The organism is Sorangium sp. So ce131 (genome assembly GCF_051519095.1).
Taxonomy (GTDB): Bacteria; Myxococcota_A; Polyangia; order Polyangiales; family Polyangiaceae; genus Sorangium.
In genome coordinates, this window is record NZ_CP150455.1 from 13,799,363 (window position 1) to 13,914,705 (window position 115,343).

82 protein-coding genes (2 of these 82 running past the window's edge) are annotated in these 115,343 nt (G+C 72.4%); 44 read left to right on the forward strand and 38 right to left on the reverse strand.

The window, feature by feature from the left end; all coding sequences use genetic code 11:
• Positions 1-865, forward strand: the 3' portion of a protein-coding gene (locus tag WMF43_RS50200; RefSeq protein ID WP_437676145.1) for an FG-GAP repeat domain-containing protein. 854 nt of this gene lie to the left of the window's left edge; 865 of the gene's 1,719 nt are visible here — the last part of the coding sequence; the start codon falls outside the window, past its left edge; it ends in the stop codon at positions 863-865.
• 282 nt (positions 866-1,147) lie between these two features.
• On the opposite strand, the gene hemL is transcribed toward WMF43_RS50200, so the two are convergent.
• Entirely contained in the window at positions 1,148-2,479 is a 1,332-nt protein-coding gene (gene hemL / locus WMF43_RS50205) for a glutamate-1-semialdehyde 2,1-aminomutase (RefSeq protein ID WP_437676147.1), read from the reverse strand.
• A gap of 468 nt (positions 2,480-2,947) precedes the next feature.
• Between hemL and WMF43_RS50210 the strand changes: the two genes are divergently transcribed.
• Entirely contained in the window at positions 2,948-4,435 is a 1,488-nt protein-coding gene (locus WMF43_RS50210; protein ID WP_437676149.1) for a serine/threonine-protein kinase, read from the forward strand.
• A gap of 121 nt (positions 4,436-4,556) precedes the next feature.
• On the forward strand, positions 4,557-5,189 hold the full coding sequence (locus WMF43_RS50215; RefSeq protein ID WP_437676151.1) for a hypothetical protein: 633 nt from the start codon (positions 4,557-4,559) through the stop codon (positions 5,187-5,189).
• A gap of 9 nt (positions 5,190-5,198) precedes the next feature.
• Here the strand turns inward: WMF43_RS50215 and WMF43_RS50220 are convergent, their stop codons facing one another.
• On the reverse strand, positions 5,199-6,239 hold the full coding sequence (locus WMF43_RS50220) for a hypothetical protein (RefSeq protein WP_437676153.1): 1,041 nt from the start codon (positions 6,237-6,239) through the stop codon (positions 5,199-5,201).
• A 400-nt stretch (positions 6,240-6,639) separates the two neighbouring features.
• On the opposite strand from WMF43_RS50220, the gene WMF43_RS50225 reads away from it, so the two are divergent.
• From WMF43_RS50225 to WMF43_RS50235, 3 genes are all read left to right on the forward strand, one after another.
• On the forward strand, positions 6,640-6,978 hold the full coding sequence (locus WMF43_RS50225; RefSeq protein WP_437676155.1) for a hypothetical protein: 339 nt from the start codon (positions 6,640-6,642) through the stop codon (positions 6,976-6,978).
• Between the two features lie 273 nt (positions 6,979-7,251).
• Complete coding sequence (locus WMF43_RS50230; protein WP_437676157.1) at positions 7,252-8,757, forward strand: ferritin-like domain-containing protein; 1,506 nt, start codon at positions 7,252-7,254, stop codon at positions 8,755-8,757.
• A 416-nt stretch (positions 8,758-9,173) separates the two neighbouring features.
• A complete protein-coding gene (locus tag WMF43_RS50235) occupies positions 9,174-10,013 on the forward strand; it encodes a DUF4142 domain-containing protein (protein ID WP_437676159.1) in 840 nt (279 codons plus the stop codon).
• 535 nt (positions 10,014-10,548) lie between these two features.
• Here the strand turns inward: WMF43_RS50235 and WMF43_RS50240 are convergent.
• Complete coding sequence (locus WMF43_RS50240) at positions 10,549-11,991, reverse strand: aldehyde dehydrogenase family protein (RefSeq protein ID WP_437676161.1); 1,443 nt, start codon at positions 11,989-11,991, stop codon at positions 10,549-10,551.
• A gap of 80 nt (positions 11,992-12,071) precedes the next feature.
• Here WMF43_RS50240 and WMF43_RS50245 point away from each other — a divergent pair, with 80 nt between their 5' ends.
• The 8 genes from WMF43_RS50245 to WMF43_RS50280 all read left to right on the forward strand — a co-directional run bounded on the left by WMF43_RS50245 (position 12,072) and on the right by WMF43_RS50280 (position 27,612).
• Positions 12,072-13,493, forward strand: a complete 1,422-nt coding sequence (locus WMF43_RS50245) for an aminotransferase class III-fold pyridoxal phosphate-dependent enzyme (RefSeq protein ID WP_437676162.1) — start codon at positions 12,072-12,074, stop codon at positions 13,491-13,493.
• Positions 13,490-14,497, forward strand: a complete 1,008-nt coding sequence (locus tag WMF43_RS50250) for a hypothetical protein (protein WP_437676163.1) — start codon at positions 13,490-13,492, stop codon at positions 14,495-14,497. The genes WMF43_RS50245 and WMF43_RS50250 overlap by 4 nt, the downstream gene beginning before the upstream one ends.
• Before the next feature lie 333 nt (positions 14,498-14,830).
• Positions 14,831-15,913: a formylglycine-generating enzyme family protein gene (locus tag WMF43_RS50255; RefSeq protein WP_437676165.1), complete on the forward strand. Its 1,083-nt coding sequence runs from the start codon at positions 14,831-14,833 to the stop codon at positions 15,911-15,913.
• A 171-nt stretch (positions 15,914-16,084) separates the two neighbouring features.
• Positions 16,085-17,599, forward strand: a complete 1,515-nt coding sequence (locus tag WMF43_RS50260) for a serine/threonine-protein kinase (RefSeq protein ID WP_437676166.1) — start codon at positions 16,085-16,087, stop codon at positions 17,597-17,599.
• 80 nt (positions 17,600-17,679) lie between these two features.
• A complete protein-coding gene (locus WMF43_RS50265; RefSeq protein WP_437676167.1) occupies positions 17,680-18,714 on the forward strand; it encodes a tetratricopeptide repeat protein in 1,035 nt (344 codons plus the stop codon).
• Positions 18,711-21,029: a DUF2169 domain-containing protein gene (locus WMF43_RS50270; protein ID WP_437676168.1), complete on the forward strand. Its 2,319-nt coding sequence runs from the start codon at positions 18,711-18,713 to the stop codon at positions 21,027-21,029. Before WMF43_RS50265 ends, WMF43_RS50270 begins: the two co-directional genes overlap by 4 nt.
• 44 nt (positions 21,030-21,073) lie before the next feature.
• Positions 21,074-22,366, forward strand: a complete 1,293-nt coding sequence (locus WMF43_RS50275; RefSeq protein WP_437676169.1) for a hypothetical protein — start codon at positions 21,074-21,076, stop codon at positions 22,364-22,366.
• Between the two features lie 350 nt (positions 22,367-22,716).
• Positions 22,717-27,612 carry an RHS repeat-associated core domain-containing protein gene (locus WMF43_RS50280; RefSeq protein ID WP_437684250.1) on the forward strand — a complete coding sequence of 1,632 codons (4,896 nt, stop codon included), beginning with the start codon at positions 22,717-22,719 and terminating at the stop codon, positions 27,610-27,612.
• 430 nt (positions 27,613-28,042) lie between these two features.
• On the opposite strand, the gene WMF43_RS50285 is transcribed toward WMF43_RS50280, so the two are convergent.
• Positions 28,043-30,529, reverse strand: a complete 2,487-nt coding sequence (locus tag WMF43_RS50285) for a type VI secretion system Vgr family protein (protein ID WP_437676170.1) — start codon at positions 30,527-30,529, stop codon at positions 28,043-28,045.
• Between the two features lie 463 nt (positions 30,530-30,992).
• Here WMF43_RS50285 and WMF43_RS50290 point away from each other — a divergent pair, with 463 nt between their 5' ends.
• Positions 30,993-31,880: a formate dehydrogenase accessory sulfurtransferase FdhD gene (locus tag WMF43_RS50290; protein ID WP_437676171.1), complete on the forward strand. Its 888-nt coding sequence runs from the start codon at positions 30,993-30,995 to the stop codon at positions 31,878-31,880.
• Entirely contained in the window at positions 31,877-34,204 is a 2,328-nt protein-coding gene (locus tag WMF43_RS50295) for an FdhF/YdeP family oxidoreductase (RefSeq protein ID WP_437676172.1), read from the forward strand. Before WMF43_RS50290 ends, WMF43_RS50295 begins: the two co-directional genes overlap by 4 nt.
• A 47-nt stretch (positions 34,205-34,251) precedes the next feature.
• Here the strand turns inward: WMF43_RS50295 and WMF43_RS50300 are convergent, their stop codons facing one another.
• Positions 34,252-35,442, reverse strand: coding sequence for a hypothetical protein (locus tag WMF43_RS50300; protein WP_437676174.1), 1,191 nt, complete (start codon positions 35,440-35,442; stop codon positions 34,252-34,254).
• An 886-nt stretch (positions 35,443-36,328) separates the two neighbouring features.
• Between WMF43_RS50300 and WMF43_RS50305 the strand changes: the two genes are divergently transcribed.
• From WMF43_RS50305 to WMF43_RS50335, 7 genes are all read left to right on the forward strand, one after another.
• Positions 36,329-37,735, forward strand: coding sequence for an aminotransferase class III-fold pyridoxal phosphate-dependent enzyme (locus WMF43_RS50305; RefSeq protein ID WP_437676176.1), 1,407 nt, complete (start codon positions 36,329-36,331; stop codon positions 37,733-37,735).
• On the forward strand, positions 37,732-38,703 hold the full coding sequence (locus WMF43_RS50310; protein WP_437676177.1) for a histone deacetylase family protein: 972 nt from the start codon (positions 37,732-37,734) through the stop codon (positions 38,701-38,703). The genes WMF43_RS50305 and WMF43_RS50310 overlap by 4 nt, the downstream gene beginning before the upstream one ends.
• Before the next feature lie 601 nt (positions 38,704-39,304).
• Complete coding sequence (locus WMF43_RS50315; RefSeq protein WP_437676179.1) at positions 39,305-40,327, forward strand: GAF domain-containing protein; 1,023 nt, start codon at positions 39,305-39,307, stop codon at positions 40,325-40,327.
• Between the two features lie 43 nt (positions 40,328-40,370).
• Complete coding sequence (gene tssI, locus WMF43_RS50320; RefSeq protein WP_437676181.1) at positions 40,371-43,076, forward strand: type VI secretion system tip protein TssI/VgrG; 2,706 nt, start codon at positions 40,371-40,373, stop codon at positions 43,074-43,076.
• A 75-nt stretch (positions 43,077-43,151) separates the two neighbouring features.
• Entirely contained in the window at positions 43,152-43,586 is a 435-nt protein-coding gene (locus WMF43_RS50325; protein WP_437676183.1) for a DcrB-related protein, read from the forward strand.
• Positions 43,587-43,602: 16 nt separating this feature from the next.
• Positions 43,603-45,204, forward strand: a complete 1,602-nt coding sequence (locus tag WMF43_RS50330) for a PAAR domain-containing protein (RefSeq protein WP_437676185.1) — start codon at positions 43,603-43,605, stop codon at positions 45,202-45,204.
• 12 nt (positions 45,205-45,216) lie between these two features.
• The gene (locus WMF43_RS50335) at positions 45,217-45,546 is read left to right on the forward strand and encodes a hypothetical protein (protein WP_437676187.1); all 330 of its coding nucleotides are present in this window, start codon (positions 45,217-45,219) and stop codon (positions 45,544-45,546) included.
• Between the two features lie 31 nt (positions 45,547-45,577).
• Here WMF43_RS50335 and WMF43_RS50340 read toward each other — a convergent pair whose 3' ends face one another.
• Together WMF43_RS50340 and WMF43_RS50345 are read right to left on the reverse strand one after the other, a co-directional pair.
• Positions 45,578-47,830 (reverse strand): DUF2169 family type VI secretion system accessory protein, encoded by a 2,253-nt coding sequence (locus WMF43_RS50340; RefSeq protein WP_437676189.1) that lies wholly within the window; start codon positions 47,828-47,830, stop codon positions 45,578-45,580.
• A gap of 39 nt (positions 47,831-47,869) precedes the next feature.
• Positions 47,870-49,105, reverse strand: coding sequence for a hypothetical protein (locus tag WMF43_RS50345; protein ID WP_437676191.1), 1,236 nt, complete (start codon positions 49,103-49,105; stop codon positions 47,870-47,872).
• A gap of 57 nt (positions 49,106-49,162) precedes the next feature.
• On the opposite strand from WMF43_RS50345, the gene WMF43_RS50350 reads away from it, so the two are divergent.
• From WMF43_RS50350 to WMF43_RS50365, 4 genes are all read left to right on the forward strand, one after another.
• A complete protein-coding gene (locus WMF43_RS50350) occupies positions 49,163-50,533 on the forward strand; it encodes an NAD(P)/FAD-dependent oxidoreductase (RefSeq protein WP_437676192.1) in 1,371 nt (456 codons plus the stop codon).
• Between the two features lie 79 nt (positions 50,534-50,612).
• Positions 50,613-51,698 (forward strand): serine/threonine-protein kinase, encoded by a 1,086-nt coding sequence (locus WMF43_RS50355; protein ID WP_437676194.1) that lies wholly within the window; start codon positions 50,613-50,615, stop codon positions 51,696-51,698.
• 52 nt (positions 51,699-51,750) lie between these two features.
• Positions 51,751-53,121, forward strand: a complete 1,371-nt coding sequence (gene thrC / locus WMF43_RS50360) for a threonine synthase (protein WP_437676195.1) — start codon at positions 51,751-51,753, stop codon at positions 53,119-53,121.
• Positions 53,122-53,199: 78 nt separating this feature from the next.
• A complete protein-coding gene (locus tag WMF43_RS50365; RefSeq protein ID WP_437676197.1) occupies positions 53,200-55,104 on the forward strand; it encodes a sensor histidine kinase in 1,905 nt (634 codons plus the stop codon).
• A gap of 179 nt (positions 55,105-55,283) precedes the next feature.
• Here WMF43_RS50365 and WMF43_RS50370 read toward each other — a convergent pair whose 3' ends face one another.
• From WMF43_RS50370 to WMF43_RS50460, 19 genes are all read right to left on the reverse strand, one after another.
• Positions 55,284-57,134: an STAS domain-containing protein gene (locus WMF43_RS50370; RefSeq protein ID WP_437676199.1), complete on the reverse strand. Its 1,851-nt coding sequence runs from the start codon at positions 57,132-57,134 to the stop codon at positions 55,284-55,286.
• A gap of 46 nt (positions 57,135-57,180) precedes the next feature.
• On the reverse strand, positions 57,181-58,512 hold the full coding sequence (gene gspN / locus WMF43_RS50375; protein ID WP_437676201.1) for a type II secretion system protein GspN: 1,332 nt from the start codon (positions 58,510-58,512) through the stop codon (positions 57,181-57,183).
• The gene (gene gspM / locus WMF43_RS50380; RefSeq protein WP_437676203.1) at positions 58,509-59,108 is read right to left on the reverse strand and encodes a type II secretion system protein GspM; all 600 of its coding nucleotides are present in this window, start codon (positions 59,106-59,108) and stop codon (positions 58,509-58,511) included. Before gspM ends, gspN begins: the two co-directional genes overlap by 4 nt.
• Complete coding sequence (pilM, locus tag WMF43_RS50385; protein ID WP_437676205.1) at positions 59,105-60,619, reverse strand: type IV pilus biogenesis protein PilM; 1,515 nt, start codon at positions 60,617-60,619, stop codon at positions 59,105-59,107. Before pilM ends, gspM begins: the two co-directional genes overlap by 4 nt.
• Positions 60,620-60,645: 26 nt before the next feature.
• The gene (locus WMF43_RS50390; protein ID WP_437676207.1) at positions 60,646-62,151 is read right to left on the reverse strand and encodes a general secretion pathway protein GspK; all 1,506 of its coding nucleotides are present in this window, start codon (positions 62,149-62,151) and stop codon (positions 60,646-60,648) included.
• A gap of 3 nt (positions 62,152-62,154) precedes the next feature.
• Positions 62,155-62,907, reverse strand: a complete 753-nt coding sequence (locus tag WMF43_RS50395) for a type II secretion system protein GspJ (protein WP_437676209.1) — start codon at positions 62,905-62,907, stop codon at positions 62,155-62,157.
• A gap of 2 nt (positions 62,908-62,909) precedes the next feature.
• A complete protein-coding gene (locus WMF43_RS50400; RefSeq protein ID WP_437676211.1) occupies positions 62,910-63,587 on the reverse strand; it encodes a type IV pilus modification PilV family protein in 678 nt (225 codons plus the stop codon).
• Positions 63,584-64,279, reverse strand: coding sequence for a pilus assembly FimT family protein (locus tag WMF43_RS50405; protein ID WP_437676213.1), 696 nt, complete (start codon positions 64,277-64,279; stop codon positions 63,584-63,586). The genes WMF43_RS50400 and WMF43_RS50405 overlap by 4 nt, the downstream gene beginning before the upstream one ends.
• Before the next feature lie 26 nt (positions 64,280-64,305).
• Positions 64,306-64,716 (reverse strand): prepilin-type N-terminal cleavage/methylation domain-containing protein, encoded by a 411-nt coding sequence (locus tag WMF43_RS50410; protein WP_437676215.1) that lies wholly within the window; start codon positions 64,714-64,716, stop codon positions 64,306-64,308.
• 37 nt (positions 64,717-64,753) lie between these two features.
• Positions 64,754-65,167: a type II secretion system protein GspG gene (locus WMF43_RS50415; RefSeq protein ID WP_437676217.1), complete on the reverse strand. Its 414-nt coding sequence runs from the start codon at positions 65,165-65,167 to the stop codon at positions 64,754-64,756.
• Between the two features lie 7 nt (positions 65,168-65,174).
• Positions 65,175-66,401: a type II secretion system inner membrane protein GspF gene (gene gspF / locus WMF43_RS50420; protein ID WP_437676219.1), complete on the reverse strand. Its 1,227-nt coding sequence runs from the start codon at positions 66,399-66,401 to the stop codon at positions 65,175-65,177.
• A gap of 8 nt (positions 66,402-66,409) precedes the next feature.
• Positions 66,410-68,182, reverse strand: a complete 1,773-nt coding sequence (gspE, locus tag WMF43_RS50425; RefSeq protein ID WP_437676221.1) for a type II secretion system ATPase GspE — start codon at positions 68,180-68,182, stop codon at positions 66,410-66,412.
• Positions 68,179-70,806 carry a type II secretion system secretin GspD gene (gene gspD / locus WMF43_RS50430; RefSeq protein ID WP_437676223.1) on the reverse strand — a complete coding sequence of 876 codons (2,628 nt, stop codon included), beginning with the start codon at positions 70,804-70,806 and terminating at the stop codon, positions 68,179-68,181. Before gspD ends, gspE begins: the two co-directional genes overlap by 4 nt.
• Before the next feature lie 51 nt (positions 70,807-70,857).
• Positions 70,858-71,178, reverse strand: a complete 321-nt coding sequence (locus WMF43_RS50435; protein WP_437676224.1) for a hypothetical protein — start codon at positions 71,176-71,178, stop codon at positions 70,858-70,860.
• Between the two features lie 50 nt (positions 71,179-71,228).
• Positions 71,229-72,215, reverse strand: coding sequence for a type II secretion system protein GspC (gene gspC / locus WMF43_RS50440; RefSeq protein WP_437676226.1), 987 nt, complete (start codon positions 72,213-72,215; stop codon positions 71,229-71,231).
• Positions 72,216-72,420: 205 nt separating this feature from the next.
• Positions 72,421-73,836, reverse strand: a complete 1,416-nt coding sequence (locus tag WMF43_RS50445; RefSeq protein WP_437676227.1) for a sigma-54-dependent transcriptional regulator — start codon at positions 73,834-73,836, stop codon at positions 72,421-72,423.
• Between the two features lie 132 nt (positions 73,837-73,968).
• A complete protein-coding gene (locus tag WMF43_RS50450) occupies positions 73,969-74,577 on the reverse strand; it encodes an isochorismatase family protein (protein ID WP_437676229.1) in 609 nt (202 codons plus the stop codon).
• Positions 74,578-74,582: 5 nt separating this feature from the next.
• On the reverse strand, positions 74,583-75,026 hold the full coding sequence (locus WMF43_RS50455) for a hypothetical protein (RefSeq protein ID WP_437676231.1): 444 nt from the start codon (positions 75,024-75,026) through the stop codon (positions 74,583-74,585).
• The gene (locus WMF43_RS50460; RefSeq protein WP_437676233.1) at positions 75,026-75,409 is read right to left on the reverse strand and encodes a (2Fe-2S) ferredoxin domain-containing protein; all 384 of its coding nucleotides are present in this window, start codon (positions 75,407-75,409) and stop codon (positions 75,026-75,028) included. The genes WMF43_RS50455 and WMF43_RS50460 overlap by 1 nt, the downstream gene beginning before the upstream one ends.
• Positions 75,410-75,588: 179 nt before the next feature.
• Between WMF43_RS50460 and WMF43_RS50465 the strand changes: the two genes are divergently transcribed.
• Together WMF43_RS50465 and WMF43_RS50470 are read left to right on the forward strand one after the other, a co-directional pair.
• The gene (locus WMF43_RS50465; protein ID WP_437676235.1) at positions 75,589-77,007 is read left to right on the forward strand and encodes an AAA family ATPase; all 1,419 of its coding nucleotides are present in this window, start codon (positions 75,589-75,591) and stop codon (positions 77,005-77,007) included.
• On the forward strand, positions 77,004-77,672 hold the full coding sequence (locus WMF43_RS50470) for a hypothetical protein (protein ID WP_437676237.1): 669 nt from the start codon (positions 77,004-77,006) through the stop codon (positions 77,670-77,672). The genes WMF43_RS50465 and WMF43_RS50470 overlap by 4 nt, the downstream gene beginning before the upstream one ends.
• 37 nt (positions 77,673-77,709) lie before the next feature.
• Here the strand turns inward: WMF43_RS50470 and WMF43_RS50475 are convergent, their stop codons facing one another.
• On the reverse strand, positions 77,710-78,327 hold the full coding sequence (locus tag WMF43_RS50475) for a hypothetical protein (RefSeq protein WP_437676238.1): 618 nt from the start codon (positions 78,325-78,327) through the stop codon (positions 77,710-77,712).
• 178 nt (positions 78,328-78,505) lie between these two features.
• On the opposite strand from WMF43_RS50475, the gene WMF43_RS50480 reads away from it, so the two are divergent.
• Positions 78,506-79,180, forward strand: a complete 675-nt coding sequence (locus WMF43_RS50480) for a TetR/AcrR family transcriptional regulator (RefSeq protein WP_437676240.1) — start codon at positions 78,506-78,508, stop codon at positions 79,178-79,180.
• Positions 79,181-79,261: 81 nt separating this feature from the next.
• Here WMF43_RS50480 and WMF43_RS50485 read toward each other — a convergent pair whose 3' ends face one another.
• From WMF43_RS50485 to WMF43_RS50500, 4 genes are all read right to left on the reverse strand, one after another.
• The gene (locus WMF43_RS50485) at positions 79,262-80,161 is read right to left on the reverse strand and encodes an NAD-dependent epimerase/dehydratase family protein (RefSeq protein ID WP_437676242.1); all 900 of its coding nucleotides are present in this window, start codon (positions 80,159-80,161) and stop codon (positions 79,262-79,264) included.
• A gap of 68 nt (positions 80,162-80,229) precedes the next feature.
• A complete protein-coding gene (gene hisN / locus WMF43_RS50490) occupies positions 80,230-81,027 on the reverse strand; it encodes a histidinol-phosphatase (protein WP_437676244.1) in 798 nt (265 codons plus the stop codon).
• Between the two features lie 111 nt (positions 81,028-81,138).
• Entirely contained in the window at positions 81,139-82,230 is a 1,092-nt protein-coding gene (locus tag WMF43_RS50495; protein WP_437676246.1) for an alpha/beta hydrolase, read from the reverse strand.
• Positions 82,231-82,283: 53 nt separating this feature from the next.
• Positions 82,284-83,408, reverse strand: a complete 1,125-nt coding sequence (locus tag WMF43_RS50500) for a hypothetical protein (protein ID WP_437676248.1) — start codon at positions 83,406-83,408, stop codon at positions 82,284-82,286.
• 329 nt (positions 83,409-83,737) lie between these two features.
• On the opposite strand from WMF43_RS50500, the gene htpG reads away from it, so the two are divergent.
• Entirely contained in the window at positions 83,738-85,717 is a 1,980-nt protein-coding gene (htpG, locus tag WMF43_RS50505; protein ID WP_437676249.1) for a molecular chaperone HtpG, read from the forward strand.
• A 172-nt stretch (positions 85,718-85,889) separates the two neighbouring features.
• Complete coding sequence (locus WMF43_RS50510) at positions 85,890-86,909, forward strand: hypothetical protein (protein WP_437676251.1); 1,020 nt, start codon at positions 85,890-85,892, stop codon at positions 86,907-86,909.
• Between the two features lie 84 nt (positions 86,910-86,993).
• Here WMF43_RS50510 and WMF43_RS50515 read toward each other — a convergent pair whose 3' ends face one another.
• Positions 86,994-87,854, reverse strand: a complete 861-nt coding sequence (locus WMF43_RS50515; protein ID WP_437676253.1) for a tetratricopeptide repeat protein — start codon at positions 87,852-87,854, stop codon at positions 86,994-86,996.
• Positions 87,855-88,074: 220 nt separating this feature from the next.
• Between WMF43_RS50515 and efp the strand changes: the two genes are divergently transcribed.
• Positions 88,075-88,638 carry an elongation factor P gene (gene efp / locus WMF43_RS50520; protein ID WP_437676255.1) on the forward strand — a complete coding sequence of 188 codons (564 nt, stop codon included), beginning with the start codon at positions 88,075-88,077 and terminating at the stop codon, positions 88,636-88,638.
• A gap of 83 nt (positions 88,639-88,721) precedes the next feature.
• On the opposite strand, the gene WMF43_RS50525 is transcribed toward efp, so the two are convergent.
• The gene (locus tag WMF43_RS50525) at positions 88,722-90,662 is read right to left on the reverse strand and encodes a hypothetical protein (protein WP_437676257.1); all 1,941 of its coding nucleotides are present in this window, start codon (positions 90,660-90,662) and stop codon (positions 88,722-88,724) included.
• A gap of 305 nt (positions 90,663-90,967) precedes the next feature.
• On the opposite strand from WMF43_RS50525, the gene WMF43_RS50530 reads away from it, so the two are divergent.
• The 3 genes from WMF43_RS50530 (at position 90,968) to chrA (ending at position 94,935) form a co-directional block, all read left to right on the forward strand.
• The gene (locus WMF43_RS50530) at positions 90,968-91,165 is read left to right on the forward strand and encodes a DUF5522 domain-containing protein (protein WP_437676259.1); all 198 of its coding nucleotides are present in this window, start codon (positions 90,968-90,970) and stop codon (positions 91,163-91,165) included.
• A gap of 249 nt (positions 91,166-91,414) precedes the next feature.
• Positions 91,415-93,586: a VWA domain-containing protein gene (locus WMF43_RS50535; protein ID WP_437676261.1), complete on the forward strand. Its 2,172-nt coding sequence runs from the start codon at positions 91,415-91,417 to the stop codon at positions 93,584-93,586.
• Between the two features lie 104 nt (positions 93,587-93,690).
• Positions 93,691-94,935, forward strand: a complete 1,245-nt coding sequence (gene chrA / locus WMF43_RS50540) for a chromate efflux transporter (RefSeq protein WP_437676263.1) — start codon at positions 93,691-93,693, stop codon at positions 94,933-94,935.
• Between the two features lie 143 nt (positions 94,936-95,078).
• Here the strand turns inward: chrA and WMF43_RS50545 are convergent, their stop codons facing one another.
• The 5 genes from WMF43_RS50545 to WMF43_RS50565 form a co-directional block, all read right to left on the reverse strand.
• Entirely contained in the window at positions 95,079-96,269 is a 1,191-nt protein-coding gene (locus WMF43_RS50545; protein ID WP_437676264.1) for a glycosyltransferase, read from the reverse strand.
• Positions 96,270-96,521: 252 nt separating this feature from the next.
• Positions 96,522-97,685, reverse strand: coding sequence for an acyl-CoA dehydrogenase family protein (locus WMF43_RS50550; RefSeq protein ID WP_437676266.1), 1,164 nt, complete (start codon positions 97,683-97,685; stop codon positions 96,522-96,524).
• Positions 97,686-97,870: 185 nt separating this feature from the next.
• The gene (locus WMF43_RS50555) at positions 97,871-101,311 is read right to left on the reverse strand and encodes an SUMF1/EgtB/PvdO family nonheme iron enzyme (RefSeq protein ID WP_437676268.1); all 3,441 of its coding nucleotides are present in this window, start codon (positions 101,309-101,311) and stop codon (positions 97,871-97,873) included.
• A 228-nt stretch (positions 101,312-101,539) separates the two neighbouring features.
• On the reverse strand, positions 101,540-101,944 hold the full coding sequence (locus tag WMF43_RS50560) for a type II toxin-antitoxin system VapC family toxin (protein WP_437676270.1): 405 nt from the start codon (positions 101,942-101,944) through the stop codon (positions 101,540-101,542).
• Positions 101,941-102,243: a hypothetical protein gene (locus tag WMF43_RS50565; protein WP_437676272.1), complete on the reverse strand. Its 303-nt coding sequence runs from the start codon at positions 102,241-102,243 to the stop codon at positions 101,941-101,943. The genes WMF43_RS50560 and WMF43_RS50565 overlap by 4 nt, the downstream gene beginning before the upstream one ends.
• Before the next feature lie 195 nt (positions 102,244-102,438).
• Between WMF43_RS50565 and WMF43_RS50570 the strand changes: the two genes are divergently transcribed.
• The 8 genes from WMF43_RS50570 to WMF43_RS50605 all read left to right on the forward strand — a co-directional run.
• A complete protein-coding gene (locus tag WMF43_RS50570) occupies positions 102,439-106,611 on the forward strand; it encodes a DUF6531 domain-containing protein (protein ID WP_437676273.1) in 4,173 nt (1,390 codons plus the stop codon).
• On the forward strand, positions 106,592-107,185 hold the full coding sequence (locus WMF43_RS50575; RefSeq protein ID WP_437676274.1) for a hypothetical protein: 594 nt from the start codon (positions 106,592-106,594) through the stop codon (positions 107,183-107,185). The genes WMF43_RS50570 and WMF43_RS50575 overlap by 20 nt, the downstream gene beginning before the upstream one ends.
• A gap of 484 nt (positions 107,186-107,669) precedes the next feature.
• Positions 107,670-108,359, forward strand: a complete 690-nt coding sequence (locus tag WMF43_RS50580) for a hypothetical protein (RefSeq protein ID WP_437676276.1) — start codon at positions 107,670-107,672, stop codon at positions 108,357-108,359.
• A 106-nt stretch (positions 108,360-108,465) separates the two neighbouring features.
• Entirely contained in the window at positions 108,466-109,020 is a 555-nt protein-coding gene (locus tag WMF43_RS50585; RefSeq protein ID WP_437676277.1) for a cytochrome c maturation protein CcmE, read from the forward strand.
• Between the two features lie 147 nt (positions 109,021-109,167).
• Positions 109,168-110,409 carry a phospholipase D-like domain-containing protein gene (locus WMF43_RS50590; protein ID WP_437676279.1) on the forward strand — a complete coding sequence of 414 codons (1,242 nt, stop codon included), beginning with the start codon at positions 109,168-109,170 and terminating at the stop codon, positions 110,407-110,409.
• An 18-nt stretch (positions 110,410-110,427) separates the two neighbouring features.
• Complete coding sequence (locus WMF43_RS50595) at positions 110,428-111,201, forward strand: endonuclease/exonuclease/phosphatase family protein (RefSeq protein WP_437676280.1); 774 nt, start codon at positions 110,428-110,430, stop codon at positions 111,199-111,201.
• Positions 111,202-111,252: 51 nt separating this feature from the next.
• Positions 111,253-111,891, forward strand: a complete 639-nt coding sequence (locus WMF43_RS50600; protein ID WP_437676282.1) for an NAD(P)-dependent oxidoreductase — start codon at positions 111,253-111,255, stop codon at positions 111,889-111,891.
• Between the two features lie 128 nt (positions 111,892-112,019).
• Positions 112,020-115,343: the 5' portion of a DVUA0089 family protein gene (locus WMF43_RS50605; RefSeq protein ID WP_437676284.1), read on the forward strand. The gene runs 195 nt beyond the window's last position; only the first 3,324 of its 3,519 coding nucleotides appear in the window; it begins with the start codon at positions 112,020-112,022; the stop codon falls past the right edge of the window.

The following is a 115,343-nucleotide window of genomic DNA, read 5'->3' on the forward strand; positions in this document are numbered from 1 at the left end:
CTTCTACCACGGCACGGGGGAGGCCTTCGACGCGCACCCGATGTTCGAGGGCCGCCCGAAGACGCCGGGCGTGCGGTACATGCACGATCTCGAGCTCGCGAAGCAGGGCTTCGGGGACGGCGGCGAGCTGCAGGCGTACTTCAAGAACTCGGCCCCTGCGATCGCGGACGTCGACGGCGACGGCGCGCCGGAGGTGGTCATGCTCGGGGCGGCCGAGGACGTCGCGATGAACGACCAGTCGCAGGGCGTGGGCCTCTGGGTGGTCCACAACGACGCGAGCCGCCTCGAGGGCTGGGAGAGCCCGTTCTACGCGTCCGACTACCTGTCCGGCGGCGAGGATCTCGGCGGCAACATCGTGGCGACGACGCTCCAGGTGACGGTGGCCGACATCGACGCGACGCGCCCCGGCCTCGAGATGATCTTCGCGGGCCTCGACGGCCGGATCCACGCGGTCTACGCCGACAAGACGGAGTTCTGGGACGTCCGGTTCACGGACGACACCCAGGTGCTCACGGGCGGCGTCGTGGTGGGCGACCTGTCGGGCGACGGCATCCCCGAGATCGTGTTCAACACGTACTCGACCGATCCGGACAAGAGCCACCTCTTCGTCCTCAACGCGGGCGGGGACATCCTGCACAAGATCCCGCTGCCGAGGCTCGGCGCGATGCCGGTGCCGACGCTGGCGGACGTGAACGGCGACGGCGCGGTCGAGATCGTGGTGTCGCTGCGCGAGATCGGGTGGGTGGGGGCGGACCCGGAGCCGTGCACCTACGTGTACACGGTGCCGAAGTCGGAGACGAACTGCCTGCTCTGGCCGACGGCGCGGGGGAACTACTACCGGAACGGGTGGGTGCGCGCCGACTGAGCTGCCCGGCCTCCTGGGAGGGAGGCCGCCGCGCGGCGCGGGGGACGGGCTGAACTGCCCGGCCTCCTGGGAGGGTGGTCGCCGCGCGGCGCGGGGGACGGGCTGAACTCGCCTTGGACGTCGTGTCCCCTCCGTGCTTCGCACTCCAGGAACACGACGTCATTTGGGCTCAGACAACAGCCCGTCCCCCGCGCCGCGCGGCGACCACCCTCCCAGGAGGCCTACGGCCAAGATGAAGGGGGGGCCGGCCCATTTTTCATCTTGGGCTGAGGCAGCGGTCTGCTAGGCGGCTAGCGCTTCGCGGGCGGCCGTGAGGGTGCGCTCGATGTCGTCGTCCGTGTGCGCGGCGCTCAGGAACGCTGCCTCGTACTGCGACGGGGGCCAGTAGACGCCGCGCGTGAGCATCGCCGCGTGGAAGGCGCCGAAGCGCTTCGTGTCCGAGGTGGACGCGTCGGTCCAGGAGCGGACCGGGCCCTTCGTGAAGAACAGCGTGATCATGGAGCCGACACGCTGGACGCAGGCGGGGACGCCGGCGTCGTCGGCGGCGGCGCGGAGGCCGCGCTCGAGGGACGCGCCGAGGCGCTCGAGCTTCTCGTAGAGAGAGGGAGTGAGGTGCGCGAGCGTCGCGAGGCCGGCGGTGACCGCGATCGGGTTGCCGCTCAACGTGCCGGCCTGGTACACGGGGCCGAGCGGCGAGACGACGCGCATCACGTCGGCGCGGCCGCCGTAGGCCGCGAGGGGCATGCCGCCGCCGACGATCTTCCCGAGCGTCGTCAGGTCCGGCCTGAGGCCGTAGAGCTCCTGGGCGCCGCCGCGGGCGAGGCGGCAGCCGGTCATCACCTCGTCGAAGATGGAGAGGGCGCCGTGCTTGAGGCAGAGGTCGAGGACGAGGGCGAGGAAGCCGGGCTCGGGCGGGACGCAGCCCATGTTGCCGACGACCGGCTCGAGGATGACGGCGGCGATCTCGCCGCCGCGCGCGGCGAAGGCAGCCTCCAGGGCGGCGGCGTCGTTGTAGGGCAGCGACAGGGTGGCGCGGGCGACGCTCTCGGGGACGCCGGCGGAGTCGGGGGCGCCGAAGGTGGCGAGACCGCTGCCCGCCTTGACCAGCAGGTGGTCGGCGTGGCCGTGGTAGCAGCCCTCGAACTTGATGATCACGTCGCGGCGGGTGAAGCCGCGCGCGACGCGGATGGCGCTCATCGTCGCCTCGGTGCCGCTCGAGACGCAGCGCAGCATGTCGATGCTCGGGTACAGGGCGCGGAGCTGCTCGGCGAACCGGACCTCGAGCTCGGTGGGCGCGCCGAACGAGAGGCCGCGGGCGGCAGCCTCGCGGACCGCCTCGACCACGGGGGGGTAGGCGTGGCCGAGGATGGCCGGCCCCCAGGAGCCGATGTAGTCGATGTACTCGGCGCCGTCGGCGTCGACGAGCCGCGCCCCTTCGGCGCGGGCGATGAAGAGAGGGTCGCCGCCGACGGCGCGGAAGGCGCGCACCGGGCTGTTCACACCGCCGGGTAGGACGGCGGCGGCGCGGTCGAACAGGGCCTTGGAGGCGGGGCCCCGCCCGGCGCGGGCGCCGGGCTGACCGGGGGGCGGAGCGCTGGATGTCGCGTTCGTCATCGTGCTCCCGGCCATAGCAGGGGCGGGGCGGGGGGGCGACGCGGATCGAGGCGGCGGGGGGCGGCGGCGTGGCGCAGAGCGGCGGAGCCGGCGCGGGGGGGAGCGACGCAGCGCGGGGGAGCGTGGGGCGCGCTACGGGGGACGCACCAGCGGGGAGCGTGGGACGTGGTGCGGGATCGAGGAACGCGATGCCGGGCATTGAGGGACGCCAAGTGGGGGACCGACGCGAGCAGAGGATCGAGGGACGTGATGCCGGGCAGCGACGCAGTGCGGGGGAGTGAGGGACGTGGTGCGGGAGCGGGAGATCGAGGGACGGCGGACCGCGCGCGTGTGTCGCCAGCACGATCCTTTGCGGCGCGGGCGCGCTTGGCTATGGTGAGGCCCTGGAGAAAGCGGCCGCGGCGTGCGGTGCGGACTGCTCCTGGGGGCCGCGGGCGCGGCACCCCGACCCGAACCGTCTGGTGAGCCATGCGGATCTCCGAGGACCCCGCTCCCGGGCAGCGTCTCGGGCGATATGAGCTTCTGCGCCTCATCGGCGAAGGGGGGATGGCGCAGGTCTGGGCCGCGCGCATGGAGGGCTCCCGCGGCTTCCACAAGGTCGTCGCGCTGAAGACGTTGATCCCCGCGCTCGCGCGGGACCCGCAGTTCCAGCGGATGTTCCTCGACGAGGCGAACCTCGCCTCGAAGATCCACCACCGCAACGTCGTGGAGGTCCTCGACCTCGGCGACACGGACGGCGTGCTGTTCCTGGTGATGGAGTGGATCGACGGGCAGACGATGCAGCGCCTGCTCCGGCCGGCCCTGCGCCCGATGCCGATCTCGCCGGCGGTCGCCGCGCGCATCGTGGCGGACGCGGCGCACGGGCTGCATGCGGCGCACGAGCTCCGCGACGAGCGCGGGGTGCCGCTCGGCATCGTGCACCGGGACGTCTGCCCGCAGAACATCCTCATCGATCGCGACGGCACGGTGAAGGTGGCCGACTTCGGGATCGTGAAGGCGTTCGAGCGGCTGGGCGACACGACGCAGACGGGCGAGATCAAGGGCAAGGGCGAGTACATGTCGCCCGAGCAGGCGCAGGGGCACGCGGTCGATCGCCGCTCGGACATCTTCTCGCTGGGCGTGGTGCTCTTCGAGGCGGTGACGGGCGCGCTCCCGTTCCAGGTGATCCACGACTTCGTGCTCCCGCAGGCGGGGACGCCGGAGCCGCCGCGGCCGACGCTGATCGCGCCGCAGTGCCCGCGCGCGCTCGAGGAGATCATCCTGACGGCGCTCGCGCGCGACCCGCGGCAGCGCTTCCAGACGGCGGGCGAGATGGCGAGCGCGCTGGAGGGCTTCCTCGTGCGCACGGCGGGCGCGAACACGACGGCGCACGTCGCGGAGCTCCTGGACGCGCGCTGCGGCGACAAGATGGGCGAGGAGCGGCAGAAGATCGCGTCCGCGACCACGCCGCAGCAGCGCCCCGGGTGGCGCGCGAAGCCCGGCGCGCTGCTGAGCGCGGGGTCGTTCGCCGGCGAGGGCCCGCGGAGCTCGCGCCCCGGGGGCCGGGGCGGCCTCGGCGTGCTGATGCGCGCCGGCAGCGACGCGCTGCGCCCGGTGGCGCTGCCCTGGCTCGTGGCGGCGGTGTCCACGGGGGTGGCGGTCGCGTCGCTGATGTTCGTCGCGCTGAGCCGGCCGCGCGACGCGCGGCAGAAGCTCGACCCGATCGCGGTGCACGTGCAGCCGAGCGGCGCGGTGGTGCGGCTGAACGGCGTGGTGCTCGGCGTGGGCGACCAGGTCATCGCGCGGCCGCAGCCCGGGGTGTCGCTGTCCGTCGAGGCCAAGGCGAGCGACGGGATCGCGCAGACGGTGGAGCTCACGTCGGAGTCGCCCGCGCGGGTCCAGATCAACCTCGACGGGACGGGGACGGCGACGGGGAGCGCGGGGGCGGCGGACAGCGGGAAGGCGCGGGCGGAGTAGGGCCGGGGGGGGCGGACGGCGGGAGGCCGCGGGCGGGGTAGGGCCCGGGGGGGGGGCGGGCGCGGCGCGGCTTGACGACGTCGCGACCTCGGTCGAAACCCTCCTCTTTGGGAGGACCGCCATGGCGTCGCCTGAGGACGAGAGCGGGGAGGAGCTCGCCGCGTTCGAAATAGATGAGCTCGCCGGCTGTGGCGGCGTGACCTCGGTCGAAACTCTCCTCCTTGGGAGGACCGCCATGGCGTCGCCTGAGGACGAGCGCGGGGAGGAGCTCGCCGCGTTCGAGATAGATGAGCTCGCCGACTGGGACGGACGCAGAGCCGTGTCCAGCGCTGCAGGCCTGCGCGTCCGTTTTGCTCGCGGGGTCGGCGAGCTGCCTGGGGATTCTCTTGTCTTTGTGCTTGACGAGGAGACGATTTTGCGATGGCGCCCCTCGGCGAAGCAACCCGACGGCGTCCTCTCCCGGCTGGACGAGGTGACGCTCGGCGCTTCGATTGCGGTCGAGCACGGTGGGATCTGGGAGGAGGGGATCGCGCTTGGCCGCGTGGTGCGCCAGGTGAGCGCCGGCGGCTGGAAGGTCGATGGCGACGTGGAGCGCTATTGTTCCGTCGCTGAAGCCGAGGAGGCGCACGGCCCGCTCGAGGTGGGCGAGCCGCGGGAGGAGCCGGCGTGGGCCGGCGCGTCGAGGTTCGAGCTGGGCGAGCCGATCGGGCGGGACGTGCGGGGCATTTCTCGCAGGGCGCGGCGGGATAGGTGAGGGGGTGGATCAGCCGATGCTGATCACAGGGGGCGGCGCGGCGGGGGACGGCGTGGGGGCGGTGGTCTCCGGGGTCTTGTCGACTTCCGGCTTCTTGTCAGGCCGGGGAGACGTCGGAGCGGAGCGCGTGGCCGTGTACAGGTTGGGGAACCGGCCCTCGGGATCGTCGTAATAGAACAGGAATCGGCCGACGCGGACGGCCTCGTCGTAATGGCGGAAGAGCTGATTGGCGGCTCGCGCTTGATAACCTTTCCAGAGCGTCTGCTCGGGCGTGGTGGTCGCGCCGAGCAGGCGGAGGATCTGCTCCGCGAGGGCGCTCGCGTCCTGCTCGTCCTCGACGCGGTAGTTCCGCTTGTCGTGTTTTATCGATTCATGGTGTTTCCGGTACATGGCGGCCGCGCCCGAGAGGTCGTTTGCGAGATCGAGGTGGCCGGCGCCGGCGCGCAGGTGCGCGAGCTGCGCGGCCGCCTCGGGATCGTCGTCGAGGTGGTACTCGAGGGTCTTCAGCATGCGCGCGCGGGTCTCGGATGCGCGCTCGACGAGCGCGGCCGGGAGCGCCGCACCCGAATGGGTGGCGGACGTGAGGAGGAACTTGTGCCGGGCGAACCATGTGGCCCAGGCGACGCTCTCGAGACCGTCGATCAGCGCCGCGTCGAGCGCTCCCGTCGCGGCGATGGCGGTGATGCGCTGGCGCAGGAGCGGCGCGGAGAGCGTCTGGGCGACACCGATGGCCTGCACGGCGGCCGCCTGGAGGTCGAGCCGCGGCGTGTCCAGTCCCGTGAGCGGCATCGCGTCGAGGGAGGGCTTCACGCGGTTGAAGGCCGCCTCGGCAATGTGAAGGTTGCTGGATTCAGCGGCGGGTTTCCCTGATTTGTTCGGGGTTTTGGGCTTGGGCATAAGCCTGATGTGTAAATCGAGGTGCGGAGGGATGTCACGAAAGAGCACGGAATGGGCGCAGGGGACGCGCCTTGGGAGCGTGCTTGTGCGGTTGCGCTCGAAAAGTGAAGTCGCTGTTGTCGGCGATGGCGACGACGAGATCTTGTGGTGCACGGAACGGCTGCCCCGGTGAAGAGGGGCCGCGAAGCGAGGAGCCAACGAGGTTCTGCGAGCTGCTGCGGTTCGGGGGGCAGGAGGGGGAGGACGCTGGGAAGTGCGCGGAGCTTCGCCGAGGGCAGCGGAGGGCGTTCGGGAAGTGCGCGGAGCTTCGCCGAGGGCAGCGGAGGGCGTTCGGGAAGCGCGCGGAGCTTCGCCGAGGGCAGCGGAGGGCGTTCGGGAAGTGCGCGGAGCTTCGCCGAGGGCAGCGGAGGGCGTTCGGGAAGTGCGCGGAGCTTCGCCGAGGGCAGCGGAGGGCGTTCGGGAAGTGCGCGGAGCTTCGGCGGGGTGGCGCAGGACGCTGAAGCAAGTGCGCGGGGCTTGGTCGAGCGGTGAGGATATTCACCGAAGCTCGTCCGTGCTCGCGGCGCTCTATCAAATCGCATGGGCCCTGATGCCTGAGGTGCAGGCCGGTTCTTCCTACTGGGTGGTGACGACGGACGGCGTCCTGCGCAAAGAGGAAGTAATGAGAGTGCTTGCAAAAACTCGGATGCTCATGGACCCGCCGAAGACTCCCCGCGGCATCGCTTCCAAGCGCGAACTCGAAGCTGCCATCCGCGAGATCGAAGCGCTGGTCGCCGGGTGGAACGGTGAAGGCGAGCCGCCAGCCTCCATGGTCGCTTGGGCCTCCAGCTTCCTGGCAAGTTGGCTCGAGGACTCGGACCCCGAAGGGTTGAGGAGCGGCCGTACGAGCTGACGGACCGGTTGACGCTGAAGGCGGCTACGATCGGCCGTTGCCGGAAGGCGTTGAGCACTGCGGCTGGCAGGCCCGTAAGGCGTCGGACCCGTCGCGCTCCCTGCCGTGATGCCGGAATGTCTGATGCTGCGGGTCGACGAGGGAGCATTCGAACGAAGGCTCTGGGCGATGCTGTTGATGAGCGAATCGACCTGCGGGCGCTCGCCCCCGCCCTCCCGCCCTGTCTCCCCCCTCTGCTACCCTCCTCGCATGGATCGCCACCGATCGCTCCGCATGACCCTCCTCCTCGCGGCCGGCGCCGCGGGCTGTTCCAGCTCGAAGGGCCGCGACATCGCGGTCGTCGAGCTCCCCCCGGCGGCCCCGGCCGACGACGTCGCGCTCTCCTCGGAGGAGCCCGACGCTTCGGCGCCCGCGCGCCGCACGGGCTGGGTCACCGAGGCGGACGGGTCGGTGCACCGCGCGACCGCATCGCGGTGCGACGCGACGAACGATCAGCCTTCCTGCCGCGGCAATGAGAAGATGCAGCTCTGCAAGTCGGACGCCGATTGCAAGGAGGGGCCTCACGGCAAGTGCGTGACCGCCGTCGGGCAGATCGGGACGTACTGCGGCTGCGAGTATTCCTGCGAGAGCGACGTGGACTGCGGCGCCTCCTCGGCCTGCGTCTGCAAGGGGACGGGCGCGCTCCGGGAGACGCACTCGGTGTGCGCGCAGGCCCGCTGCACGACGGACGACGACTGTCTCGCGAGCACCTGCGGCCTGTCGGCTTACCACAACGGCTGCGGCGAGCAGGTGATGCTCGCCTGCCGGACCGCGGAAGACACCTGCCGGAGCGACGCCGACTGCGGAAGGCAAGGCGACACGGGGCTCGCGTGCGTGGTCATCGATGCCGAGGGGGCAGACGCGCGCTGGCAGTGCATGGGGAGGACCTGCGTCATCGGCCGCCCGCTCGTCGTCGAGGGCGCGCCGCGCGCCGCGCCCGCCGCCGCGCGCGACGACTGGCAGGCGCCCGCGCCCCTCGACGCCGCCCCGCTCGCGTCCCTCGCGCCCGACCTGCGCGCGCTCGCCGCCGCGCACTACGCCGCCATGGCCGCGCTGGAGCACGCGTCGATCGCGAGCTTCGCCCGCTTCTCCCTCCAGCTCCTCGCCCTCGGCGCGCCGGCCGATCTCGTCGCCGAGGCGCACCGGTCCGCGCTCGACGAGATGGAGCACGCGCGCCTCGCCTACGGCATCGCCTCCCGCCTCGCCGGCCGCTCGATCGGCCCGGGCCCGCTGCTCGAGGCGGCCTCGGCGCCGCTCGGCGCCGGCGTCGCGGAGGTCGTCGAGGCGCTCGTCGAGGAGGGCTGCGTCGGCGAGGCGCTCGGCGCGGCGGAGGGACGGGAGCTCGCGCGGCGCGCCGGCGACCCGGCGCTCGCGGCCGCGCTCGCGCGCATCGCCGACGACGAGGAGCGGCACGCCGCGTTCGCGTGGCGGGCGCTCGCGTGGCTGCTCGCGACGTTCGGCGAGCCCGCGCGCGCCGCGGCCGATCGCGCGTTCTCCCGCGCCGCCGCGCGCTTCGCGATCGACCCCGCCCCGGCCCCCGCCGCGCGCTTCGCGATCGACCCCGCCCCGGCCCCCGCCGCGCACGAGGCGCTCGGCCTGCTCCCGACCCCCGCGATCGGGGCGCTGCGGCGCGAGGTGCTCGCCGAGGTCGTCGCGCCCTGCCGCGCAGCCTTGCTCGATCCGCCGCGCGCCCCGGAGCGCCCCGGCGCGCCGCCCACGCTGCAAGGCCGCCCGTCCTGACGGCAACAGCCGTACATCGATAAGCCTCGCGAGATCCTCTCGACGGCTCGGCACGACAGGCCCCCGCCCGCCGAACGTGTCCAGAACTTGCCGACGATGTGCGCTCCATGGTTACCAAGGCGCACAAAGTCGGCCCGAAATCAGCGGGTGACGAGCAAGCCCCGTACGGGTGACGACTGGGGCAGATCCGCTACGGCTGTAGCGATTTGCCTCAGCAATTCACCTTACGGCGGCTCCGAAGTAACGGAAAAAACATGCTCTGCTCTTGTGCACCCATTTTGCATACGGCCGGGCACCAAAACTCACTTGAGGAGGTCTCAACAATGGTCGCATCGCGCAGCGTTCTCGTCGTTACGGTCGGTCTTGCTCTTGGCGTTGGTTGCTCCAACCCGCCTCCTGCGAGCGACCCGAGCGCGGTGAACGGAGCAACGCCGCCGCCGGCCCAAACCACGCCGGCCCCCGCGCCGGAGACGGCTCCTGCGCCGGCGCCGGAGTCGCAGCCGACCACCGGCGAGACGGGGGCGACGCAGCCCGGGACCGCCACCAGCACGGCGCCGGCCGCGCCGCCTGAGGCCCCGCTGACGGACGAGCAGATCGTCGCGGTCCTCGACGCCGCCAACAAGAAGGAGATCGACGAGGCGCAGGTCGCGCAGACGAAGGCCAAGCACAAGGACGTGAAGGCCTACGCGCGGATGATCACGCAGCACCACACGGACGCGAAGAACAAGCAGGCGAAGCTCGTCAAGAAGCTCAACCTGACGGCCGCGGACTCGGACAAGAGCAAGCAGCTCCAGGACGAGACGAAGCAGGCGGTCGACCAGCTGAAGACGCTGCAGGGCGCCGACTTCGATCAGCAGTTCGTCGCGCTCATGGTCAAGGACCACCAGACGACGCTCGATCTCATCGACAAGCGGATCCTCCCGGGCGCGAAGAACGCCGATCTGAAGGCGCTGCTCGAGACGGATCTCCGCCCGACGATCGAGAAGCACCTCAAGGAGGCGGAGGCCCTCTCGGCGAAGCTGAGCGCCGCGGGCACGACGGGCGCCGCGGGCGCCACCGGCGCGGCGGGCACCACCGGCGCGGCGGGCGCCACCACGGGCGCGACCGGCGCGACGGGCACCGGCGGCCAGCGCGCGGCCGGCGCGCAGTCGGGCAACCAGGCTGGCCAGACCGGCTCGCAGCCGGGCAGCGCCGGCGGCCAGACGGGCGCCGCGGGCGCCGCGGGCGCTGGCACGAAGGCCCCCGCGACCAAGTAGCACCCCGCGGTCACCCGACCGCAGCAGCACCCGACGCGCAGCCGGCCCCAGGGCCCGCTGCGCGTTGTTTTTTTCCGCGATCAATCGGCCAATGACCGTCAGCGCGTGCGGGTGGCTCCACGCCCGAATGGATTCCCGCCGTCCGCGCTGGCGGGTGGTTCTCATTCGACGAGCATCGAGCTTCCCCCCACCCTCATTGTCCGCGCTGGCGGGTGGTTCTCATTCGACGAGCATCGAGCCACCCTCCACCTTCATCGTCAGCGCCGGCGGGTGGGTCCACGCGGCGGGGGCGGGCGGGCGCGCCGAGCACCGACCGAGGTACCCTAAGGTTTCAGTCACCTCGACGCCTCAGGCGCGCCTTGTGTGGCGCGCACCATAACGTCCCAGCCGGCATGGCCCGAAGGGAGACATGCCGGGCGGTGTTCTCAGCGCAAGCTCCCTCGCCCCAGTCTTGCCGATTGGCCAGCGCCCGCCCGCCCCCGCCGCGTGGACCCACCCGCCGGCGCGATCCGTCTCGAGGAGCCCCCCCGCCCGTTCACCCGAGCGCCACCCACACTGATTTCACCTGCGTGAGCTCATCGAGCACCGCCCGCCCGTTCTCCCGCCCGAACCCCGACTGCTTGTACCCGCCATAAGGGCTCGCCGCGTCGAACCGGTTGTACGTGTTGATCCAGACCGTCCCCGCCGCGAGCCGCCCCGCCAGCGCGTGCGCCTTGCCCACGTCGCGCGTCCAGATCCCCGCCGCCAGCCCGAACTCCGTCGCGTTCGCGAGCCGCGCCGCCTCGTCCACATCGTCGAACGGGATGACCGCCAGCACCGGCCCGAAGATCTCCTCGCGGGCGATGCTCATCGACTCCGAGACCGCCGAGAACACCGTCGGCTCCACGAAGTACCCCGCCCCCTCGCGGCGCCCCCCGATCTCGCGCCGCGCCCCCTCCGCCGCCCCGCGGTCGATGTACCCGAGCACCTTCGCGAAGTGCGCCTCCGACACGAGCGGCCCCATCTGCGTCTTCGGATCGAGCGGATCCCCCGGCAAGAGCCGGCGCGCGCCGTGTGTGACCGTCTCCAGCACGCGGTCGTGCACCGAGCGCTCCACGAGCAGCCGGCTCCCCGCCGTGCAGAGCTCCCCCTGGTTGTAGAAGATCGCCGTCACCGCCGCCTTCGCCGCCGCCTCCACGTCCGCGTCCGCGAAGACGATGTTCGGGCTCTTGCCGCCGAGCTCCAGCGACAGCTTCTTCAGCGTGCTCGACGCCGCGCGCATGATGATCCGCCCCGTCTCCGTGCCGCCCGTGAACGAGATCTTGGCGACATTGGGATGCTCCACGAGCGCCGCGCCCGCCTCCTCGCCGTGCCCCGTGACCACGTTGACGACCCCCGGCGGCACACCCGCCTCCGCGAGGATCCGGGCGAGCTCCAGCGTCGACAGGCTCGCCTCCTCCGGCGGCTTCACCACCACCGTGTTGCCCACGGCGAGCGCGGGCGCCACCTTCCGCGCCGCGAGCAGGAGCGGGAAGTTCCAGGGGATGATCGCGCCGATGACGCCGAGCGGCTCGCGCACGGTGTAGTTCAGGAACGGGCCGCGGACCGGGATCGTCTCGCCGCCGAGCTTCGTCGCCCAGCCGGAGAAGTAGAAGAACGTGTCCGCCGTGCGCGGGACGTCGATCGTCCGGGCGGCCGTGATCGGCTTGCCGGTGTCGACGGCCTCGAGCCGCGCGAGCTCCTCGGCGCGCGCGAGGATGAGCTCCCCCGCCTTCCAGAGGATGCGCGCGCGGTCGTTCGGATCCATCCCCGCCCAGCGCGGGAACGCCGCGCGCGCGGACGCGACGGCCGCGTCCACGTCCTCGCGGCGGCCGCGGGCGAGCCGCGCGAGCACCCCGCCCGTCGCGGGGTTCGCGGTCTCGAACGTCTCGCCGGAGAGGGCCTCCCGCTCGGCGTTGTCGATCCAGAGTCTCTTCGGGGCTTCGCTCGTCTCGGGCATGAACTCGTCCTATCCCCGCGCGCCTCTTCCCGGCAAGCGGCGATGACACGCGCCCTGCCGTGCGGGATACTGAGCCTGCCATGGATTTCTCCGATCGCCCCACGCTGCCGTCCGTCCCTCCGCGAAGAGTCGTCACCGAGCTGCCCGGGCCGAAGGCGCGCGCCTGGATGGCGCGCGGCGGCTTCGACATGCAGTCGCGTTACCGCGCGGTGGTGATGGACGACATCGCCAGCCGGGGGTGCTCGCTGGTCGACGTGGACGGCAATGTGTTCCTCGACCTGTTCGCGAACTTCGCGCTCGGGGCGCTCGGCTACAACCACCCGGCGCTGGTCGAGGCGGCGCACCGCGAGGCGTTCATCCGCGCGGTGGCGAACCCGACGTCGACGCCGTTCGTGACGACGCCGGCCTGGTTCGAGTTCGTGGAGGCGCTCGAGCAGCGGTACGCCCCGCGCGGCATGGCGCGCGTCTTCTTCGTCGACGCGGGGGGCGAGGGCGTCGAGTCGGCGATCAAGGCGGCGTTCATCCGGCACGGCGAGCGCCGGCGCGAGGCGTCGGGGCTGCCCAGGAACCCGCTGGAGCTCCCGGAGGACGAGCAGAAGCGCATCCTGGACAACGCCGGGACCGACGCGGTGGTCGTGTCGTTCTCGGGCGCGTTCCACGGCCGGGGCCTCGGGCCGATGTCGGCCACACACTCCAAGGTCATCCACAAGGCGGACCTGCCCGCCTTCGCCTGGCCCACGGCGCCGTTCCCCGCGAGCCGCTTCCCGCTCGCGCGCTTCGCCGACGAGAACGACCGCGCCGAGGCCGAGGCGCTCGCCGCGCTCGAGCGGGTCCTCGACGCACACGCGGGCAGGGTGGCCGCCGTGATCGTCGAGCCGGTGCAGTCCGAGGGGGGCGACCGGCACGCGAGCCCGGTCTTCTTCCGCCGCGCGCAGGAGCTCGCCGGCAAGGCGGGCGCGGCGTTCATCCTGGACGAGGTGCAGACGGGGCTCGGGATCAGCGGCACGCTCTGGGCGCACGAGCAGCTCGACCTGCCGCGCCCGCCCGATCTCATGTGCTTCGGCAAGAAGATGCAGATGGGCGGGTTCTTCGCGACCGCGGCGTACGACGTGGCCCAGTTCGGGCGGATGTACCAGACGCGCAACGGCGACCGCGCGCGCGCGGCGGTCGCGCTGGCGACGCTGCGGACCATCGAGTCCGAGGACCTGCTCGGCAACGTGCGCGCGACGGGCCGCCACTTCCTGGCGCGGCTCGAGGAGCTCTGCGAGCGGTACCCGGCGCTCGCGAGCGAGCCGCGCGGCCGCGGCTTCCTGCTCGCGTTCGACCTGCCGACCACCGCCGCGCGCGACGACTTCCTCGCGCGCGCGCTGCGCCGCGGGGTGTTCGCGAGCTACACGGGGACGCGCTCGGTGCGGCTCCGCCCGCACCTCATCACGACGGTCGCGGACGTCGACGAGGCGGTCGCGGCCTTCGACGCCGTGCTGCGCGAGATGTCCGCGTGATCGTCGACCTCGGCGACGTCTACCCGGCGGAGGGGCCGGAGAAGGTCGCGCGGGCGATCGCGCAGTATTCCCTGGAGGAGGCGCGGGACAGCGCGGCGTTCGACGAGGGCTACCGCGCGCTCGACGGGTTCTTCGGGCCGAAGGGCGAGCTCGAGCGGCACGAGGTGCTCGCGGCGTGGCTCGCTGGGGTCCACACCGACCCCGCGGCGCCGATCGTCCTGACGTACCACATGCTGATCGCGCGCGACGCGGAGGGGCGCCTCGCCGGGGTGCGCGACGTCTACATCACGCTCGACCGCGCGGCGCGGCGCTGCGTGGCGCTCCTGTCGCACGCGCTCGTGCTCCCGGAACACCGCAGGAGCGGCCTCGCCGCCCTGCTGCGCGCGGCCCCGGTCGCGCTCGCGCGCCGGGCGCTCGTGGAGGCGGGGCTCGGCGGGGCGGCGGGCGAGGCGGGCGAGGCGGAGAAGGCGGAGGTGCTGCTCGCCGCCGAGATGGAGGCGGTCGATCCGGACGACCGCGACACCGCGGTGCGGCTCTTCGCGTACGGTCGCGCGGGGTTCGCGGTGATCCCGCCGTCGGTGCTCCCGTACGCGCAGCCCGACTTTCGCGACACCGCGGCGCTCGGCGTGACGCCGGTCCCGCTGCCGCTCATGGCGGTGGTGCGACAGGTGGGCGAGGAGGAGCGCGGCGACCTCTCGCGCGACGGGGCCGCGTCGTTCCTGCGGCATTATCAGGCCGCCCACGTGCGCGAGGTCGACCCGGCCCACCTCGTCCCGATCCGAGAGAACGCGCTCTCCCGCCTGGCCGCGTTCGCGGGCGAGCGCGTCCCGCTGATCCGGATCCCGCGAGGCCCCGAGGAGATCGCGGGATTCGCGCCGCTGCTCCGGAGCGTGGTGATGCCGCTGTACCCGCCGGCGTGGCGCGGCAAGGCGCCGCTCGACGATCCGGCGCGGGAGCTCGAGCGGCTCTGCGCGGCGTGGTCCACCGGCGAGGGGAGAAGCTAGCTCGACCGCGGGGAGTAGCTCCGGATCAGAGAAAAAACGCCAAGGCGCCAAGAGGAGAGGGAAGGGCTGTCCCGGCATTCTTCCTCCGATCTCCCTGGTTTCTTGGCGCCCTTTTCGCCTTGGCGGCTCGCATCCCTGCCCGGCTTGCCGCATGTAGAGCGAACGCGCCGCCTGAGCTCGTGCGCCTGGATCATTGAGGAGGGACTCCTGCGCTCCTCATCCATCTCCTCCCCCAGGGCTGTTCTCTGCTATCTGACAGGTTTTCATCCAGACCAGCGCTGTCGCGGGGACAGCACAGGACGGCGCCGTGGCGGCGTGAACGGTAGGAGAGCGATGAGCAGGGCAGGAAACGTGAGATGGCTAGGGGCGGTGTGGGCCCTGCTGGCCGGCGGGTGCACCGCGCTCGCGGGATTGGACAGGGAGTATTTCGTGGTGGGGGACGAGACCACCGGGGCCGAGGGCGGAGGCGGCGGCTCCGCGGGCGGAGGCGGAGGTGAGGCCGGAGCTGGGAGCGACGGCGCAGCTGGCGGCGGGGCTGGAGGCGGCGGCGACGAGAGAGGGCGCAGCTGCCGTGACCTGCTCTCGACGTGCGGGCCGCTGGAAGACGAGGATTGCTGCGCGAGCGCGTCGATCCCCGGAGGGAGCTTCAACCGCAGCAACAACCCGGAGTATCCGGCGACGGTGAGCCCCTTCTCGCTGGATCGGTTCGAGGTGACGGTGGGGAGGTTCCGGGCGTTCGTGGAGGCCTATCCGGGCAGCCGGCCGGACGGCGGGGCGGGGGCGCACCCGCGGATCGATGGGAGCGGGTGGGATCCCGCGTGGGACGGGGAGCTGCCTCCGGATCAAGCCGGACTGATGGAAGCATTGAAATGCCATGCGTCGTCGATCCCTACGTGGACAAACACCGTCGATGACAACGAGAACAAGCCGATCACCTGCCTGAGCTGGTTCATGGCGTTCGCGTTCTGCGCCTGGGACGGGGGCCGGCTGCCCACGGAAGCGGAGTGGAACTACGCCGCTTCCGGCGGCGACGAGCAGCGGGTGCTCCCGTGGTCGGATCCGCCGGACGATACGACCCTCGAGGCGAGCCGGGCGTCGTATGCCTGCTTGGGGGATGGGGTGGATGGGTGCACGCCCACGGATATCCGGAGCGTCGGGGCGACGTCGCCGCAGGGCGACGGGAAGTGGCGTCACGCGGACATGGCGGGGAACATGTGGGAGTGGGTGCTGGACTGGAGCGCGACGTACGGCGATATGTGCGGCGATTGTGCACAGCTGGCGCCCGCTGAGCAGCGCGTCTACCGCGGCGGGGCCTGGGACGTTCATACAGACGCCCTGCGCTCTGGCGAGCGCTACGGCGACACACCGGAGACCCGGTGGTACAACCACGGGGTCCGATGCGCGAGGACGCCGTGAGGTGCGATCTCCCGGCGAGCACCCCGCGCAGCCCCGGGGTCTGCAGCGCGAGGGTTCGGTGACCGTGCGGATCGATGTGGGCTGAACGCGCTCTCAAGCTCACCGCACCGCGCGATCCCTGCCGTCCGTGACGCTATTGACGTTATGGCCCGTTCACGGCACCCTGGCGCAGTGTCGGCTACTTTCGTCGAGGGCACGGTCTTCGCGCGCCGCTATCGCGTGGTGAGGCTGATCGCCGCGGGCTCGATGGGCGCGGTGTACGAGGTGGTGCACCTCGGGACGGAGCGGCGCCGGGCCCTCAAGGTCATGCACGCGCACCTCTTCGCGCAGGCGGACATGCGCGATCGGTTCCTGCGCGAGGCGCGGATCGCGGCCAACGTGCAGAGCGACCATATCGTCGATGTCTTCGACGCCGACGTCGACGAGGCGACCGGGATGCCGTTCCTCGTCATGGAGCTCCTGCGCGGCGAGTCGCTGGGCGACCGCGTGGAGCGCCTCGGCGGGCTGCCGCCCGGCGAGGTGATGACTTACCTCCACCAGACCGCGCTGGCCCTCGACCAGACGCACGCGGCGTCCATCGTGCACCGGGATCTGAAGCCCGAGAACCTCTTCATCACGCAGCGGCAGGACGGGACGCCGTGCGTGAAGATCCTCGACTTCGGCATCGCGAAGCTCGTCGTGGAGGGCTCGAACGCGGCCGGCGGCACGCGCACGCTCGGGACGCCGCTCTACATGGCGCCGGAGCAGTTCCGCTCCCGCTCGCGGCTCACGGGCGCGGCGGACGTGTATGCGCTCGGCATGATGGCGTACACGCTGCTCGTGGGGACCCCTTACTGGGGGCCGGAGGCGAGCGGCGCAGAGGACGTGATCGCCTTCGCGCTCATCGCCTCCCGCGGCCCCGAGGAGGCGCCGGTGCAGCGGGCGCGCGCGCAGGGCGCGGCGCTGCTGCCGGGGTTCGACGCGTGGTTCGCGCGCGCCACCGCCATGGATCCGGCGGCGCGGTTCGCCTCGGCGACGGAGGCGGTGCGGGCCCTCGGCGCGGTGCTCGGCGCGGGCGCGAGCGCCGGGGTGCCGGCGGCGTTCTCGACCGCCCCGGTCTGGACCGGCGCGGCCGCCGCGATGACGGGCGCGGCGCCGGCGGCGACGGGCGCGGTGCCGGCGGGCGCCGTGCCGGCGGCGAGCTCGAGCCCGGAGCACGAGCGCGCCGCTCCGCCGGCGGGGTCGCCGCTCCGCTTCGCGGGGACGTCGACGGGCGCCGCCGTGTCGACCATGCCGGCGCGGCAGAGCCGGGGGCCGCTCGTCGCGGTCCTCGCGTCGCTCGGGATCGCGGCGCTGGGCGTGGGGGGCTGGCTCGCGCTGCGGCCGCGGGGCGAGGGCGCGCCGGCGCAGGCTGGACCGCCCGCGATCGTCGCGGTGAGCCCCGACGAGGCGGGCGCGCAGCCGCCCCCGGCGGCGCCGGAGCCGGCGGCGTCCTCCCCGGCGGCGCCGGAGCCGGCGGTGCAGCCCGCGGCCGACGCGAGCGCGAGCGCGGCTCCGCCGGCGTCCGCGAGCGCGGCTCCGCCGGCGTCCGCGAGCGCGGCTCCGCCGGCGTCCGCGAGCGCGAGCGTGGGGCCAGGACCGGCGCCGGGCGCCCCGAGGCCGCCGGCGCCGCCGAAATCGCCCCGCCGCCTGTTCGGGCGGGACTGAGGGGGATGTCCGCCGCGACGATGCCCCACGTCCGCGCCCGCGCCGATCGCGCCTTTGCCTGCTCTCGGAGACGTCAGAACATGCCTTCTTCTGCTCGCCGGTATCCGCTGGTCCTCTGGACCCTCGTCCCGCTCCTCGTGTCCGCTCCGGCGCTGGCGCAGGACGCCGCGCCCGCGGAGGCCCTGTTCAACCAGGGCCTCGCCGACATGGACGCGGGCCGGTACGAGACCGGCTGCAAGGCGCTCGCGGAGAGCCAGCGCCTCGACCCCCGGCCGGGCACGCTCTTCACGCTCGCCTTCTGCGAGTCGAGGAGGGGCCGCGTCGCGACGGCGGTAACGCACCTCGACGATTTCCTCGCGCTCGTGGAGCGGATACCCCCGGAGCAGCGGGCACGGCAGGCCGAGCGCGCGGCGGCGGCGCGAGAGGAGCGCGCGCGCCTGGCCCCGCGGGTGCCCGAGCTCGCGCTCGTCCTGCCGCCGAACGCCCCGGCGGGGACGGTGGTGACGCGCGACGGCCAAGCGCTGGGCGAGGCCTCGCTGGGCGTCGGGCTGCCGGTGGATCCGGGGGAACACGTGGTGTCGACCCGGGCGCCGGGAGGTGCTGTGTGGGAGCAACGCGTCGCGATCGCGGAGGGCGAGAAGAAGCAGCTGACGCTCGAGGTGAAGGCGCCGCCGGCGGTCCGCGAGGTCGCGCCGCCCCCTCCGGTCTCCGGCGGAGGCGAGGTCTCGTCGGGCCGGCGCGCCGCGGTGTATGTGGCGGGCGGCGTCGGGGTGGCGGGGGTCGTCCTGGGCGGGGTGATGGGGGCGCTCACGTTCGGCAAGAAGTCGGTCGTCTCGGAGCACTGCGGCGCCGGCATCGGGGACAGCCGCGAGGAGGCGTGTGACGCGACCGGGTTTGACGCGACGCGGAGCGCGAGCACGACGGGCCTCGTGAGCACGATCGGCTTCGGGGTGGGGCTCGCCGGGCTGGGCGCGGCGGCGGTGCTCTACTGGACCGAGCCGAAGCAGGGCGGCCGGACGGTCGACGCGGCGCGCGCGGCGCCGCGGTGGATCGGCGCGGGCGTGCTCGCGGCGGGGCCGGGGGCGACGGTGGTCGGTGCCCGAGGGGTGTGGTGAGCGGGGTGGCCGGCAGCGCGAGCGCGCCCGACCAGATCCTGGCGCTGCCCGGCGCGACGGCCGCCGCCGTCGCCTGGCGGTCCCGGGGGCAGCTCAACGTCACCGTGATCGCGAAGGCGACCTTCGCGTTCGCGCCCGACGCGGAGACGCCGCGGGTCGCGCCGCAGGCGATCGTCGCGGCGAACGTCCATCACGAGGGGAACCCGCTGAGGAGCGTCCGCTTCACGAGCGATCTCGCCCCCTACCTGGCCCGCGCCGACGTGCTCTTCACGGGGCACGCCTGCGCGCCGCCCGGGACCTCGGTGCTGTCGCTGCCGGTGCGCCTCGCGATCTTCGACCGGGGTCGCGCGCTCCTCGACAAGAGCTTGCTCGTGCAGGACCGGGCCCCGTTCCAGTCGTTGCCCCTCGTCTACGAGCGGGCCGTCCGCGGCGCGGACGGGCAGGAGAACCCCCTCGGCGTCGACCCGAGGGCCGGAAACGAGCAGCCTGCCGTGATCGATCCGCAGCGGCCCGAGAGGCCGGCGGGATACGGCCCGATCGCCCGCGCGTGGCCCGCGCGCAGGCGGCTGCTCGGCGGCACCTCGCCCTCGGCGCTCGATGGGCCGATTCAAGAGATCCCCGAGACGTTCGACTGGTCCTATTTCCAGTCGGCGCCTGCCGACCAGTGGGTCGACCACCTGCGCGGCGGGGAGTGGCTCGTGCTCCACGGGCTGCACAGGGCAGTGCCTCACCTGAAGATGCGGCTGCCCGAGGCGCGGGGCCTCGCGCGGGTGCACGGGCTCTCCGCTTTCGGCGTGGAAGAGGGGCAGCTGCTCGCGCTGAACGCCGACACGCTGCGCATCGACGGCGAGGAGCAGCGCTGCACCCTGGTGTTCCGGCGCAGCTTCCCCGTCCCGAGCGAGGCCGCGCTCGCGCGCGTGCGCGTCGTCGCGGGGGTCGAGCAGGCCGGAGCGCCCCTCGAGTGGCCTGCGCGGCTCGAGGACCGCGCGCCGCCGTCGCGCGGCGCGGCGCCGGCGGTCGGCGCGGTGACGCCGGGCAGCGCGGTGACGCCGGGCAGCGCGGTGACGCCGGGCAGCGCGGCGCCGGCGGTCGGCGCTGGCGCAGCGGGGCGCGCGCCGCGGGGCCTCGCGGCGGCCGCGATGACGGCCGATATCTCGGAGGATGCGCTGGACGCGGCGTTGCGCGCGGCGCACCCGTTCCGGCCGCAGGGCGCGCCGCTCGCCGTCGCGATCCGCGAGGCGGCGCCGGCGGCGCCGCAGCCGCAGGACACCGGCGCGAGCGCGCCCGGCAGAGAGCGGATCGCGGCGCCGCTCCCCGCGATCGTCCGCCCCAAGGCGCCGCGCTGGGTCGCCACCACGCAGGACGTCCCGGATCTGCCGGAGGAGGCCCTGGGCAGCGCGCGAGCGCTCCCGTTCCAGGAGCCGCCTCCCGGGGCCGCGCCCGCGCCGCCGATCGTCCCTTCCGCGCCGCGCGCGCGGACCGAGCGCGTCGCCTCGGGCACGCTGGAGGTCTCGGTGGACGAGCCCGCGGGCGCGGAGCCCAGGAGCGCGCTGCCTTTCCCGGGACCCGGCGTCGCGCCGTCGGCGCCGCCCGCAGCCGCGCCGTCGGCGCCGCCCGCAGCCGCGCCGCCCGCAGCCGCGCTGCTGGGCGCCGCCGCCGACGCCGCGCTCGGCGCGTCGCTGACCGAGGGCTGGGCAGCGCCGGCGCCGAAACAGTACATCTGGCCGGCCGAGCCGCCCCTGCTGACGCCCGCCGCCGAGCGCGCGCAGGCCGCGCCGGGCGCTCCCTCTCCGGCGCCAGGCACGGTGCCGTATTTCGATCCGGCCGCGCCGGCGAACACGGCAGCGCCGTCCGCGCCGGAGCCCGCGGCGGCCCCGCCGCCCGAGCCCGATCCGGCGAGCTTCCCGCTCGAGCGCTTCGCGGCCATCACCGCCGAGATCGCCGAGCGGCGCGCCCCGCGCGCGGACGTGCTGGCCTCCCACGAGCTCGGCGAGCGCGCGTGGAGCGCGATCGACCGCCACTGGGCCGACGTGATCAAGAAGGACGCCGCGCACGGCGCGGGCCGGCTGCGGAGCGCGTACGACAGCGCCTACGTGGCCGCCGTGGAGCGCTTCCGCGGCCCGATCACGCCGGTGGAGTACGCGCGCCTCGTCGTGGCCGTGGAGCGCAAGCAGGGCGACCGGGTCCTCGACGAGCTCAGGATCCAGCGCCCCGCGCTGATGCACGTGATGCGTCTCTGGACGAAGAAGGCGGCCGCGGACCCGAGGCTCTTCAGCGAGGTGGGCGCGGCGCTCACCGCGCTGCGGGCCGAGTGACGTGACCGCTTCGAACCACCTTTGACCTCGAGGGCCAGTCCGCGATGTGGCGCAAGCTCGAAGAACTGAAGGCGACGCTGGGCGAGTTCGTCGACCAGCGCGAGAACCTCCTCCTGGTCGTGAGCTGCGCCGACCCGGAGATGTCGTATGTGCTCAAGACCCTGGAGGGGATGGACGACACGGACCCTTCGGACGTCTTCCTGGTCTTCGGCGAGGCGTTCACCGACGCGCCGCAGTACGCCTCGGCGATCATGCGCAACCTCCGGGTCCAGCTGGAGATCGTCAAGGCGCCCCGCGAGGCGGAGGGCGAGGCCCCGCTCCCGCCGCTGCCCGCGGTCTGCGACGACGCGGCGGCGCCGCCGAACGCGCGCCTGCGCGCGGCGATCGATCACGTCTCCTCGCTCCTGCCCGCGCAGGGCGGGCACCGCGTGATCTGGGGGTTTCTGCCGCTCCAGATCGCCGATCGTGAAGGTTACGCGCGCCTCGTCGGCGAGTTCGTGCCCGCGCGGGGGCCCGAGCCGTGGATGCGCGGCCTGCGCGTGATCGCGCGCGACGACCGCGCGGCCCCGTTCCTGCTGCCGCCGCTGCGCAAGAACAAGGCGCCCGGGGTGCTGCTGTACGAGCTCGACATGAGCCCGGCGGCGCTCAACGACGCGCTCGTCAAGGAGGCCGGCGACCGACGCTTGCCTGTCGCCGACCGCATGCAGGCGCTCCTCCAGCTCGCGGGGCTCGACTACGCCTACCGGCGTTATCCGCAGGCGCTCGAGAAGTACGGCGCGCTCTACAAATACTACGCGGCGCACGACGCGCCGGTGATGCAGGCCGTGATCCTCCAGGGCGTGGGCGACGTGCTCCGGCAGATGGGCGACGTCAAGGAGGCCAAGGTGAAGTACCACCAGGGGCTCGCGCTCGTGATGTCCTCGCAGGCGCTGCCGATCGTGCTGAACCTCACGTACGCGATCGGCGACGTCGGCCTGGAGCTCAAGGACCACCGCGACGCCGAGGGGTTCTTCGGCCTCGCCGCGCAGATCGCCGCCAAGCTGATGAACCCCTTCGTCAAGGCCGACGCCCTGGAGAAGCAGGGGATCGCGCGGTACCGCGCGGGCGACGCGACGGGCGCCGTGGTGGCGTGGAAAGAGGCGGCGGCGCTGAGCAAGACGTTCGCGTACCACGAGCGGCACCGCTCGACGCTGGAGTGCCTGATCGCGGCCTACAGGGGCCTGTACATGGAGGACGAGCGCCGCGCCTGCGAGGCGGAGCTCAAGAACGCCGCGCAGGCGGTGAAGGCGGACGCGCGCGAGGCGCACGAGCACCCGCTCCGGGGGACGGCGTCATGAGCACGCAAGGGAACGCTCCGAAGGGCGCCGCGGCGGCGGCCGCCGATCAGGCGGAGGCGCCGAAGCCGCTGATCGCGCCGACGGGGGACGCGACGCTGGACGTGCTGGTGGGCGACATCAACGACGCACACGCGGCGTTCCAGCCCCTGTCGGACCCGGAGGCGACCGACCTGGAGAAGGCGAACGCGGCGATCGGCGGGACGCTGAACGCGATCACGCTGCCGATCACGCTGCTGAACGACGGCTTCGCGCTGGCGACGCGGGACATAGGGAAGTTGATCGAGCTGCCCGCGGCGACGCTGGGGATGCTGCACCTCGGGATCCCGCACGTGCACCTGCACCCGCCGGCGATGCCGATCCCGCTGCCGAGCTTCGGTCCGGTGGCGCTGGCCGGGTGCGCGTCGGTGCTGATCAACGGGATCCCCGCTGCGCGGGCGGGGGACATGGGGATATCGCTCTTGTGCGGGACGTTCGCGCCGCCGTTCGAGGTGTTCACCGGGTCGAGCAAGGTGTTCTTCGGCGGGGCGCGGGCGGCGCGGATGCTCGACATCACGATGCACTGCATGCCCGGCGCGGGCGCAGCCAAGGCGATGAGCACCTTGATGAAGGTGGTCTCCGTCGGGGCGGGCGTGGTCGGGGTCGGGGCGGAGGTGCTCGACGCGGCGACCAAGGCGGAGCGCGCGAAGAGGCTGCGCGCGAAGAAGGTCGCGCCGAAGGCGATCGACCCGGGCGAAGCGGCGAAGATGACGCCGGAGGAGCTGGCGGCCGCGAAGGAAGCCGCGGCGGCTGAGGCGGCGGCCGAGCAGCAGGACAACCTGGAAGAGGCGGCTGCGGAGGAGGCGTCCGCGAAGATCACCGGGATCCAGGCGGGCCTCGATGCGGCGGCGCTGGCGCTGGGCCTGCTGATGGGGATGGATCCGGGGACGCCGCCGTGCATCGGCGCGGTGCTGACGGGGCACCCCAACGTGCTGATCGGCGGGTTCCCGATGCCGCCGTGGTCGGCGGTGGCGCGGGGGCTGGGGAAGCTGGGAAAGAAGCCCAAGAAGCGTGGTCCGCGCATCCTCCCCAAGCTCAAGTGCATGTTTACCGGGCACCCGATCGACCCGGTGACGGGCGCCAACGTCGATACTTTCGTGGATTACGAGACCGACGAGCCTGCTCCGTTTCGGTGGGTGCGGAGCTACACGAGCCTCGCTGCGGGACGCGAGGGGCCTATGGGGCGCGGGTTTCGCCATTCCTACCAGCGGGAGCTGGTCGTGGATCTGGATCAGGCAGTGTATACGGACGGCGAGGGGAGGGTCGTCACCTTTCCTCTTCCGGTACCGGACGCGGGGCCAACGTTCCGGGAGGGGTACGCGCTCGCGGTGCGGGAAGAGCGCGCCGAGATCGTGTATTCGATCGATTACGCAGGCGAGCCCACGATGGAGTTCGCGCGCCAGCGCGGCGCCGACGCGCAGCCCCGGCTCGCGCGGCTGATCTCGACGAAGAGGCGCGTCGAGGTCGTGTACGACGGGGGCGGTCGAATGGTGAGCATGCTCGAGACGTCGGAAGGCGCGGCGATCGAGACGCGGCTCGATCTGGACGAGCACGGGCGCATCCTCGCGGTCCGGCGCGGTCCGCGCGGCGCGCGGCAGCTGCCGCTCATCGCTGCTTATGGCTATGACAGCGCGGGCTCTCTCCTCACCTTCCAGGACGCGCTCGGGGCGAGGGCGCACTACGCCTACGACGCTCCAGGCCGCATCGTGCGGATGACCGATCGCAACGGCTACAGCTTCCACTATACCTATGACGCGGAGGGGCGTTGCGTCGAGGAGCACGGTGACGACGGTCTGCACCGGGTGTCGCTGCGCTATGAGCCGGAGCATCGCCGGACCGTTGTCACCAAGGCCGATGGCGGCGTGTGGACCTACGAGTACGACGAGCATGGCACGCTCACCTGCCTAGAGGATCCTTATGGGGGACGCCGCCGCTGGCTCCTCGACGAGGAGGGGCGCATCACCGAAGAAGTGGGGCCGGACGGACGGACCACGCTGACGTTCCTCTATGACGCCGCCGGCCGACACTCAGGTGTGGCCGATGTATACGGCTACGTCCACCCGCCGCTCGACGAAGGCGAATCCCCGACGGATCCGCTGGAGCACAAGGTACCTGCGACGCCGCTTGAGCAGCAATGGGGTAGCCTGTTCACCGAGCTGACGGTGCAGGGCTCTCCAGCAGCGTGGCTGCCTCCGGGAGAGCCCTTCGCGGCCTCGAGCGAGCTCTCCCCGTCGAGGCCCCCCGAGCGGAGCCGTGACGCGGCCGGGCGCATCGTCGCAGAGCGCGACCGCGAGGGCTGCCGCACGGAGTGGACCCATGATCCGGCCGGCAACGTCGTCCGCCATCGCGATCGCGACGGCCGTGAGCACCGGACCGCGATCGCCTCGTGGAATCTCGTCGGCGCAGAGATCGACCCGCTGGGGAACCAGACGCATTTCGTCTACTCGCCCGATGCGGAGGTCACGCGCATCATCGACCCCGGAGGGAGCCATAGCGGGTATTCGTACGATCTCAAGGGCCGGCTCGTAGGCGTCCAGCGTCATGGCCTGACGCGGGAGGAGTATGTCTATGATCGATGCGATCGGCTCGTCGAGAAGCGCGACGGGGAGGGCAACGCCCTCCTGCGCTGGGAGAACGGCGACGACGGGCTCTCCGCGGAGCTACAGCTCGCCTCGGGTGAGTTCTACCGCTACGCGTACGACGGACGTGGTCGCGAGACCCGCGTCTCTCAGCGTGGTGTCGAGATCGAGCGCGCGTACGACGAGCGGGGGCGCCGTGTCCTCGACGAGCGCGGCGGCATCGGGGTGCGACATGGCTTTCACACCGAGGGGCGCTCCGAGCCGATATACGTCGGGAGCCTCGCGCTCGTGTACCGGAGAGCACACGAATTCCTTTCCGAGACGAGTTATCTGGGCCGATTCAAGGTGACGTATCGGCGAGATGAGGACGGAACGCTCCTCGTCGAGCCGCCGGTCGGCGGCGTGCAACGGTTCCAGCGCGGCGAGAGCCTCAGCATCCTCGCGACGCTTGGCAACGGGACCAGGTCGCTGACCGCCCACGATCACGAGGGACGGTGCCTGGGGCGCACCGTCTGGCGGGCTCGCGGGAATCGCACCGCGCGCTGGTCGGTCGACTACAGCTATACTGCGGAGGGGGAGCTCAGGCGGGTCCGCGACGATGCTCGCGGGTCGACCGAGTACACGTACGACGCAGCGGGCAGGCTGACCGGCGAGACCCGACCCGACGGCGTGAAGACCAGCATCTCGCTCGACGCCGCCGGCAACATCCTGGAGAAGCCGGGCCTGTCCCGGGTCGAGCTCTCGGAGGGCAACCGCCTCGCAAGAGCCGCCGGCGAACGGTTCCGCTACGACAAGCGCAATCACCTCGCCGAGATCGTCAACGACGATGGTGAGGTGACCCGCTACGGCTACGACGGCCTGGATATGCTCGTGAAGGTCTCGTGGAGCGGCCGCGAGGAGCAGTGGACCGCCGGCTACGACGGGCTCGGTCGGCGGCTTTACAAGTCCTACGGTGGCCAGCGCACGGACTTCTACTGGGACGGCGACCGCCTGGCCGCCGAGGTCAGCCCCAGCGGCGCGGTCCGCATCTACGTCTACCCGGGCGCCGAGGCGCTCGTGCCGTTCATGTTCATCGACTATGCGAGCATGGACGCGGACCCGGCGAGCGGGCGTCCGTTCTACGTCTTCGTGAACCAGATCGGCGTGCCGCTCCACATTGAAGATCAAGCAGGGCACGTCGTCTGGAAGGCCGAACACGTCGATCCCTACGGTCTCGTCACGGTGGCTCCAGGCGCCTCCGTGTCGTACTCGCTGCGCTTCCCGGGACACTTCTACGACGAGGAGACGGGGCTCTTCTATAACCGCTACCGGTATTACAGCCCGCGCCTCGGGCGTTATCTCCAGTCGGACCCTGTCGGCCAGTCGGGGGGCATCAACCTTTACTCGTACCCATCGAACCCGCTGGTCCACGTGGATCTGCTGGGACTCACGGATTGCACTGGTGGCGCCAAGGGGAAGGGGCGTGTCGACCCGAGACGAGCGACGACGGAGGAGGCAGCTGATAGGGTAAAGGAGAAGAACCGCGCGGAGGCGGAGGCCCGGCGCAAGGAGGCGCGAGCACGGCAACTGGCTGAGCGCAGGGGGCTGGGCAGCCTGGTGGAGATCCACCACCTCGACGTGGGTCAAGGCGACGCAACGTTGCTCGTCTTCAAGAACAAGGATGCCAAGGAAAAGCCCATTCACGTGCTCATCGACGGAGGCAAGAAGACGGCGGGCGGAAAGAAAATCATCGAGTACGCCAAGAAAGAGAACATCAAACAAATCGATGTGATCATCTGCACCCATTACGACGCCGATCACATGGAAGGCCTGACTTACATCATGGACAGTAAGGAAGGCCGGGGCAGCGGGCTCGTTGGGCCTCATACGAAGATCTATGACCGCGGCGACACGGGCGGTCCCAAGGACGACAAGGTCATCTACTACGAGAACGCGATAAAGAATAGCGGCGCTGAGCGGGTAGACGCCTCCTCCGACGCGAAGCGCCAGGAGCTGCTCGGGAAAGATATCCTTGAAGGAAAAGGTCATTCCGAGACGCGCATGAACCTGGTGGCCATCGATGGGTGGCAGAAGACGTCCGACGGTCGATTCGTGCGGATTCTTGAGGGATCAGGCGCGCTAGACGAGAATAGTCGTAGTCTCGGCTTCCTCGTCAAAGCCGGTGATTTTACCTATTTCACCGCGGGCGATCTGCAGCACGGCGGGGAGTGGGAGGTGGCTTCCAGCTTGGGCGAGGGAGGCCACTGGTGTGCCATCAAGGTCGGGCATCATGGCGCCGAGACCAGCACCAGCTCGGACCTCGTGGAAAAGACAAATCCGTCCGCGGCCTTCATCTCCGCTGGAGCTCAGTCCTATGAGCATCCGGCCCAGAGTGTGGTCAATACGCTCGAGGGCGCCGGTTCGGTGAAGCACTTCTATCTTACGGGCTGCGACAAGCTGACGATCCATATTCCAGAGTATGGTCAGCCTCAAGAGGGCAAGGCTCGCGTCGGAGGGGACGACGAGCACGATGGAACCATCGTGCTCAGGGTTCCGATGGGTCGTGATGGCGCTCCGGCGCACGCGTTCGATGTGGAGTACTACGATCAACTGAATGGATTGGTGACCTTGGATCACGAGTGTCATCCTTGAAGGGTCTAGAGCGGCGGTCACCCGCTTCGGATACGGACCCATCTCGATGTTTTCGGTGCTCAGCGCCCCTTCGTGCACGTCCGCGCCGAAAACGCCGAGCTGGACCCGTCTCCTGTGCGGGTGACCGCCGCTCTGGGCCGCACGTACCAGAGACGGACGAGAACCGCTCTCGACCACGCACTGACGCAGGATCGCCGAAGCCTTTGTTCTCGGTGCGCTGCCGGCCTCTCGGGATCTTCGCTGGTGCGTGGGTCGCCCGCCCGGATGAGCGCACGGACCCGCATTGCGGCCTGCTCGTCGGGATCGTGGCAGTGGCCCTGAGCAATGCCGGAAGCGCATGCTTGATGGCCGCGGGGAGCAGCGTGCGGTACGCGCCCGTCGGTCATCGTGAGGAGATGCCGGCAGGCGCTGCGCGTTGAGCGCTCCTGGGTCAGTTCAGCTTGATCAGCGCCGCCTTCACGTCGACCAGCTCGCCGCCGTCCACCGTGACGGTGCTCCCGCCCTTGATGGTGATCTTCGACGCCTCCAGGCTGATGTTCGCCCCCTTGATGGCGATGTCCCCGCTGAACGAGATCACGAGCTTGGCGCCCACGAGGTTCATCTCGGTCTTGGCCTGAAGGTCGACCTTCGGCGAGGTGATCAGGGCCGACGTCTTCGCGCCCGCCTGGAAGGTGTCCGAGGTCAGCACCTGCGTGGTGTCCGCGCCGATCTGCTGCGACTTCGCGGCGACGATCTGCTCGCTCTCCGACGCGATCTGCTGCTTCCCCTTCGCGCCGATCGCCTGCTCGCCGTCGACCTGGACCGCGTGTTTCCCCTTCACGAGCAGCGCGTGGTCCGCGTCGTAGGCGGTCACCTGCACCCCGACGACGTTGATCGACTGCTTGCCTTGCACCGAGAGCGCGTCGTCGGCCGTGACCGCGACCGTTCGGCTCCCCGTGACGGCCTCCGTGGAGTTCCCCGTCACCGCGAGCGTCCGGTTGCCGCTGACCGCCACGGTCTGGTCGCCCTCGACCCCGACGCTCTGGTTCCCCTGCACCCCGACGCTCTGGTTGCCCGTGACGCCCACGCTCTGGTTGCCCGTGACGCCTGTGTCCTGGTCCCCGCCCACCCCGATCGTCTGGTTCCCGCCCACGGTGACCGTCTCGTTCGCGCCGACCACCTCCGCGTTGTTCGCGCCGACCATGGTGCTCCGGTCCGCGCCCGTCGCCTCGCTCCGGTTCGAGCCGACGCTCGAGGTGCTGTCGACCGCCACCGTCTCGCCGCGGTTGTTGCCGACCTCGCTGTTCCAGTCCTTCGGCGTGTGCAGCAAGATCTGCTGCGCCCCCGCGGTGTCGTCGAACCTGAGCTCGTTGTGCGTGCCGCCGCCCGGGCTCGTGTCCGTCTTGAAGGTGCTCACCGTCGGCACCACCGTCGGCGGCACGTTCTGGCCGTTGTACACGCGGCCGACCACGATCGGCCGGTCCGGGTCCCCGTCCTCGAAGTCGACGATCACCTCCGCGCCCACGCGCGGGTGGAACACGCCCCCTTGCCCGCCGCCCGCGAACGCCTGGCTCACCCGCACCCAGCACGACGACGGCTCCTTGCCCTGCCGCTCGCCGTCCTGGTCCCAGTGGAAGCGCAGCCGCACGCACCCGATCTCCGCGCCCGGCGGCCCGCCGATGTGGATCTCCTGCCCTGACGCCGACGGCTCCGCCGTGACGAACGCCGTCTGCGAGCCCACGATGCGCGGCTTCCGCGTCACGCGCGCGGGCCGGAAGCGCGACTCGGCGGCCGATCCCGCCTTGCCGCGCCGGGCGCACTCGAACGTGCACCGGTAGGGCACCACGTCCTGCGGCGCGTTCACGTTCGACGACGGCGGCAGCACCCCCGGCTGCTCGCCGCGCACGTCGAGCCGCGTGACCAGGTACTCGCCCTCGTGCCGCGGCCGCTCGTGCTCCAGGGCGAAGATGGTCCCGGCCGCGAGCACCCGGCTCGGGCCGTCGCCGACCGCGTAGCTCGCCTCGACCTCGAGCCGCTCGCGCCGCGCCGCGGCGAGCGGCCTGCCCTGGTCCGGCGTGTCGGGGTAACGGCCCGGGTACTCGTGCTCGACGAGGTCCCCGCCGCCCGCGTCCTCCTCGACGGCCATGCTCAGCGCCGGCTTCTTCCAGTTGTAGTCCTGCAGCGTGACCTTGCGCGGGCGCAGGCGCGCGCCGAGCTTCATCGTGGTCACCTCACGGCCGCGCAGGTTCGCGCCGAGCGGCAGGAACGGCTCGAGCCGCGCGCGGCCCGTGTCCTTGTCGGAGAGCACCAGCAGGCACGCGCCGGCGCCGTTCTCGAAGTGGTAGCCGATGCCCTCCTCCTCGAGCAGGCGCGACACGAAGGCGAGGTCGCTCTCGTTGTACTGGACGCAGTAGCGCCTGGCCGCGACGGCGTCGATGCGCGAGGTGTCCGACACGCGCCAGGTGAAGAGCTCCTGCGCCGGCTTGAAGTCCGCCATGCCGTCGTCGGGCTCCACCCCGCCGCCCTGCTGGAGGGCAGGGTCGCCCTGGAGGACCGCGTCGATGATCTGCCGCGTGGTCTTCTCGAGGAAGATGCGGCACCGCGTGCGGTGCGCCGCGCGCGCGAGCGGCGGCGAGAGGACGAGCCGGTAGGCCATGCCCCCGTGGATCGGGCCGAGTTCCTCCGCCTCGGTGACGATGCCGTGGATGACGCGGTAGGCGGGCACGGTGCCCGTCGCGATGCGGAGCGTCGCCCGGGCCTGGATCAGCTCCTCGGGATCGATCTCGGGGGCGGGATCGCGGGTGATGGCGGTGATCTCGTAACGGTAGAGCGCGGAGATGCCCTCCGCGCCCCGGAAGCTGACGACGCGCAGGTGGTCCCAGGGGCCGGAAGGCCCGGAGGCACCTTCCCATGCAAACGTGAAATCGAGATCACTCAACGGGTCGCTCTCTTTCTTTCTCGCCCCGCCGCGGGGCCCATCGACGGCACGGATCGTCCTCTACCCGCATCGAGCAGGCGCCGCGCGCGAGCGCAGGAATGCACTCCAGCACATACGACCATAACAGAACGCCATCCCGCGCGCTGTCCTCGCCGTCGGCCTGGTTGCCGCGATAATCCATGTGGGCTCGACTGCCGCGACAACCCACATGGCGCCTGACTACCGCGACAACCCACATGGGCCTGATTGCCGCGACAGCCCACATGAGCCGGATTGCCGCGACAACCCGCATGACGCCTGACCGCCGCGACAGCGCTGCCTCCGGGCCGTCTGCGGCGGCCGCTCGCGCCGCGGTACCATGCAGGCGGGCGCTGCCGCGCTGCGCGCTGCGCCACCGCCGCCGGCCGCTCCTGCTCGACGGCCCATCGCAAGGGAATAGGATGTAGGCGGACCGGACGCACCCATGCCCTCAAGCACCACCCACGTTTCGATCCGCAGGATCACGGGCGAGAGCGCCGCCGACGCCGACGACCAGCTCGCCGTCGAGGCGCCGCTCGAGGTCGTCGTGGTCGCGCGAGCCGCGCGCGCCCGCGAAGCGCTCCCCTTGGCCCCGGAGGAGCGCGCCGCCCGCCGCCTCGGCATCACGATGCGCACGCCCGGCCACGATCGCGAGCTCGCGATCGGGCTCCTGTTCGCCGAGGGGGTCATCTCCCGCGCGGCCGACGTGGTCGCCGTCGACGAGGTCCCCGGCCCCTCGGGCGACCTCGTGCGCGTCACGCTCGGCGACGGCGTGGCCGTCGACCTCGGGCGCACCGAGCGCGCCCTCGCGGTCGCGAACGCGAGCTGCGGCGTCTGCGGCAAGGCCTCCATCGACGTCGCGTCCTTCGCGCCGCCCTCGCCGCTCGCGCGCGGCGTCCCCCGGGTCGCGCCGCGGGTCGTGCACGGGCTCGCCGCGCGGCTCCGCGAGGCGCAGCCGGTGTTCGGGCGGACCGGCGGGCTGCACGCGGCGGCCCTCTTCGACGCGCGCGGCGCGCTCGTCGACCTCCGCGAGGACGTCGGCCGCCACAACGCCGTCGACAAGCTCGTCGGGGCCGCGCTGCTCGCGGGGCGGCTGCCCGACCCGGGCGCGGTGCTCATGGTCAGCGGGCGCGCCGGCTTCGAGCTCGTGCAGAAGGCGCTTCGGGCCTCGATCCCGGTGATGGTCGCGGTCGGCGCGCCGTCGAGCCTGGCCGCCGAGCTCGCCTCGGCGCACGGCATGACCCTCGTGGGCTTCGCCCGGGACGCGCGGTTCAACGTGTACGCGGGCGCGGAGCGCATCGCCGCCCCGGCGGCGGCGGAGGCGGCGTCGTGACCGCGCGCGACGTGCCGCGCGACGTGCGGGCGGAGCCGCCGCTCGAGGTCGAGGCGCCCCGGATCGGCGGCCGCAGCGAGGCGGCCGGCGGCCTCGCGGCGGTCGGGGCGACGCTCCGGCACGCCGTCGGCGAGATGGGGGTCGCGCGCGCCGTGCGCACGCTCCTGCGCGTGAACCAGGGCGAGGGCTTCGACTGCCCCGGCTGCGCCTGGCCCGAGCCCGAGGAGAAGCGCTCCGTCGCCGAGTTCTGCGAGAACGGCGCCAAGGCCGTCGCCGAGGAGGCGACGCTCGCGCGCGTCACGCCGGAGTTCTTCCGCGAGCACAGCGTCGAGGCGCTCTCGAAGCAGTCGGACCACTGGCTCGGCAAGCAGGGGCGGCTCGTCCACCCGATGCTGCTCGACGAGGGCGCGTCGCACTACCGCCCCGTGTCATGGGACGAGGCGTTCTCGCTGGTCGCCTCCTCGCTGCGCGCGCTCGGCTCGCCGGACGAGGCGATCTTCTACACGTCGGGGCGCACCAGCAACGAGGCGGCGTTCCTCTACCAGCTCTTCGTGCGCGAGCTCGGCACGAACAACCTGCCCGACTGCTCGAACATGTGCCACGAGTCGAGCGGCGTCGGCCTGCGCGAGGCGATCGGCGTCGGGAAGGGCACCGTCTCCCTCCACGACTTCGAGCTCGCCGACGCGATCTTCGTCGTCGGCCAGAACCCGGGGACGAACCACCCGCGCATGCTCTCGGCGCTGCGCGAGGCGCGGCAGCGCGGGTGCGAGATCGTGACCGTGAACCCGCTCCCCGAGGTCGGCAACGAGCGCTTCCGCCACCCGCAGCACCCGCTCGACCTCATCGGCGAGGGCGTGCCGCTCTCGACGCTGTTCCTCCAGGTGCGCATCAACGGCGACGTCGCGCTCTTCACGGGGCTCATCAAGGAGATGCTCGAGGAGGAGGAGCGCCGGCCGGGCGCCGTGCTCGATCGCGCGTTCATCGCGCAGCACACCCACGGCTTCGAGGCGCTCGCGGCCGCCGTGCGCGAGACGCCGTGGGACGACATCGTCGCAGAGAGCGGCGTCCCGCGCGACCACATCCGGGCGGCGGCCGAGATCGCGATGCGCTCCGAGCGCACGATCGCGTGCTGGGCCATGGGCCTCACGCAGCACCAGAACGCCGTGGCCAACGTGCAGCAGGTCATGAACTTCCTGCTCCTGCGCGGCAACGTCGGCCGGCCCGGCGCGGGCGCGTGCCCGGTGCGCGGGCACAGCAACGTGCAGGGCGACCGGACGATGGGCATCTGGGAGCGCCCGCCCGCCGACTTCCTCGACCGCATCGAGGAGAACTTCGGCTTCTCCCCGCCGCGCCGCCACGGCCTCGACACGGTCGCCGCGATCGCGGCGATGGCCGAGGGCAGGGCCCGCGTCTTCTTCGCGCTGGGCGGTAACTTTCTCTCGGCGACGCCGGACACGGCGACCACCGCCCGCGCCCTCGCCCGGTGCGATCTCACGGCGCACGTGTCGACGAAGCTGAACCGGGCGCACCTCGTGACGGGCAAACGTGCGCTCATCCTGCCCTGCCTCGGGCGCACGGAGCGCGACGTGCAGGCAGGAGGGCCGCAGTTCGTGACCGTCGAGAACTCGATGGGCGTCGTCTCGAGCTCGCGCGGCAACCTCCCACCCGCGTCGGAGATGCTGCGCAGCGAGGTGGCGATCGTGGCGGGGCTCGCCCGCGCGACCCTGGGCGCGCGGTCGCGCGTGCCGTGGGAGGAGCTCACCGCCGATTACGACAGGATCCGCGCTCTCATCGAGCGGACGATCGACGGCTTCGACGATTTCAATACACGCGTCAGGGACCCGCGCGGCTTCGCCCTGCCGAACGCCGCGGCGCGGCGCGAGTTCCGCACCGGGACGGGCAAGGCGAACTTCATCGCCCACCCGCTGCCGCGGCACGATCTCGAGCCCGGCGAGCTCCTGATGATGACGATCCGCAGCCACGACCAGTACAACACGACCATCTACGGGCTCGACGACCGCTACCGCGGCGTGCGCGGCGGGCGCCGGGTCGTGTTCATGAACGCCGAGGACGCGGCCGAGCGCGGGCTCGCGCAGGGGGACCTCGTCGACGTGACGAGCCGCTTCTCCGACGGCGAGCGCGCCGCGCGCGCGTTCCGCGTCGTGCTCTACGCGATCCCCCGCGGCAACGTCGCGGCCTATTTCCCCGAGGCCAACGTGCTCGTGCCGCTCGGCAGCGTCGCCGAGAAGAGCAACACGCCCGCGTCGAAGTCGATCGTCGTGCGCGTCCGGCCGGCCGCGGCGCCGGGCGACGGATCCGCGTGACGCGCCCCGGGCATCCCGTCCACGTGAACGGCGCCGGCCTCGGCCGGTCAGGGTCCCCGACCTGTCGTCGCCGCGCGGTGCTTCCGGACGAGGACGTGTGTGCGCACCTTGTCGAGCGAGAGCGCGAGCACCAGTGACTCGCCCTGCTCCGAGGTCGCGCCCGCCTGGATGTCTATATCGCGGCTCTGGATCAGCCCTGGCGCGTCGACGCGTGTCGCGTGGGCGCCGGCATCGAACGACTCGTAGAGCTGCATGACTTCGTTCGGAGCGTTCAGTCCACCGCCGAATACGAGGTGCCCTGCATTGCATGGATCGAGCCAGAGCGAACGCACGTAAACATACCCATGCTGCATCGGATCATCGCCCTGCTCCGCCCTGTAGAGCCAGGTGCTTCCCTCTGCGGTGAGCCGCAAGAGGCCCCCCTCCACGCCTGCGAACACAGCCCCGGGAGCGATCGGGCTGCTCGTGAGCAGGTTCGGGCGGCGGTTGCCGAGCACCTCCCTGGTCACGACCCTCGCCACGGGCTCGACGACCGGGACCTCGTCGACCCCGAACCTGGCGATCCAGGCGTCGTCGAGCGGCGCTTCGCATCCCTGGTAGACGAAGCCTTCCGCGCCGGCCGGCGTGTGCACGTAGCATGGATATCCGAAGGAGCTCGGCTCGCCGCGCACATAAACCCAGCGCTTGCCGTCCTCCGAGCGCACGACTGATTGCCCGGACGCGTTTCCAAAGAATATCTCCGTGCCGTCGCTGCGAACGAACGACGTGAGCGACTGGACAGGTGCGTAGACAGGCTGCTCTGGCGTCGATTCGGCCTCGTCCCTCAAGGCCTCTCCGACCGGAACCCAGGTGTGTCCTCCATCGGTCGACCGCTGGATGGGCGGCACGCTCGGGCGTCGGCCGTCCTGGTGGACGTCGAGGCCTGCGATCACGAGACCTGCGGCTGCGGGCGAGGCATGGAGGCTACCGACCGACAGGCCGTCAAGCCCTGACGGCACCCATGGAGCGGCGTCGTCGAGCGGACGCCGGAAGAGCCCGCGCGTCGTGCCCACGAGCACCTGGCCGCCGAGCACGAGCACGCTCCTCGGCACGGCATCTGCGGCCACGACGCCGAGATCCTGCCACTCCGCCACGACGAGCGGCCCGCGGGCGCAGATGCCATCCCCGCCGCTGTGGCCCGCGCCGGCATGGCCTGCGCCCTCACCTGAGCAGGAGGCGGCCGCGATGGCGATGATCATGGAGGGAACAATGGAGCGATTTCCAGGAATGAACATGCGCACCTCCAAACCGCTGACGTCCTCCCCAGAGGATTCGGTCCTGCACAATCCTCTGCTCTCTGCAATGTCGCTGCAAACGCCGTTCCAGATTGTAGGCCCGCTCGCAACAAGATCTGCCCGACGTTGTTCTTCAAGGAGACGCCATCCGCAACATCTGCTTCGCGCGTGCGGATTTCGCTTAATTCCCGCAGAGCAAGGCAAGGTTGGCGAAAGTCAACGGCAACCTGAGCCAGCATCTCGCCAAGAAACGTAAACTTGTCCGAGATTTTCTCGGATAAACACCAGTCACCGGCACGCACGAGGCGTGCTCGGCTGCGCGGAAGGAGCACGATGGCCATCCCTCGGTATCGAGAGTCAAGCTGGTTGGTGCTCTGTCGCTCGGGCTGCCTGATGGCCATCGCGCCGGTGAGCGGGCATCGCTCGCGGCGGCGCGCCCTCCGGGGGCACTTCGTCTGGGTGTGGGCCCTCCGGCTCGACCGGAGCGGTTGCTGCCCGCATTGAACCGCACCGCTCACGGGCGTGGACGCGCCGTGGATAAGAGTCGAGCAGAGCGCCCGCTCTCCGACGCTGCTTCCGAGAATCGCGCCTCATGGGTCGATGCATTCGACACGAATGCCGGCAGCGAGTCACATCGTCCATGGTGCAACGTCTCCGGAGCTGGCTCGGGTCGCGATCGATGAGACGGGACCGGCCTCGGCGGAGGGCGACCGGGCAGGAGGTCGGGGGACGTGTCACTGGCGCCGCCTCCACGGCGCTGGTAATGGCCTTCTTCCGCCGCTCCCTCCAGGCGAACCCCGCGATGACCGCGGGCCAAGGAGAGCGACCTCCTCCGACCCGGAGCCCGACGATGACCGCCCAGCCCAGCCTCTCCCCGTCGATCCCCGGCGAGCCCGAGCGCGCCGCGATGCGCACCGCCATCCCCGGCCCCGCGTCCGAGGCGCTCCGCGCCCGCCACCACAAGTACCAGGACGCGCGCCCCATCCACTTCTACCAGGACGCGCGGAAGAGCCTCGGCAACTACATGGTCGACGTGGACGGCAACGTCCTGCTCGACGTCTACGGGCACATCGCCGCCGTGCCGCTCGGCTACAACCACCCGGACCTGCTCGCCGCCTGGCGGAACGGCCGCTTCGACTGGTGCGCGGGCTACCGCGCCGCGCTCGGGGTCGCGCCCGCGCCGGAGTGGGTCGAGATCGTCGAGAAGACGCTGATGCGCGTCGCGCCGCAGGGGCACACCCGCGTCTTCACGTTCACGACCGGCGCCGAGGCGGTGGAGAACGCGCTCAAGGCGGCGTTCATCCGGCTCGCCCGGCGCCGTCGCGGCGGCGCCGCGCCGAGCGACGCCGACCTCGCCGCCGCCATGGTGAACCGGCAGCCGGGGGTGAACGCCTTCAAGGTGATCTCCTTCGAGGGCGGGTTCCACGGCCGCAGCATGGGCGCGCTCTCGGCCACGCGGAGCAAGCCGATCCACAAGCTCGACATCCCCGCCTTCGACTGGCCCGTCGTGCCGTTCCCGGCGAGCCAGTTCCCCCTCGCCGAGCACGCCGATCAGAACCGCGCCGCCGAGGCGCGCTCGCTCGAGGCGGTCAAGGCGGCGATCGACGCGCACCCGGACGAGGTCGCCGCGGTCATCGTCGAGCCCATCCAGGGCGAGGGCGGCGACCGCCACGCGAGCCCGGCGTTCTTCCAGGCGCTGCGCCGGCTGACCGCCGAGCGCGGGGTCGCGCTCATCATCGACGAGGTGCAGACCTGCGGCGGCGGCACGGGCGCGCTCTGGGCGCACGAGGCGTGGGACCTTCCCGAGCCGCCGGACATGGTCACGTTCTCGAAGAAGATGCAGCTCGGCGGCTTCTATTGCCGCGAGGAGCTCGCGCCGGCCGAGCCGCTGCGCATCTTCAACACCTGGCTCGGCGACCCGCTCCGCGGCGCGCAGCTCGAGGTGATGCTCGAGGTCATCGAGCGCGACCGGCTGCTCGAGAACACCCGGGCCGTCGGCGAGCGCCTGGTCGCGGGGCTCGAGGAGCTCTGCCGCCGTTACCCCGCGGTGCTCTCGGGCGCCCGGGGCAGCGGCACCTTCGCCGCCGTCGACTTCCCCCACGCCGCCGCCCGCGACGCGGCGCTCACCGCCCTTCGCAACCGCGGCCTCGAGGTGGGCGGCTCGGGCGAGCGCACGCTGCGCTTCCGCCCGGCGCTCGTCTTCGGCCCGCGGCACGCCGGCGAGGCGCTCGACGTGCTCGAGTCGGTCTGCAAGTGACCGCCGCCGCGCCCGCCGCGCCGTCCCCGATCCGGGTGTTCCACTCGCCGCGGTACTTCGCGGACATCGGCCAGCACGTGATGCCGATGCGCAAGTTCGCGCTGGTCCGCGAGGCGATCGAGCGGAGCGGCCTGCCCGCGCGCGTCGAGGCGCCCGAGCCGGTCAGCGACGAGGACCTGCTCCGCGTCCACACGCCCGAGTACCTGCAGGCGATCGTGACCGGCGAGCCCCGGGCGCTCGCCGAGTCCCAGAAGTTCCCGTGGTCGCCGGAGCTCGCCGGCGCGGTCCGCTTCACGAACGGGGGCTGCATCGCGGCCACCTTCGCCGCGCTCGAGGACGGCATCGCGGGCAACCTCGCGAGCGGGTTCCACCACGCGCACGCCGCGCACGGCGAGGGGTTCTGCACGTTCAACGGCCTCGTCGTGGCGCTGGAGCGCGCGCGCGCCGAGGGCCGGATCCGCCGCGCTTTGGTGGTCGACATGGACCTCCACTACGGCAACGGCACCGCGTCGCTGCTCGCGTCGCGGCCCTGGGCGTTCGGGCTGTCGATCTACGGCAACTGGTACAAGCAGAACCTGGCGTACCGCGACGTGGAGAGCGAGCGCGCGCCGGACACGGACAACAGCTGGTCCGTCCCGGTGCCGAACGGCAGCGGCGGCGCCGAGTACCAGGGCATCCTCGAGCGGCGCCTCGGCCCCGCGATCGACCGCGCGGAGCCCGACGTGATCCTCTACCAGGCCGGCGCCGATCCGTACCGCGAGGACCCGTACTCGCCGCTCGACCTGACCCACGACGACCTGCGCGCGCGCGACGATCTCGTGTTCCGGACGGCGCTCGCGCGCGGCATCCCCATCGCGTGGGTGCTCGCGGGCGGCTACACGCCGGACGTGAGCCGGGTCGTCGAGGTGCACCTGAACACGTTCGTCGCGGCGGTGCGGGCGAGGGAGGCGCGCGCGGAGGGGCAGTGATCCCGTGACGAGGCGCCGTTCACGCGCATCGCCGTCGCCGCGTCATGCGAGCGAGCTCCACCCGTGCCCCTTCACAGGGCATCTGGCCAGCGCGGTCCGAGTGCCGCGGGACGTGATCTCTGGTAGGCTCTGAACGATGACCGCGCGTGATCGCAGCTGGCTGGGAGGTCGGGTGAAGAGCCACGCCGAGCTGGACGCCGCCGACCAGGAGTTCTGGGATCGCGCTGACCCGATCGCGCGCTTCGAGGCATCGGTCGAGCTCTCGCTCACGCTCTGGAGCTTGCGTCACCCCGATGAGCCTGCCCCCCGATTTGGTCGAGATGCTTTCGGCGTTCGCCGGCGCCGGGGTGCGGTACCTGGTGATCGGCGGACACGCGGTGTCCCTGCACGCACGCCCCCGGTCGACAAAGGACCTCGACCTTTGGCTGGACGCCGCGCCTGACAACATCGAGCGCGCTTGCGCCGCGCTGCAGCGGTTCGGCGTCCCGTTCGACATCGTCTCGGAGCTCCGGGCCGCCAGACCGGACGGCGACGCGCCCCGCGCAGGCCCGCGCCTCGCCTCACCGCGACGGCGCCCCCCGCGCGGTGTAAACTCGCCGCCATGGCCGACCTCCTCGACGACCCGGCGCGCCTCGCCGTGCTGCACGGCGCCATGCTGCGCACCGAGGCGGACGTGCTGCTCGACGCCTGCGTGGCGCAGGCCGCCCGGCTCGCGCGGGCGCCGATCGCGATGGTCAGCCTGGTGATCCGCCACATCCAGCTCCTGCGGGCGCACCACGGGCTGCCGCTCGAGCTCGCCGTGAGCTGCGCGACCTCGCGCAGCAACTCGTTCTGCCAGATCGTCGTGCGCGACGAGGCGCCGCTGATCGTCGAGGACGCGCTGCGCGACGAGCGCGTCCCCAAGGATCTCGTCGAGCACTACGGCATCCGCGCCTACGCGGGCGTGCCGGTGCGGGTGAGCGGGCACGTCGTCGGCTCGATGTGTGTGCTCGACGTCGTCCCCCGCCGCTTCGAGCGGCCCGCCCTCGACGGCCTCGAGAAGCTCTCCGTCGACGTCGCCGGGCGGCTCGCCGCGCTCGTCGAGCGCGAGGCGCCGCTCTGCAGCCCCGCCACCACCGAGCGCCTCGTCCGGATCGAGCAGGCCACGCGCGTGCTGGAGCGCGCGCTCCTGGCCCTCGCCCCCGTCATCGCGGCCGCGCCGGGCGCGCGCGCGGCGCGGGCGGCGGGGACAGGCGCGCCGGCGCCCGACGTCCCGCGAGCCCCGCACGTCTCGCCCGCCGATCTGCGCGCGGCCGTCGGGTGCTGGCGCGACATGGGCCCGATCGCCGAGGAGCTCTGCGAGGAGGCCGCCATCCTCGCGCGCTCCGCCCCGTGCGAGGCGGCGTCCGAGGTCGTCGCGGAGGCGCGGGCGCTCGCGCGCTGCCTCGTCGAGATCGGCCCCCTCGTCCGCCTCGCCGAGGGCGTGCTCGACGGGACGGTCGGCGAGGCGGCCGCCGGCAAGGGCGCGGCGCTCGTGCTGCGCGGCGCCATCGGCGCGTACGACGCCGCCTCCACCGCCGCGCGCACCATCCGCGGAATCGTCGAGCGCGCGCGGACATCGACGGGCGGCGGCGCCGCGGTGTGATGTAGAACGCGCCGCGCGCCTGCTCTACACTCGGCCTTCGCCCATGTCGCGCCTCTCGCTCTGGTTCGCGTCGAAGGAAGAGTCGCTCTCGGTGCGGCGGTTCTCGGTCCGGGAGCAGATGTCGTCGCTCTTCGAGGTGTCCATCCTGGCCGTCTCCGAGCTCGAGGACCTCGATCTCGACAGCCTCGTGGGCAAGGCCGCCGCCTTCAAGGTCGAGACGACCGTCCTGAACTCGCTCGCGCCCTCGCGCGTCTGGGCCGGCCTGTGCGCCCAGATGGAGCAGGTGCAGGCCGAGCCGACGGGGCTCTCCACCTACCGCCTCCGCATCGTGCCCCTGCTGTTCCGGGCGACGCTCCGGCGCAACAGCCGCATGTTTCAGCACATGACGATCCCCGACATCGTGCTCCAGATGCTCGAGGAGTGGGGGATCGAGCCCGAGGTGAAGCTGAGCGCGAAATATCCAGCCCATGAATACCGCGTTCAGTACGGCGAGACCGACTATGCATTCATGTGCCGGCTGCTCGAGGAGGCGGGCATCTCGTTCCACTTCGCGCACCCCGAAGGCGGCGGTCGCATGGGCGCCGACCTCACCCGCCTCGTGCTGAGCGACGCCCCGCACCGCGCCGAGCCGCGCTCCGACGCCCCCATCCCTTACGTCGACAACCCGAACCAGGCGGCCGGGCGCGAGTTCGTGAGCGAGGTGGTCGTGAGCCACGAGGTGCGGCCCGGCCACGTCACCCTCCGCGACTTCGATTTCCGGATGCGGCCCGATTACCAGCTCTTCGCGGAGGCGAAGGCGGGGCTCGAGGACGAGCTCCGCTACGAGCAGTACCACTACGTGCCGGGTGCGTTCGTGGTCGAGCCGGGCAAGGGCGGCGACACGCCCGTGGCCGACGACAGGGGGATCGCGCGGGTCGACATCAAGGAGGCGGAGGCGCTCGCGACGCGGAGCCTCGAGAGCGAGCGGCGCGGCCGGCGCTCCGTCCACTACCGCACGAACGCCCTCGATCTGGGCCCCGGCGTCGTCCTGTCGATCGGCCGGCACCCCCGCAAGGAGCTCGCCCCGGGCCAGGCGCTGCTCGTCGTCGCCTCCACGTTCGAGGGCGAGCACAACGGCGAGTGGAACACGACCGGAGAGGCCGTGTTCGCGGAGCAGCCCTACCGCCCGGCGCGGCGGACGCCGAAGCCGCGGGTCGTGGGCGTGCAGAGCGCGATCGTGGTCGGCCCCCCCGGCGAGGAGATCCACACCGACGAGTTCGGCCGCGTGCGCGTGCAGTTCCACTGGGACCGCGAGGGGCGGTTCAGCGACGCGAGCTCGTGCTGGATCCGCGTCAGCCAGGGCTGGGCGGGGAGCCGCTACGGGCTCCTCTCCATCCCCCGCGTCGGGCAGGAGGTCCTCGTCGACTTCTTCGACGGCGACCCCGACCGGCCCGTGATCGTCGGCCGCGTCTTCAACAGCACGACGCGCGTGCCGTACACGCTGCCCGCCGAGAAGACCAAGAGCGGCTGGAAGAGCGACTCCTCGCCGGGCTCGGGCGGGTTCAACGAGCTCTCGTTCGACGACGCCGCCGGGCGCGAGCTCATCCACGTCCAGGCGCAGCGCGACTACACCGAGATCATCAAGCGGGACCAGAGCTCGACCGTGCTCTCGAACCGCTCGGCCAGCGTGACCGGCGGCGACGCGGTGACCGTCGGCGGGAGCCAGAGCGTCAACGTCGGCAAGAGCCAGAGCCACACGATCGGCGAGCAGCAGATCAACAACATCGGCGAGGGCCGCACGTCGATCGTGCGCACCTCCGACACGGTCGACGCTGGCGACAGCCAGAACGTCACGGTCGGCGACGGCGTCGGGTACACGATCAACAAGGACAAGACCGTCCAGATCACGAACGGCGTCGCGTCGATCAAGATCACGCCCGACGGCATCTTCATCGACGCGCAGGGCAACCTCGAGATCTCGGCGGGCGGGCTGCTCAAGCTGTCCGGCGCGGAGGTGCAGATCGACGGCAAGCCGAACGTGTTCATCAACACCAAGGGCGCGAAGGCCCCCGCGGTGGCGACGATCGGCAAGGCCAGGGCGCCGAGCGCGCCGGGCGGGCCTGGCAGCGGGGGCGAGACGAACGCGCCGGCCGAGGTGATGCGCGGCGGCGGCGCCGTCGAGCTGCCGGGGGGCATCGCGGACGTCGAGGTGGAGAGCGCGCCGGCGTGGCTCGACCGCGCCGTCCTGACGCCGCCGCTCACCCCGGCCGCGGCCCCGACGTCGCTCCAGATCGGGCCCGCCGCCGGCGGGGCGATCCGCGAGGAGGTGCGCGCGCGCGCGTCCTCGTCGCCGCCGCTCGCCGCGCTGGTGAGCCAGGCGAGGGGCGCCGTGGAGCTCTTCCGGCTCGCGAAGGGCGAGAGCCTCGCCTCGTTGCCGTCGACGCTCGACGTGCTCGGCCCGGTGCTCACGGCGCCGCTGCCCGCGCTCGGCGGCCTGAGCGCGGGCGACATCGGGGCGCTCGTCAACGCGGGCAGCGCGGCCGGCATCTTCCACGTGGGCGGCGCGGGCGGGCAGATCGCGCAGTTCCTGGCGCTCCGGACCGCGGCGGCGCCGCGGGCGGTGAACGGCGCGGCGGTGAAGGCCGAGGCGCAGGCGACCGAGGCGTCGGGCGTGCCCGCCGAGCGGGCGTACGCCGGGGCGCTGTCGGCGCAGGGCGTGGCCCTCTACCGGGGCGATCTCCAGGGCGGCTTCGCCAAGGTGGAGCCGTGAGGCCCGAGGCCCGCGGGACGTCGGAGGGCGAGCGCCGCGCCCCGGCGGGTGGAGACGGAGACGGAGGCCGAGACGATGCCGCGATATGAACACACCGACGTGTCCTTCGACGTGCCGCGCGACTGGGAGGACCGCTCGGTGGTGGCCTTCTCCGTGCCGGCGAAGCCCGGGCAGGGGATGGCCGCCAACCTGGTGATGACGCGGGACACGCTGGCCGCGGGCGAGGACCTCCGGCGGTACGGCGACCGGCAGCTCGTCGAGATCGCGCGGCGGCTCGACGGCTTCCAGCTGCACGCGCGGCAGGAGATCGCGCTCGGCGGCCAGCCGGCGCTCGAGCTCCGGTTCGGGTGGCGGGGGCAGGGCGGGCCGCTCGATCAGCGGCTCGTGTTCGTCCTCGGGCGCAAGCCGACCGTGCTGAGCTTCACGGCGACCATGCCGAGGAGCGAGGCCGCGCGGCTCAACCCCGTGTTCGACCGCATCCTCGCGAGCGTGAAGCTGGGCCAGGGCTGAGGGAGCAGCGACGCCCGTGAGCGCCCTCGAAGCGGCCCGGCTGGGCGACGAGATCGGCCACACGTCGGCGTGGGCCGGCCTCATCGCGGGGGCGTGCGTCGGGCTCGCGATCGGCGGCGCGATCCTGTTCACCGCCGTCACCGGCGGCGCCGGCGCGGTCCTCATCGGCGCGGCGATCGCCGGCGGCGTCGGCCTCGGCGCCGGCGGCGCGCTGGCCGGCGCCGAGATCGGCAAGATGTTCGAGGGGTCCCCGTGCGGCGCGATCGCGACGGGATCGCCGGACACGTTCATCGAGGGGCCCGCCGCCGCGCGCGCGGAGCTCGACGCGCTCGATCACGGCAACAAGCGGGTGGCGCAGGGCAGCGCCACGGTCTTCGTCAACGGCGAGCACCTCGGCCGCAAGAGCGAGAAGGCCGAGTGCGGCGGCGTCATCGGCCAGGGCGCCGTGTACACGTTCATCGGCGGCGACACGCTGACGCTCGTGCCCATCGAGGACGAGATCCCGTCCTGGCTCATCACGACCCTGCAATGGACCGCCCTGATCGCGGGCGGGGCCGCGCTCGTGCTGACGGGCATCGGCGCCGGCGTCGTGGTCGCCGGGCTGGGGCTCGCCGGCTCGCTGGCCGGCGGGTTCGTCTTCAAGCACGTCGGCAGGGCGGTGGGCGGCCTCTGGGGCGAGCGCGCGGCGCGCGTCGGCGAGATCCTCGGCGAGTTCGGCGGCAGCCTGCTCGGCGGCATCGGCGCCGTGAAGCTCGGCGAGCGGCTCGGGTGGGTCGGCGCGCCGACCGCGGAGGCCCCTCCGGGCGGGAAGGCGCCGCCGAGCCCCGAGGAGGTGGCCCGCGCGCGCGCGTGGACCGACGAGCAGATGGCCGCGGCGCCCGCCGCGGATCCCGCGGCGAACGCCAAGCTCGAGGCGCGGATCGCGGAGAACCGCGCGGCCTACGAGCGGGTACAGCGGGGCGAGCTGGAGCACCCGAACACGACCCCCGAGCGGCTCAAGATGGCCGTCGAGGGGGACACCGACGGCCAGCGCGTGCCGCTCACGTACAAGGATCGCGCGCAGTTCGACCGGCTGCAGTCGGACATCCGGAACGTCTTCGAGTCCGAGGGCATCACGGACGCGACCGTGCAGCAGCTCGGCTCGGCCACGGACGGGTTCAAGGGCAACCCGGACAAGCCGTTCGGCTTCTGGTCGTCCAAGTCGGACACCGATTTCGCGATCCACAGCGACCAGGCGCTGGTCCAGGCGCAGCAGGCGGGCGCGCCCTACAACGCCAAGTACGGGATCTTCAAGAACGGCGAGGCGCCGAGCGCGCTGAACCCGGAGGGCAAGCCGGGGCTCTCGAACACGCCGCTCGGGAGCAAGCTGAACGCGCTGGCGGAGAAGTGGAACGTGGAGATCTACGGCGAGCCCAACCCGAGCAACGGCGGCTTCGATTTCAAGCTCAACGGGCCTCGGGAGCCGAACAGCAATTTCCCCACGATCTATCAGGGGCCGAACGCGGTCGGCGCGGCGCCCGCTGCCCCGGCCGGCGCAGCGCCGCCCGCGGGCAGCGCCGGGACGGCCGGCGCGGGCGGGACGGGCGTCTCCACCGATCCAAGGAACGACGGCCGCTGAGCGGAGGTGATCATGAACAAGACGGCAAGCACGACGCTCGCGTGGTCCTTCAAGAGCGACCTCTCCCAGGAGGAGATGCTCCGGCGGCTCGATGAACGGTGGCCGTCGACGTGGGCGATCTCCGACAGCCACCATCACGGCGACTACGTCGGCGGCCGGCTCACGCCGGAGGCGGCGGCGCGCATCTATCAAGACGGCCCGAGGTTCGTGGTGCACCTGCGCTTCTCCTCGGCGGGCGGCGACGTGAGGAGGCAGCTGCTCGAGGCGCAGCAGCTGCTCATCGTCGAGGTGCTCCCGCTCCTCGACGCGCACGACGTCTGGCCGACGGAGCCGCTCGACTGAGGATCGCCCGCCCCGGCGCGCGGCCGGCGCCTCAGTCGGACGTGCGCGCCGGCCGCAGCTCGTCCATGGTGAAGACCCGGCCGAGCGCGAGCGCCTTGAGCGCGTAGCGGCTCTGCTCTTGCTGATCCTGGCGGAGGTGCGCCTCCGCGAGGACACGCACCTTCAGGCTCGTCATCATGGGCAGCCGGTGCTCCAGGGCCTTCGGCAGGTAGAGCGGCAGCGCGCCCTGCCCGGCCGCCGTGAGCAGCGCGCGGATCCACACGTCGCCGAGCACCTTGCGGGTCTGGTACCGCCGCTGCTCGAGCAGGAGCCGCTCGGTGTGCGCCTCGATCTGGCCCGCCGGGAGCGAGCGGCTCGACTGCGCGATGTGCTCCCTGAGCTGCTGGGTCAGCCTGTCCACGACGCCGGTCGAGCTCTGGAGGTAAGGCGACTTCAAGAGCTCCCCGATGGACTCGATCGCGTCCTTGAGCGGTTTGTCGGGGCCCGCGAGCGGCGTGACCACGGCGACCGTGGCCTTGAGCGCCTCGATCTCGTCGAGCGGGAACCGCGCCTCGCCGGTCACGAGCACGAGCGGCGGCGTGAACCGCCTCCGGTCGCCGAGCGACGCGAGCAGCGCCTGGGGCACGCCGCCCGGCTCGATCGGCGAGCCTTCGGTGAGCACGCCGAGCACGTCATGGCGGTCCTTGGCCGCGGCCGCGTCGCCGGCCTGCGGATCGTGGCGGGGGTCGAGCTCCTCGAAGTCGAGCTCGAGGATCAGGTCGCTCCACCGGGCGCGGACGCGCGGCAGCGCGGCCGGGTCGAACCAGAGCAGCTCGACGATGTCGTCGGCCAGCGCGGCCGTGGACCGCGGCGACGGGGCGCCGGCCCTCGAGGGGCGGTCGCCGTCGCTCGGGGGCGGCAGCGGCGCGCGCGCCGCGCCCTCGGCCGCCCCGATCTTCTGGCCCACCGTCATCGCCGGCGCCGCCTCGTTCGTCCCCCAGGGGCTCCGGCCCGCGACGGGCGCCATGGAGGCGGGCGGCGGCGTCGGCGGCGCCTGATCGAGGGGGCCGACCGGCGCGGCCGGCGGGGGCCGCCACGACAGGGACGGGGCCATCGAGGCGCCGAGATCGCCCTGGGCCACGGGCGCGCGGAACGGGAGCCCCCCGCCCGGCGGGCTCGAGAGCGGGGGCAGGCTGTCGGCCCCGCGCTCCTCGGTCTTCCAGGGCAGCACCGGGGCGTGCTCGGTGGTGAGCCCGGGGATCTGCGTCTGGCTGATCGAGCCGGAGCGCGGCGCGATGTGCCTGGAGCTCGGCGGCAGGGATCGCTCGGCCTCGCTCCGCACGGGCTGCGGGTCGAGGCCCACGACCACGCGCCCGGGCTCCTCCGGGTGCTCCAGCGCGATCTGCGCGCGCCAGGTCAGCGCGCAGCGCCCCCGCGCGGTGTCGATCCAGAGCGTGTCGCAGCGCATGACCGGCCTCGCGCCTCCTCGCCGGCCCTCGACGGTCGCCGTCGGGCGGAGGCCTGGCAGCTGGGTCACGAGGCGCGGGTGCTCGGGGTGGAGGTTCTCGAGCACGAGGCGCTCGTCCTCGCGCAGGGACGTCAGCTGCTGGTCGGCGGGGGCGACGTTGAAGTAGGCGGCGTCGAACCCGGCGGGCAGCGGCTTGCGGCTCCAGTCGCGGTGGGACCACCCGGCCGCGTGGCGGCCGAGCTTCTCGACGCGCGACGGCCAGGTCGGGGCGATCGGACCGAAGCCGGTGGGCTCGATCGGCTTGCTCGGGTCGGAGAGGAGCAGCCCCGGCGGCTGGAGGTTGGGCACGGCGATCTGCCCGTAGGCGTTGCGCGCGCCGCCGCTCATCCCGACCGGGTTCCACGAGCCCGGCCCCCCCGCGGCGCGCTCGTAGACCAGCGGCATCTGCGAGAACGGCGGCCCCTCGTGGAGCGTCCCGTCCTGCGAGAAGATGCGGTCGCACCACACCTCGATCGACTTGTCGATGTCGCCGACGGCGAGCCTGCCCACGAGCGAGCGCACCGGCACCTTGCCGGGAGCGAACGCGAGGCCGACGAGCACGACGTCGACGAGCGGCTTCGCCGGCGCGAGGTCGCTCGCGGACTGCAGGCTCCTCGACGGCGCGTCCTCCCAGGTCACGTCGTGGTGGCTCGGCGCCTCCTGGTCGGGGGCGAGCGGCGACTCGCCGGGGCGGAGCAGGAACGTCGCCTTGCAGACGACGGTGAGGACCCAGGAGCCGGCGGCGGGTTGCCAGAGGATCGAGGCGACGGGGAGGGGACCGGCGGCGATGACGTTCATGCGGGGAGGGGTCTCCGGGGCGCTCTCGCGCCCGCTCGTTCAGCGCGGCAGGGCGGCGTCCGGCGGCGCTGGCAGCTCGCGGGTGATCTCGCCCGCGTCGGCCCCGTCGGCCGGCGCGGGCGGCTCCGAGCCGGGCGCGAGCGCCACGCCCTCCCAGGTCGCGTTCTTGTCCCGGCTCCCGTAGACGAACGGCGGCCGGGCTTCCAGCTCCCGCGCGATGCGGGCGAGCTCCTCGTCGAGGTAGCGCGGGTTCGCGAGCCGCTCGCGGATGCCGCTGTTCAGGTAGCCGCGGATGTCGGGGCTGTCCGGGTAGTACTTCGTGTAGACGTGGTACCGGAAGAGCGGCTTCAGCCGGTGCAGGTCCTTGGGCCCGGTCGGCAGCGGCAGGAGCTCGACGAAGTGCTTCCGCTTCGCCCGCTCCTCCAGCCGGTCGAGGACGAGCTGCAGGCTGTTCTCGAGCAGGTGCGGCGCGCAGTGATCCGCGAAATCGTCGTAGAGCAGCCGCATGAGCGCCCTCGCCTCGTCGATGGGCAGCTGCGCCTGCCGCTCGCGGCCCATGCGCCGGACGAGGGCCATGAACGGCGCGGGCTGGTTGCCGGTCGCCGCGATCACCTCCGGATCGCGGAAGTCCGGCTGGCGGTAGGGGAAGTGGCGCGGGTTGATCGCGTCGAAGCCGCCGCGGCCGTAGAACAGGAGGCGCTGCCACGACAGGCGCTCTTCCGGCGTGAAGTACTCCATCTCGGCCGTGAGATCGAGGTTCATCCCGAAGTACTTCCCCGGCGCCCCGGGCGCGGGGAGCGTGATCTTCCCCATCGCGTGCAGGTCGGCGAGGTACTGCATCGCGATCTCGACCGGCGCGATGCGCAGCCAGTACGACAGCACCGTCCCGCGCGCCTCCGGCATCATGAAGATGTGGGCGAGGTAGATGACGCAGAGATCCGGGGCGTACGCCGGATTGACGAGCACGGTGCCGTCGCGGACGCCCCGCAGCCTCCCCTCCGCGTCCCGCGCCACGAGCAGGAAGTAGCGCATGTAGGTGCCCGACGGCTCGGGCGTGAACGGATCGTCGCGGAGGAAGGCCTCGATCGCCTCTTTGCGCTCCATCTCGCCGTGCGGCCCGAAGCAATCCCACAGGATCTGATACGCCCCGTCGAAGTCCGGGTCGGAAGGATCCTCGATCGACCAGATCTGGTACTTGCGCGTCTCGCGCTCGATCATCTCCACCACGTCCTGGTGGAACAGGTCCTTCATGCAGAGCCGGACGCGATTTCTCAAGGATGGCCCCAGGGGTCGAGGATGCCAGACGGCGCGTTCATCTGATAGGGATTCATCGTGGCTCACGCAGCGCTCGTCCGCACGTCCACGCGCACGTCCGCGCCCTCGCAGATCGACGCCGCTCGCACCGTGTGGAGCGCGGAGGGGCCGCCCTATGAGCCCGCCCCGCCGCTCCGCGGGGACGTTGTGGTCGACGTGGCGATCATCGGGGGAGGGTTCACCGGGGTCTCCACCGCATACCACCTGATCCGCCGGTTCCCGAGCCTCCGCGTCATGATCCTCGAGGCGCGCCACCTCGCGAACGGCGCGAGCGGGCGGAACGGGGGAATGATGCTGAACTGGATCAACGGCGTGAGTTACCGCGATCCGGAGCTCACGCGGCGCGTCTACGAGGCGACGCGCGACGGCATCGACGGCATCGTCGCGTTGATCCAGGAGCACGGCCTCCCGGTGCGTTACCGGCGCGACGGCTGCATGGAGGTGCTCACCGACGCGCGGCGGGCCGAGGCGGCGCACGCGCGGGTGGAGAAGCTCGCGAGCTGGGGCATTTCGCTACAGTACCTGGACAGCGCGGCGCTCGCGCGGCGGCTGGGCGTGCGGGGGGCGGCCGGCGCCGTGCTGGACGCGACCGAGGGGCAGCTCAACGGGGTCGATCTGGTGCGTGGCCTGCGCGCGGTGTTGCTCGCGCGCGGGGTGGTCGTGCACGAGGACACGCCGGTGCTGCGCGTCCGGGAGGGGCGCACGATCGAGCTGACCACGCCGGGCGGGGTGGTCCGGGCGGCGGCGATCGTGCTCGCGACGAACGGTTACACGCCGCGGCTCGGTTATTTCCGTTCGGGCGTGTTCCCGCTGCACTCGCACGTGATCGCGACCGAGCCGCTCGACGCCGAGGCGCGCGCGGCGCTCGGCTGGGGGCAGGTCGCGGGCTTCAGCGACGACCACGACCGCATCGCGTACGCCAGCATGACGCCGGCCGGCGAGCTGGTGTTCGGCGGGGGCAGCAACGCGGCGTACGCGTACCTCTACGGGAGCCGGACGTCCTACCCGGGCACCCCCGACTCGGCCGGCCCGGCGTTCGAGGCCATCCGGCGCCGGATGACCGGCTATTTCCCGGCGGCCGAGCGGCTGCGCGTCGCGCACCGCTGGACGGGCACGCTCGGCATCACGATGAGCCGGCTCTGCAGCATGGGCGTGCGGGGCGAGCACCGGAACGTGTACTACGCCCTCGGCTACAGCGGCCACGGCGTGACGCTCGCCAACCTCGCCGGCCGCGTGCTCTGCGACCTCTACGCGGGCGACGACGCGCGGTGGCGGGCCTTGCCCTTCTACATGTACCCGCTCGGGGGCATCCCGCCCGAGCCGTTCCGGTGGCTCGGCTATCACGTCTACACGAAGCTCACCGGGCGCTCGCCGCGCAAGGCGGCCTGATCCGCGCGAGGCGGGCGCCGGCGGCGCGCAGGCCGGGCTTGCGTGGCCGGAGCGCGGGGCGCTATTCGGAGGCGAGGCCATGTTCTGCGCGCGTTGCCATCGGGAGTACGACGCGGGCCATCGGTTCTGTCCCTACGACGGCGCGGAGCTCGCCGACGCGCGGCGCGTCGAGCTCTTCCGGTACAAGCCGACCCGGCTGCGCGGCACCGTGCTCGGAGGGCGCTACGAGGTGTGCGGCTACATCGGCAAGGGGGCGATGGCGCGCGTCTACCTCGCGGTCGAGCGCGAGACCCGGCTGCCCGTCGCGATCAAGGTGCTCGAGTCGTTCGCCGCCCGGGCGGAGCGCACCCGCGAGCGCTTCATGCGCGAGGCCCAGAGCGCGGCCATGATCGGGCACCCGAACATCGTCAAGGTGCTCGACGCCGGCACGCGCGACGACGGCGCGCCCTACCTCGTCATGGAGTACCTTTTCGGCGAGTCGCTCGGCGACTGGCTGCGGCGCGAGCGCCTCATGGACGCGGACCTCGCCGTCCCGGTGCTCTGCCAGGCCGCGTCCGGGCTCGCCGCCGCGCACCGGGCCGGCATCATCCACCGCGACGTGAAGCCCGACAACCTCTTCCTCCTCGGCGCGCAGGGCGACCCGTACGCCGTCAAGGTGCTCGACTTCGGCCTCGCCAAGATCCAGGCGGCGGACCACATCACCGCGACCGGCACCGCCGTCGGCACCCTCGAGTACATGGCCCCCGAGCAGGTCGTGAGCGACCGGCCCGACGCCCGCACCGACGTCTACGGCCTCGGCGTCGTCATGTTCCGCGCCTTCACCGGGGAGCTCCCGTTCCCGCGCTCGGAGCAGTCGGAGCTGCTCGCGCGGCAGCTCGTCACCCAGCCCCCCCGCCCGTCGGAGCGGCGCCGCGGCATCGACCGGCTGACCGAGGCCGTCATCCTGAAGGCGATCCGCAAGCGCCCGGAGAACCGCTATCCCTCCATGGAGGCGTTCCTCCTGGACCTCGAGCGGCTGGCCGGCGAGCGGGGCGGTCCGCTATTGGCCGAAGATCCGCTCCCGGCGCCGGACGACGTCTACGTCCCGCAGGGATCGTTTGCCAGGAACGCGGCGATCTACTTCTATAGGAAGCTCGGTATGGAGGCCCCACGCTTCGGCGATTGAGCGACACCACCTCCCGCGGGCGCCTCCCGCCACCCAGGAGATCCGTATTACCATGGCCTACTCTGCTGCCTTCCGATGTCTGACCGGCTGTCCCGGGCGCTACCCGCTGACGAAGCCGCTCTACCGTTGCCCCACGTGCGGCGGGCTGCTCGACGTCGCGCACGACGTCGACGCGCTCCGCGATCGGAGCGCCGCCTCGTGGATGAAGCTGTTCGACGATCGCTACAAGCGCACGGTCTGGCCCTACGGCTCGGGGGTCTGGGGCAAGCGGGAGTGGGTCGCGCCCGAGGTCCCGGACGAGGCGATCGTCTCGATGGACGAGGGCGGCACGAACCTCTTCTGGGCCGACCGCTACGGCCGCTCGCTCGGGCTCGACGAGGTCTGGGTGAAGCTCTGCGGCAACAGCCACACGGGCTCGTTCAAGGACCTCGGGATGACGGTGCTCGTCTCCGTGGTGAACAAGGCGATCCGCGAGGGCCTCGAGGTGCGCGCGATCGCGTGCGCGTCCACCGGCGACACCTCGGCCTCGCTCGCGGCCTACGGCGCGGCGGCCGGCCTGCCCGTGATCGTGCTCCTGCCGCGGGGCAAGGTGTCGACCGCGCAGCTCGTGCAGCCGATCGCGTCGGGCGCGCTGGTGCTCTCGCTCGACACCGACTTCGACGGCTGCATGGCCATCGTCCAGCGCCTGTCGGCCGACGGCGTGGTCTACCTGGCGAACTCGATGAACGCCCTGCGCCTCGAGGGCCAGAAGACGGTGGCCATCGAGATCGTGCAGCAGTTCGACTGGACCTTGCCCGACTGGGTCATCCTGCCGAGCGGCAACCTCGGCAACGCCTACGCCCTCTACGCCGGCTTCAAGATGCTGAAGGACCTCGGCCTGACGACGCGCTTCCCCCGCCTCTGCGTGGCGCAGGCGGCGCAGGCGAACCCGCTCTACCGCGCGTGGTCGGAGGGGCGGCGCGAGGTCGTGCCGATGAAGGCGGGCGAGACGCTGGCGAGCGCGATCCAGATCGGCAACCCGGTGAGCGCGCCCCGGGCCATGCTGGCGCTCGAGGCGATGGACGGCGTCGCGGAGCAGGTGACCGAGGACGAGCTCTGCGACGCGGCCGCCCGCGCCGATCGCACCGGGATGTACACCTGCCCTCACACGGCGGTCGCCCTCGCGGCGCTGGAGAAGCTCGTGAAGAAGGGGCTCGTCGAGAAGCGGCAGCGGGTCGTCGTGGTCTCGACCGCGAACGGCCTCAAGTTCACGGAGTTCAAGGTGAAGTACCACGAGCGCGCGCTCGCCGACGTGACGAGCCGCGCCGCCAACCCGCCGGTCGAGCTGCCGGCCGACTACGACCGCGTGCTCGCGGCCCTCGACAAACACGCCGCGCTCACCGCGCGCGACGCGCAGGTCGCGCACGCGGCCGACGCGGTCTGAGCGGGGCGGCCTGCGCGCGCGGGCCCGCCTTGACGCGCGAGGTCGCCCCGGCATCCTCGTGGGGCAGGGGGGGCACCCGTGGACATCCGGCACCGCACGCTGCTCTCGTTCATCCCGCTCCTGACCGTGGCGGTCGCGCTGGCCGTCTTCATCCCCCTCGTCAACGGCAGGCTCTCCCGGATCTCGGCCCAGCAGCTCGACGTGCTGAGCGATCTCGTCGACATGCAGGACATGGAGCTCGGGGTGCTCAACCAGCGCGAGACGCTCGGGCAGGCGCTCCGCGGGTTCAACGCCTCCCTCTACGCGATCAACTACGCCGGCCTGCGGGACCAGACGCTCGCCCACCTGAGGCGGCCGGACCGCGGCGAGGGCCTTCAGAACGAGCTCTGGGAGCAGCTCGCCGCGGTGTACGCCGACCTCGACGTGCAGCACGAGGCGATCCTGGGCGCGCTGCAGGAGGGCGACGCGGCGCGCGCGACGGCGGTGTTCTACGGCAAGGCGCAGCAGCTCACCTACGTGCTCCTGGCGACCGCGCGGATCGGCCAGTCGAACGACAAGGAGACGCTGAGCGAGCTCGAGGCGAGGAGCCGCGCGCTCAAGCAGCGCGCGCTGTTCGGGCTCGCCGTCGGCGTGAGCGGGGGCATCTTCCTCGCGCTCGCGTTCGCGTGGCTCCTGGTCGCCGACATCGTGCGCCCGATCGAGCGGCTGGCCGCGGACGCCGCGCGGTACGCGTCGGGCGACGTGTCGGGGGAGCTCAGCCCCGCCGGCAGGATCAAGCAGCTGAAGCACCTCCGCGACGCCTTCCAGCACCTGCTCGGCGTGACCCTGGCGCGGCAGGACCGCCTCCAGCGCGCCACCGCGGACCTGGAGGATCGGGTCGCCCGCGAGCAGCAGCTCCGCGAGACGGTGCAGGCCCTCAACGAGGACCTCGGCCGCGCCAAGGACGATCTGGAGCGGCGCGTGGAGGAGCGGACCGGGGAGCTCATCCTCGCGAACGAGCGGCTCCAGATCGAGCTCGTCGAGCGCGGCCGCGCCGAGGCGGCGCTGAAGGAGAGCGAGGAGAAGCTCCGGCAGCTCAACGAGGCCCTGGAGCAGCGGGTGATCGAGCGGACCGACGAGCTCGCGGCGGCCCAGCGCCAGCTCGTCGACGCGGCGCGGCGCGCGGGCATGGCCGAGATTGCCACCAACGTGGTGCACAACATCGGCAATGTCCTCAACAGCGTCAACGTCTCTGCCAAGCTCATCGCCGAGGAGGTGGGCAGCGCCAAGCTGGTGAACCTGGAGCGGGCGACGCAGCTCCTCTCGGAGCACAGGGACGATCCGGGGAGGTTCCTCACCGAGGATGAGCGGGGTCGACACCTCATCTCGTACCTGGAGGCGCTCTCCGCCGCGTTGCAGTCCGATCGCCGGCGCGTCGTGGGCTACGTGGATCAGCTCATCAAGAGCGTCGACCACATCAAGGACATCGTCCGGACGCAGCAGACGTATGCCGGCGCCCCCACGGTCGTCGAGCCCGTGCAGCTCTCGGACATGGTGGAGGACGCCCTCCGCATGAACGACGTGGCCCTCACCCGCCCCCAGGTGAAAATAGTCAAAAATTTCAATAGCTTGAACGCCGTCTACGTCGACAAGCACAAGCTCCTGCAGATCCTGATGAACCTCATCAGCAACGCGAAGTACGCGATGGACGATCTACCCGGAAAAGATCACGAGCTCACGTTGACGATCGAGGAGGGCGAGGGGAGCGGAGGGGGCTCCGTGCGGATCAGCGTGCGCGACACGGGGATCGGCATTGCTACAGAGCACCTGACCCGGATCTTCTCTCATGGTTTCACGACACGCAGGGACGGTCACGGCTTCGGGTTGCACAGCTCTGCGCTGGCCGCCAAGGAGATGAGCGGCGTGTTGTCGGTGAAGAGCGACGGTGCGGGCCAGGGAGCCACCTTCACGCTCGAGCTCCCGAGGCGGCTCGTCGCGCGTTAGCTCCGAGCGTCCCAAGTCTGGCGAGGAGTCCCGAGAGATTTCAACGCCAAGGCGCCAAGGCGCCAAAATACAAAGAAATTCTGGTTTGCGCCTTTGCGCCTTTGCGCCTTTGCGTTGATCTCTCTTCTCTCGCCGTGATCCCTGCCAAGGCCTCTGACAGCTCGCGGCGCCCCTGCGAGCTACCTGCGCCGCCGCGCGCGCCGCCGCCGCCCGCCGCTGCCGCGCGCCCGCGAGGACTCCATCGCGGAGGCGATGCCGTTCTGCAGCGTGCTCTGCGTGACGATCCCGCTCATGTCGACGCCGAGCTCGACGAGCGTCCTGGCGACGTCGGGCCGCAGCCCCGTGATGATCACCTCCGAGCCGAGCAGCCGGACGGCGATCGCCGCGCGCAGGAGCTCGTCGGCGCACTGGCCGTCGATCTGCGGCACCCCGGTGATGTCGAGGATCGCGACGTGCGCGCGGCGGGCCGCCACGCCGCGGACCAGCGTCTCCTGCACCCGGCGCACGCGCTGCGCGTCGAGCGCCCCGACGAGCGGCATCACCACGATGTCGTCGCGGATCGGGATGAGCGGGGTCGACAGCGCCGCGAGGATCTCGTTCTGCGCGCGCAGCGCCTCCTCCCGGGCCCGCCGCGCCTCGGTCTCGGCCTCGGCGCGCTTGCGCTCGGTGATGTCGCGCACGATGACGACCGCCTCGGCCCGGTCGCTGCCGGCGATCCGGACCTCGTAGTCGTGCCGGCCGTCCCGCAGCTGCTCCTGGTACTCGAAGACCTGCGTCGCCTCGTCGGCGAGCGCCCGGGCCACGAGCTCGGTGATCTGCTCGGCCACGCGGGCGGGGAACACGTCGGCGATGTGCCGCTCCAGGAAATCCTCGGCGCGGAGCGAGAGGCGCGACTCCCGCGACGCCTTGAAGTCGAGGCAGATGCCCTCGGCGTTGATCCGGAGGATGGTGTCGGGGATGGCGTAGAGGAGCGCGCGGTTGTTCGCCTCGCTCCGGCGCAGGGCGGCCTCCACGCGCTTGCTGCCGATGAAGTGGCCGGCCTTGGCGGCGACCGCGAGCAGCACGTCGAGCAGCCCCGGATCCGGCGCGCGCGGGGCGTCGTCCAGGAGCTCCAGCACGGCGGCCACCTGCGCGTCGGCGCGGACCGCGATGGGGAGCTCGCTCGCGAAGCGCAGGCCGGCCCGCTGCGCCGCCCCGGCGCGCTCGTCGTCGTCGCCCTCCGCGCCGAGATCGACGAACCAGCTCGGCTCGCCCTGGGCGAGCGCGCGGCCGGGCAGCCCCGCGCCGCGGGCGTACCGGGACCCCCGGGTCGCCGCCTCGAGCTCCGCCGTGTCGTCGGGCGCGGCGCTCCAGGTGTGCTCGCAGCGCAGCGCGCCGCTCTCGTCGTCCCCGAGCCACAGGGCCGCGAACCGGAAGCCGAGCGTCTCCCCGAGCGCGCCGAGGAGCGCCAGGATGCCCTCCGGCAGCGTCGTCGACTCGACCAGGATCTTCGTCACCGTGTACTGCGCCGACAGCTTGTAGTTGGCCTCGGAGAGGGCGCGGCGCTGGTTCCACTTCTCGGTGAGCGCAAACGCCATCTGACGCACCTCGTTGGGGTCGAACGGCTTTGCGAGGATGAGCAGGTTGTCGGTGCGCCCGAATCGACTCGAGATCTCCTCCCAGGAATAATCCGAGTACGCCGAGCAGATGACCGCCTGGATGGCGGCGTCTTCCTTCCAGATGCGGGAGAGCGTCTCGATGCCGTCCCACCCCGGCGGCATGCGCACGTCCACGAACACGAGGGCATACGGCGCCCCGTGGTCGAGCGCCTCCTTGACCCTCTCCAGCCCCTCGGCGCCCTGGGTCGCGCACGTGAGCTCGAACCTCACGTCCCTGCGGCTGGGCGGATCGCGGAACAGCGCCGACTCGAGGGTGAGGAGCGTCGATGTCTCCGCGCTCCTGCTCAGGATCCTGCGAAAATCCTCGTGGATGGCCTCGTTGTCGTCGATCAGCAGGATGCGCCTGTTCTGCCGCCAGCTGGGGTCCCGCATGGCCGAGTCCTCCGATCCTCGGCCATGTCGCGCGTCAGGTCCAGGCTTATTCGTGCGGCGGCGCGCCCTCGCCCTCGACGTGCGTCGGCGGCTCCGCCGGCCTTTGCGGCTCCATGCGAGGCCGCTCACCCGCGGCCGACGCCTCGTCGGCGGTCGGCTCGGGCGGCGGCGGCGGCGTCGGCGTCGGCGGCGCGGGGATCTCCTCGTCGTCGGTGGCCCGCGTGGGGGTCTCCGACTGGCCTGTGGGCGAGTTCACGCCGGGCTTCCTCGGGGGCGGCGTCGGGCTCGCGGCCGGCGTGTCCCCGGCCTTGGCGCGGCTGCGCGCCGCAGGCGAGTCCGCGGCGTGAGGATCGAACCGCGGCCGCTTCAGCGCGCCGTGCACGTGCCAGCCGTAGAAGCCGTCCGCGCGCTTCGACCGCTTCATCTTGGGCGTCTGCATCTCGATGAGCCCGGGCACGTTCGAGCCGGGCGCGCCGAGCAGCGATTTCGTGACATCGCTCTTCCCGCGGTACGCGTCGGAGAACTTGAATCGGACGTAGAGGTCAGCCGTCGAGTTGTTCCACGGCTCGCGCATGTTGATCTTGCCGTCGCCGTCGAGCTCGAGATCCGTGCCATTGCCGGTCAGCTTCGTGACCTTGAGCACGCCCTCCTTCGCCTCGGCCGACAGGAGGAGCTCGCCCAGCTTGGCCTCCGGGAGCGCGATGAGGCCCTGGATCTTCGTCTTGCCGTCGCCGACGGTGACCTCCTTGGCCGAGAGCTCGAGCGCGCCGTTCGCCTTGTTGAACTTGCCCTCCGGCGCCTCGAGATCGAGCGTCGCGGTGAGCGTGCCGGCGATCGGCAGGCCGAGGATCTCGCCGAGCGGGCCCACCTTGGCGAGCTCGACGTCCGAGACGTCGACGTGCATGTCGCCGCCCGACTTGCCCCACGGGACCACGCCCTCCACCTCGCCGCCGAACACGCTCGCCCAGAACGAGATCCGCACCCGCCCGAGCAGGAGCGGCAGGATCTTCACCCGGGCGTGCGCCTCCTCGATCTCGATGACGCTCGGCTTCGGCGGGCCGTCCTTCGCCGCGTCGCCCGACGTGAACGCGCCCGCGGCGCTCGCCCTGCCGCTCGATCCGACCTCGTTCGGCGGCAGGATGAGCCGCACGCCCGTCATCTCCACGCCCGTGAACCAGTACGAGTCGAGCTCGTCGATCTCGAGGCGCTGCGCCTGGCCAGCCGCGCCCCGCTTCTGCTGGGCGCGATCGAACTCGGCGATCAGCCGGTCCTTGAGGCGGTCGTAGGGGAAGGTGAGGTACCCGAAGAGGCCCAGGCAGAAGAGATAGAAGAGCGGATACACCGCCCACTTCGCGATCCGGACGAGCCGCGATTTCATGGCTCTTGCTCCTCGAGGTCGTCCGCGGGAGGCGCGGACGGCGCAGGGCTCGCCGGCTGGGGGTCGCCCTTCCTGTCGAACGCGGAGACGCCGAGCTCCACCTCGTACGAGTCGGGCTCTCCGGCGCGGGGCTTGATGTTCAGCTTCGTCACCGCGACCGGGTGGCCCGACGACTCGAAGCGCTCGAGCATCTTGGCGAGCCCGAGCATCCCGATCTTGTGCATCTTCACCACCGTGACCCGCTCGGTGTACTTCTTGCCGTGCGGGACGTCGGGGCGATCCTGCGACTCGGCCGCGGTGAGCCCCTGCTGCTTCGCCGCGTCCTCGATGAAGCCGGCGAGGGCCGGCGCCGGCCGCGCGTACCGCGCGAGCAGCGCGTCCCGCTGCGCCTTGCGCTCGCTCACGCGGGTGGACGCCTCGTAGATCGACTGGAGCAGGTCGCGGACCTCCTGGTTCTCCGAGCGCTTGCTCGAGGCCATGGTGGCGAGCCCGATCGGCACGAGCAGGAGCACGATCGCCGCCAGGAAGCCGAGGAGGAACGTGAGGAGCTTCCGCTCTCGGGGCTCCAGCTTGTCGAGTCGCTCGCGGAGCGTCATCGCGATCCCTCCGGTTTCTCCGCCGCGCCCGCGGAGGCGCTGTCCGCCGGCTCGGCGCCGGTCTTCTTCTTCTTCTTGTCCTCGCACTTGAGATCCAGCTCGAGGACGTACTTGTGCTTGCCCTCCACGAACTGGCTCGTCCGCGCGATCTTCACGTCGCGGAAGCAGCGGTGTTCCTTCATGTGCTCCGCGATGAGCTGCGCGTCGGACACCGACGGGACGACGCCCTGGATGGTGGCGTGGCCGCGGTTCACGTCGAGCTCGACCACGTCGTGCGTGATCTCCTTCGGCACCGCCTTGGAGAGCTGCACCATCACGTCGAACGCGTCGACGCGGGGCAGCGGGTCCTCGTCGGCGGCGCCGGGGCCCTGCTCGAGCAGCTCGCGGGCCTTCTCGGGATCGCGCGTCTCCTCGCCGAGCACGTCGTGCGAGGCGCTCTCGAGCGAGGCGAGCAGGAGCTCCCGCTCCGCGTCGAGGGTGCGCAGCTCGGCGATGATGGAGAAGCCGAAGCTCAGGGCGATGACGGTGCCGAGGCCGGCGAGGATCGGGATCTTCTCGCGCAGGAACGGGTAGCTGCGCTCGGCCTCGAGCGCGCCCTTCCTGAGGTTGAACCCCTTAGTCTTCGGCGTCAGCCCGAGCGCCAGCGCGAGCGCCTTGGCGAAGCGGGGCAGCGCCGCCGCCTGCTCGGCCGTGAGCCCCTCGAGGCGCGGGGTCGGCAGCGGCAGGATGGTGACGCCGAGCTGGGCGGACAGGAAGACCTCGGCGCCCTGCGCGGTCGCGCCGCCGCCGACGAGGTACACGCCCGCGAGCGGCTCGCCGCCGAGGTTGCGCCACGCCGCGAGCGTCTGCCGGAGCTCGCGCGCGAGCGCCGGCGCCGTCCCGGGGAGGCCGGCCGTGCCGCGCGAGAGCGTCCGCGCGTAGACCGGCTCGCCGCCCGAGAGGATCACGATCTCGCTCGTGAGGTAGTCGAGGTCGAGGATCGCGATCGGCCCGCGCGGATCCGGGCCAGGCGGCGCGGCGAGCTCCGGCATCACCGCCTCGAGGTTGGCGAGCGCCACCGCGCCGAGCGCGACGCGCTCCGGCTCGAAGCCGAGCGCCTCCTTCACGACCGCGATGCGCTCGCGCACGTCGTCCGCGCGCGCGACGGCGGCGAAGATCGGCAGCGTCTCCGTGGCGGGCGGCCGCCGGAGGAGGCGGTAGTCGAAGACCGCGTCCTCCATCTCGAACGGCACCGTGGCCTCCAGCTCGAAGCCGAGGACGTTCTCGACCTCCTTCTGCGCCGCCGCGGGCAGGTCGAGCCGCCGGTAGAACGACCGCTCCCCGGAGAGGGCGATCGCCGCGGCGTCGGGGCGGAGCGCCCCCACGGCGGCGCGGATCGCCTCGGCCTCGGAGCTCGCGTCCGTGACGGCCGCCTCGCCGAGCGCCTCGACGAAGACCCTCCTGTACGAGGTGCGGATGAGCGCCGCCCGCACCACGGATTTCCCAGCATCGATCCCGAGCAGCCTGTGCATTTGCGCGCTTCTTCCCGGAGGGGCTCCTACTCCATGCGATAGTAAACGATCGTCCCGGCGGGGTTCGATCGGATGCATTTTTCGTAGTCGGTCGGCGGCACGCCCGCGCAGTTTCCGCCGGGGCCGCTCACACCGGCGGCGCTGCCACCGCCGCCGCTGCCGCTGCCGCTGCTGCTGCTGTTCGTTTGAGTCTGGCCGAGCTTGCCTGCTCCCGACAGGTCGAGCACCGCGTGGATGCGCACGCGCGTCTCCCGCTTGTTCCCTGGGACGATGCCGTCGGCATAGATGCTCAGGAAGCTGGTCTTGTTGCCGAGCGACCTCGTGGCGTTCGGCTTGAACGTGACGGGCTCCACGCCCATCGCCTTGAGCTGCGGGCCGAGCATGGAGGCGATAAAGGACCTGCTGCCGCTCTTCTGGGTCAACGTGTCGACGTAATCTCTCGTGGTGGGAAAGATGATCCCGCCCGTCATGCTCTGCACGAGCGACAGCACGGTCAGGAATGCGGTCATCTGGTTCGGATCGTTGCAGAGCGGGGTCGCCGCGGTGTCGACGAAACTCGTGCTGCAGGTCAGCGCGAGCAGCGCTTGTGGGCTCGCCGCGGTGACGTTGAACTTCTGCTTCGGGCTGCCCCAGACGGTCAGGACCCGTTTGTCGGGATCGCCCCCGCCCGGGTCGACGAACGTCGCCCAGAAGTCGTCGTTCATGCCCCGGACGAGCCGCACCTCGTCGAGCGAGTCGAACATGGCGTTCTTGCGCTGATAGGTGAGGCCGATCGTCTGATAGAAGTTGTCCTCCGCGCCGGTGGAGCTCGGGGCGTTCGGCGACGGGTCGCAGCTGAACATCTGATCGCCGGGGTCGACCCAGTCGACGAGCGCGCTGCAGATGGTGGTGCGGTCCGAGAATTGACCGTCGCCGTCGCGCTCCTCGAAGAGCGGGTTGTACTGCGCGGGGCTCATGAGGCTGAGCAGCTGAGCCGCCACGCCGAGCTGGCTCTCGATGCCGCCCACGTCGTCGGAAGCGCGGTTGATGTTGATCTTCGAGTCCTCGTCCACGATCTTGAGCTCGAAGCGGCCGCCGCCGGTGAGCCCCAGGTTCTTGCCCGCCGCGGCGCTGCCCTCGGCGGGCGGCGCCGCGCCCGGCTCGACGAGCTGCGCGTTGAAGGGGCCGAGGAAGAGATCGGTGAACCTCCAGACCGGCACCTGGATGTTGCCGAGCTTCAACATGGACAACATCGGGGCGAGCGCCGCGCTGACGCTCGGCTCGGCGGCGATGAGCATCCGCGACAGGTTCACGGCGCTCCGCGCGTAGTACTCGGCGCGGAGCGCGTCGCGGTCGGCGAGCGCCGCGGAGAGCTCGGTCGAGGTCTCCTCCTGGAGCTCGGTCAGGAACACGGTGAGCACCGTGATCGCGCCGAGCACCATGACCAGCGCGACGCCCCGCCGATCGCGCCGGCGCCGGAGGCGGCGGCGCGCGCGCCCGCCCGGGGTGGGGGAGGCGCGGTCCTCGGTCGGGGGTTGAGCAGGGGTCGTCATGGCTCAGTTGCTCGTGCTCGTGCTCGTGCTCGCGTCGAAGGCGAGGGGGACCTGCATGGCGATCGGCACCTTCGTCTCGAACCGGATCGGCTCCCCGCCCGGCCCGCCCTTCAGCACCAGCGTCACCCGCACCTGGGTCGGGAGCCGCTCGAACTGCGCCGCCGGCTGGGTCGAGTCCCACGTGTCGGTCCACTCGCTCGTGAGCGGGTCGAGGTACTCGACGTTGAAGCTCTCGATGTCCTCGGCGAGCACGTTGACGACGCCGCCCCGCGTCGGCTCGGTGTCGATGGTCTTCGACTCCCGCCGCACGAGATCGAGCTTGTCGCTCTCCGGATCGCGCGAGCCGAAATAGCCGATCTCGCACTGATCCGACTCGTGCGCGTTCCTGAGCAGCCGCCGGTGCGCGAACGCGGTGAAATCGAGGCGGTCCGCGGGCGACGCGTCGTCCCCGACGAAGGCGGTGAGGCGCACCACGATGTTCTTGTCGAGCGGCTGGTGCCGGGACAGGAAGGCCTCCTGGATCTCGCGCGAGATGCGGGCGATCGCGGCGCGACCCTGGTGGTAGCGGTCGCTCATGCGCGAGATGCCCGCGCGCGACCGGCTCATGCCGTCGAACGCGCCGTAGATCAACGTCCCGATGATCGCCAGGATGCCGACCGAGACGAGGACCTCGAGCAGGGTCACGCCGGCCACACGGCGGCGGCGCCCCGCGCGGCCGCGGCGCCCCGGGAGAGATCTCGCGTTCCGCGCCGCCACGCTCAGCTGCCTCCCCCCTGCCCCTGCCCGCCGCCCGCGCTGCCGGAGCTGTCCAGCTGGGGGATCGTCACCCATTGCACGAGCTCGAGCTGGTGCTCCCGCGCGCCCTGCTGCCAGGTCAGCGTGACCGTCACCCGCCGCGCGCTCGCCTCGAAGATGGGCTGCAGGGTCGGCGCGAGCATGTCGACGAACGGCTGGAGCAGCCCCGCCACGCCGCTCGGGGCCGCCGCGGCGCCGCCCCCGGCGCCGCCCTGGACGCCGGCGAGCGACTGCGCGAGGTCGTCGAGGTTGCCGCTCGCGGCGCCGGTGCCGCTCGTCTCGGTCGGGTTGAGCGCGCCGAGGCCGCCGAGCTCGGTGTCGAGATCGAGCTCGCCGTAGTTGGGCTCGGGCATCTCGGGCTTCTCGATGCGCCAGGAGCACTTGATGTTGGGCGAGTCGTCGTCCTCGCAGCACGGCCCGCTGTCGGCCTCGTCGAGCGCCGGCAGGCCGTCCCTGGCGAGCCGCTCCTCGAGCTCGGTCATCTTGCAGCGCGCGAGCCCGGTCGCGACGCTGAGGTTGCGCGCGTGCGCGGCGGCCGAGAAGGCGCCGGCCTGCGCGGACAGGATCGCCGTGAGCCCGAGGCCGAGGATGGCGACCGCCACCATGACCTCGAGCAGCGTGAAGCCGCGGGCGCGCGTCACGGCCCCGTGTCCTCCCGCTCCGACGCCTCGGCGTCGTCGCGCGGCCTCGGCATGCTCGCCTTGCCCTTCTTGAGCTCGGTCTTGCCGGTCAGCGGGGAGACGAGCACCGTCATGATGTTGTCGGTCTCCACGCCGCCGAGGCCGAGCTGGATCGCGGCGCGCTCGGTCTGGCCGCCGGGCCAGAAGTAGAGGTAGGCGCGCCCCTCCGTCACGGGGTCGTCCTGGTGCGCGGTCTCCACCTGGAGGAAGCGGACGCCGCTCGAGAGCTCCTTGCCGGGCCGGTCCCTGTCGGGGTTGAACCCGAACACCTTCGCCGGCTCGAACGCGGGGCGCGGCGCGCGCGGCCCCTTCAGGATCGCCTCGGCCTCCTCCACGGCGGCCTTCTCGGCCTCGGTGGCCGCGGCGGCGCCGCCGGTGCGGTCGTTCCGCTCGATGACGAGCTCGCTCGTGGACTCCTCGAGCACGATCATCCTCTCCTCGAAATCGAAGACCAGCCGCACCGGCTTGGACTTCGCGTTCGCGTGGGCGTAGGCGACCCGGACGGCGCCCGCGAGCATCGCCGCGCTGCGCTTGAGCCGCGCGCTCGTGACGGCGCCCATGCCGAGGATCACCGAGCCGCTGATGAGCGCGATCACCGTGACGGTGATCAGCACCTCGACCAGCGTGAGTCCCCTCGTGCGACGGCGTGCCATGGGCGCTCCTACCCCCCCTCGCGCGGCTACATCTCCGCGATCTTGTTGAGCTCCGAGGCCTTCATGTCGTCCCGGATGTCGTCCGGCGTGTTCTCTTTCCGGTCGTTCCCGGACGAGATGACGTGGATGTCGTTCGTGGCCTCGTCACACTTGATCTTGTAGGGCTGGCCCCAGGGATCGTCCGTCTTGTTGCCGTCGATCTGCTTCGCGCTCACCAGCGCCTGGATCGTCGGGCACCCCTCGCTGCCCGACCCGAGCTGCAGGTACTGATCCGCCGCGCTCTTGATGACGGTCGCGCCCGTGTAGGCGCTCTTCACGCGCGACTGCTTGAGCTTCGGCCACACCACGAGCGTCGCGCCGCCGGCGATGATCGCCATGATCGTCACGACGATCAGCACCTCGACCAGGGTCACGCCCCGCGAGAGCTTCCGGCCCAACCTTCGAAGATTTTTCGCTCTGTTCGTCTCCATCGCCTCACTCCACCCTGTCAAGTCCGCCGATTTCGCCGTCCGGCCCGTCGCTCATCAGATCGTATCCCTCCGGGTCCTTCCTGCCAGGGCAGGTGAGCCGGAGCGGCCTGCCCCACGCGTCGACCGCGTCGACCGCGAGGTAGCCCTCGCGCTTCAGCTCGTCCAGGGAGCCCGGGCACCGCCGCTCGTGGTCGGCGCGGTACAGCGCGATCGCCCCGTGGACGACGGACAACGTGGCGCGGGTCGACCGAATTCCCACGAGCCGCCGCTCGCGCGCGCCGAGGAGCAGCAGCAGGACGGCCATCGCGAGGCCGGCGGCGAACGGCCGCGCGCGCGCCATGCCGCTCCGCCGGAAGAGCCCGCCGCCGCGCTCCCAGGGGAAGAAGATCGTGCTCTCTCGCTGCCTGCGACGCCCCATCCGCCACCTACCCGACGAAGCTCGACATCTGGATGAGCGGCATGAGGATCGAGATCGCGATGAACGCCACCGCGCCGCCCATGATCACGATCATGAGCGGCTCCAGGAGGCTCGTGAGCACCTGGACGCGGGTCTCGACCGCGGAGTCGTAGGCGTCGGCGACGTTCTCGAGCATCGACTCGAGCTGCCCGCTGCGCTCGCCGATCGCGATCATGTGGGTCACGATCGGCGGGAACCGGCCGCTCCGCTTCAGCGGGTCGGCGATGCTCTGGCCCTCGCGGATCGATCCGATCGCGTCGACGACGACCTTCTCCAGGGCCGCGTTGCCGAGCACGCTCCGGACGATGTCCATCGCGCTGAGCAGCGCGACGCCCGACGAGAGCAGGGTCGCGAGGGTCCGCGCGAAGCGCGCGATGGAGAGCATCTGGATGAGCTTGCCGAAGATCGGCGCCCGGAGCACGAACGTGTCCCACGCCATGCGCCCCTTCGGCGTCCGGACCCAGCGGCGGAACCCGTACACGCCGCCGACCATCGCGAGCAGGACGAGCCACCAGTAGCTCGCGGCGAACTCCGACGTGCCGATGAGCGCCGCGGTGTACCAGGGCAGCGCCTGGTCCATCGAGGCGAAGATGCCGGTCACGTTCGGCACGACCGCGATCATGAGGACCGAGATGAGCCCGATGCCGATGAGCGCCATCAGGGCCGGGTAGGCGAGGGCGGCGGTCACCTTGCCGACGAGCTTCGCCTGGTTCTCCATGAAGGTGGTCAGGCGGGTGAGCACGCCCTCGAGCGTGCCGGACGCCTCGCCGGCGCGCACCATGCTCACGTAGAGGGGCGGGAACACCGAGGGGTGGCCCTCGAGCGCCTTGGCGAAGCTCGTGCCCTCGCGCACCTGCTCGCGGACCTGCGTGAGGACCTTCTTCAGCGACTCCTTCTCGACCTGCTCGATGAGCGCGTTGAGCGACTCGAAGAGCGGGATGCCGGCGCCGATGAGCGTCGCGAGCTGGCGGGTCATCACGGCGATGTCGGACGACGAGGGGCGGCTCGCGAACGCGAAGATCTTGAGGTCGCGCTTCGCCTTCGCCTTCGCGGCCTGCTCCTCGGTCGCGCCGGTGAGCATGATGCCGTCCTTGCGCAGCGCGGCCCGGAGGGCCTTCGCGTTCTCCGCGTCGCGGACGCCCTTCACCGGCTTGCCGGTGCCGACGAGGATGCCTTTGTATTCGAATACCGCCACGGCCTTCCCTACTCGTCGACGATGACGTCTTCCTGCGTCGCCGCGAGCACCTCCTCGACGGTGGTGATGCCCTTGAGCACCTTGCGCGCCCCGTCGTCACGGAGCGTATCCATCCCCTGGGAAATGGCGACCCGCTTGATGGTCTGCGCGTCCGCGCTCTTCAGGATGAGCGGGCCCACGGCGTCGTCGATGACCATCAGCTCGTAGATGCCCCGCCGGCCGATGAAGCCCTTGTGGTTGCACGCGTCGCAGCCGCCGGGCTTGTGGAACACGGCGCGGTCGATGTCCTCCCCGATGTACCCGTACTGCTGTCCGTGCACGCTGTAGCGGGGCGAGAGCTTCCGCCGCGCCTTCCAGGCGAGCCGGTCCTGGTCGAGGCCGAGCTGCTGGAGCTCGTAGTCCGAGGGGCGGTAGGGGACCTTGCAGGTCGGGCAGAGCAGGCGGACGAGGCGCTGGGCGAGGATGCCGATGACGCTGCTCCGCACGAGGAACGGCTCGATCTCCATCTCGACGAGGCGCGTCACGGCGCCCGCCGCGTCGTTCGTGTGGATGGTCGAGAGCACGAGGTGGCCGGTCAGCGAGGCGTGGATGGCGATTTCGGCGGTCTCCTTGTCGCGGATCTCGCCGACCATGATCACGTCCGGATCCTGGCGGAGGAACGCGCGGAGCGCCGAGGCGAAGGTGAGCCCGATCCCGGGGTGGACGTGGATCTGGTGGATGCCGCCGATCTCGTACTCGACCGGGTCCTCGGCCGTGAGGATGTTCCGGCTCGGCTCGTTGATCCGGTTGAGGCAGGCGTAGAGCGTGGTCGTCTTGCCGCTGCCGGTCGGGCCGGTGACGAGGATGATGCCGTCCGGCCGCTGGATGAGCGCGTCCATGATCGCGTACTCGCGCGGCGCGAAGCCGAGGTCGTCGAGCCCGAGCAGGACCGACGCCTTGTGCAGGATGCGCATCACGATCCGCTCGAAGCCGCGGCTCGTCGGCACCGTCGAGACGCGGATGTCGACGCTCTTGCCCGCGATCTTCAGGGTGATGCGGCCGTCCTGCGGGAGCCGCTTCTCGGCGATGTTGAGCGACGCCATGATCTTCACGCGGGCGATGATCGGCGCCATGAACTGCTTCGAGGCGCGCTTGGCGACGTAGAGCTCGCCGTCGATCCGGTAGCGGACGACGACGTCGCGCTCCTCGGGCTCGATGTGGATGTCGCTCGCCCGCTCGCGGACCGCCTGCGCGAAGAGGCCGTTGACCCAGGCGATGATCGGGGCGTCGTCGTCCGAGTCGATGATGTCGACGAGGTTGTCCTCCTCGAGCGCCGTGTCGCCCTCGAGCTTCGCGCCGCCGTCCTCCTTCTGCTCCCAGACGCGGTTGATCGCGTCCAGCACGGCGTTGCTCGTGGCGACGGCGATCTCGACCGGCTTGCCGAACAGCGCCCGCACGTCGTCGATCGCGGTCGTGTCGAGGGGGTCGGCGAGCGCGCAGTAGACGACGCCGTCCTGCTCGGCGAGCGGCAGGATCTTGTGCTGCTTGGCGTAGGTGATCGGCACCCGGCTCGCGAGCTCGAGCGGCACCGCGTCGACGTCGATGCGCGGGAGGAAGCCGACCTCGCACTCGTCGGCGAGCGCCTTCGCGATCGTCGCCTCGTCCGTGATGTTCGACTGGACGATGAGGTCCGCGAGCGACTGCGCGCGCTCGCGGACGGCGTCGTAGAGCGGCGCCAGCCGCTCGGCGGGGACGACGCCCCGCCGGACCAGGATCTCGCCAAGGTAGTGCTGCATGCTCATTCGACGCGCTCCATCTGCCGCCCGCCCGGCGGCGTCACCCGCCGCGGCCGGGGCGGCGGGGCCCCGCCCGCCGGCTGGGGCGGCTGGACCACCTCGCCGTCCATGTCGAGCATGCCCGGCGCCATCCCCGCGCCGCCGGTGCTCTTGCCGCCGAACGTCGGCAGCCCGACCGGCTCCACCGGCGTGTGCTCCCGCACCCCCTTCGGGCGCGCCTCCTCCTCGAGGCGCGCGCGCTCCTCCTCGGTGAGGATCGACTGCCGGATGTCCTCGACCAGCCCGTTCGCCCGGCCGAAGTCGCGCGGCGGCTCCCACGCGGCGCTGTCGCTGAAGACGAAGTAGCGGTCGATGAACTCCTGCCGCTCCTGCATCTTGCGCTCGAAGATGGCCCGGAGGTCGTCCTGGTCGCGGATCACGTAGGGCGTGAGCACGAGCAGGAGGTTCGTCTTCGTCTTGGTCCTGACCCGCTGCCGGAAGAGGAACCCGAGCACCGGGATGTCGCCGAGCACCGGGATCTTCGTCTCCGAGGTGGTCGTGCCGTCGCGCACGAGGCCGCCGATCACCACGGTCTGCTGATCGCGGACGACGAGCGTGGTGCTCGCCGTGCGCTTGTTGATCGGGATCGCGCCGAGCGCGCCCTCGAGCGGGGCGCCGGCGTCGGAGATCTCCTCGGTGAGCTCCAGCCGCACCTGGTCCGAGTCGTTGACGTGGGGGATGACCTTGATCTTGGTGCCGACGTCCTGGCGCGCGGCGGCGCCGCCGAGGCCGCCGAGGCCGCCGAGCAGCCCGCCGAGCCCGCCGAGCCCGCCCGCGGCGCCCGCGCCGCCCGCCAGGCTCGCGAGCTGGTTCAGCCCGCCGCCGCCCACGTTGGTCTGCAGCGGGATGTTCTGGCCGATCGAGATCTCGGCCGGCACGTTGTCGGTCGCGAGGATGTGCGGCGTCGCGAGCACGTTGGAGTCGCCGTCCTGGGCCAGCGCGTGCAGGACGAGGCCGAACGCGGGGATCGACAGGCCCGTCCCGAAGATGTCGTTCGAGCCCGGGATCTCGGCGCCCCGGACACCCAGCGCGAGCGCGCCGAGCTCCGTCGGCAGGCCCCCGACCGAGGGCACGACGTTGTTCCCGCCGTAGACCAGGCCGCCGTCCCCCTCGGCGCCGAACGGCGCGCCGGCGTGGTAGCCGATGCCGAAATTGAGCGAGCGGTTGACGTTCACGTCCATGATCACCGCCTCGATGAACACCTGGCGCCGCGGCTCGTCGAGCTGGTCGATCACGTTGCGCAGCTGGGCGTAGTCGTGGGGCGACGAGGTGATGAGGAGCTTGTTGCTCGCCTCGTCGCAGGTGACCTTGACCTGCCCCTCGAAGATGTCGTCGGTCGAGCCGGGCACCGGGGGGGCGTTGCGCGCCCCGCCCCTGCCGCCCCCCACGGCGGCGCCGCCGCCGCCCCCGCCGCCGCCGAGGACCTGGTTCAGCGTCGCCGACAGCTCCTTGCAGCCGGCGTGCTGGAGCGAGAGCACGTGGACCTGCCCCTCGCCCGACTGCGGCACGTCGAGCCGCTTCAGGATGCCGAGGACGCGCAGGTAGTCCGGCTCGGACGCGGTGATGATGAGCGAGTTGGTCCGGTCGTCCGAGATGATGCGGGCGCCGGTGCCGCCGGCGCCGCCCCTGCCGGGCCTGCCGCCGGCGCCGCCGGCTGCCCTGGGGTCGACGATCTCGTTCAGCTTCGTCGCGACCTCCGCGGCCGAGCCGTAGTGGACCGGCTGCACCCACAGCTGGTCGCCCGCGCCGCCGACGTCGATCTCCTCGACGATGCGGAGCATGCGCTGGATGTTCGACCCGGTGTCCGTGATGATGAGCAGGTTGCCGGGCGGATAGACGCTGACGTCGCCGTCCTTCGATTTGAACTTGGTGAGGAGGCCGCCCGCCTCGGAGGCGTCGATATGGGACAGCCGGTACATGCGGGTGACGAACCGGTCCTCGGCGGGCACGGGCGCGGCGGTGCCGAACACGGGGGTCGTCTCCGAGACGGCGCCGGGCGTCTCCACGATCTTGAGGAAGCGGCCGTGGGGGATGACGGTGAGGTCGTTCGAGGCGAGGATCGACAGGAACGCGCTGTACGCCTCGGCGACGGTCACCTTCTCCGGCGCGTACACCGTGGCCTTGATCTGCCTTAGTTTGCCGCCGTAGATGAAGCGGCGTCCGGTGATGTTGCTGATCGCCTTGACGAGCTCGGGGAGGTCGGCCTCGTCGAGGTTGAAGCTGACCTTGTAGCCGCCGGGCTTCGGCTTGAACTCGATCTCCTGGACGCCTTGCTTGACCCCGGCGAGCGGGTCGTCTCCGGCGTCGCCCGCGCCCGCGGCGCCCGCCGCGCCCGCGCCCGCCGCACCCGCGGCGCCTGCGCCCGGCGCGCCGGGGGCTGCGGCCGGGCCGGCCCCGGCCGGGGTGCCGCCGCCCGGGCGGGCGGGCACCGGCGGCGTGGCCTGGCCTGGGGTCCGCAGCACGGGGGCGGCGCGGTTCGCGGGCTGCGCCGCGGCGGGCAGGGCCGCCGCGGCGAACACGAGCGCCGCCACCGGCGCGGCGAGGAGCCTCCTCCGGAGGCGGTAGGATCGCTCGAGGGTCGTCATCACCATCAGTCGACTCGATATTCTCTGCGTGGGTGGGGTTTCGGGGGGCGGCGCCGCTCAGTCGGCGCTCGGCGCGTTCGGCGCGCTCGGCGCGCTGTCGCGCTCGGCCTGCGAGGGGGCTCGCAGCCGCTTCGAGCGGGATGTCTTGCCCAGGGCGGCCTTGCTCGTCCCGGCGGCGGCCTCGCTCTCGGCCTCCTCCGTTTCTTCCGCGGCGGGCCCCGCAGCGTCATGGGGCGGCAGGACGGCCTTGGCGACCGTCACGAGGACGAGGCTCACGACCCCGACGAACGCGAGGGAGCCCAGGGCGAACGTGCCGATATGCAGCAGCGTACGCCGGAGCAGGCTCCCCTCGTTCAGCGTCCCTATCCACCGCGCCATACAGCTCCCTTGCTCTCGTCTGCTCTCGTCGTGAGTTCAGTCCGCAGCGCTCACTTGATGTTGAAGTCGAGGTTCATCGGCTTGCCCTTGCGGTTGATGCTCACCGTGAGCCGGTCCGCCGTCCGGAGCCGCGCGTACGCCTCGAGGGCCTTCTGGGGATCGCTCATCTCAAACCCGTTGATGCTGGACAGCCGATCTCCGTTCTCCAGGCCGAGCGTCCCGAGCAGCGAGTTCGGTCGAATCCCGAACAGACGGATGCCGACCACCTTGTCGCCCTCCTTCTCGGGGACGATACGCGCAGAGCGCATCAGCTCGGCCTGGTTCTCCAGGATCTGGTCGACGACGCTGCGCTCGACGTTGAACTCCGTCTCGCTCACCCGGTGGATCTTCGACGCGATCTCGGGCGGGACCGGTTTGCCGCCGCGGGAGCTCGACGGGGGCTTCTTGTCGCCCGACGTCGTCCCCGTCGACACCGGGGGCGGGCTCGCCGCGGCGCTGCGCGCGTTCACCGCGGGGCCGCCCACGATGGCCTGGCATCGCGAGCTGCCGCTCGTCAGCCAGACCCGGTCCCAGCCGACGTAGTACACCGTGTGCCCGCTGATCTCGTCGCCCTGGCGCCGCAGGATCGCCTTGCCGTCGGAGCCGGCCATGGCCGCGAACGACCACGCGGGATCCTCCGCCTGCGTGATGAGCAGGACGCGGGCGCTGTCGCACGCGGGGTCCTCGTACGGGTCCTTGTTGCTGATCTCCGGCTGCACGTTCGGGATCTCGACCGGCCTGCCGTCGAGCGGGCCGGTCACCGAGTCGAACGGGTTGCGCGAGAGGATCGGCGCGGCGTTCGTCGCGTGGTCCTGGTTCGCCGTGGACCCGAACGACGCCGGGCGCGACGCCGGGTGCGGCGGGGGCGGCGGCGCGTCGACCGCGACGCTGGAGGCCACGAGCTGGCCCATGCCGGAGGCCTGGAAATAGGCGGCGAGGGCGATCAGCACGCCGAGAACCCAGGGAAAATACCGTTTCAGGATCGCGTCGATGCCCATGCGCCCGTGCTCCTCTAAGCGAGTACCGTGCCAGCGGTCAAACCGCCGGCGATTCTTCGCTGTTCCCGCGGATTTGCGGGGTCTCCCCCGCCAAGGTGACGCACCCGCGGCGCGCGGGGCGGTCTATTTTGCCAAACTGACAACGGGATCTTCTCGTCGGCGGTGGCGGGCCCGGGGGTGCCCTGGCCGCGGTGGGGGGGCGGCGTCACTCCAGCTCGCCGAGCTTGCGGTAGATGGTGCGCGTGGAGATGCCGAGCAGCTGGGCGGCCACGGATTTGTCGCCCCGGGCGTGGCGGAGCGTCTCCCGGATGAGCCGGCGCTCGACCTCGTCGAGCGGGGTGCCGACCGAGAAGGTGAGCGAGCTCGGCTCGGCGGGGGCGGCCTCGCGGATGAAGTCGGGCAGGTCGTCGACCGAGAGCTGGTCGCCGCGGCAGAGCACGACGGCGCGCTCGATGACGTTCTCGAGCTCGCGCACGTTGCCGGGCCAGGTGTAGTCGGTCATGCGCGCGAGCACGTCGCGCGGCGCCTCGAGGCGGGGGCGGTTGTTCTTCGTGCAGTAGACGCCGAGGAAGTGGTCGACGAGCAGCGGGATGTCCTCGCGCCGGGACCGGAGCGGCGGCGCCGTGATGGCGATGACGTTGAGCCGGTAGAAGAGGTCCTCGCGGAAGCGGCCGGCGGCGACCTCGGCGCGGAGGTCCTTGTTCGTGGCGGCGACGAGGCGCACGTCGGCGCGCACCGTGTCGCCGCCGACGGGCTCGTACTCGCCCTCCTGGAGCACGCGCAGGAGCTTGACCTGCACGGCCGGCGAGAGCTCGCCGATCTCGTCGAGGAACAGGGTGCCGCCGGCCGCCTTGGCGAAGCGGCCGTCGCGCTTGGCGAGGGCGCCGGTGAACGCGCCGCGCTCGTGGCCGAAGAGCTCGCCTTCGAGGATGGTCTCGGGGATGGCGGCGCAGTTGACGGCGACGAACGGTCCTCGTGAGCGCGCGCTGCGCTCGTGGATGAAGCGGGCGAGCAGCTCCTTGCCGGTGCCGCTCTCGCCGAGCACGAGCACGGTGGCGCTCGAGGGCGCCGCCTGGGTGGCGATGTCGAGCACGCGGCGGAGCGTCGGGCTGGAGCCGACGATCTCGCGCTTCGTGAGCAGCTTGATCTCCTGCCGCAGCGAGCGGTTCTCGGCGACGAGCGACTGGCGCTCGGCGGCCTTGCGCACGCTCTTGATGATCGTCATGCGCTTGAGCGGCTTCTCCACGAAGTCGTAGGCGCCCTCGCGCATGGCCTGGACCGCGGTCTCGACGGTGCCGTACGCGGTCATCATGACGACCTCGGTGTCGGGCGAGATCTGCTTGATGGCGCGGAGCAGCTCGAGCCCGCTGACGCCCGGCATCATGAGGTCGGTGAGGACAACCTCGACGCGGCGGCTGCGCACGATCTCGAGCGCGGCCTTGGCGCTGTCCGCCGTGATGACGCGCATGCCGTCGCGCTGGAAGATCTTCTCGATGGAGGCGACGTTCGACGGCTCGTCGTCGACCACGAGGACCGTCGGTGCGCCGGGCGGCGCCGGCGCCGCGCCCGCCGGCGGGGGCGAGCTCGGCGGTGCTCCGGTTTGTGCCAGATCGTCAGCCATGCGCCACCATGTCACAGACAACGTCGCGTTGTCGAGTCGGCGGCACGGTCGGCGGCGGTCTGACAAAGTCCGGGCGGAGGTCTGACAAAGTGACAGCGCGCCCCGGGATGCGGTGGAGATCGCGGATTTCGCTCAGCGGATGAGCTTGGCGAGGTGCTTGAAGTCGTCGGTGCCGGCGACGCGGAGCCAGTCGAAGACGATCGTCTCCGCGGTGGTGAGGGTCGCGCCCGCGGCGCGGCAGAGGTCGAGCCCGGCGAGGCGGTGGTCGTCGCGGCGGGAGGCGACGCCGTCGAGGGGGACGTGGACGAGCATGCCGCGGGCGGCGAGGTCACGGGCGGTCTGGTAGACGCAGACGTGCGCCTCCATGCCGACGACGACGGCGGCGCGCGGGGCGGGGGCGAGCTTGGCCCAGGCGCGGTCGAACTCGGCGGCGTCGCAGGCGGAGAACTCCACCTTCGAGATGACCGGCGCGCTCGCCTGCGCGAGGCGGTCGGCGATGGGGCGGAGGGTCGGCCCGAGCCCGGCGGGGTACTGCTCGGTGGCGAGCACGGGCGCGCCGAGCCGCCGCGCCGCCTCGATGAGGAGGGTCGCCGCGCGCGTCAGGGCCTCCAGCTGCGGGGCCGGCATGGCGGCGGCGAGCTTCTCCTGGACGTCGACGACGACGAGCGCGGTCGCGGAGGGATCGAGGCGCTGCAGGGCGGTGGGCGTGAGGGGCGTTGGGGGCGGCATCGGGGTCGGCATGAGGGTCACCTCGCCGCCCGGAAGCTCTTGAGGAACCGGAGGAGGTCGCTGCGCAGGTCGAAGCGGAGGAGCGCCTCGCCGATGACGGCGCCGCCGTCGCCCACGAGGACGCCGGGCAGGACGGTCATCGACTCGAGCAGGTCGCCCGGGCGCACGGTCTTCCGGCCGGCGAAGGCGCAGCGGCGACCGTCGTTCGCGGTGAACTCGAAGGCATAGGGGAGGGTGCCGGTGCGCGCGACGTCGAGGCCGAGGCGGCCGGTGAGGTAGCGGTGGTCGGCGAACCCCTCGGCGTCGATCTCGCCCTCGATCTCGACCTCGGGCTTGCGGAGGAACTGGAGCAGGCCGCGCGAGCGGGCGCGGATGGTGAACGACATGGGCCGCTCGTCGGAGGGGGAGTCGACGAGGTGGAAGCTCCCGGCCATGGTCTCGCAGAACTCGAAGCCGGCCATCACGTCCCCGTCGGCGCGCCGCGGGGGGGCGCGGGGAGCGGCGGGCCGGCCGTCGCCTCGGTGAAGTCCTCGGGCGGGAGGACGAGCCGCTCGACGCGGCGGCCGGCGGCGAGGGCGTCGACGATCTCCGGCACGTCGGCGGGGGTCACGCGGCCGTAGAAGTAGCCGTCCGGCTCGACCGCGATGGCCGGGCCCGCCCAGCAGACGTCGAGGCAGCTCGCGGTGCACGCGCGCACCTCGGTCTTGGCGAGGCCGCGCTCGGCGATCGCCGCCTTGAGCTGCGCGTGGAGGCCCTCGGCGCCGCGCTGGGCGCAGGAGCCCTTCGGGACGCCGTCGGGGCGGCGGTTGACGCAGACGAAAAGGTAACGTTTCCGCTGGGGCACGAGGCGGATCCTCGTGCGGGGCGGGCGCCAGGTCAAGCTGGCGGGCACCGGGGCGCGGCAGGGGGGAGGGCCGCGCGGGAGGAGGTGCGGGAGGACACGGGGGCGCGCGGCGCGGCCGGCGTGTCGCGGGCACGGCGCTGTGGAGGCCGGTGGGGATGTGGTACGGCGGGAGGGGGACGATGCTGCGAGCGCTGCACATCAAGGACGTGGGGCCGGCGGCCCGCTTCGACCTGGAGCTTGGCGAGCGCCTCAACGTGCTCACGGGCGACAACGGCCTCGGGAAGAGCTTCGTGCTGGAGGTGGCCTGGTGGGTGCTCACCGGGACGTGGCTCGACCGGCCGGTGCTGCCGCGGCGCGGGATGGAAGAGAGCGCGGCGATCGCCGGGGAGGTTGGTTACAAGCGCAAACTTAATTGGGGTGAACGGGTGCCGCGCGAGGGCACGTACACCGTCGAGGCGAGGTTCAACCGGATCGTGCAGCAGTGGGATCTCGAGCCTTCCATGAGGCAACGGCTCCTGCGGGACGGCTGGGTCTCTGCTCACCGGGGTATCGAGATGGCGGCCAGGCTGGAGCTGGCTGTCCCGGTGGTTTACGTCGGCGTCAATGGTGCGCTCTCCCTCTGGGACCCCGCGCGCGGCCAGCCGCGTGAAGAGGCACATGGTCACCGCATCGCCTCGGCGCAGGCGTACCACTTCAGCCAGCAGGAGCTCTGGAACGGCCTGGAGCGCAATGGAAAGACGCTGTGCAACGGGCTCATCCACGACTGGGTGACGTGGCAGCTCGAGGCTGAGGCCGGGGACGACGCGGAACAGCCCTTCGATCTGCTCCGCCGCGTGCTCCAGCTCCTCTCGCACCCCGACGAGCCGATGAACCCCGGCAAGCCCGTGCGGCTCTACCTCGACGACGTCCGCCGGATTCCCACCATCGACCTGCCCTACGCCGCCGGCGTTCCCGTCGTGCACGCCTCGGCCGGTATGCGGCAGATCCTGAGCCTGTCCTACCTGCTCGTGTGGGCCTGGACCGAGCACGTTCAGGCGTCGCGGATCATCGGGTGGCCGCCGGCGGACCGGATGGTGATCCTGGTGGAGGAGCCGGAGGTGCACCTGCACCCGAAGTGGCAGCGGCACATCGTCCCCGCGCTGCTCCAGGTGCTGTCCGGGCTCACGCCTGCCGCCCAGGAGACGCAGGCAAGCGACCCGGAGCAGGCGTCAGCGATGCGCCCCCAGGTGCTGGTCACGACCCACGCACCCCTGGTGCTCGCCTCGCTGGAGCCGCATTTCGACAGCGCGCGGGACAAGCTGTTCACCTTCGAGCTGAAGGAAGGTCGCAACGTCGAGCTAGAGGAGCGGCCCTGGACCCGGTATGGCGACGCCGTGGGGTGGTTGACCTCGGAGGTGTTCGACCTCCAGGAGGCCCGTTCGCCCGAGGCAGAGCGAGCCATCGCGGCGGCCTACGATTTCATGGCGGGCCGCCACGAACGCCTGCCGGAGCATCTGAAGACCGGCGACGCCATCCACGCCGAGCTCCAGCGCGTACTGGCGGATCAAGACCCCTTCTGGCCGCAGTGGTTGTTCGCGCAAACGGAGCGGCAGACGTGATCCGCGTCGACCGCAAGCCGCTCACCGAGGAGGCCCGGGGCAGGTACGAGGCAAGGGTGCTCGGCCCTGGCCTGAAGTGGCTGGAGGCTCATCCGCCACGTCAGGCGGAGGCCGGAGAGGCTCGACCCAAGCAGGCGCGACCGCCGGACTACTGGCGCGAGATCCGTGAAGATCTGGCGGATGCATTTCACGAGCGCTGCGCGTACACCGCGATGTGGCTATCACACCCCGGGCAGGTCGATCACTTCGTGTCGATCGACGAGGAGCGCTCCAGGGCGTACGACTGGGACAACTTTCGTTACTGTGCCGGCTCGATCAACAGCAGCAAGCAGGGGATCCGCTCATCCCAGATCCTCGACCCGCTCGAGATCGATGATGACTGGTTCGAGATCATCCTACCCAGCCTCGAGCTGCGGGTGACCGATCGCTGTCCCGAGCACCTCCGGAAGCGCGCGGAGTTCATGCTCGAGCGCCTGCAGCTCGGCAGAGGGCACCAGGTCATCCGTTACCGGCGGCAGTTCTACCGCGAGTACCGCCCTGAAGACCCGAGCACCCTGGAACGACTTGACCGGTGGGCTCCGCTCATCGCGCGCGCCATCCGAAAGCAGCAAGCGCAGCACGCCGAAGCTGTCTCGGCGGACGAGGCGAAGCCCTCACCACCCTGATCAGGGGCCGGGAAGCTGCGCGGTCCCGCCGCGCACCTCAGGCCGCGGCAGCGCGCAGCGCGCGGCGTCGACGGAGCGCCAGGGTTGCGATCCCGATCGGCGCCGCGACGAGCGCCACCGCGAGGCCGAAGGCCGCCATCCCGAGGCCCGCGAGGCTCGCGAGCGCGAGCCAGAGCACGTCGCCCGCCGCCGGCCTCGCGTCAGGCGCGCCCACGCCGATCTCCCGGCGCAACTCGCCGACCGTGCGGTCGAGCAGCGCCTCGAAGGGGCGGCCGTACAGGCTCTCGCCGCGGCGGCCGCGGAAGAACGCGCGGGCCGTCCGGCGTGGGGCCGCGAGCAGCCCCGCGACGAGCCCGCCCAGGTTGATCTGCCACGCCGCGATGAAGTCCTTGCAGCCGGCGCCGACCTCCCAGGCCGCGATCTCGAGCTCGCCGATCGTGCTCGTGTCGTAGCCGGTCAGCACGTGGTGCAGGTCGTGGTACCGCACGGCGCGCACCCGCGCCTTGGTGTTCGGGAACGGAACGGGAAGCGGGCCGAGCTTGAAGTCGACCCACGCGTCGCTGTACCCGCCGTCCGCGCCGAAGCCGTTTACCTTGAAGTAGATCGCCCGCGCCTCCCGCATCGTGAGGCCTTCGTCGTAGTGCGCCAGCGCCATGGGACCGTCCTCCTTCACTGACTATACTCACTGAGTACAGTCATTCTAAGTGCCGGATTTGTCAAGGGAGGTCTGCGCCTTGACGCTGTATTGGCAGCGACGGCAGATTGGCAGCACAGTGAGCAAGGTCAGTACAGGCTCAGCGAAGCGCCCGAAGCCTCGGACGAGGTCCGCCACGATGGCCGCGCCGTCCCCGCTCTCCGCGCCGCCCGCGCTCTCCGCGCCGCCCGCTCCGCCCGCGCCGGCGCCCGACCGCGGCGCGCGCGCCCAGCAGAAGCTCGACACCCGCCGCCGGATCCGGGACGCCGCGTGGGCGCTCTTCACCGAGCTCGGGTACGACGACACGACGACCAAGGCGGTCGCGGAGCGCGCCGGGGTCGCGGCCGGGACGGTGTTCGTGCACGCGCGCGACAAGGCCGATCTGCTCATGCTGGTGATGCACGACCGCCTCTCGGCCGCGGTCGACGCCGCCTTCGAGGCGCTGCCCCGGCGGGAGCCGCTGCTCGCCCAGCTGATGCACGTGTTCCAGACGCTGTTCGCGATGTACGGCGAGCACCCGCTCGTGGCGCAGGCGTTCCTGAAGGCGTTCCCCGGCGCGACCGGCCCGAACGGCGAGCGGCTGAACGCCCTCACCTTCGCGTTCTTGCACCGCGTCGCGGGCCTCGTGCGCGACGCCCAGGCGCGCGGCGAGGTCGCGGGCGACGTCGACCCGCTCGCCGCGGCCCACAACATCTTCGCCCTCTACTTCGCGGCGCTCCTGTCCTGGCTCAGCGGCTTCGTGTCGCTCGGCGCCGCGCTCGATCCGGGGCTGAAGAGCGCGCTCGCCCTCCAGCACCGCGGGCTCCGCGCCTGAGCCGGACCGCGCTTGAGCCGGACCGCGCCTGAGCCGGTCGCGCCTGAGCCGGGCGCCGCGGGGCGCGGGCGTCGCGCGCCGTCAGCCACGCCCGAGCTCGACGTCCTCGAGCAGCGACGTGCGCCGCGGGGTCCACCCGAGCAGCTGCCGCGCCGCCGCGGCGCGCACCCGGCTGTTCGAGCCCAGCGAGTACCGCGCGGACCCCTCGCCGAGCTCCCGGATGGCCTCGTCGAGCGGCCACGCGACGGTCCGGCCGCCGAAGCCGAGCCGCTTGCTGATCGCGATCGCGATGTCCCGCAGCGCCGCCTCGCCGTTCTCCGCGAAGAAGAACGACCCCGGCTCGGCGCGCTCGATCGCGAGCAGGTAAAGGTCGACGAGATCCTCGATGTGCACGTTCGACCAGACGTTGAGCCCTCGCCCGACGTGCACGCCCGCGCCGCGCACCTCGGCCGCGCGCACCAGCGTCGGGACCTGGATCGAGTCGCGCTTCGCCCCCGTGCCGTGGCCGTAGATCATCGTCGGGCAGAGGACGATGCTCCGGACGCCCTCCTGCGCGGCGCCCGTGACCAGGCGATCGATCGCGACGCGCGCCGCCCTCGCGGGCACGGGCGTGAACGGCGTCCGCTCGTCGTACACGAGGTCCGACGGCTCGCCGCCCGCGTCGTCCGCGACGATCGACGAGCCGCTCGTGTGGACGAGCGTCTTCCCGGTGCCCTGCAGCCCCCGCAGCAGGGCCTCCACCGCGCCGCGGTGGTCCGAGCTCGCGGCGTTGACGACGACGTCCGCCGCGGCCGCCTGGACCTCGAGCAGCGCCGCATCGTCGAGCGTGCCCAGGACCGGCGCCACGCCGAGCGCCTCGACGCGCGCGGCGCCGTCCGCGCTCCTCACCAGCCCGGCGACCTCGAACCCCTCCTGCCGGAGGCGCCGCGCCACCGAGCCGCCGATGTACCCCGCAGCCCCGGTCAGAAACGCCCGCTGCATGGTCCCTCTCCCCGGCGAGCCTCCCCGCGATCGCGCGGCGCCGCCATCAGAGTCGCGCAGCGTCGCCATCAGAACGCGCCCAGGGCCCGCTGCCCGGCGCGGAGCGCGGCGAGCACCTCGGCGTGGGCGCGCGGATCCCCGGCGGCCACGACGTCGCCGGCGCTCGAGGCGTCGAGGGGGCGGCCTTCCCAGTCGGTCATGATGCCCCCCGCGCCGGCGATCACGGGGACGAGCGCCGCGAAGTCGTGGAGCTTGAGGCCGTACTCGACGACCACATCGACGCTGCCGCTCGCCACGAGGCCGTACTGGTAACAGTCGCCGCCGTAGCTCACGAGCTTGGCCCGGGCCGCGACCGCGCCGAAGGCGCGCGCCTCCCCCTCCGGGAAGTACTGCGGGCCCGTGGTGGAGAGGCGCGCCTGGGAGAGCCCCGCGCACGCCCGGACGCGCGCCGGCGCGCCGTTCCACGTCGTCGCCCGGCCCACGGCGCCGATCCAGCGCTCCCCGAGCACGGGCTGATCGATGACGCCGACCACGGGCCGCCCCGCGTGCAAGAGGGCGATCAGCGTGCCGAAGAGCGGCTTGCCCGTGAGGAACGCCTTCGTCCCGTCGATGGGATCGAGCACCCACACGAGCTCCGCGCCCTCGTTCTCCCGTCCGAGCTCCTCGCCCACGATCCCGTGCCCCGGCGCCCGCGCGGCGAGGATCTCCCGGATCGCCGCCTCGGCCTCCCGGTCGGCGATCGTGACGGGGCTCGTGTCCTCCTTGTCGTCGGCCTCGATGCCCTTGCGGAAATACCGCCGGATGACGGCGCCGCTCGCGTCCGCCAGCTGGCCTGCCAGATCGATCAGATCCTGCGAAGGGGTCATCCGCTCCGTCCTCTCGAGGTCCCCCGCGAGGTGAACCCCAGGGCGCGATCCACTACGCGCTGCGCGCGCGCACCGCAACGGGCGCAGCTCGAGCTCGGGCGCGGCTCGAGCTCAGGTGTCGCTCGCGTCCGCCCCGCCGGCCCCGCTCGCGTCCGCCCCGCCGGCCCTGCTCGCGGACGCCCCGTCCCCCGACCGCCCCGACGACGCCCGCTGGCCCGGCGCCCCGGCGCCTTCCGACAGGCACGCCCGGAGGTACGACCCCAGCGTCTCGACGCCCCGGGCGCCTTCGGGGTGGTACTCGGCCAGGACCGGCCCGTTGTGCGGCATGTCTCGCAGCACGTCGAGCGTGACGTCGACGCCCGCCTCGCGGGCGCGCCGCGCGAGCTCCTGCCCCTCGTCGCGCAGGCGCTCGGCGTCGCCGACCTGGATGAACAGCGCGCCGAGGCCGTCGAGGCGGGCGTGCAGGGGAGACAGCCGGGGGTCATCGAGCGGAATCGCGCCCGCGAAGCCGCGCGCCTGGCGCACCAGGCCCTCCCGTGTGCCGTAGTCGGTCGGATCGTTCTCGCGCGTGGAGGCGCTGCTCGCGGTGAGGTCGAGCCAGGGAGAGATGAGCACGGCGCAGCGCGCCTGCTGCCCGCGGTCGCGCAGCGCGAGCTGGGTGACCAGCGCGAGGTTGCCGCCGGCGGAGTCGCCCGCGAGCGCGATCTCGCCCGGCGCGTGGCCTCGCTCGACCAGCGCGTCGAAGGCGGCGAGCGCGTCCTCGAGCTGGGCGGGATACCGATGCTCGGGCGCCAGCCGGTAATCGATGCCCACCACACGCGCGCCGCTCGCCAGCGCGAGCCGCGCCATGACGTCCGCGTGGGTCTTCGTGGAGCCGAACAGGTACGAGCCTCCGTGGAGGTACAGGACGACGCCGCGCGCCGCCGCGCGAGGGGGCTCGCACCAGACGGCAGGGACGCCCCCCAACGTGTCCCGGGTGCGCTGGACGCGCCGGACGGCCTTGTCGGGGTACCGGCGCGCGTCCAGATCGGCCCGGACCTTCGGGTACGGCCAGTCGAGCATGTCGATGAAGTCGCGGCGGAGAAACCGGACCACCCACTCGAAGCCGAAGCTCCAGGTCGGGCGCGCGGGCCCGCGGCGGGCGCGCTCGCTCGCGGTGTCGAGCAGGGCGAGGCCGAACAGCTTCACGAGGCGCAGCATCATGGTGGGCACCGTAGCCGACGCCGTCCTCGAGCGCGGCAGCCGCCGCCCGCGCGTCAGCCCCGCTTCCGGCCCCGCGGGTCGCCCCGCAGGATGGGGTAGGCCATGAGGAGGCTCAGCCACACCACCAGGAACTTCGGATCGGCCAGCGTCTCGAACGGGATCTCGATCTTCTCGTTCGGCGGGTCCACCTTGCGCTGCGCCGCCTGCGCCTCCCCGGCGCTCACCACGGCGGGCAGCCGCCTCCCCTCGGGCTCGCCGGCCACGGCCATCTTCGGCAGCAGCGCGCCCTCGGCCGCCAGCGCCTGCTCCTCGGGCGTCTTCGACATGTCGACCTTGTGGTCCGGGTCGACGATCACCGTGTTCTGCGCGACCTCCGCGAGGCGCTCGGCGGCGTCGCTCTCCGGGGTGGGCGCCGCCTGCGCCACCTCGGGGCGATCCAGCGGCACGTAACGCGGCGCCACCTCGCCCGGCAGCCGGGGGCGGGGCTCGACCGTCACCCGGGTCGGGATGTAGACGCGCCGCACCTCCTCGACCGTGACCACCGTGCCCTTGGCCGGGTCCGGCGATCCGCCGGCGAGCTCCGGCACCTGCGCGCGCGCCGCGTCGATCGCCGCCTGCTCCGCGTCGATCGCCGCCTTGCAGCCCGGGAGGGACGGGTCGAAGTCGATGCCGATGGCGCTCGTGGACCGCTTGTTCTGATCGGGCTTCGCCGTGCACTCCCGCAGCACCTGCTCCGCGATCGCGTCGTCCTGCCGGTGCAACAACGCGAGCGCGAGCTCCTTCCGGGCGTCGATGCCGTTCGCGACCTCCGGCCGGGCGACGTAGCGGTACCGTACGCGGAGCGCGAGATCGCGCCGCCCGGTCGCGGCGTCGACGACCGTCACCGCCTCCCGGGTGAAGCTGTCGACGCTCGCGCCCTTGACCTCGCGCCGGCTCACCATCACGCGCGATTTCCGGAGCCCGGGGAACACCGAGAGCGTCTGCGCCCGCACCCGCTCGAGGATCTTGAAATTGCTCGTCTCGGCAGGGACGTAGACGTAGCCGTCGAACTGGAGCAGGACGGGCACACGCCGCATGTCCTCGGCGGCCGTCGTCTTGGCCTGCTCGCCGCACCCCGCGAGCGCCCACGCCCCGACGAGCAGGAGAGTACGGAGCGATGCGCGGACGAATGCTACCACGGCGGCTCTCCCGGACGGCGTGCCTGGAACCTCCGCGAATCTAGCTCCGCACCCCTTCGGAAGAAACCTTTACTATCCAGAAAACCCAATTCATTGCGAGGAGGTCGCCGCCATCGGCCTGGACGCCATCCCGGCGCGCCGAGCCCGGCAGGCAACGCTGCGCTCGACCGGCGACCTCCCCCCGGACGACCCGACCTGGCCGTAGCGCGCCCCGCCGAGCGCCGAGGTGAGGCGCCGAGGTGAGGCGCCGCGCACGCCGCGGCGTACGCTCCGTCCCGCACGCGCCGGGGGATTGCCCTTTCCAAAATCGGATCCATTTGGTCGCCGAGATGAACACGGAAAGCCAGAACCCCAACACCAGCGCTTCCACGCCGTCCGCCGAGCCCGCGAGCGCGGGCCCCGGGCCCGAGCCGCCCGCCGCGCCCGAGGCCGGGGCGGCCGGCGCGGTCGAGCTCCCCTTCCAGGCCGAGGTGCAGCAGGTCCTCGCGCTGGTCATCAACTCGCTCTACGCGAACCAGGAGGTCTTCCTCCGCGAGCTCATCTCGAACGCGTCGGACGCCCTCGACAAAGCGCGCTTCCTGTCCCTCACCCGCGAGGACGCCGCCGAGCAGTCCGGCGAGCCCGCGATCACCATCACGCTCGACGACGCCGCCCGGACCCTCACCATCGAGGACAACGGCGTCGGCATGACCCGGGACGAGGTCGTCCAGAACCTCGGGACCATCGCCCGCTCAGGCTCGCTGGAGTTCCTGAAGGCCAACGCGGAGGCCGCGAAGCAGCGGAAAGAGGGCGGCAAGCTCCAGCTCATCGGGCAGTTCGGCGTCGGGTTCTACGCCGCGTTCATGGTCGCCTCGCGCGTCGACGTGCACACCCGCTCGATGCTGCCAGGCGCCGAGCCCGTCCTGTGGCGCTCGACCGGCTCGGGCTCCTTCACCGTCGCCTCCGGCGACCGCGAGCACCCCGGCACGAAGATCGTCCTCCACCTCAAGGAGGACGCGCGCGAGTACACGAAGGCGTGGCGCGTCAAGGAGATCATCCGTAAGTACTCGGATTTCGTTCATTTTCCCATCAAGGTGAACGACGAGGTCGCGAACCGCTCCGCCGCGCTCTGGACGCTTCCGAAATCGCAGATCACCGAGGAGCAGCACGCGGAGTTCTTCCGGCACGTGACCGGCGGCTACGAGGGCGAAAAACCGCTGCTCACCGTGCACCTGTCGATCGACGCGCCGGTGCAGTTCCACGCCCTGCTCTACGTGCCCGAGAAGGCGCCGGCGGACATGTTCCACAAGGACCGCCGGGCGGTCCGGCTCTACGCGAAGCGCGTCCTCATCGTCGAGGAGTGCGACAAGCTCACGCCGATGTACCTGCGCTTCCTGCGCGGCGTCGTCGACTCCGAGGATCTCTCGCTGAACGTGTCGCGCGAGATGCTCCAGGAGAACCGCACGCTCTCCCAGATCGAGCAGCAGATCGTCAAGCAGGTGCTCAAGTCGCTGAAGGACCTGTCCGAGTCGGACGCCGAGCGCTACGCGACGTTCTGGAAGGAGTTCGGCCGGGTCCTCAAGGAAGGGATCACGAGCGACTGGAAGAACAAGGACGCCATCGCCGAGCTGTGCCGGTTCGAGTCGATGAACACCGAGGAGGGCAAGGCGATCTCGCTCCGCGACTACGTGGAGAAGATGCCGGAGGGGCAGAAGGAGATCTACTACGTGACGGGGCTCGGGCGCCGCGCGGTCGAGCAGAGCCCGCACCTCGAGGCGTTCAGGAAGCGCGGGTACGACGTGCTGTTCCTCGTCGATCCGGTCGACGAGTGGCTGGTGAAGGCGCTGAACGAGTTCGACAAGCGCCGGCTGAAGAGCGTGACGCACGGCGACGTCGACCTCGGCGCCGAGCCGGAGAAGAAGGACCAGCCGGAGGAGACGGCCGACGCGGCCGTCGCCGCGGTCAAGGCCGCGCTGGGCGACCGGGTGAAGGACGTGCGCGTCTCGCGGCGCCTGACCGACAGCGCGAGCTGCCTCGTGGCCGACGAGGGGGACCCCGGGGCGAACCTCGAGCGGATCATGAAGCTCATCGACCAGAACACCCAGGAGTCGAAGCGGATCCTCGAGATCAACCCGGGCCACCCGGTCGTGAAGAACCTCAACATCCTGGCGGGCCGCGAGCCCGGCTCGGAGCGGGTGAAGCAGTGGTCGGAGCTCCTCCTCGACCAGGCCCTGCTCGTCGAGGGCGTGGTGCAGGAGCCCGCGAAGCTCGTCCGCCGCATCCAGGACCTGCTCGCCCAGGTGAGCTCGGCGGCGGTCGGGCAGGGCTGAAACGCCGAGCGCGCTGAAGGCTGAGACGCCGAGCGCGTTGAAGGAGAGACGGGACGCCGGGACGCCGGGGGGAGAGATCCTCCCGGCGTCGTGGCGTTTGGGGCCGTTTCTTGGCCCTGGCCGGGCGCCGGTGGTACGCGCGTCGACGTACCCCCCGGACGAGGTCGACAGGATGTCCCGCTTCGCAGCCCCCGCGTTCGGCCGTCGGATCTTCCTCCAGGCGCTCGGCGCCGCGGGCGGCGTCGTGGCCGCGCCGGGGCTCTGGGATCCGGCGCCGGTGCTGGCCGCGGACTCGAAGGTGAAGGCGGTCGAGCGGTCCGAGATCGGCGTGACGCTGACGCTCGATCTGTCGCAGGCGCCCTTCCCGTGCGACGGCGGGGCGTACCGGGACGCGACGGTGATGGTCTTCGTGCCGGCCCATTACCGCGCGCCGGAGGACGACACCCTCGACCTCGTGATGCACTTCCACGGCCACAACACGAACGCGGCGCGGGCGATCGCGGCGCACAAGCTCCGCGAGCAGCTCCACGAGAGCAAGCAGAACGCGGTGCTCGTCCTGCCCCAGGGGGCGGTGAACGCGCCCGAGTCGCCGCCGGGCAAGCTGGGGCAGCAAGGCGGCCTCCGGCGGCTGTGCGGCGAGCTCGCGGCGGCGCTCGCGACGCCGTCGGCGCGGCGGGCGCTCGGCGACGCGGCCGTCCCGCGACGGGCGAAGCTCGGGACGCTCTGCCTGTCGGCGCACTCGGGCGGGTACAACGTCGCGGCCGCGTGCCTCCGCCTCGGCGGCTGCGAGGTGAGCGAGGTGTACCTGTTCGACGCGCTCTACGGCGAGGTCGACGCGTTCCGCGCGTGGGTGCTCGAGGGCAAGGGCAAGCCGGGGCGGGGCCGGCACAAGCTCGTCAGCCACTTCGTCGCGGGCGACGTGCGGCGGCTCAACCTCGAGCTGAAGCGCGCGCTCGAGGCCGAGGGCGTCGCCTGCCTGCACGAGCGCCGCCCGGGGGAGCTCACGCGCAAGCAGCTGCTCGACGGCCGCGCGATCTTCATCGAGACCCCGCTCGCACACGGCGCCGTCACCTTCGAGCAGAACGCGTTCCGCGACTGCCTGTTCGCGTCGGGGCTCCGCCGGCAGCTCCGATCCAGCTGGTTCGAGCGGAAGGACGAGCCGCGCCAGATCGACGTGCGCTCCTCGTCCTGAGCTCGCCCCGCGGGCGCGGGCGCCGGGCGCGGCGCGGGCGTGCGCGCCGGCGCGGCGTGGGCGTGCGCGCCGGCGCGGCGCGCGTCAGTGCCGGAGCGAGACGTCGGCGAGCGCGAGGCGCGCGTCGTTGATGAAGGCGCTGTCCGGGAAGCGGCGGATGAAGGACCGGAGGGTCGTCTTCGCGTCGTTCCAGGCCTGGATGTCGAGGAGGCACTCGGCCAGGAGGAACGTCGCGTCGTCCATCACCTCGCGATCGGGCGACGCCTCGGAGAGCGTCATGAGGAGCGGGATCGCGTCGCGCTGCCGGTTCAGCCGGCGGTAGGCGCGCGCCAGGTTGAGCCGGGCCGACGGCGTGTGCGACGCCGTCTCCTTCTGCCGGATCGCGTCCTCGAAGGCGACCGCGGCCTCGTGCCAGCGGCCCGTGCGCATGTGATCGAGGCCCGTCTGGTACGACTTGATCGAGAGCTCCGACCGCGCCTTGTCGACCGCGTCGCTGAAGAACGCGAGCTCGGCGCGGGTGAGCGGCGCCTTGCGGAGCGCCTCGAACCCCTCGATCACCTCCTGCCGCCGCTCGGCGCGGATGAGCTCGTAGAAGGCCGCGGCGTCGCTCTCGGCCTTGGCCCGGGCGTCGCTCCGCTGCTGCATCTCCTTGAGATCGGCCTCATGCTTCGCGATGCGATCGCGCGCGCCCTTGGTCTCGGCCTGCACCGCGTCCACGCGCGCGTCCCAGGCGAGCTTGACCACGCCGATCACCACGATCACGAAGAGGAGGTTCGCGCTCGCGCTGTTCCAGAAGGCGCGCCGCTCGTAGCCCATCTGCCGCTTGGAGATGCTCTTCAGGTCCGCGGCGAGGGCGTTCGTGAGGTTGTTCGTCTTGATGATGAGCCCACGGGACTCCACGATCTCACGCTTGATCTCCCGGAGCTCGTCGTCGAAGTCGTGCATTTTCAGGTCCTGAAACCGCGCCCTGTGCAGGAGGCCGTGCTCGTGCTAAGGGGGCCGCGGAAGCGGACCCCCGACTTTGCTGGAGGGGGCCGCGGTAGCGGACCCCCGACCTGTCAAGCGGGGCCCGCGAACGTGGGTCCCCGAGCCGCGCCAGGGGGCCGCAAAGGCGGACCCCGGCCTCGCCGACAAGCCGCCCCTACGCTACCAGGAAGCTCTGCCCATGGACACAAGCGACATCCGAAAAGGCCTCAAGATGATGGTCGACGGCCAGCCCTACTCGGTCATCGACTTCCAGTTCGTCAAGCCGGGAAAGGGGCAGGCGTTCACCCGCGTCAAGATCCGGAACATGGCGACCGGCGCGGTGCTCGAGCGCACGTACAAGTCGGGCGAGAAGCTCGAGCCGGCGGACGTGGAAGAGCGCAGCCTCCAGTACATCTATCCCGAGGGCAGCGATTTCGTGTTCATGGACCCGGCGACCGGCGAGCAGCTCACGGTGCCCGGCGAGAAGATCGGCGACGACTCCCGGTGGCTGAGCGACGGCATGTCGATCGACGTGACGCTGTTCAACGGGCAGCCGATCGGCGTCAGCATGCCCCCGCACGTCGTGCTGCAGATCGTGACCAGCGAGCCGGGCGTGAAGGGCGACACCGCGAGCGGCGCCACCAAGCCGGCCACGGTGTCGACCGGCGCGACCGTCAACGTCCCGCTCTTCGTGCAGGAGGGCGAGTGGATCAAGATCGACACGACCGACGGCAAGTACCTGGAGCGCGTCAACAAGCGCTAGATCGCCCGCACGATCTTGAGCGCGCGCTCGGACGAGGGACGAGCATGCGCGACCCACGGAGGCGCAGGGCCGGGCCGCCGGGGTCACTTCGCCTCGTAGATCACCGCGGACGCGCCGACGACACACGCGACGCGCGCACCGCCGCTCGAGGGGACACACGCCGTCCCCTGCGCGATGTCGCCGCCCGACCAGAGGCGCGTGGCGCCGCCGGCGGTCGCCACGAGGACCCCGCCGGCCGCGGGGACCGCGATCGTGGCGCCGTCGGGAGAGCGCGCCGCGCCCTGCGGGGCGGGCGCGGCGAGCGGGAAGGAGCGCGCGGACGCGACCGGCGCGGCGGCCCGCAGATCGATCGAGATCAGCGCCGCGCCGAGGGCGACGTCGAAGCCGGCCTCGGACGCGGCGAGCGGCGCGAACGGCAGGCGCTCGGTCCCGGCGCAGCGCTCCGGCGCGGCCGCGCCGCGGCGGGCGCGGGGGCCCTGGCCGCGGAGCAGCGGGAGCGGGACCTCCATCTCGCCGACCGCGTCGGGCGAGCTGCGGACGAGCGCGAGCAGCGTGGGCTGGTCGCAGCGCCGCTCGACGCCGACGAGCTCCACCGGGCCGGCGAACAAGGCCGCGGGCCAGGGGGGGACGTCGGCCGCGGCCTCGCCGAACGTGGCGGGGTCGACGCGGACGACGCCCTGCGCGGTCCGGACGAGCAGCGCGCCGCCCGCCTCGAACGCGAGCGGGCCGAGGGCGCCCGGCTGCGGGGCGGCGGCGGTGCGGTGCACCGCGGCGGCGGTGGCCGGCGGCGCGAGCTTCGCGAGCAGCTTGCCCTCGTCCTTCGTGCGCGGCTCGGGGCCGCCGCGGTCGAGCGCCGCCACGGCCGCGAGCGGCGCGCCGCGGGTCTGGGCCGCGACCGCCTCGGCGTGGTCGATCGCGGCGGCGAGGCCCGGCTCCGCGCAGCGCACGGGGCCCGCGCCCGTCGAGACGAGGCCCTCGCCGGCGCGCGCCGCGTCGCGGCCGGCGACCGCGCCCGCGCCGCTCGCGGCGTCGGCGCAGAGGACGGCGTAGAGCCGGCGCAGCCGCTGCGCGGCGGCGGCGGCGGCCGGCGCGGTCGACTTGGCGCGCGCGTCGCGGAGGAAGGAGGCGGCGAGCGCGCGCAGGGCCTCGCCGGGCTGCGCCGCGTCGCGCGACAGGCCGGCGGGGCGGTCGAGGTAGACGAGCGGGGCGCGCAGCTCGGGGGCCGCGGCCGGCGGCGCGGGGAACGGGCGGAGCGCGCCGGAGAGGCCGACGGCGATCGCGAGGTCGTCGCGGCCGTCCGCGTCCCGGTCGGCGACCTCGAAGGAGGCCGAGAGCGACTCGTCGGGCGGCGGCGTGCGGAGGCGGAGCTCGAGGGCGAGCTCCGGCGGCGCGGCCGCGGCGGGGCCGGGCAGGCGGATCACGGCGATCCAGCGCGTCGCGGGGAGGTCGACGGAGCGCTGCGGCGCGCCGCACTGCGGGGAGAAATCGAAGGCGAGCGTCGCGGGGCCGATCTGCGTGAGGCCGGCGCGCGCGGTGCAGCCCTGCGGGGCGAGGTCGCCGGGGAGCGCGGCGAGGGTGCGCAGCGCGTCGGGCCGCGCCGCCGCGGCGAACAGGAGCTCGCCGCGCAGGCCGTCGGGCGATCGCGCCCAGGCGACGAGGTCGCGCGCGCCGTCGCCGTCGACGTCGAGGAGCAGCCCGGTCTCGAAGGTGCGCCCGGTCGGCGCGGCGGCCACGGCGCCGCCGTCGAGGGGCCACCGCTTGCCGCCTTCGGGCGCCGGGACGCTCGGCACGGCCGCGAACCGCGGCGGGGCGGCCGCGTCGGCGAGGCCGGCGTCGGCCGGGTCGGCGCCGGCGTCCCCCTCGGCGGGGCGCGCGCCGCTCAGCGGGGGCGGGGAGCCGGACGGCGCCGCCGAGCCGAGGGTGTAGGGCGTGTAGGGCTTGGAGCTCGGACAGCCGTCGCAGCCGGTCGCGGCGAGCAGCGGGAGCAGGGCGCGGAGGAGCTTCGAGCGGGATCGATCGTGCATCGCGGGCGGACCGGCCTGAGCAGGCGGTGAGCGGTAACCGGAGCTAGACCGCGCGAAACGAAGCGAAACGAAGCGCAACCAGGCGCCACGGAGCGCAACGGCGCGGCGGCGCAGGCGTAGCACGGCCCGTGAGCGGCGCGGCGCGCCGTGACACCCGGCGGCCAACGCGGCGCCGCCGGCTGCCAACGCGGCGCCGCCGGCGGCCGCCGCGCGGCCGTGCGCCCGCGCAGACTGCCGGGCGCGTGGGGCGCGCGGGCGCGCCGATGGCGCGGGCGCGAATTTCGGAGTAGCTTGACCGAGGATCGATGCGCGGGCCGAAGCCTCCCAAGCCCATCGAAGGCGAAGACTACTACCTTGAGGGGGGCCGGCTGGTCTTCACGGAGGCGTATCACCTGAAGCGGGGATACTGCTGCAACTCCAAGTGCCGCCACTGCCCTTACCGGGAGGAGGCGCCTCCGACGCAGTCGGTGCCGGTCACGATGCCGCGCATCAAGCTCCTCTGACGCGAGCTGCGGCGGCCGAGCGTCTGCGGCGAAAGCCCGCTGCGCCGTTCCGCTGACACCGCACGAGCGAACACTTCCTGGGCGGTCTCGCAGACGTATGGGAGCGACCCGGGCCGCGATGATCTCTTCCGGTTGTTGTCACTCAGGTTTCCAGATGCGGCGGACGTCGCGGGCTCCCATGGAATGTCGGTTGATCCGGATTGCGCAAAGCGTCTAGGATTTCTTTCCCACATTCGCGCAGGAGTTCCTATGCGTCGCAGTCTTCGCCCTCTGCTCACCTGCCTCTTGTTTTGCTTGCCGGTCGGCTGCACCGCAGCGTCGGGCAACCCGCCCGCGCCCGTGGAGGACGCCGGCACGGAGCCGACGACCCTGGACGAGGACGAGGACGGGATCAGCGACGAGGACGAGGGGCGCGCCGAGCTGATCGACACGGATGGTGACGGCGACCCGGATTACCTGGACACCGACTCCGACAATGACGGCCTCGACGACAAGGACGAGGGGCGCTCCGGGAAGGGCGAGATCGGGCAGCCCGACAGCGACAACGACGGCGTGCCCGATTACCGGGACGAGGACTCCGACAACAACGGGCGGCCCGACGGGCTCGACGGCGCTCGCGACGCCAACGAGGACGGCGTGCTCGACTACGCGGATCTCGACGACGACGGCGACGGCCTCACCGACGTCACCGAGCTCGGCGCGGACCCGCTGGAGCCGCTCAACACCGACGGCGACGAGCGGCCCGACTTCCGCGACACCGACAGCGACGGCGACGGCATCCAGGACCGGTTCGAGCGCGAGATCGACGCCGACGACGACGGGATCCCGGCGTTCCGCGACGAGGACTCGGACGACGACTGCCGGCCCGACGCGGTCGAGCGCGGCGACGGCGACCCCGATCAGTCGCCCAGGAACAGCGACGAGGACGACGGGTGGGACTTCGTCGATCTCGACAGCGACGACGACGGCCTGCTCGACCGGCTCGAGGACGTGAACTGCGACGGCGTGCTCGACCCCGGCGAGTCGAGCCCCTTGAGCGCGGACACGGACGAGGACGGCACGACCGATCTCATCGAGAAGGCGGCCGGCACGAACCCGGACGACGACCTCGACAACCCGCGGGCCAACGGCGATTTCGTGTTCACCGTGCCTTACCAGCAGAGGCCGGACCCGGCGCAGGACACGCTCGACTTCTCGACGAACATCTCCCAGGCCGACGTGGTCTTCGCGATGGACACCACCGGCTCGATGGGCGTCGCGATCGGGACGCTGAGGACCGCGCTCCAGGAGATGATCGACCAGCTCGCCGACGAGATCCCGAGCATCGGCATCGGGGTGACCCAGTACAAGGACTTCCCGACGTGGCCGTACGGGGACTCCGCCGACGAGCCGTTCTTCCTGGAGCACCGGGTGATGAGCGTGCTCACGCCGGAGGGGCGGCAATCGGTGCAGAGCGCGGTGAACTCGCTCGTGGCCTCCGGCGGCAACGACACGCCGGAGAGCGGCTGGGAGGCCCTCTATCAGATCGCCACCGGAGAGGGCACGACCGAGGCCGGGGCCAACGTGCTCCCGTTCGACCGGGATACCGCGCCGCCCCTGTCGATCCCGGCAGGGGAGACGGTGGGGGACATCGGGGGCGTGGGCTTCCGCGTCGGCTCGCTGCCCATCCTGGTGATGATCACGGACGTGCCGAGCCACAACGGGACGATCGCTTCGTACAACTACGAGGAGTTCACGTCGCCGAGCTACTCGCAGGCGCTGAGCAAGGTGACCGCCCTCGGCGGGCGCGTCATCGGCATGGTCACGAACGACGTCGTCGGGAGCGAGGCCAAGGCCGATCTCGTCGCCGGCGCGCTGGCGACCGGCTCGGTGGTCCCGCCGACGGCGTGGGGGCCGGCCGGCATGCGGCCGCCGCAGTGCGGGGTCGAGCAGTGCTGCACGGGAGCGGACGGGCGCGGCGTGGCGGCGACCAACAACAAGTGCCCGCTCGTGTTCAACGTCTCCGGCGGCGGCGCCGGCCTGAACGTCGCTGTCGTGCAGGCGATCAAGGTGCTCACGACCTACGTCACGCTCGACATCTCGGCGTCGGCGGAGGACGACGAGAGCGACGCGGTCGACGCCGTGAGCGCGTTCGTGGACCGGATCATCGCGAACAACGGGGCGCCGGAGCCTTGCACCCCCGGGCTCCGCGTCGTCGACAAGAACCTCGACGGCGTCCCGGACACGTACACCAACGTGTTCCCGGGGCCCACGGTCTGCTTCGACGTGCTCCCGCGCGCCAACACCTCGGTGCGGCCGACGACGGAGCCGCAGGTCTTCACGGCGAACATCGTCGTGACCGGCGACAGCGTGACCACGCTCAGCTCCCGCAAGATCTACTTCCTCGTCCCGCCGGAGATCCCGGTGCCCGACGTCGATTGAGGATCGGGCGGCCGCCGTCGCCGGGCGCCGACGAGCCGCCCGGCGCGGCCCCGGCGGCGTCCGCGGCGAGAGCGGCGGCGCCCGCGCCCTGGTGAGCAGCGAGCATGGGTGAAGGCCTGACCAGCGACGACGCGCGAGCGCCCGGACCGGCGCGCCGCGCGGCGCTCTGGGAGCTCGCGCTGCTTTTTTTCCGGCTGGGCGCCACGGCCTTCGGCGGCCCTGCGGCCCACGTCGCGATGATGGAGGACGAGGTGGTCCGCCGGCGCGGCTGGATGACGCGCGAGGCCTTCCTCGATCTCTACGGCGCGACGAACCTGATCCCGGGGCCCAGCTCGACCGAGCTCGCGATCCACATCGGGCATCGGCGGGGCGGCTGGGCGGGGCTCCTGGTGGCCGGGGGCTGCTTCATCGTCCCGGCGGCGCTCATCACGCTCGGCTTCGCGTGGGCGTATGTCCGGTTCGGCGCCCTGCCCGAGATGTCCGCGCTCCTCTACGGGGTGAAGCCGGTGATCATCGCGGTCGTGGTCCAGGCGCTCTGGGGCCTCGGCCGCACCGGGCTGCGCTCGCGGCGCGCGCTCGCCCTGGCGGCGCTCTCGGCCGGCGCCCTCCTGCTCGGCGCCCACGAGCTCGCGATCCTGGCCGCCGCCGGCGCGCTCGCCGCCGCGCACCGCGCCGCCACCGGGGGAGCCGCGGGCGCGGGCTCGCCCCCTTCCGCGGGGACCGCCGCCGTCCTGCTCGCCGGGGGCGCCGCGGGCGCGGGCGCGCCTTCGCTCGCGCGGGCCGCGGCCGCCGTCCCGCTCGCCGGGGGCGCCGCGGCGGCGCCCTTCGGGCTGCTCCCGCTGTTCCTGTTCTTCCTCAAGGTGGGCTCCGTCCTCTTCGGGAGCGGCTACGTGCTCCTCGCGTTCCTGCGCGCGGACCTCGTCGAGCGGTACCGGTGGATGACGGAGGCGCAGCTGCTCGACGCGGTGGCGGTCGGCCAGGTGACGCCCGGTCCCGTCTTCACGACGGCGACGTTCATCGGTTACCTGCTGGGCGGCGTCCCGGGCGCCGGCGTGGCCACGGCGGGCATCTTCCTGCCCGCGTTCGTCTTCGTCGCGCTGAGCGGCCCGCTGATCCCGCGCCTGCGCCGCTCGGCCGTCGCCTCGGCCTTCCTCGACGGCGTGAACGCGGCCTCGCTCGCGCTGATGGCGGTCGTCGCCTGGCGCCTGGCCCTGGCCGCGGTGGTCGACTGGCTCACCGCGGCGCTGGCCGCCGCGGCGGCCGTGCTGCTCGTCCGTTACCGCGTGAGCTCGCTCTGGCTCATCGTCGGCGGCGCGGCCGCCGGCATCGCGGCCGCACATCTCTTCTAGAGCGCGTGTCCCAGAGCGGCGGTCACCCGCACAGGAGACGGGCCCAGATCGGCGTTTTCGGCGCGCAAGCGCACTCCGGTGCGCTGAGCACCGAAAACGTCGAGATGGGCCCGTATCCGAAGCGGGTGACCGCCGCTCCGCGGTCACCTCGCGGGCGAGCGGACCGAGGCGGGATCCTCGGCGGCGATCAGCTCCGAGCCGGGCCCGATGTAGAACGTGTTGCCGCGCCACGCGACCCGCCGGTTCGCGTGGGCGTTGAGCCAGCAGAAGAACCAGCAGAGCGTCCGGAGCGGCTCCGCGGCCACGAGCAGCAGGTTGAAGCGCGTCGGGCGCAGCCACCGCAGCGCCAGGTACGCGCCGAGGCTCTGCAGCGCCCAGGCGAACAGCCAGACCTCCAGCGCGAGGCGCGTGGGGCTGAGCAGCACCGTCAGCCAGGCGATGAGCAGCGGGGAGTTGAACGGCTCCGCCGCGAAGCAGCGCGGGACGAGCGCGCGCCGCATCTTGGCCCAGCGGGTGTGCCGGTCCAGCGTGCGCTGGAGCGAGCAGCTCGCGTTGCGGTTCTCGATCGGATCCAGGCAGAGCTCCACCACGAACCCGCACGCGCTGAAGCGCTGCCCGAGCACGTCGTCCTCCGCCAGCACGTTGCCGACGCTCCTGAACCCGCCCACCCGATCGAGGTCGACCCGCCGCATCGCCATCGACTTGCCCACGCTGATGGAGCGGCCCGCGAGCTCCGCGGCGGCGACGACCCCGGGGGCGATGAACGCGCCGAGCTGCGCGTTCTCGATCACCGCGCCCAGCGTGCGCTCGCCGGTGCCCGCGACCACGCTCGAGACGAGCCCCACGCCCGGCCGCATCAAGACCGACAAGAGCGAGTGGAGGTAGTCCGGGCGGACTCGCACGTTCGCGTCCGAGATGACGAGGACGCTGCCCTCCGCCCGGCGCGTGAGCTCGATGAGCTGCGCCACCTTCGGGTTCAGCGCCTCGCTCGGATCCGTGAGGCAGAGCCGCGCCTTCACCTCGGGGTGCGCCGCGATGAACGCCTGGATGACCGGCACCGCCGGGTCCTCGCGCGACGCGACGCCGAAGAGGATCTCGAAGCAGGGGTAATCGATGCGGGCGAACGACTCGAGGTTGTCGGCGAGCTCGTCATCGACGCCCGCGACCGGCTTGAGGATGCTGACGACCGGGGTCGCGCCGGGCAGGCGCGCCGCGGCGGGCGCGCCCTGAGGCCGAGCCCGAGCGACCCTCAAGAGGAAGGAAGCCTGGATCGTGGCATAGATGGTAGAAGACAGCGCCGTCGGCGCGACCGTCGCCAGAGCTCCCCAATCCATGGACTCGCATGCTGACGGAGGCGCGTGGCGGCTCGATGGCCGGACCGCAAACCCGACGCTGCCTTTGTGCAACCGCGGAGTGACAAGGCCTCTCGCGCTTCACCGCCGCCGCCCGCTCCCGTCCAGGCGATACGCGGCGGGCGCTCCGAGCCGTCGAGTTTTCGACCTGGGCTGTAGATCCGTCAGCGACGCAATCGCGCGCGAGCGAGGTGGACCGGGAGTCCGACGCGCCCGGCGCGAGGTGAGGTGGCCTCAGACCAGGCGGCCGATCAGCTCGCGTGTGATGTTCTTCTGGTGGGACTCGAGGGTGCCGCCGCCGATCTCGAGCAGCTTGGCGTCCCGGAAGAACCGCTCCACCTTGTATTCGGTGCAGTAGCCCCAGCCGCCGAGCACCTGCATGGCGTTGTCGGCCACCTCCTTGCCCACGGGCGCCGCGAACAGCTTGGCCGCGTCCGTCCCGAGCCGGTTCCTGCGATCGGGGCTCACGTTGCGCGCCACCGAGTAGATGAGCGCGCGGGCGGCCTCGGTCTTGGCGTAGCTCTCCGCGATGTAGCGCTGGATCTGCCCGTGCTCGGCGATGGGCTTGCCGAAGCTGCGCCGCTCTCCCGCGTACTGGATCATGATCTCCAGGCAGCGATCGGCGATCCCGAGGCTCATGGCGGCCAGGGTCAGGCGCTCGATCTCGAGGTTCCTCATCATGTTGCGGATCCCGCCCCCCTCCTGGCCGAGGACGTTCCGGGCGGGGACGACGCAGTCGTCGAAGATGAGCTCGCTCATCGTGCTTCCCCGCATTCCCATCTTCGGCGTCTTCTCGTCGGTCGAGAACCCGGGGAATCCCCGCTCCACCACGAAGGTGGTGACCCTGCCCTCGATCGTCGCGTAAACGAGGAAGACGTGGGCTTCGGGGGCGTTGGTGATGAGCGCCTTGCGGCCCTTCAGGATGTACCGATCTCCCTCCCGCCGGGCGAACGTCTTCATGCCGAGCACGTCTGTCCCGCTCGTCGGCTCGGTCATGCCCATCGCGCCGATCCACTCCCCGGAGACGACCTTCGGCAGGTAACGCGCGCGCTGCTCGTCGCTCGCGGCGTGGAAGAAGTTGTTCACGAAGAGCATCGCGTGGGCGAGGTAGGCGAGCGTGAACCCGGGATCGCTCTTGGCGAGCTCGTGGTGGACGATGACGGCGGCGACCGCGTCCATGCCCGCGCCCCCGTACTCCGAGGGCACGGTCACGCCGAGCAGGCCGAGCTCGCCCAGCCGCCGCATGAGCGGGACGTTGAGGGTGGCGGTCCGGTCGTGCTCGTCGGCCTGCGGCTCGACGACCTCCCGGGTGAAATCGCGCACCATCTGCCGCAGCATCCGGTGCTCTTCTGTCGGGTTTTCCAGATCGCTTTCAGTGGCGGTGGACAATACGCTCATCACTGCCCAACGTAGCACGCGGACGCGCACGCACGCGGCGGCGTGGCGCGGTGTGCGCTCCGTTCGTCCGCAGACGCTCTCGATTGCGAGAGGTGCCGTCGCCGGTGTGCTCGCTTCGGGCTCTCTTGCGGACAACGTGTCCGGGGCTGGCCGCGAGCGCCGGCGCCTTCGCCCTGGCCGGGCTGCTACGGCGGCGGTCCGGGCAGCTGCGGCGCCGAGCCCGCGGGATCGGCGGTGGCGTCCGGCGGTGACTCCCGCTCTGGCGCCGGCGCCGGCGCCGGTGGCGGGGGCGAGAGGCCGTCCCGGCAGCAGCGGACGCCGGTCGAGTAATCGAGGTAGGTCCTCGGGTGCGCCGTGACGAGGGCCTCGCAGCCCGCGCGGGTCGAGCGCGAATAAAAGCCGCCCGCGAACGCGCCGTCCGGCTCGTCGACCCACTCGTCGAGGTTGCCCACGAGGTCGTAGACCGCGTCGCTGCCCCACCGGCTCCTGCACCGCGGGCTCGCGCCCGTCTCCCGGAGAAGGGGCTCCCGGCCGGCGCGCGCGCGGTTCAGCCGGGGATCCAGGTGGCCGATCGACGCGTTGCCGTGGAGGAGGGCGGCGGGGTGCGCGCTCCGGAAGACGTTGCAGGTGCCCTCCTCGTACGTGTCGCCGTACGGGTACAGGGTGTCGTCCTCGCCGCGGCAGGCGGTGACGAACTCGTCGACGGAGCAGAGCCGCTTGCCGGCGGCGGCGCACGCGCTCTCGGCGACGAGGCCGGTCGTGTAGCCGCTCGGCCGCACCCCGAGCCGGGAGCGTGCCGCGGCGGCGGTCGCGCGGCCGCGCTGCCAGCCGGGGAGCAGCGGCAGCGGGAAGGCGCGGGCGTGGACGTCGCCCGCGCGCCGCCGGCCGGTCGACCACTGGGCGAGCGTGAGCTCGAGCAGGTTCGGGGTGGACGGGTAGTCGGGCGAGAGCGCCGCGCCGGTGGCGCCGTCGACGAGCATGGCCTCGAAGCGGTCGATGCAGAACCGGCCGCCTGCGACGGCGACCATGTCCGCGGGGCACGCGGGCGCGCCCGGCGGCGCGAGCGCGGGCGCCTCCGCGGGGGGGCCCGCTGCGGGGCGCGCCGCCGCGGGGCGCACCGCGGCCGGCGCGCCCGCGGTCAGCTCGGGCAGCGCGGGGCGCGCGAGGCCCGCCTCGGCCTGCGCGTCGAGGCCGCTCACCGAGCTCCCGAACCACCGCAGGCTGCCGTCGGCGGTCCAGACGGCGTCGCCCGTCACGCAGGCGCCGGGGGCCGCGAGCTCCGGGATGGCCGCGAAGAGCCCGGGCGAGGGCGCCGGGACGACGCGCCGCGCGGGCTGGCCGTCGACGCAGAACGCGCCGGTGTCGTCGGCCGGCCACGGCTGCGACGCGAGCTCGGCGCCGTCGTCGTCGAGCCAGACCACGTGGCGCCGGGCCAGGTCGGTGAGCAGCGCGCCCCCGTGGGGCAACGCGACGAGCCGCACGGCGAGGTCGCCCTCGGCGAGCGGCAGCGAGGTCGCGCGCGCCGCGCCGGGCCGGCCGAGCGCGTCGATCGAGAGCGCGACGACCTCGCCCGGGTCCTTCGCGCTCACGCCGGCGACGATCGCCCCGCCGCCCCGGCGCTCGCAGGCGTCGAGCCCCGCGCGCACCGGCGACGCGAGCGCGCCGAGGGCGGTGAGCGCGCCCGAGGCGTCGAGCGCGGTGAGCTGGAGCCGGTCGCCGAGCACCTCGAGGAAGAGCCCGCGCGCGCGGCCGCCGACCAGCACGGCGCCCTCCTCGTGGGCGCGCCCCCGCAGCGCGGGCACGACGAGCGGGGCGGGCAGGAGGCGCGCGACGTCGGTCCGCGCGAGCCACCAGGACGCGCCGATGCGCGCGGCGCGGCGCCTGTCGGCGGGGCGCTCCGGCTCGCCGAGCGGGGCGCCCGGCGCCCCGGCGGCGGGGGGCTGCGGGGGCGCGGCGGCGAGGCCCGGAGGCGCCGCGGCGAGCCCCTGCGTCGGCGCCGCGGCGAGGCCCGGCGGCGCCCCTGCGGCGGCGATCCGGCCGCGCGCGTCGAGCCGGTGGAGCTGCCCCGCGGCGAGCGCGAGCCCCTCGCCGTCGGTCGCGATCGCGCCCCACGCGATGCGCGCGCGCCGCGCCGGGAACGGGTCCGGCTCGCGGCGCGGCTGGCCGTCGGCGCGCGAGGCCGAGAAGAGCTCGCCGGAGATCGTCTGGAAATAGGCGCGATCGCCCGCCCACGCCGCGAGCCCGGGATCGTACGCCGGCTGCTCCGCGGCGCGCCGGGCGCCGCTCGCGGCGATGTGCTCGAGCGCGCCGAGCTCCGCCGGCGCGGGCGGGGTCGCGTCCGCGAGGCGCGCCGGATCCACGGCGCAGACCGCCTTGGGCCACGCGCCGGCGAGCAGGCGCTGGAGCGAGGGCGCGACGCGTGTCGCCTGGCACGCCCCGTTGCGGCCGGTGACGTCGACGACCACCGAGCCGGCGCTGGTCGTCACGAGGCGCGGGTCCAGGTGGCCGCGGACCGAGCCGAAGTCGAGGTCCTCCTCGACCACGACGGCGCGCCGGCCCGGATCGAGCTTGCCGTCCTCGCCGAGCGAGGCGAAGGCGATCTGCGCGCTGCCGAGCCACGACGTGCTCGGCTTCCTCGCGCTCGCCGCGTAGTGGAGCACGTCGATCGCGCCCGGCCGCGCGGCCGCGTCGATCAGATCCATGCCGTCGAGCGGCGGCCGGAACCGGAGCCCGGTCGGGGACGAGGTCGCCGCGATCCCGTCGGCCGGTGAGATCCAGCGGATCCGCAGCTCGACCTCGGGCAGCGGATCCGGCCGCTTCGGCCGCGCCGCGGGGCGCGCGCCCTTCTTGGGCCGGCCGTCGCGGCCGCGGTCGTCGCCGCGGCCCTTCCGGGTCGTCTTCTTCGGGGTCGCCTTGCCGCTCGCGCCCGTGGTCTTCCCGGGCCGCTTCGCCGCGGGCGTCTTGCGGGCGGGCTTCGCCGCGGCGGCGCGCTCGCGCCGGGCGCGCTGCGCCGCGGCCTCGGCGCGCTTCGCGGCGTCGGCGAGCTCGAGCTCGAGCAGGGCGACGCGCTCGCCCACGGCCGCCATCGCGCTCGCGCGGGTCGGCCCGCACGCGCGCGACGCGGCCGTGGTCTCGCCGGGGAGGAACGCCGCTGCGCAGAGCTCGCCGTCACGCGAGGTGAGCAGCGTGGTGCTGCCGCCGGCGGAGGAGAGGGCGCCGGCCAGGTCCTCGTCGAGCAGCAGGAGCGGCGGCCCGAGCTCGCCCGTCGCGGCGTCGAGGCGCCTGACCCAGCCGACCCGGTCGGACGACACCTTGGAGAGGAAGAGCACCGAGCGCCGGTCGAGCGCCGGCTCGATGACGAACGGCAGGGGCGCAGCCGGCGCGGCGCCGAGCGGGGTGCGGCCGGGCCGCGCGGCGTCGGCGGCCGCGGGTGCAGCGGCGGCGAGGGCGGCCGGCGCCGCCGGGGCTGCGGCCGGAATCGGGTCTGGCGCGGGCGCCGCGGTGCGGGCGGGCGCCGGCGGGTCCGCCATCGGACGGCCGGAGCACGCGCCCGCGCCGCCGGCGAGCGGCACGAGCAGGGCGGCGAGCAGGGAGATCGGCGAGCGGGATCGTCGGGTCGTCAGCACGCGCTCGGGCCTCCTTGTCCGGGCGGCCGGCTCTACGGCGTGGGGAGAGCGGCGGCCGAGCCTAGAACGCCGAGCGCGGAGAGACCCCAGGAAAATGCGCAGGGAGGCGGATGCCGGAGCGGAGAAGAGCAACGAGGAGGTCCCGGGGCTCTCCGCGGCCCTGGGCGCCTCCTTCGGCTTGAGCGTCGCGGAGGTCGGCTGTCGCGCCCCGCTACGCGGATGCCTCGCTCAGGGCGTTTCCCAGTCCTCGAGCAGCAGCCCTCTCACCCGGGAAAACTCGCGAAGATTGTGGGTTACGAGCACCACCTGATTCGCGAGCGCGATGGGGGCGATGAGGAGGTCCATGCACCCGATCGGCTTGCCATCGTGCTCGATCTCGGAGCGGATGCGCGCGTAGTGCTCGACGGCGAGATCGTCGAAATTGAATGAAGCGAGACCCCTCAAAAAGGCCTCTTGCGCCGCACGGTTTTGCGCCGGCTTCGCGCTCTTGAGCGCTCCATAAAACAGCTCGGCCTTGACGATGCTGCACGTACAGATAGACGCGCGCGGGATGGCTGCGTAGCGGGCCAGCAACCCGATGTTCCTCGCGCGCAGGACGCCGATCACCGTGTTCGTGTCGAGGAGGTACCTCACTCGATTCCCTGACGTTGCTCGCTGGGCGGTTGCGCGGGCCGCTCGAACGTAGGATCGTCGACGACTCCCCAGACGAGCAGGGCTTCGGGGTTCGCGATCCCATCCTCGCCCAGTCGATCGAGCAGCGCGATCGCGTCAGGGTGCCCACGCCGCCGGATCTCCTGAAAGACCACCTTCCGGTCGACCTCCAAGGGTTCCCACGTCGCTTCCAGATGCACACGGAAGCGCCCCGGCTGGGGTAGACGGAGCGTCACCGTCCCGTCCGGTGCGCTCTCGATGTCGAGCTTCAGGGCGTTCATCGTCACCTCACGGGGAGAGGTTAGCGCATCCTGGCGCGTGAGGCCGATCCACGAAGCGGCTCCATCCCCCCTCGAGGAGCGCTATCCTCGCCCTCGACAGCTGCGGCAGCGGCCACGACGGCCGCTCGCCGCAGGGGGCCGCCGCACCCCGCGGCGCGTCCCGGTGGCTTCCGATCCTCGCGGGCAGAGGCGAGCGTGGCGCACAACTTTCACGACAACAACGGGTGGCTCATCGCGGGCCTCGAGCTCCATCAGGGCTTTCACATCTTCCCGCCCGCCCCCATGAAGTTCCTGAAGCTCGTGCTGCTGCACCCCTTCACGATGGGCGACAAGCAGAAGCCCACGGTGCTCTTCAACGGGGTGCCGTCCGTCGTGCACCAGCACGAGCCCAGGTTCCTCTGGCCGCACCTCGGCATCATCCCGGACCCGCTCGACGCGCTCACGCCGCTCCACATCCTCACCGGGTCGCAGAAATGCTGGCTGCCGCGCGGCGCCGTCGAGATCTGCGGCGAGAGCGCCACGTGCTGCGTGATCGGCGGGCCGGTCTCGATCAACGCCGACTGCTGGGACGTCGGCAGATGGCCGAGCTCGCTGATCCTCAACCCCGGCACGGTGCAGACCACGCCCACGTTCAGCGACTTCCTGGCGGGCGCGGTGACGCTCGCGGTCGATCTCGTGCTCGATATGCTCTTCGAGGGGGCCTTCAAGATCGGCGGCGCGCTCCTCCTGAAGCTCGGCAGCAAGGTGCTGAAGCCGCTCTTCAAGAGGGCCAAGGACCTCGTCTCCAAGGGGCTCAAGGCGGCCGTGCGCGGCGCGGGGCGCGCCGGGCGCGCGTTCCAGCGAGGGATGCGCGCGGCCGGAAAGAAGGTGATGTCGGCGCTCAAGCGGATCAAGTGCCGCGTCACCGGCCACCCCGTGGACACCACCTCGGGCGCCGTGGTGGACTCGAAGGTGGACCTCGCGCTGCCGGGCGCCATCCCGCTCTTCTGGGAGCGGCACTACTCGTCGGCGCGCGCGCTGCAAAGGACCTCGCTCGGCCGCGGAGGCTGGACGCACAGCCTCGAGCAGTGGGTCGAGCGCGACGAGGAGGGGATCACGCTCCAGGACGAGGAGGGCCGCCACGTCTATTTCGACGCGCTCGAGCCGGGAGAACACACGTTCCACCGGCCGGACCGGCTGACGCTGACGGCGCTCGCCGACGGCGAGTTCAGCGTCTACAGCCACGAGACCCGGCTCACGCGCCGCTTCGCGCCGGCCGGGCCGGAGGGCAGGGCGCTGCTCAGGTCCATCTCCGACGCGCACGGCAACGCGATTGCGCTGGAGTACACGGGCGAGAAGCTCCACCGCGTCATCGACACCGCCGGCCGCGAGATCCGGGCCAAGGTGAGCCACGGAGGGCGCATCGTGCGCCTCGAGGTGTGGGTGGACGGCCGGCTCGATCAATGGGTCGATTACACCTATTCCAAAATGGGTGAGCTCGCGAGCGCGGCGGACGCCCTGGGGCAAGCCGAACATTACGTCTACGACGAGGATCACCGGATGGTGCAGGTCACGCTGAAGAACGGCGTGAGCTTCTATTACGCGTACGACGAGGAGACCGGCTGGTGCAAGCGGACCTGGGGCGACGGCGGGCTGCACACGGCCGAGATCTCGCCCGATCTGGAGCGCCGCACGACCCGCGTGAGCGGCAATGACGAGCCGCGGATCTTGCATTGGAACGAGGACGGCCTCGTGGTCCGGGAGGAGACCCCGGACGGGATCGCGATCGCGACGCGCGCCTACGACGGCGATCAGTACCTGCTCGCCGAGGCGCTCGGCGCGGGCGAGCCGACGCGGTACGAGCACGACGCGCGCGGGAACAAGGTGCGGCAGATCGACCCCGCGGGGAACATCACCCGGTGGGAGATCGAGGACGACCTGCCGGTCGCCCGCGTGACGCCGGACGGCCTCGTCACGAGGTACGATTACAACAAGGCCGGCTCGTTGACCGGGGTGACCTATCCGTCGCAGCTCCACATCGCGCTGAGCTACGACGAGCGCGGCCACCTGCGCGCGGTCCGGGACGGCGAGGTGCTGCTGTCGTCGTTCACGGTGGACGCGCGGCACGACGTGATCGAGGAGATCGACGCGCGCGGCGCCAGGACCAGGTACACGCACGACCCCATGGGGCGGCCCGTCTCGCGGACCGACGCGCTCGGGCGGACCACCTCGGTGCAGTACGACCGCCTCGGGAAGCCCGTGCTGGTCGAGCGGCCCGACGGCACCGTCACGCGCGCCGAGTACGGCCCGCTCGGCGGCCCGAGCCGGATCCTCGACGCGCTCGGCCGGACGACCGAGGTGACGTACGGCGGGACTGGCTCGCTGGAGAGCCTCAAGCAGCCGGACGGCGAGGTCTGGCGCTTCAGGTACACGGGGGGCGAGAAGCTCCGGCGCGTCGAGAACCCCCGGGGGGAAACATACGAGTTCGTTTACGACGCCGCGGGGCGCATCACGAGGGAGCTCACGTTCGACGGGCGCGCCCTCGATTACCAGTACACGCCGGGCGGCCGCGTGGCGCGCATCGATTATCCGGACGGCAGCTTCCGCGCCTTCTCGCACGATCCGCTCGGCCACGTCGTGGAGGAGCACACGTCCGACAGCCTGGTCCGTTATCACCGCGACGGGACGGGCCGGCTGCTCGGGGCCGTCGTGGAGCAGGGCGGCGAGCGTGTCGAGACGCGCTTCGCGCGGGACCGGCTCGGCCGGGTCGCCGCCGAGACGCAGGGCGATCGGACCCTCTCGTACGGCTACGACGCGCGCGGCCGGCGCACGTCGCGCGTCATGCCCGAGGGGGCGACGACGCGGTACGAGTACGACGCGCTGGACGCCCTGAGCCGCGTCGAGCACGCCGGGTTCGAGCTCGTGGTCCAGCGGGACACGCTCGGGCGGGAGACCGCGCGCGGCGACGCGGGGGGCCGCTTCTCGATCCGCAGCGCGCACGACGTCATGGATCGCGTCGTCGAGCAGCGGGTCGACGTGCGCCCGCCGGGCGGCGGCGCGCCCGCGACGGCGCTCGAGCGGCGCTGGCACTACGACCCGATCGGGCGGGTGAAGCAGGTCGAGGACAACCTCTGGGGCGCGACGTCGTACCGGCACGGCGCCGTCGGCGAGCTCCTGGAGGCGCGGCGCAGGGGGCGCGCCGAGGTCTTCGACTACGACGCTGCCGGCGCGCTGAAGAACGTGCTGGAGGGGCTCGACGCCGGTCCGGCGCAGGCCGCGGCGCAGGAGCCCTGGGAGATCGCCGAGGGCGATCGCCTGCTGCGCACGGAGCGGGCGAGGTACACGTACGACGCGCGGGGGCGCCGGATCCTCAAGGAAGAGGGCGGCGAGGGCCCGGAGGCGAAGCGGACGGAGTACGTCTGGGATGCGCGGGACCGGCTGCGTGCGGCGAGGTTGCCGTCCGGCGAGACGGTCGCGTTCACGTACGACGCGTTCGGGCGGCGGGTCCGAAAAGAGATCCTGGACGCCCGCGGGGAGCCGCGCCGCACGGTGGAGTTCCTCTGGGACGGGGACGCGCTCGCGGCGGACATCGACAGCGGCCGCGGGGAGCGCTGCTTCGTGCACGCGCCGGGGACGCTCGTGCCGCTGCTCCAGGCGGAGCGCGGGGAGGTGTTCAGCTACCTGACCGACCGCGTCGGTGTGCCCAAGGAGCTGCTCGACCAGCAGGGCAGGGTGGTGTGGTCGGCGGCGCACTCGGCGTGGGGGCGGGTGACGGAGACGTCCGTGGATCCGGGGCCGGATCGGCCGGCGGTCGAGTCGCCCTTCCGGCTGCTCGGCCAGTACGCGGACGAGGAGACCGGGCTGTGCTCCACGCGGTTCCGCTACTTCGACGCGGAGGTCGGCAGATGGTGCAGCCCGGACCCGCTCGGGCTCGACGGCGGCCCGAGCCTCTTCGGGTTCGACGGCAGCCCCGTGAGCGCGGTGGATCCGTTCGGGCTGACGGGCGAAGACGACTGGGAGATCTTCTACCGCACGATGAGCCGCGAGCACGCCGAGGAGCTCCAGCGGAACAGGAGATTGCTCCCCACGCGCGAGACGTTCATCTCTCCGACGAGGGGCTTCTCGGAGGACTACGACGGGGTGCTCGTGAAGTTCAAGATGAAGCCGGGGACGACGGAGGCGCTGGAGAACATCGGGGTGCGCGACGTCTCCGCCCTGACGCGCGCCGAGTACCCCGACATGCCGGCGGTGGGCAAGGGGTGGACCGCGGACAACGCCTTCTTCAAGGGCGAGGGGCGTCAGATCAACATCGGCCTCGGCCGGGGCCGGGCGCTCGAGGTGTTCAACGATCACATCGAGGACTTCGACATTGGCGACACCGGTTGTTGATGAGCGGCAGCAGCGGCTGATACTGGATCTCGCGCGCGACAAGATCACGGCCGCCGAGTTCGGCCGGGCGTTCCCTGCGGCGCCGCACGAGCTCGGGGGGCTCGGGCTGAGGATGCTCCAGGACGCGCTCCGGCAGGAGGATCCTGTCGGTGTGGAGTTCGGGCTCTACCTCGGTTACTGCTTCGGGTTCTCCGACAGCTACGTGGACGTCCTGTCGCGCCTGGCCGAGGAGGGCTGGCACCAGCGGCACGAGGATGTCGTGGGCGCGCTGGAGAAGCTCAGGTTGCCGGGGACCGTGGACGTCCTCCGCCGGACCGCGCTCGTCCGGCACGGCTATCTCGAGTACGACGAGTCGCGCGCGCTCGGCGTGAAGTGCCTCTGGGCGCTCGGCAAGATCGGCACGCCGGAGGCCGTCGCGGCGCTGGGTGAGCTGCTCTGCGCGGGAGATCCGGTCCTGGCGTCGGAGGCGGAGAAGCAGCTGTTGCGGCTCGAGCGGCGAGATCCGCCGGACGCCGTGCGCGCGGCGATCCGGCAGGCGCTTGCCCGGAAGCCGCGGCCCGCGCCGGAGGGCTGATCGGGCGAAGGGGCGGCTGCGCCCGTCCGGCGGCATGGGGGCGCGGCGGCGCGCACGGGGGATCGCTGCGGTTCGGCTCGGCCGTGCGCCGGAGCGTGCATCGCGGTGCCGGTGGGGGAGCGAAAGCGCGCATCCCGCGCGAGCCTCCGGCGGGCACGGTGGATGCGGGGCGGCTCAACCCGGGTCGGCTCAACCCGGGCCGGCCGGCTCAACCTGGGTCGGCTCAACCCGGGTCGGTCGGCTCAACCCGGGCCGGCCGGCTCAACCTGGGTCGGCTCAACCCGGGTCGGTCCGCTCAACCCGGGTCGGCTCAACCCGGGTCGGCTCAACCTGGGTCGGCCCGCTCAACCCGGGTCGGCCCGCTCAACCCGGGTCGGCCCGCTCAACCCGGGTCGGCCCGCTCAACCCGGGTCAGCCCGCTCAACCCGGGTCGGCATCGCGCGGCGCAGGACCGCCCTGCGCCAGAACCCTGGAGGAGGCCTCCATGAATGCGTCATTTCACCGTGTGCACGCAATTTTCGGATCCCTCGCGCTCCTCGCGGTCGCCGCGGGGTGCGGCCGCGAGCGGCAGCCGGCGCACCCGGTCGGCCGCACGCCGACGTTCGAGTCCGAGATGCCCTACGCCGTCAACTCCCAGCCGCCGGGCAGCGGCCCCGGGCACGCCCCGGTGCCGGACCAGCGCCAGATCGGGGAGAGCCCCGCCAGGAACATGAGCCCGCCGGGCGCAACCCAGCCGGGCGCCGCCCCGCTGGACACCGGCGGCCAGCCCGGACAGCCGCGCGCGGGCGCCGCGGGCGCGACCGACATGAGCGAGCGCCAGATCTGCGCGCAGATCTCCGACGCGGCGAGCGTCAGCGCCGAGGACATCCCCGGCGGCGTGCAGATCGTGATCACCCCGAGCCTCGGCGCCGGCGCCACGTCGCTCCACGAGACCGCGCGCCAGCTCGACCGCCGCCTCACCGCGCTCGCCGACGCGGGCCAGCAGCCGTCCGACGACGGCGCGGCGCGGTGCCCCCTGTTCGACATGGCCCGCCGGGGCGCGCGCGGCCGGGTCGTCGAGGCGGCGGACGGCCTCCGCGTGCTGTTCACCTCCGAGGACACCCCAGGCGTCGCGACCGTCCGCGAGCAGGCGCGCCGGTTCGTGCAGTCCGCTCGCGAGGGACAACTCCGGTAGCGCTGTCCGGCGCCGCGGGGACGCCGCCCGCGGACGAGGCGGGCGGAGCAGGTGGCGCTCGACCGGCCGTGGCGCGCGGGCTAGCCTGCAGGCGAAGGGATCCACGATGAGCAAGAAGCTGGATGAAGAGTTGGCGCAGGCCCTGTCCCTCGCGGAGCAGCAGGAGACCCCGGCGGTCGTCAAGCCGGCGGCGAGCGCCCCGCCGAAGCCGCGTCCGTCGCGCAGCATCGGCCTGCTCGCGACGCTGCTCGTCATGGTGGGCGCGCTGGTCGCCCTGTTCCTCGTCGGCTTCAAGGAAGCCGCCGTCTACGCCACGCCCGTCGATCAGCTGCTCACCTCCAAGGACAAGCTCACCGGCCGCAAGGTCCGCGTCGAGGGCGAGCTCGTGCCCGGCACGCTGGTCAAGCGCGACAGCCCCTGCGAGTACCGCTTCCAGATCCACGGCACGCAGGCCGCGCTGCCCGTGCGCTACGCCCAGTGCGTCATCCCCGACACGTTCCGCGACGTCCCGAGCGGCGGCGTCCAGGTGACCGTCGAGGGCGCGCTCACGGCGGAGGGCAACTTCGAGGCGAGCCTCGTGATGGCCAAGTGCACCTCGAAGTACGATCCGAACTCGCACGAGATGAAGGGCGGCGCCGAGGGCCCGCTCTCGAGCAACTGACCGCAGACCACGCGCAGACCGGGCGAAGGCCGCCCGAACGTCGCGCGAACCCCGCCAGCTCGTCCCCGCTTCACCCCCGTCCCCAGCGCGAGCGCCCGCATTCCTCGGGGCGCTCGCCTTCTCCCGCGCATCGTCCACACTGGGGCGATGATCCCTCGTGACCGCCGGTTGCTGAGCCCCGTCGGCGACGGAGGCAGCGCGCCGCTGTCGGGTGATCCCACCACGTCCGGCGCGGCCGCGAGCTCCGGCGACGCCGCGAGGCCCGTCGACCCCGTCGCGACCGCGCAGCACGCGCTCACCCTGCTGCCCGGCATGGAGGCGGTGCTCGGCTCGATCTTCCGCGACGTCGAGCGCGCCGAGCGGCGCGTGGACATCGAGACGTACATCTACCGCGACGACATGCTCGGCCGATCGTTCGGGGACATGATGGGGCGGGCGGCGGCGCGCGGCGTGCGCACGCGGCTGCTCTACGACCCGCTCGGCTCGCAGGAGACCGACACCCCCTTCTTCGAGGATCTCCGGCGCCGCGGCGTCGAGGTGCGCGCCTACCGCCCGATGGCCGTGGCGCTCGGCGAGGGCGGGCTCCTGCCGCGGGATCACTCGCGCGTGATCGTGATCGACGAGGCCGCGTACACCGGCGGCGCCGCGTGGGGCGACGAGTGGCTCCCCCAGCGGCGCGGCGGCGAGGGGTGGCACGACGTCTGTATGCGCGTCGACGGGCCCTGCGTCGCCGACTTCGCGTTCCTCTTCGAGCAGCGCTGGCGCGAGGCCGACGGCGAGCCCGGGCGCCTGCTCGACTACGCGACCGGGCGCAAGTACCCGGATCTCGAGCTCATCGCGGACACGCCCGACGACAACGCGCGGGTCTACGCCCGCCACCGCGAGGCGATCCAGCGGGCGAAGGAGCGCGTCTGGATCGAGAACGCCTATTTCTTCCCGCCCGCCGGCATGCTCAAGGACCTCGTCGACGCCGCGCGCCGCGGCGTCGACGTCCAGATCATCCTCCCCGGCGAGACCGACCTGCCGATCATCAAGCGCGCCGCGCGCGCCGAGTACGCCGCGTGGATCGATCGCGGCTTCAAGCTCCACGAGTACCACCGGGCCGTCCTGCACGCGAAGTTCGCGCTGGTCGACCGCGACTGGTGCACGATTGGCACGTTCAACGCGAACCCGAGCAGCCTGAGCGCGGTCAACGAGGTGAATCTCTTCGTGTTCGACCCGGCGTTCGTCGCCCGGGTGGCCGACCTGTTCGCGCGCGACAGGGCGGCCTCGCGGCCGATCACCCGGGGCGCGCTCGCGGCGCGGCCGCTCCTCGACAAGGGCGTTGACTGGCTCGCTCATGGGGCCTTGAGCCTGCTCGACAAGCTGATTAAGACGTCCCCGGACTGACCCCCGAGGAGGAGGCCGTTGAGCCAGGACCGCGAGATCGTGTTCTTGACCCAGAACATCTGGGGCGGCGTCGCCCTGTGGGAGCGGCGCCGGACGATGCTGGCCCGGCTCATCAGCGAGATGCGCCCCGGCGTCATCGGGCTTCAGGAGGTGCACGCGCAGGCCGCGCGCGGCGATCTCGGCCAGGCGGGGGAGCTCGCGCGCCTCGCCGGCGGGTACCGGGCGTGGTTCGCGCCGGGCAGGGTCGCCGCGGGCGGCGAGTGCGAGGGGGTCGCGCTGCTCTGCCGGGAGGACATCGAGGTCATCGATCACTCCCTCGAGGCGCTCACGCTCGATCGCGACGACCCGTTCGAGCGGGACAGCCAGCGCGTGGTCCTGCGCGCGGCGATCCGGCAAGCGGGCGCCGTGGTCGACGTGCTGGTGACGCACCTCTCGCTGTCGAGGCGCGCGCGGGCGCGCACGGTGCGCGAGCTCGTGAGCTTCGCCGCGCGCGAGCGCCAGAAGTCGGGGAGCGTCGGCGCCGTGATGATGGGCGACTTCAACGCGCTCCCGAGCGAGGAGGCGGTCTGCTTCCTCCGGGCGAGCGCCGGGGACGCCCGCTGGGTCGACGCGTGGATGCACACGCACCCCGGCAAGACGGGCGGCACCTGGCCGGCGGGCCTGCCGCTGCGCCGCATCGACTACGTCTTCGTCCAGCCGGGGGACGGCTGGACGATCGCGCGCTGCGAGCGGGCGCCGTTCTCGGGGTCGGACCACCACGGCGTGGCCGCGTGGCTGCGGCTCGGCGGGTGACCGGCGGCGCCCGTTGAACCGGCGGCGCCGGACCGGGTAGGCTCGCCGCTCATGAGCCGACTACTGATCTTGGGGTCGACCGGGGGCACGGGCGCCGCGTTGGTCCGTCAGGCCCTCGAAGCTGGCCACGAGGTCTCCGCGTTCGCGCGCAACCCCGCCACCATCCCTGTTCCACACCACGAGCGGCTGCGCGCGCTCCGGGGCGACATCATGGATGCTGAGCAGGTGTCGCGGGCCGTCGCCGGCCACGATGCCGTGCTCTCCGCCCTCGGGTCGCGCGGCCTCGGCCCGACGCGCGTCTACTCCGAGGGCGCCGCCAACATCCTCCGCGCGATGAAGGAGCACCACGTCCGCCGCCTGATCGCCGTCACCGCCGTGGGCATCGACGACCCCGGGAGCGCGCTCTGGTTCCGCCTCCTCGTCAAGCCGCTGCGCCGCAACCCCTACTCCGACATGCTGCGTATGGAAGAGATCGTCCGCCAGGGCGTCGTCGCCTGGACCATCGTGCGGCTGCCCAAGCTCACGGATGGACGGCTCCTCGGCGATTACCGCGTCGGCCTCGAGCACTTGCCGCAGGGGAACTACTTCTTTGGGGGGCCCACGCTCTCGCGCGAGGACGCGGCGCATTTCATGCTCTCTCAGCTGGATCGTGACGAGTATGTGCACAAGACGGTGGCCGTTACGTACTGAGGCGCTCGCCCGCCTGCGCGCCGCTGTCCCTTGACGCGGCCGCGCCGCTTCGGTCTGCTCCCGCGCGCGGCGCCGAGCGAGCCTCGATCGTGTCGATCGAGAGGGCGCCGAGCAGAGGATTGCATTCCATGATTTCCTGCCTCAGGACCGCGCTTCCGTTGCTCGTCGGCCTGGCAGCGCCGGCCCTGATCGGGTGTGAGCTGCTCGTCACCGTGGATCGCAGCAGGATTGAGCAGCCCGGCGGCGAGCCCGGGCGCGGCGGCGGCGGCGCAGGCGGCGACGGCGACGGCGAGGGCGGACGCGGCGGCGACGGTGACGGCGGGCGCGACGGCGAGGGCGGGGCGCCCGGCGCGACGTGCGGCGACGGGGTCGTCGGCGCGCCCGCCGAGGAGTGTGATGATGGGAATCGCGCTGGCGGCGACGGGTGTGATCCGGGCTGTGTCATCGAGCCTGGATACGCCTGCTCCGGGGCGCCGAGCGCGTGCGCGGGCGGGTGCGGCGACGGCGTCCGGCGCGGCGTCGAGGCCTGTGATGACGGCGGCAACGAGGGCGGCGACTGCTGTTCGCGCGCATGTCAGGTGGAGCCCGGGTGCGAGGTCGAGCCCAACGACGATTTCCCGCTCGCGCGCGACGCCTTCTCGCTCGCGCCGGACGGCCGGCTCCGCGCGTTCCTCGATCCCGAGGGCGACGTGGACGTGTTCTCCGTGGCCGTCCCCGACGGGGCCGTCGGGAGGCTCAGGGCCGAGACGCTCGACGGCCCGCTCGGCACGACGTGCAGCTCGCTCGGCGTCGACACGCAGGTGACGGTCTTCGACGATCGCCTCAGGGCCCTCGACAGTAGCGATGACATCGACGACGACAACTACTGCTCTTTGCTGGTGCTGGAGAGGCTGAGCCCGGGCGGCTACTACGTCCGCGTGGAGGGCTCCCCGGCCGCGCCGCCGGCGACGTTCGATTACACGCTCTCGCTCACGCTGGACACCGCCTTCTGCGGCGACGGCGTGCTGGAGGATCCCGAGCTCTGCGACGACGGCAACACGGCGGGCGGCGACGGCTGCAGCGCCGCCTGCGAGCTCGACACCCCCTCTCCCGAGGTGGAGCCGAACGGCACCGCGGCGGAGGCGGACGCGCGCGGCGCGCTCACGCTGAACGCGCTCGTCTCCGGCGCGATCGAGCCGCTCGGCGACGTCGACGTCTTCGCCGTCGACGTGCCGAGCGCCTCCGACATCCGGATCGCCACGTTCAGCGCCGGCAGCCTGAGCGACTGCCTCGAGGGCTTCGACACGTTCGTCCAGCTGCTCGACAGGGACGGCGAGACGGTGCTGGCGAGCGACGACGACGGCGGCCCCGGGGCCTGCTCGCTGATCGACCCGAGCGGCACGGGCGCGGCGGTCCAGCTCGAGCCCGGCACCTATTATGTGAGCGTCGAGGAGTTCACGAACGACGCCACGATCCCCGGCTACAACCTCCTCGTCGTGCTCACGGCGCGCTGCGGCGACGGCCTGGTCGAGGGCGGCGAGCAGTGCGACGGCGGCGCCGGCTGCTCCGCGGCGTGCACGAGGATCGTGCGGTGCGGCGACGGCGTCGTCGACGGCGCCGAGGCGTGCGACGACGGCGGCACCGAGGGCGGAGACGGCTGCAGCGCCACCTGCCAGCTCGAGGGGACGCTGCCCGAGGCCGAGCCCAACAACACGCCCGACCAGGCGACCGCCGGCCAGGCGACCGCGCCCGGCGTGTTGTTCTCCGCGTCGATCGATCCCGCGGGAGACATCGACTATTTCGCCGTCGACGTCCCCCGCGTCTCCGATCTCGAGATCGAGACCTTCGACGCGAGCGGCCCGACCTCCTGCGACGACGTCGACACGGTGGTCCAGCTGTTCGCGCCCGACGGCGCCCTGCTCGGCGAGGACGACGACGGCGGCGAGGGCACGTGCTCGTTGCTGGCGGCCTCCATCACCGCCCCCGGCACGTATTATGTGCTCGTCGAGGAGTACGGCGGCGGCGTCCTTCCCGGGTACACCCTGCGCGCCCGGACGACGGCCGTCTGCGGCGACGGCGCCGTCGAGGGCCTGGAGGAGTGCGACGGCGGCCCCGCGTGCGACGCGACCTGCCAGCGCGTCCCGACGTGCGGCGACGGCTTCCTCGACGCGCCCGAGGTCTGCGACGACGGCAACACCGCGGTCGGGGACGGCTGCGACCCGTCGTGCCAGCTCGAGGGCGCCACGGCCGAGGTCGAGCCCAACGCGACCCCCGCCGACGCCGACGCGAACGGCGCCCTGGCGCCGAGCGCGCTCTTCTCCGGCGCGCTCTCGTCGCCCGCCGACGTCGACGTCTTCGCCGTGCGGCTCGCGTCCGTGTCCGACCTCCGGCTCGAGACCTTCGGATCGAGCGGCCCCCCGCAGTGCCCCGAGGGCGTCGACACCGCCCTCGCCCTCCTCTCGCCGGACGGCGCGACCGTGCTCGCCGCCGACAACAACGACGAGGAAGACGAGGAAGGCGAAGACGACGAGGTCGGCGTCTGCTCGCTCATCGACCCCACGCTTCCTGGCGGCGCCGGGGCGCGCCACCTGGCGCCGGGGACTTACTATGTCCGCGTCAGCACCTCGCCCAGCGGGGCGACCTCGGCGTATACGCTGCTCGTCTCGCTCGACGCCGTGTGCGGCGACGGGGAGCGGCAAGGCGCGGAGGAGTGTGACGGCGGCCCTGGCTGCAGCCCGGGCTGCGACCGGCTCCCGGTCTGCGGCGACGGCTTCGTCGACGTGCCGGAGGGCTGCGACGACAGCAATGCAGCGGACGGGGACGGCTGCAGCGCCGCCTGCCAGCTGGAGGCGGTCACCGCGGAGGTTGAGCCGAACGACACGGCCGCGCAGGCCGCCGCGAGCGGGCTCGTGATCGCGGGCGACGCCCTCGTCTCGGCGAGCCTCGCCGCGGCGGGCGACCGGGACGTCTTCCGGGTGAGCCTGCCTGTCGCCTCGCTCGTGCGCCTCGAGGTGTTCGACGGCACCGGCGCCTCCTGCGAGGGCGGCATCCGCACGACGCTCCGCCTGCTCGACGCGGCGGGGGAGCCGATCGCGACCGACGAGGGGCTCTCCGACGCCGACTACGCGGGCGGCATCGCCGGCTGCTCGGCGCTGGTCGTCGAGCTGCCCGCCGGCGACCATGGCGTCGAGATCACCTCGCGCGGCGGCGGGGAGATCCCGGTCTACCTCCTCCAGGCGAAGATCCTCGCGCCGGCGGGCGCCGAGGAGGAGCCGAACGGCACCGGCGCCGAGGCGAACACGCTCGCCGGCTCCGATGTGTTCCTCTCCGGCGCGCTGACGAGCGGCGATTTCGACCTCTTCGCGGTGGACCTGCCCGCCGGCGGGTCGATCCGCGCGGAGATCGTCGAGGGCGGCGCGGCCACGTGCGAGTCGCTCGAGCTCGACAGCCGGCTGTCGCTGCTCGACGGCGAG

Excerpts from the sequence above, each read along its gene's own strand:
- WMF43_RS50600 (WP_437676282.1), top strand. The coding sequence starts at position 111,253 with ATGAGCCGACTACTGATCTTGGGGTCGACCGGGGGCACGGGCGCCGCG.
- WMF43_RS50535 (WP_437676261.1), top strand. The coding sequence starts at position 91,415 with ATGCGTCGCAGTCTTCGCCCTCTGCTCACCTGCCTCTTGTTTTGCTTG.
- WMF43_RS50590 (WP_437676279.1), top strand. The coding sequence starts at position 109,168 with ATGATCCCTCGTGACCGCCGGTTGCTGAGCCCCGTCGGCGACGGAGGC.
- WMF43_RS50305 (WP_437676176.1), top strand. The coding sequence starts at position 36,329 with ATGACCGCCCAGCCCAGCCTCTCCCCGTCGATCCCCGGCGAGCCCGAG.
- WMF43_RS50465 (WP_437676235.1), top strand. The coding sequence starts at position 75,589 with ATGCTGCGAGCGCTGCACATCAAGGACGTGGGGCCGGCGGCCCGCTTC.
- WMF43_RS50515 (WP_437676253.1), bottom strand. The coding sequence starts at position 87,854 with ATGCACGACTTCGACGACGAGCTCCGGGAGATCAAGCGTGAGATCGTG.
- gspE (WP_437676221.1), bottom strand. The coding sequence starts at position 68,182 with ATGAGCATGCAGCACTACCTTGGCGAGATCCTGGTCCGGCGGGGCGTC.
- WMF43_RS50230 (WP_437676157.1), top strand. The coding sequence starts at position 7,252 with ATGACCCTCCTCCTCGCGGCCGGCGCCGCGGGCTGTTCCAGCTCGAAG.
- WMF43_RS50485 (WP_437676242.1), bottom strand. The coding sequence starts at position 80,161 with ATGCAGCGGGCGTTTCTGACCGGGGCTGCGGGGTACATCGGCGGCTCG.
- thrC (WP_437676195.1), top strand. The coding sequence starts at position 51,751 with ATGGCCTACTCTGCTGCCTTCCGATGTCTGACCGGCTGTCCCGGGCGC.
- WMF43_RS50545 (WP_437676264.1), bottom strand. The coding sequence starts at position 96,269 with ATGGATTGGGGAGCTCTGGCGACGGTCGCGCCGACGGCGCTGTCTTCT.
- gspM (WP_437676203.1), bottom strand. The coding sequence starts at position 59,108 with ATGACGCTCCGCGAGCGACTCGACAAGCTGGAGCCCCGAGAGCGGAAG.
- WMF43_RS50475 (WP_437676238.1), bottom strand. The coding sequence starts at position 78,327 with ATGGCGCTGGCGCACTACGACGAAGGCCTCACGATGCGGGAGGCGCGG.
- WMF43_RS50290 (WP_437676171.1), top strand. The coding sequence starts at position 30,993 with ATGCCCTCAAGCACCACCCACGTTTCGATCCGCAGGATCACGGGCGAG.
- WMF43_RS50550 (WP_437676266.1), bottom strand. The coding sequence starts at position 97,685 with ATGAGCGTATTGTCCACCGCCACTGAAAGCGATCTGGAAAACCCGACA.
- WMF43_RS50280 (WP_437684250.1), top strand. The coding sequence starts at position 22,717 with ATGCCGATCCCGCTGCCGAGCTTCGGTCCGGTGGCGCTGGCCGGGTGC.
- WMF43_RS50300 (WP_437676174.1), bottom strand. The coding sequence starts at position 35,442 with ATGATCATCGCCATCGCGGCCGCCTCCTGCTCAGGTGAGGGCGCAGGC.
- WMF43_RS50480 (WP_437676240.1), top strand. The coding sequence starts at position 78,506 with ATGGCCGCGCCGTCCCCGCTCTCCGCGCCGCCCGCGCTCTCCGCGCCG.
- WMF43_RS50580 (WP_437676276.1), top strand. The coding sequence starts at position 107,670 with ATGAATGCGTCATTTCACCGTGTGCACGCAATTTTCGGATCCCTCGCG.
- WMF43_RS50510 (WP_437676251.1), top strand. The coding sequence starts at position 85,890 with ATGTCCCGCTTCGCAGCCCCCGCGTTCGGCCGTCGGATCTTCCTCCAG.
- gspD (WP_437676223.1), bottom strand. The coding sequence starts at position 70,806 with ATGGTGATGACGACCCTCGAGCGATCCTACCGCCTCCGGAGGAGGCTC.
- WMF43_RS50435 (WP_437676224.1), bottom strand. The coding sequence starts at position 71,178 with ATGGCGCGGTGGATAGGGACGCTGAACGAGGGGAGCCTGCTCCGGCGT.
- WMF43_RS50245 (WP_437676162.1), top strand. The coding sequence starts at position 12,072 with ATGGATTTCTCCGATCGCCCCACGCTGCCGTCCGTCCCTCCGCGAAGA.
- WMF43_RS50565 (WP_437676272.1), bottom strand. The coding sequence starts at position 102,243 with ATGAACGCCCTGAAGCTCGACATCGAGAGCGCACCGGACGGGACGGTG.
- WMF43_RS50370 (WP_437676199.1), bottom strand. The coding sequence starts at position 57,134 with ATGCGGGACCCCAGCTGGCGGCAGAACAGGCGCATCCTGCTGATCGAC.
- WMF43_RS50355 (WP_437676194.1), top strand. The coding sequence starts at position 50,613 with ATGTTCTGCGCGCGTTGCCATCGGGAGTACGACGCGGGCCATCGGTTC.
- WMF43_RS50415 (WP_437676217.1), bottom strand. The coding sequence starts at position 65,167 with ATGGGGCGTCGCAGGCAGCGAGAGAGCACGATCTTCTTCCCCTGGGAG.
- WMF43_RS50210 (WP_437676149.1), top strand. The coding sequence starts at position 2,948 with ATGCGGATCTCCGAGGACCCCGCTCCCGGGCAGCGTCTCGGGCGATAT.
- tssI (WP_437676181.1), top strand. The coding sequence starts at position 40,371 with ATGTCGCGCCTCTCGCTCTGGTTCGCGTCGAAGGAAGAGTCGCTCTCG.
- WMF43_RS50335 (WP_437676187.1), top strand. The coding sequence starts at position 45,217 with ATGAACAAGACGGCAAGCACGACGCTCGCGTGGTCCTTCAAGAGCGAC.
- WMF43_RS50585 (WP_437676277.1), top strand. The coding sequence starts at position 108,466 with ATGAGCAAGAAGCTGGATGAAGAGTTGGCGCAGGCCCTGTCCCTCGCG.
- WMF43_RS50265 (WP_437676167.1), top strand. The coding sequence starts at position 17,680 with ATGCCTTCTTCTGCTCGCCGGTATCCGCTGGTCCTCTGGACCCTCGTC.
- WMF43_RS50530 (WP_437676259.1), top strand. The coding sequence starts at position 90,968 with ATGCGCGGGCCGAAGCCTCCCAAGCCCATCGAAGGCGAAGACTACTAC.
- htpG (WP_437676249.1), top strand. The coding sequence starts at position 83,738 with ATGAACACGGAAAGCCAGAACCCCAACACCAGCGCTTCCACGCCGTCC.
- WMF43_RS50275 (WP_437676169.1), top strand. The coding sequence starts at position 21,074 with ATGTGGCGCAAGCTCGAAGAACTGAAGGCGACGCTGGGCGAGTTCGTC.
- pilM (WP_437676205.1), bottom strand. The coding sequence starts at position 60,619 with ATGCACAGGCTGCTCGGGATCGATGCTGGGAAATCCGTGGTGCGGGCG.
- WMF43_RS50325 (WP_437676183.1), top strand. The coding sequence starts at position 43,152 with ATGCCGCGATATGAACACACCGACGTGTCCTTCGACGTGCCGCGCGAC.
- WMF43_RS50215 (WP_437676151.1), top strand. The coding sequence starts at position 4,557 with ATGGCGTCGCCTGAGGACGAGAGCGGGGAGGAGCTCGCCGCGTTCGAA.
- WMF43_RS50390 (WP_437676207.1), bottom strand. The coding sequence starts at position 62,151 with ATGACGACCCCTGCTCAACCCCCGACCGAGGACCGCGCCTCCCCCACC.
- WMF43_RS50455 (WP_437676231.1), bottom strand. The coding sequence starts at position 75,026 with ATGGCCGGCTTCGAGTTCTGCGAGACCATGGCCGGGAGCTTCCACCTC.
- WMF43_RS50315 (WP_437676179.1), top strand. The coding sequence starts at position 39,305 with ATGGCCGACCTCCTCGACGACCCGGCGCGCCTCGCCGTGCTGCACGGC.
- gspN (WP_437676201.1), bottom strand. The coding sequence starts at position 58,512 with ATGAAATCGCGGCTCGTCCGGATCGCGAAGTGGGCGGTGTATCCGCTC.
- WMF43_RS50445 (WP_437676227.1), bottom strand. The coding sequence starts at position 73,836 with ATGGCTGACGATCTGGCACAAACCGGAGCACCGCCGAGCTCGCCCCCG.
- WMF43_RS50255 (WP_437676165.1), top strand. The coding sequence starts at position 14,831 with ATGAGCAGGGCAGGAAACGTGAGATGGCTAGGGGCGGTGTGGGCCCTG.
- WMF43_RS50450 (WP_437676229.1), bottom strand. The coding sequence starts at position 74,577 with ATGCCGACCCCGATGCCGCCCCCAACGCCCCTCACGCCCACCGCCCTG.
- efp (WP_437676255.1), top strand. The coding sequence starts at position 88,075 with ATGGACACAAGCGACATCCGAAAAGGCCTCAAGATGATGGTCGACGGC.
- WMF43_RS50525 (WP_437676257.1), bottom strand. The coding sequence starts at position 90,662 with ATGCACGATCGATCCCGCTCGAAGCTCCTCCGCGCCCTGCTCCCGCTG.
- chrA (WP_437676263.1), top strand. The coding sequence starts at position 93,691 with ATGGGTGAAGGCCTGACCAGCGACGACGCGCGAGCGCCCGGACCGGCG.
- hisN (WP_437676244.1), bottom strand. The coding sequence starts at position 81,027 with ATGACCCCTTCGCAGGATCTGATCGATCTGGCAGGCCAGCTGGCGGAC.
- hemL (WP_437676147.1), bottom strand. The coding sequence starts at position 2,479 with ATGACGAACGCGACATCCAGCGCTCCGCCCCCCGGTCAGCCCGGCGCC.
- WMF43_RS50405 (WP_437676213.1), bottom strand. The coding sequence starts at position 64,279 with ATGGCACGCCGTCGCACGAGGGGACTCACGCTGGTCGAGGTGCTGATC.
- WMF43_RS50240 (WP_437676161.1), bottom strand. The coding sequence starts at position 11,991 with ATGCCCGAGACGAGCGAAGCCCCGAAGAGACTCTGGATCGACAACGCC.
- WMF43_RS50340 (WP_437676189.1), bottom strand. The coding sequence starts at position 47,830 with ATGAACGTCATCGCCGCCGGTCCCCTCCCCGTCGCCTCGATCCTCTGG.
- gspC (WP_437676226.1), bottom strand. The coding sequence starts at position 72,215 with ATGGGCATCGACGCGATCCTGAAACGGTATTTTCCCTGGGTTCTCGGC.
- WMF43_RS50495 (WP_437676246.1), bottom strand. The coding sequence starts at position 82,230 with ATGATGCTGCGCCTCGTGAAGCTGTTCGGCCTCGCCCTGCTCGACACC.